The 111,245-nt window shown below is 61.4% G+C and carries 119 protein-coding genes, 1 other RNA gene and 4 pseudogenes (2 of these 124 only partly in view); 49 read left to right on the top strand and 75 right to left on the bottom strand.

Features of this window, described 5'->3' with window-relative positions; translation table 11 throughout:
- Positions 1-78, bottom strand: the 5' portion of a protein-coding gene (locus PQV96_RS08935) for a DUF3592 domain-containing protein (protein WP_207375162.1). 519 nt of this gene lie to the left of the window's left edge; 78 of the gene's 597 nt are visible here — the first part of the coding sequence; the start codon lies at positions 76-78; its stop codon lies beyond the left edge, outside the window.
- A 26-nt stretch (positions 79-104) separates the two neighbouring features.
- Complete coding sequence (locus PQV96_RS08930) at positions 105-1,370, bottom strand: hypothetical protein (RefSeq protein ID WP_207375163.1); 1,266 nt, start codon at positions 1,368-1,370, stop codon at positions 105-107.
- A 205-nt stretch (positions 1,371-1,575) separates the two neighbouring features.
- On the opposite strand from PQV96_RS08930, the gene PQV96_RS08925 reads away from it, so the two are divergent.
- Positions 1,576-2,064 carry an EVE domain-containing protein gene (locus tag PQV96_RS08925; protein ID WP_207375164.1) on the top strand — a complete coding sequence of 163 codons (489 nt, stop codon included), beginning with the start codon at positions 1,576-1,578 and terminating at the stop codon, positions 2,062-2,064.
- A gap of 147 nt (positions 2,065-2,211) precedes the next feature.
- On the opposite strand, the gene PQV96_RS08920 is transcribed toward PQV96_RS08925, so the two are convergent.
- Positions 2,212-3,213, bottom strand: coding sequence for a class I SAM-dependent methyltransferase (locus tag PQV96_RS08920; RefSeq protein WP_273625038.1), 1,002 nt, complete (start codon positions 3,211-3,213; stop codon positions 2,212-2,214).
- A gap of 403 nt (positions 3,214-3,616) precedes the next feature.
- On the opposite strand from PQV96_RS08920, the gene PQV96_RS08915 reads away from it, so the two are divergent.
- Complete coding sequence (locus tag PQV96_RS08915; RefSeq protein WP_066783791.1) at positions 3,617-4,531, top strand: DMT family transporter; 915 nt, start codon at positions 3,617-3,619, stop codon at positions 4,529-4,531.
- A 75-nt stretch (positions 4,532-4,606) separates the two neighbouring features.
- Here PQV96_RS08915 and PQV96_RS08910 read toward each other — a convergent pair whose 3' ends face one another.
- The 7 genes from PQV96_RS08910 to cadR form a co-directional block, all read right to left on the bottom strand.
- A complete protein-coding gene (locus PQV96_RS08910; RefSeq protein ID WP_273625037.1) occupies positions 4,607-5,755 on the bottom strand; it encodes an ATP-binding protein in 1,149 nt (382 codons plus the stop codon).
- Between the two features lie 150 nt (positions 5,756-5,905).
- The gene (locus PQV96_RS08905) at positions 5,906-7,327 is read right to left on the bottom strand and encodes an aspartate kinase (protein WP_066783797.1); all 1,422 of its coding nucleotides are present in this window, start codon (positions 7,325-7,327) and stop codon (positions 5,906-5,908) included.
- A 236-nt stretch (positions 7,328-7,563) separates the two neighbouring features.
- On the bottom strand, positions 7,564-7,788 hold the full coding sequence (locus PQV96_RS08900) for a DUF3079 domain-containing protein (protein ID WP_273625036.1): 225 nt from the start codon (positions 7,786-7,788) through the stop codon (positions 7,564-7,566).
- A gap of 41 nt (positions 7,789-7,829) precedes the next feature.
- A complete protein-coding gene (gene lpdA, locus PQV96_RS08895; RefSeq protein ID WP_273625035.1) occupies positions 7,830-9,671 on the bottom strand; it encodes a dihydrolipoyl dehydrogenase in 1,842 nt (613 codons plus the stop codon).
- A gap of 16 nt (positions 9,672-9,687) precedes the next feature.
- On the bottom strand, positions 9,688-11,313 hold the full coding sequence (gene aceF, locus PQV96_RS08890) for a dihydrolipoyllysine-residue acetyltransferase (RefSeq protein ID WP_273625034.1): 1,626 nt from the start codon (positions 11,311-11,313) through the stop codon (positions 9,688-9,690).
- 18 nt (positions 11,314-11,331) lie between these two features.
- Positions 11,332-14,040 (bottom strand): pyruvate dehydrogenase (acetyl-transferring), homodimeric type, encoded by a 2,709-nt coding sequence (aceE, locus tag PQV96_RS08885; protein WP_273625033.1) that lies wholly within the window; start codon positions 14,038-14,040, stop codon positions 11,332-11,334.
- Between the two features lie 204 nt (positions 14,041-14,244).
- A complete protein-coding gene (gene cadR / locus PQV96_RS08880; RefSeq protein WP_198847949.1) occupies positions 14,245-14,685 on the bottom strand; it encodes a Cd(II)/Pb(II)-responsive transcriptional regulator in 441 nt (146 codons plus the stop codon).
- Between the two features lie 85 nt (positions 14,686-14,770).
- On the opposite strand from cadR, the gene PQV96_RS08875 reads away from it, so the two are divergent.
- The 6 genes from PQV96_RS08875 (at position 14,771) to PQV96_RS08850 (ending at position 22,888) form a co-directional block, all read left to right on the top strand.
- On the top strand, positions 14,771-17,176 hold the full coding sequence (locus PQV96_RS08875) for a heavy metal translocating P-type ATPase (RefSeq protein WP_142085878.1): 2,406 nt from the start codon (positions 14,771-14,773) through the stop codon (positions 17,174-17,176).
- Positions 17,173-18,249, top strand: coding sequence for a signal peptidase II (gene lspA, locus PQV96_RS08870; RefSeq protein ID WP_115465921.1), 1,077 nt, complete (start codon positions 17,173-17,175; stop codon positions 18,247-18,249). Before PQV96_RS08875 ends, lspA begins: the two co-directional genes overlap by 4 nt.
- Positions 18,250-18,369: 120 nt before the next feature.
- A complete protein-coding gene (locus PQV96_RS08865; RefSeq protein ID WP_475557863.1) occupies positions 18,370-20,088 on the top strand; it encodes a Mu transposase C-terminal domain-containing protein in 1,719 nt (572 codons plus the stop codon).
- A 2-nt stretch (positions 20,089-20,090) separates the two neighbouring features.
- Positions 20,091-20,999, top strand: a complete 909-nt coding sequence (locus tag PQV96_RS08860; protein ID WP_273625031.1) for a TniB family NTP-binding protein — start codon at positions 20,091-20,093, stop codon at positions 20,997-20,999.
- Positions 20,996-22,213 carry a TniQ family protein gene (locus PQV96_RS08855; RefSeq protein WP_041109345.1) on the top strand — a complete coding sequence of 406 codons (1,218 nt, stop codon included), beginning with the start codon at positions 20,996-20,998 and terminating at the stop codon, positions 22,211-22,213. Before PQV96_RS08860 ends, PQV96_RS08855 begins: the two co-directional genes overlap by 4 nt.
- Before the next feature lie 60 nt (positions 22,214-22,273).
- Positions 22,274-22,888, top strand: coding sequence for a recombinase family protein (locus PQV96_RS08850; RefSeq protein WP_000904941.1), 615 nt, complete (start codon positions 22,274-22,276; stop codon positions 22,886-22,888).
- A gap of 52 nt (positions 22,889-22,940) precedes the next feature.
- On the opposite strand, the gene merE is transcribed toward PQV96_RS08850, so the two are convergent.
- Genes merE through merT form a run of 6 tightly spaced genes read right to left on the bottom strand, consistent with a single transcriptional unit; the run spans position 22,941 to position 26,087 of the window.
- Entirely contained in the window at positions 22,941-23,177 is a 237-nt protein-coding gene (gene merE, locus PQV96_RS08845; protein WP_001087809.1) for a broad-spectrum mercury transporter MerE, read from the bottom strand.
- Complete coding sequence (gene merD, locus PQV96_RS08840; RefSeq protein ID WP_003465059.1) at positions 23,174-23,539, bottom strand: mercury resistance co-regulator MerD; 366 nt, start codon at positions 23,537-23,539, stop codon at positions 23,174-23,176. Before merD ends, merE begins: the two co-directional genes overlap by 4 nt.
- A gap of 15 nt (positions 23,540-23,554) precedes the next feature.
- Complete coding sequence (gene merA / locus PQV96_RS08835; protein ID WP_000136268.1) at positions 23,555-25,201, bottom strand: mercury(II) reductase; 1,647 nt, start codon at positions 25,199-25,201, stop codon at positions 23,555-23,557.
- Complete coding sequence (merF, locus tag PQV96_RS08830; protein ID WP_000654684.1) at positions 25,198-25,443, bottom strand: mercury resistance system transport protein MerF; 246 nt, start codon at positions 25,441-25,443, stop codon at positions 25,198-25,200. The genes merA and merF overlap by 4 nt, the downstream gene beginning before the upstream one ends.
- A 2-nt stretch (positions 25,444-25,445) precedes the next feature.
- A complete protein-coding gene (gene merP, locus PQV96_RS08825; protein ID WP_000735441.1) occupies positions 25,446-25,721 on the bottom strand; it encodes a mercury resistance system periplasmic binding protein MerP in 276 nt (91 codons plus the stop codon).
- Between the two features lie 15 nt (positions 25,722-25,736).
- Positions 25,737-26,087 (bottom strand): mercuric ion transporter MerT, encoded by a 351-nt coding sequence (gene merT / locus PQV96_RS08820; RefSeq protein WP_001294667.1) that lies wholly within the window; start codon positions 26,085-26,087, stop codon positions 25,737-25,739.
- 71 nt (positions 26,088-26,158) lie between these two features.
- On the opposite strand from merT, the gene merR reads away from it, so the two are divergent.
- Positions 26,159-26,593, top strand: a complete 435-nt coding sequence (gene merR / locus PQV96_RS08815; protein ID WP_207375517.1) for an Hg(II)-responsive transcriptional regulator — start codon at positions 26,159-26,161, stop codon at positions 26,591-26,593.
- Between the two features lie 17 nt (positions 26,594-26,610).
- On the opposite strand, the gene PQV96_RS08810 is transcribed toward merR, so the two are convergent.
- From PQV96_RS08810 to PQV96_RS08775, 8 genes are all read right to left on the bottom strand, one after another.
- The gene (locus tag PQV96_RS08810) at positions 26,611-28,812 is read right to left on the bottom strand and encodes a type I restriction endonuclease subunit R (protein ID WP_273625029.1); all 2,202 of its coding nucleotides are present in this window, start codon (positions 28,810-28,812) and stop codon (positions 26,611-26,613) included.
- Positions 28,813-28,830: 18 nt separating this feature from the next.
- On the bottom strand, positions 28,831-29,130 hold the full coding sequence (locus tag PQV96_RS08805) for an Abi family protein (RefSeq protein WP_273625028.1): 300 nt from the start codon (positions 29,128-29,130) through the stop codon (positions 28,831-28,833).
- Between the two features lie 18 nt (positions 29,131-29,148).
- On the bottom strand, positions 29,149-29,742 hold the full coding sequence (locus PQV96_RS08800) for an Abi family protein (RefSeq protein WP_273625027.1): 594 nt from the start codon (positions 29,740-29,742) through the stop codon (positions 29,149-29,151).
- Between the two features lie 202 nt (positions 29,743-29,944).
- Positions 29,945-30,442, bottom strand: coding sequence for a DUF4411 family protein (locus PQV96_RS08795; protein ID WP_273625026.1), 498 nt, complete (start codon positions 30,440-30,442; stop codon positions 29,945-29,947).
- Positions 30,439-31,590 (bottom strand): ImmA/IrrE family metallo-endopeptidase, encoded by a 1,152-nt coding sequence (locus PQV96_RS08790; protein WP_142080942.1) that lies wholly within the window; start codon positions 31,588-31,590, stop codon positions 30,439-30,441. The genes PQV96_RS08795 and PQV96_RS08790 overlap by 4 nt, the downstream gene beginning before the upstream one ends.
- Complete coding sequence (locus tag PQV96_RS08785; RefSeq protein WP_242638338.1) at positions 31,587-32,807, bottom strand: restriction endonuclease subunit S; 1,221 nt, start codon at positions 32,805-32,807, stop codon at positions 31,587-31,589. Before PQV96_RS08785 ends, PQV96_RS08790 begins: the two co-directional genes overlap by 4 nt.
- Positions 32,808-32,830: 23 nt before the next feature.
- Positions 32,831-35,008 (bottom strand): type I restriction-modification system subunit M, encoded by a 2,178-nt coding sequence (locus tag PQV96_RS08780; RefSeq protein WP_207375335.1) that lies wholly within the window; start codon positions 35,006-35,008, stop codon positions 32,831-32,833.
- Positions 35,005-35,226: a helix-turn-helix domain-containing protein gene (locus tag PQV96_RS08775; protein ID WP_142080949.1), complete on the bottom strand. Its 222-nt coding sequence runs from the start codon at positions 35,224-35,226 to the stop codon at positions 35,005-35,007. Before PQV96_RS08775 ends, PQV96_RS08780 begins: the two co-directional genes overlap by 4 nt.
- 222 nt (positions 35,227-35,448) lie before the next feature.
- On the opposite strand from PQV96_RS08775, the gene PQV96_RS08770 reads away from it, so the two are divergent.
- Positions 35,449-35,652: a hypothetical protein gene (locus PQV96_RS08770; protein WP_142080951.1), complete on the top strand. Its 204-nt coding sequence runs from the start codon at positions 35,449-35,451 to the stop codon at positions 35,650-35,652.
- An 8-nt stretch (positions 35,653-35,660) separates the two neighbouring features.
- Entirely contained in the window at positions 35,661-36,149 is a 489-nt protein-coding gene (locus PQV96_RS08765; RefSeq protein ID WP_207375336.1) for a DUF3489 domain-containing protein, read from the top strand.
- A gap of 625 nt (positions 36,150-36,774) precedes the next feature.
- On the opposite strand, the gene PQV96_RS08760 is transcribed toward PQV96_RS08765, so the two are convergent.
- A complete protein-coding gene (locus PQV96_RS08760) occupies positions 36,775-37,104 on the bottom strand; it encodes a type II toxin-antitoxin system RelE/ParE family toxin (protein ID WP_066695733.1) in 330 nt (109 codons plus the stop codon).
- Positions 37,101-37,352: a type II toxin-antitoxin system ParD family antitoxin gene (locus PQV96_RS08755; RefSeq protein ID WP_066695732.1), complete on the bottom strand. Its 252-nt coding sequence runs from the start codon at positions 37,350-37,352 to the stop codon at positions 37,101-37,103. The genes PQV96_RS08760 and PQV96_RS08755 overlap by 4 nt, the downstream gene beginning before the upstream one ends.
- A 69-nt stretch (positions 37,353-37,421) precedes the next feature.
- On the opposite strand from PQV96_RS08755, the gene PQV96_RS08750 reads away from it, so the two are divergent.
- The 10 genes and pseudogenes from PQV96_RS08750 (at position 37,422) to PQV96_RS08705 (ending at position 44,555) form a co-directional block, all read left to right on the top strand.
- Positions 37,422-38,033 carry a hypothetical protein gene (locus PQV96_RS08750; protein ID WP_066782981.1) on the top strand — a complete coding sequence of 204 codons (612 nt, stop codon included), beginning with the start codon at positions 37,422-37,424 and terminating at the stop codon, positions 38,031-38,033.
- Between the two features lie 104 nt (positions 38,034-38,137).
- Positions 38,138-38,416 (top strand): hypothetical protein, encoded by a 279-nt coding sequence (locus PQV96_RS08745; protein ID WP_066782979.1) that lies wholly within the window; start codon positions 38,138-38,140, stop codon positions 38,414-38,416.
- Complete coding sequence (locus PQV96_RS08740; RefSeq protein ID WP_273625024.1) at positions 38,416-40,242, top strand: hypothetical protein; 1,827 nt, start codon at positions 38,416-38,418, stop codon at positions 40,240-40,242. Before PQV96_RS08745 ends, PQV96_RS08740 begins: the two co-directional genes overlap by 1 nt.
- Positions 40,235-40,504, top strand: a complete 270-nt coding sequence (locus PQV96_RS08735; RefSeq protein WP_198846291.1) for a hypothetical protein — start codon at positions 40,235-40,237, stop codon at positions 40,502-40,504. Before PQV96_RS08740 ends, PQV96_RS08735 begins: the two co-directional genes overlap by 8 nt.
- A gap of 38 nt (positions 40,505-40,542) precedes the next feature.
- Positions 40,543-41,388 carry a hypothetical protein gene (locus PQV96_RS08730; protein ID WP_207375337.1) on the top strand — a complete coding sequence of 282 codons (846 nt, stop codon included), beginning with the start codon at positions 40,543-40,545 and terminating at the stop codon, positions 41,386-41,388.
- A 169-nt stretch (positions 41,389-41,557) separates the two neighbouring features.
- Positions 41,558-41,986, top strand: coding sequence for a hypothetical protein (locus PQV96_RS08725; protein WP_066782978.1), 429 nt, complete (start codon positions 41,558-41,560; stop codon positions 41,984-41,986).
- 61 nt (positions 41,987-42,047) lie between these two features.
- Positions 42,048-42,296, top strand: a complete 249-nt coding sequence (locus PQV96_RS08720) for a hypothetical protein (protein WP_142080957.1) — start codon at positions 42,048-42,050, stop codon at positions 42,294-42,296.
- 2 nt (positions 42,297-42,298) lie between these two features.
- On the top strand, positions 42,299-42,760 hold the full coding sequence (locus PQV96_RS08715; protein ID WP_066690598.1) for a DUF2924 domain-containing protein: 462 nt from the start codon (positions 42,299-42,301) through the stop codon (positions 42,758-42,760).
- Positions 42,757-44,106 (top strand): annotated as a pseudogene (locus PQV96_RS08710) (recombinase family protein). Before PQV96_RS08715 ends, PQV96_RS08710 begins: the two are co-directional and overlap by 4 nt.
- On the top strand, positions 44,103-44,555 hold the full coding sequence (locus PQV96_RS08705; RefSeq protein WP_066690592.1) for a hypothetical protein: 453 nt from the start codon (positions 44,103-44,105) through the stop codon (positions 44,553-44,555). Before PQV96_RS08710 ends, PQV96_RS08705 begins: the two are co-directional and overlap by 4 nt.
- 26 nt (positions 44,556-44,581) lie before the next feature.
- Here PQV96_RS08705 and PQV96_RS08700 read toward each other — a convergent pair whose 3' ends face one another.
- The gene (locus PQV96_RS08700) at positions 44,582-44,947 is read right to left on the bottom strand and encodes a hypothetical protein (RefSeq protein ID WP_066690589.1); all 366 of its coding nucleotides are present in this window, start codon (positions 44,945-44,947) and stop codon (positions 44,582-44,584) included.
- Between the two features lie 611 nt (positions 44,948-45,558).
- Here PQV96_RS08700 and PQV96_RS08695 point away from each other — a divergent pair.
- A complete protein-coding gene (locus PQV96_RS08695; RefSeq protein WP_273625023.1) occupies positions 45,559-45,777 on the top strand; it encodes a helix-turn-helix transcriptional regulator in 219 nt (72 codons plus the stop codon).
- A gap of 46 nt (positions 45,778-45,823) precedes the next feature.
- On the opposite strand, the gene PQV96_RS08690 is transcribed toward PQV96_RS08695, so the two are convergent.
- Positions 45,824-47,131, bottom strand: a complete 1,308-nt coding sequence (locus PQV96_RS08690) for a HipA domain-containing protein (protein WP_273625022.1) — start codon at positions 47,129-47,131, stop codon at positions 45,824-45,826.
- A complete protein-coding gene (locus tag PQV96_RS08685) occupies positions 47,128-47,394 on the bottom strand; it encodes a helix-turn-helix domain-containing protein (protein ID WP_250127360.1) in 267 nt (88 codons plus the stop codon). The genes PQV96_RS08690 and PQV96_RS08685 overlap by 4 nt, the downstream gene beginning before the upstream one ends.
- Before the next feature lie 560 nt (positions 47,395-47,954).
- On the opposite strand from PQV96_RS08685, the gene PQV96_RS08680 reads away from it, so the two are divergent.
- A complete protein-coding gene (locus PQV96_RS08680) occupies positions 47,955-48,200 on the top strand; it encodes a helix-turn-helix transcriptional regulator (RefSeq protein WP_273625021.1) in 246 nt (81 codons plus the stop codon).
- On the opposite strand, the gene PQV96_RS08675 is transcribed toward PQV96_RS08680, so the two are convergent.
- From PQV96_RS08675 to PQV96_RS08555, 25 genes and pseudogenes are all read right to left on the bottom strand, one after another.
- Positions 48,197-50,380, bottom strand: a complete 2,184-nt coding sequence (locus tag PQV96_RS08675) for a glycosyltransferase family protein (protein WP_273625020.1) — start codon at positions 50,378-50,380, stop codon at positions 48,197-48,199. The two genes, PQV96_RS08680 and PQV96_RS08675, sit on opposite strands and share 4 nt — an antisense overlap.
- Before the next feature lie 144 nt (positions 50,381-50,524).
- Positions 50,525-51,202: pseudogene (locus tag PQV96_RS08670) on the bottom strand (IS4 family transposase); the annotation flags it as partial.
- Positions 51,203-51,369: 167 nt separating this feature from the next.
- Positions 51,370-51,771: a GtrA family protein gene (locus tag PQV96_RS08665; RefSeq protein ID WP_273625019.1), complete on the bottom strand. Its 402-nt coding sequence runs from the start codon at positions 51,769-51,771 to the stop codon at positions 51,370-51,372.
- On the bottom strand, positions 51,771-52,340 hold the full coding sequence (locus PQV96_RS08660) for a sugar 3,4-ketoisomerase (RefSeq protein WP_273625018.1): 570 nt from the start codon (positions 52,338-52,340) through the stop codon (positions 51,771-51,773). The genes PQV96_RS08665 and PQV96_RS08660 overlap by 1 nt, the downstream gene beginning before the upstream one ends.
- Complete coding sequence (locus PQV96_RS08655) at positions 52,273-53,286, bottom strand: IS481 family transposase (RefSeq protein WP_273625017.1); 1,014 nt, start codon at positions 53,284-53,286, stop codon at positions 52,273-52,275. The genes PQV96_RS08660 and PQV96_RS08655 overlap by 68 nt, the downstream gene beginning before the upstream one ends.
- Positions 53,287-53,461: 175 nt before the next feature.
- Positions 53,462-53,785 (bottom strand): phage tail assembly protein, encoded by a 324-nt coding sequence (locus PQV96_RS08650; RefSeq protein ID WP_273625016.1) that lies wholly within the window; start codon positions 53,783-53,785, stop codon positions 53,462-53,464.
- 52 nt (positions 53,786-53,837) lie between these two features.
- Positions 53,838-54,341 (bottom strand): phage major tail tube protein, encoded by a 504-nt coding sequence (locus PQV96_RS08645; RefSeq protein WP_273625015.1) that lies wholly within the window; start codon positions 54,339-54,341, stop codon positions 53,838-53,840.
- Between the two features lie 12 nt (positions 54,342-54,353).
- Positions 54,354-55,514, bottom strand: a complete 1,161-nt coding sequence (locus tag PQV96_RS08640) for a phage tail sheath family protein (protein WP_273625014.1) — start codon at positions 55,512-55,514, stop codon at positions 54,354-54,356.
- Positions 55,515-55,590: 76 nt separating this feature from the next.
- Complete coding sequence (locus PQV96_RS08635; RefSeq protein ID WP_273625013.1) at positions 55,591-56,190, bottom strand: hypothetical protein; 600 nt, start codon at positions 56,188-56,190, stop codon at positions 55,591-55,593.
- Positions 56,191-56,192: 2 nt separating this feature from the next.
- Positions 56,193-57,467, bottom strand: coding sequence for a phage tail protein (locus tag PQV96_RS08630; RefSeq protein ID WP_273625012.1), 1,275 nt, complete (start codon positions 57,465-57,467; stop codon positions 56,193-56,195).
- A complete protein-coding gene (locus PQV96_RS08625; protein WP_273625011.1) occupies positions 57,464-58,087 on the bottom strand; it encodes a phage tail protein I in 624 nt (207 codons plus the stop codon). The genes PQV96_RS08630 and PQV96_RS08625 overlap by 4 nt, the downstream gene beginning before the upstream one ends.
- Positions 58,080-58,964: a baseplate assembly protein gene (locus tag PQV96_RS08620; RefSeq protein WP_420482191.1), complete on the bottom strand. Its 885-nt coding sequence runs from the start codon at positions 58,962-58,964 to the stop codon at positions 58,080-58,082. Before PQV96_RS08620 ends, PQV96_RS08625 begins: the two co-directional genes overlap by 8 nt.
- A complete protein-coding gene (locus PQV96_RS08615; protein ID WP_273625010.1) occupies positions 58,961-59,293 on the bottom strand; it encodes a GPW/gp25 family protein in 333 nt (110 codons plus the stop codon). Before PQV96_RS08615 ends, PQV96_RS08620 begins: the two co-directional genes overlap by 4 nt.
- Before the next feature lie 3 nt (positions 59,294-59,296).
- Positions 59,297-59,539, bottom strand: a complete 243-nt coding sequence (locus PQV96_RS08610; RefSeq protein ID WP_273625009.1) for a hypothetical protein — start codon at positions 59,537-59,539, stop codon at positions 59,297-59,299.
- Positions 59,540-59,611: 72 nt separating this feature from the next.
- The gene (locus PQV96_RS08605) at positions 59,612-60,262 is read right to left on the bottom strand and encodes a phage baseplate assembly protein V (RefSeq protein WP_273625008.1); all 651 of its coding nucleotides are present in this window, start codon (positions 60,260-60,262) and stop codon (positions 59,612-59,614) included.
- Positions 60,259-60,774, bottom strand: coding sequence for a hypothetical protein (locus tag PQV96_RS08600; RefSeq protein ID WP_273625007.1), 516 nt, complete (start codon positions 60,772-60,774; stop codon positions 60,259-60,261). Before PQV96_RS08600 ends, PQV96_RS08605 begins: the two co-directional genes overlap by 4 nt.
- 13 nt (positions 60,775-60,787) lie before the next feature.
- On the bottom strand, positions 60,788-61,321 hold the full coding sequence (locus PQV96_RS08595; RefSeq protein WP_273625006.1) for a phage tail protein: 534 nt from the start codon (positions 61,319-61,321) through the stop codon (positions 60,788-60,790).
- A complete protein-coding gene (locus tag PQV96_RS08590; RefSeq protein ID WP_273625005.1) occupies positions 61,318-61,617 on the bottom strand; it encodes a head-tail joining protein in 300 nt (99 codons plus the stop codon). The genes PQV96_RS08595 and PQV96_RS08590 overlap by 4 nt, the downstream gene beginning before the upstream one ends.
- Before the next feature lie 10 nt (positions 61,618-61,627).
- Positions 61,628-62,632 (bottom strand): major capsid protein, encoded by a 1,005-nt coding sequence (locus tag PQV96_RS08585; protein WP_086912165.1) that lies wholly within the window; start codon positions 62,630-62,632, stop codon positions 61,628-61,630.
- A 31-nt stretch (positions 62,633-62,663) separates the two neighbouring features.
- Entirely contained in the window at positions 62,664-63,008 is a 345-nt protein-coding gene (locus tag PQV96_RS08580) for a head decoration protein (RefSeq protein ID WP_273625004.1), read from the bottom strand.
- A 21-nt stretch (positions 63,009-63,029) separates the two neighbouring features.
- Positions 63,030-64,169, bottom strand: coding sequence for a head maturation protease, ClpP-related (locus PQV96_RS08575; RefSeq protein ID WP_273625003.1), 1,140 nt, complete (start codon positions 64,167-64,169; stop codon positions 63,030-63,032).
- The gene (locus PQV96_RS08570) at positions 64,166-65,674 is read right to left on the bottom strand and encodes a phage portal protein (RefSeq protein WP_273625002.1); all 1,509 of its coding nucleotides are present in this window, start codon (positions 65,672-65,674) and stop codon (positions 64,166-64,168) included. The genes PQV96_RS08575 and PQV96_RS08570 overlap by 4 nt, the downstream gene beginning before the upstream one ends.
- Positions 65,675-65,676: 2 nt before the next feature.
- A complete protein-coding gene (locus PQV96_RS08565; protein ID WP_273625001.1) occupies positions 65,677-65,883 on the bottom strand; it encodes a phage head-tail joining protein in 207 nt (68 codons plus the stop codon).
- A gap of 16 nt (positions 65,884-65,899) precedes the next feature.
- Complete coding sequence (locus PQV96_RS08560) at positions 65,900-67,804, bottom strand: phage terminase large subunit family protein (protein WP_273625000.1); 1,905 nt, start codon at positions 67,802-67,804, stop codon at positions 65,900-65,902.
- Positions 67,728-68,255, bottom strand: coding sequence for a hypothetical protein (locus PQV96_RS08555; protein ID WP_273624999.1), 528 nt, complete (start codon positions 68,253-68,255; stop codon positions 67,728-67,730). The genes PQV96_RS08560 and PQV96_RS08555 overlap by 77 nt, the downstream gene beginning before the upstream one ends.
- A 355-nt stretch (positions 68,256-68,610) precedes the next feature.
- On the opposite strand from PQV96_RS08555, the gene PQV96_RS08550 reads away from it, so the two are divergent.
- From PQV96_RS08550 to PQV96_RS08530, 5 genes are all read left to right on the top strand, one after another.
- Positions 68,611-68,817, top strand: coding sequence for a DUF6900 domain-containing protein (locus tag PQV96_RS08550; protein ID WP_273624998.1), 207 nt, complete (start codon positions 68,611-68,613; stop codon positions 68,815-68,817).
- A 46-nt stretch (positions 68,818-68,863) separates the two neighbouring features.
- Positions 68,864-69,085, top strand: coding sequence for a hypothetical protein (locus PQV96_RS08545; protein WP_273624997.1), 222 nt, complete (start codon positions 68,864-68,866; stop codon positions 69,083-69,085).
- A 40-nt stretch (positions 69,086-69,125) separates the two neighbouring features.
- Entirely contained in the window at positions 69,126-69,578 is a 453-nt protein-coding gene (locus PQV96_RS08540) for a DUF3489 domain-containing protein (protein WP_273624996.1), read from the top strand.
- A gap of 68 nt (positions 69,579-69,646) precedes the next feature.
- Positions 69,647-69,856, top strand: a complete 210-nt coding sequence (locus PQV96_RS08535) for a TA system antitoxin ParD family protein (protein WP_273624995.1) — start codon at positions 69,647-69,649, stop codon at positions 69,854-69,856.
- Positions 69,856-70,134, top strand: coding sequence for a type II toxin-antitoxin system RelE/ParE family toxin (locus tag PQV96_RS08530; RefSeq protein ID WP_273624994.1), 279 nt, complete (start codon positions 69,856-69,858; stop codon positions 70,132-70,134). Before PQV96_RS08535 ends, PQV96_RS08530 begins: the two co-directional genes overlap by 1 nt.
- Before the next feature lie 7 nt (positions 70,135-70,141).
- Here PQV96_RS08530 and PQV96_RS08525 read toward each other — a convergent pair whose 3' ends face one another.
- The 14 genes from PQV96_RS08525 to PQV96_RS08460 all read right to left on the bottom strand — a co-directional run bounded on the left by PQV96_RS08525 (position 70,142) and on the right by PQV96_RS08460 (position 82,964).
- A complete protein-coding gene (locus PQV96_RS08525; RefSeq protein ID WP_273624993.1) occupies positions 70,142-71,398 on the bottom strand; it encodes a site-specific DNA-methyltransferase in 1,257 nt (418 codons plus the stop codon).
- A gap of 238 nt (positions 71,399-71,636) precedes the next feature.
- On the bottom strand, positions 71,637-72,023 hold the full coding sequence (locus PQV96_RS08520; RefSeq protein ID WP_273624992.1) for a DUF6362 family protein: 387 nt from the start codon (positions 72,021-72,023) through the stop codon (positions 71,637-71,639).
- Complete coding sequence (locus PQV96_RS08515) at positions 72,016-72,219, bottom strand: hypothetical protein (protein WP_273624991.1); 204 nt, start codon at positions 72,217-72,219, stop codon at positions 72,016-72,018. Before PQV96_RS08515 ends, PQV96_RS08520 begins: the two co-directional genes overlap by 8 nt.
- A 1-nt stretch (position 72,220) precedes the next feature.
- On the bottom strand, positions 72,221-72,688 hold the full coding sequence (locus PQV96_RS08510) for a crossover junction endodeoxyribonuclease RuvC (RefSeq protein WP_273625239.1): 468 nt from the start codon (positions 72,686-72,688) through the stop codon (positions 72,221-72,223).
- 299 nt (positions 72,689-72,987) lie between these two features.
- Complete coding sequence (locus PQV96_RS08505) at positions 72,988-75,177, bottom strand: AAA family ATPase (RefSeq protein WP_273624990.1); 2,190 nt, start codon at positions 75,175-75,177, stop codon at positions 72,988-72,990.
- Positions 75,177-75,932, bottom strand: a complete 756-nt coding sequence (locus tag PQV96_RS08500) for a PD-(D/E)XK nuclease family protein (RefSeq protein WP_273624989.1) — start codon at positions 75,930-75,932, stop codon at positions 75,177-75,179. The genes PQV96_RS08505 and PQV96_RS08500 overlap by 1 nt, the downstream gene beginning before the upstream one ends.
- Positions 75,932-76,195 carry a DUF6511 domain-containing protein gene (locus PQV96_RS08495; RefSeq protein ID WP_273624988.1) on the bottom strand — a complete coding sequence of 88 codons (264 nt, stop codon included), beginning with the start codon at positions 76,193-76,195 and terminating at the stop codon, positions 75,932-75,934. Before PQV96_RS08495 ends, PQV96_RS08500 begins: the two co-directional genes overlap by 1 nt.
- Before the next feature lie 155 nt (positions 76,196-76,350).
- Positions 76,351-78,027, bottom strand: coding sequence for a DEAD/DEAH box helicase (locus PQV96_RS08490; RefSeq protein WP_273624987.1), 1,677 nt, complete (start codon positions 78,025-78,027; stop codon positions 76,351-76,353).
- 12 nt (positions 78,028-78,039) lie between these two features.
- Positions 78,040-78,645: a hypothetical protein gene (locus PQV96_RS08485; protein WP_273624986.1), complete on the bottom strand. Its 606-nt coding sequence runs from the start codon at positions 78,643-78,645 to the stop codon at positions 78,040-78,042.
- A gap of 2 nt (positions 78,646-78,647) precedes the next feature.
- Positions 78,648-79,535, bottom strand: coding sequence for an ATP-binding protein (locus tag PQV96_RS08480; protein ID WP_273624985.1), 888 nt, complete (start codon positions 79,533-79,535; stop codon positions 78,648-78,650).
- The gene (locus PQV96_RS08475; RefSeq protein WP_273624984.1) at positions 79,532-79,846 is read right to left on the bottom strand and encodes a hypothetical protein; all 315 of its coding nucleotides are present in this window, start codon (positions 79,844-79,846) and stop codon (positions 79,532-79,534) included. The genes PQV96_RS08480 and PQV96_RS08475 overlap by 4 nt, the downstream gene beginning before the upstream one ends.
- A gap of 5 nt (positions 79,847-79,851) precedes the next feature.
- A complete protein-coding gene (locus PQV96_RS08470) occupies positions 79,852-80,322 on the bottom strand; it encodes a hypothetical protein (protein ID WP_273624983.1) in 471 nt (156 codons plus the stop codon).
- Entirely contained in the window at positions 80,319-80,603 is a 285-nt protein-coding gene (locus PQV96_RS08465) for a helix-turn-helix transcriptional regulator (RefSeq protein ID WP_303678170.1), read from the bottom strand. The genes PQV96_RS08470 and PQV96_RS08465 overlap by 4 nt, the downstream gene beginning before the upstream one ends.
- A 159-nt stretch (positions 80,604-80,762) precedes the next feature.
- Positions 80,763-82,964: a hypothetical protein gene (locus PQV96_RS08460; protein WP_273624982.1), complete on the bottom strand. Its 2,202-nt coding sequence runs from the start codon at positions 82,962-82,964 to the stop codon at positions 80,763-80,765.
- A gap of 306 nt (positions 82,965-83,270) precedes the next feature.
- On the opposite strand from PQV96_RS08460, the gene PQV96_RS08455 reads away from it, so the two are divergent.
- The 4 genes from PQV96_RS08455 to PQV96_RS08440 are packed head-to-tail and all read left to right on the top strand — an operon-like array spanning position 83,271 to position 85,812.
- Positions 83,271-83,486, top strand: coding sequence for a hypothetical protein (locus PQV96_RS08455; RefSeq protein ID WP_273624981.1), 216 nt, complete (start codon positions 83,271-83,273; stop codon positions 83,484-83,486).
- Positions 83,487-83,993, top strand: coding sequence for a DUF2924 domain-containing protein (locus PQV96_RS08450; RefSeq protein WP_113426803.1), 507 nt, complete (start codon positions 83,487-83,489; stop codon positions 83,991-83,993).
- Positions 83,990-85,348, top strand: coding sequence for a recombinase family protein (locus PQV96_RS08445; RefSeq protein WP_273624980.1), 1,359 nt, complete (start codon positions 83,990-83,992; stop codon positions 85,346-85,348). The genes PQV96_RS08450 and PQV96_RS08445 overlap by 4 nt, the downstream gene beginning before the upstream one ends.
- Positions 85,345-85,812: a LacI family transcriptional regulator gene (locus tag PQV96_RS08440; protein ID WP_273624979.1), complete on the top strand. Its 468-nt coding sequence runs from the start codon at positions 85,345-85,347 to the stop codon at positions 85,810-85,812. Before PQV96_RS08445 ends, PQV96_RS08440 begins: the two co-directional genes overlap by 4 nt.
- On the opposite strand, the gene PQV96_RS08435 is transcribed toward PQV96_RS08440, so the two are convergent.
- The 6 genes from PQV96_RS08435 to ompA all read right to left on the bottom strand — a co-directional run bounded on the left by PQV96_RS08435 (position 85,787) and on the right by ompA (position 90,312).
- Positions 85,787-86,815 carry a nucleotidyl transferase AbiEii/AbiGii toxin family protein gene (locus PQV96_RS08435; protein ID WP_273624978.1) on the bottom strand — a complete coding sequence of 343 codons (1,029 nt, stop codon included), beginning with the start codon at positions 86,813-86,815 and terminating at the stop codon, positions 85,787-85,789. The genes PQV96_RS08440 and PQV96_RS08435 overlap by 26 nt on opposite strands.
- Positions 86,808-87,404: a DUF6088 family protein gene (locus PQV96_RS08430; protein WP_273624977.1), complete on the bottom strand. Its 597-nt coding sequence runs from the start codon at positions 87,402-87,404 to the stop codon at positions 86,808-86,810. The genes PQV96_RS08435 and PQV96_RS08430 overlap by 8 nt, the downstream gene beginning before the upstream one ends.
- 374 nt (positions 87,405-87,778) lie before the next feature.
- Positions 87,779-88,165, bottom strand: a transfer-messenger RNA (tmRNA) gene (gene ssrA, locus PQV96_RS08425).
- 12 nt (positions 88,166-88,177) lie between these two features.
- Positions 88,178-88,843 (bottom strand): phosphoglycolate phosphatase, encoded by a 666-nt coding sequence (gene gph / locus PQV96_RS08420; RefSeq protein ID WP_207374012.1) that lies wholly within the window; start codon positions 88,841-88,843, stop codon positions 88,178-88,180.
- A 10-nt stretch (positions 88,844-88,853) separates the two neighbouring features.
- Entirely contained in the window at positions 88,854-89,564 is a 711-nt protein-coding gene (ubiG, locus tag PQV96_RS08415; protein ID WP_207374013.1) for a bifunctional 2-polyprenyl-6-hydroxyphenol methylase/3-demethylubiquinol 3-O-methyltransferase UbiG, read from the bottom strand.
- A 103-nt stretch (positions 89,565-89,667) separates the two neighbouring features.
- The gene (gene ompA / locus PQV96_RS08410; protein WP_142080975.1) at positions 89,668-90,312 is read right to left on the bottom strand and encodes an outer membrane protein OmpA; all 645 of its coding nucleotides are present in this window, start codon (positions 90,310-90,312) and stop codon (positions 89,668-89,670) included.
- A gap of 223 nt (positions 90,313-90,535) precedes the next feature.
- Between ompA and gyrA the strand changes: the two genes are divergently transcribed.
- From gyrA to PQV96_RS08375, 7 genes are all read left to right on the top strand, one after another.
- Complete coding sequence (gyrA, locus tag PQV96_RS08405; RefSeq protein ID WP_198846287.1) at positions 90,536-93,202, top strand: DNA gyrase subunit A; 2,667 nt, start codon at positions 90,536-90,538, stop codon at positions 93,200-93,202.
- A 107-nt stretch (positions 93,203-93,309) separates the two neighbouring features.
- Positions 93,310-94,419: a 3-phosphoserine/phosphohydroxythreonine transaminase gene (gene serC / locus PQV96_RS08400; RefSeq protein WP_207374015.1), complete on the top strand. Its 1,110-nt coding sequence runs from the start codon at positions 93,310-93,312 to the stop codon at positions 94,417-94,419.
- 24 nt (positions 94,420-94,443) lie between these two features.
- Entirely contained in the window at positions 94,444-95,541 is a 1,098-nt protein-coding gene (pheA, locus tag PQV96_RS08395) for a prephenate dehydratase (RefSeq protein ID WP_044398580.1), read from the top strand.
- Positions 95,542-95,554: 13 nt separating this feature from the next.
- Positions 95,555-96,439, top strand: a complete 885-nt coding sequence (locus PQV96_RS08390) for a prephenate dehydrogenase (protein ID WP_066697951.1) — start codon at positions 95,555-95,557, stop codon at positions 96,437-96,439.
- A complete protein-coding gene (locus tag PQV96_RS08385; RefSeq protein ID WP_273624976.1) occupies positions 96,440-98,470 on the top strand; it encodes a bifunctional 3-phosphoshikimate 1-carboxyvinyltransferase/cytidylate kinase in 2,031 nt (676 codons plus the stop codon). It abuts the gene before it with no gap.
- A 172-nt stretch (positions 98,471-98,642) separates the two neighbouring features.
- Positions 98,643-100,328, top strand: coding sequence for a 30S ribosomal protein S1 (rpsA, locus tag PQV96_RS08380; protein WP_142080983.1), 1,686 nt, complete (start codon positions 98,643-98,645; stop codon positions 100,326-100,328).
- A 140-nt stretch (positions 100,329-100,468) separates the two neighbouring features.
- Positions 100,469-100,774: an integration host factor subunit beta gene (locus tag PQV96_RS08375; RefSeq protein ID WP_474794345.1), complete on the top strand. Its 306-nt coding sequence runs from the start codon at positions 100,469-100,471 to the stop codon at positions 100,772-100,774.
- 288 nt (positions 100,775-101,062) lie between these two features.
- On the opposite strand, the gene PQV96_RS08370 is transcribed toward PQV96_RS08375, so the two are convergent.
- Positions 101,063-102,112: an IS110 family RNA-guided transposase gene (locus tag PQV96_RS08370; RefSeq protein ID WP_027814485.1), complete on the bottom strand. Its 1,050-nt coding sequence runs from the start codon at positions 102,110-102,112 to the stop codon at positions 101,063-101,065.
- Positions 102,113-102,471: 359 nt separating this feature from the next.
- On the opposite strand from PQV96_RS08370, the gene PQV96_RS08365 reads away from it, so the two are divergent.
- From PQV96_RS08365 to crcB, 10 genes and pseudogenes are all read left to right on the top strand, one after another.
- Positions 102,472-102,792 carry a LapA family protein gene (locus tag PQV96_RS08365; RefSeq protein WP_066696217.1) on the top strand — a complete coding sequence of 107 codons (321 nt, stop codon included), beginning with the start codon at positions 102,472-102,474 and terminating at the stop codon, positions 102,790-102,792.
- On the top strand, positions 102,782-103,939 hold the full coding sequence (gene lapB / locus PQV96_RS08360) for a lipopolysaccharide assembly protein LapB (RefSeq protein ID WP_142080985.1): 1,158 nt from the start codon (positions 102,782-102,784) through the stop codon (positions 103,937-103,939). Before PQV96_RS08365 ends, lapB begins: the two co-directional genes overlap by 11 nt.
- A gap of 52 nt (positions 103,940-103,991) precedes the next feature.
- Entirely contained in the window at positions 103,992-104,399 is a 408-nt protein-coding gene (locus PQV96_RS08355; protein WP_142080987.1) for a ComEA family DNA-binding protein, read from the top strand.
- Positions 104,400-104,589: 190 nt separating this feature from the next.
- Positions 104,590-107,610 (top strand): annotated as a pseudogene (locus PQV96_RS08350) (monovalent cation/H+ antiporter subunit A).
- Positions 107,610-107,957: pseudogene (locus PQV96_RS08345) on the top strand (Na+/H+ antiporter subunit C); the annotation flags it as partial. The pseudogenes PQV96_RS08350 and PQV96_RS08345, both read left to right, overlap by 1 nt.
- Positions 107,958-108,088: 131 nt before the next feature.
- A complete protein-coding gene (locus PQV96_RS08340; RefSeq protein WP_273624975.1) occupies positions 108,089-109,807 on the top strand; it encodes a monovalent cation/H+ antiporter subunit D in 1,719 nt (572 codons plus the stop codon).
- A gap of 5 nt (positions 109,808-109,812) precedes the next feature.
- Positions 109,813-110,304: a Na+/H+ antiporter subunit E gene (locus PQV96_RS08335; protein WP_044398692.1), complete on the top strand. Its 492-nt coding sequence runs from the start codon at positions 109,813-109,815 to the stop codon at positions 110,302-110,304.
- Positions 110,301-110,579 (top strand): K+/H+ antiporter subunit F, encoded by a 279-nt coding sequence (locus tag PQV96_RS08330; RefSeq protein ID WP_044398599.1) that lies wholly within the window; start codon positions 110,301-110,303, stop codon positions 110,577-110,579. The genes PQV96_RS08335 and PQV96_RS08330 overlap by 4 nt, the downstream gene beginning before the upstream one ends.
- Entirely contained in the window at positions 110,576-110,956 is a 381-nt protein-coding gene (gene mnhG, locus PQV96_RS08325; RefSeq protein WP_066784356.1) for a monovalent cation/H(+) antiporter subunit G, read from the top strand. The genes PQV96_RS08330 and mnhG overlap by 4 nt, the downstream gene beginning before the upstream one ends.
- Positions 110,957-111,041: 85 nt before the next feature.
- On the top strand, positions 111,042-111,245 hold the 5' portion of the coding sequence (gene crcB / locus PQV96_RS08320) for a fluoride efflux transporter CrcB (RefSeq protein WP_273624974.1). Its footprint extends 180 nt past the window's final position; 204 of the gene's 384 nt are visible here — the first part of the coding sequence; it begins with the start codon at positions 111,042-111,044; its stop codon lies beyond the right edge, outside the window.

Here is a 111,245-nt window from a genome sequence, read left to right as displayed (position 1 = left end):
GAGCGGCGAGGAAGCCTCCCCCGCGTGAGAAGGATTTGCGCTGGCGAGAGGCGTAGCGGGTGTGGATGTGCGAGACATGGGGCTGGAGAGAGGATGAATGGCTGTCAGCCCGAACGTACGGGCAGCCCGGTGGCTTGGGCGAGTTGTTGCAGCATCTGCTCTGCCACGGCCTCGCCGCGCAGGCTGTCGGCCACCGTGATGGTCTTGCCGTTTTTCAGCGCCACCCGTATCCGGTACCACACGGTGTGCTGCGAGCCCGATTGCGAGGTGTAGCTTTGCACCAGCTGCAGCCCCTGCAAATCACTGCGGGGCACCTGGTGCCAGGCCAACATGAAGCCCAAGAGGCGCCGCTCGGTGCGCAGGCCCTGGGGGCTGAACTGCACCTTCAGGCTGTTGCCCAGCGCAAAAATGGCCCACACGGTAAAAGCGCCGCCCACGCCCCCAAACACCAGGGGAAACAGCAGCGGTGCCCCCAGGCGGCCCGCCAGCAGGCCAAAGCCGCCAAAGGTCACGCCAAACACCAGCCACACCAGGTTTTTTTGCCAGGTGCGGCCATAGGGCAAATACAGGTCCACCCCACCGGGGGTGGGCTGCAGGCGGGCCACCTCGTCCAGCTGGGCTTTGCGCAACTGGACCGCTGCGGGGTGCTGGGCGGCATCACCCACCAGCCGCGCCGATGCCTCGCTCGTGGCGTACACGGGTACGTCAAAGTGGCGCACAAATGCCAGCGGTGGATCGCTGCGGCTCTCCAGTGTCAGGCGCCAGGCGTGGTGGTCGCCTTGGGTGGGCTCCGATGGGGGCAGGCCTGGGGGCACATCCAGCCGAAAGCTCAGCGCAATGCCATCGGCCTGCGGCCGCACCTGGGCCATGCCCTCGTTTTGCCACAGCACGTTCTCGCGGACCTCGGTGTTGTTGTCGTTGTCAGCGTCGGTAGTGCGGCGGGTGCTGTGGTGCAGACAGGCCAGCGTGGCGGCAAACAGCAGCCCCGGCCGATACGCCACGGGCAGCACCGTGGTGGCGCCAAAGTGCCCACCAATACTGCCCGGAAACGGGTCGAGCTGCAGCGCCACATCGCCAAAGCGGCGCGCATCGCGCGTGGTGCGGATGGCGCCGATGAGCAACCCCACCGCCACCACCAGCATGACGCCGATGATGCAGGCCACCAGCGTCTCGCCCCGTGCCAAAGCCTTGGGAATCTGCACATAGGCCAGGGGCACGGACAGAGCGCTCCAGACCACGGCAAAGCCCCACAGGATGATGACCTCCCAGCGCTTGTGCGACCGAATGCGGTTGTCTGCCCATGCCTTGCGCGTCAGCCAGGGTTGGCCTTGCGGGGCATGCACAGTCCCGTTTTCTGCGGATGAACCCATCACAGACTCCCTCAGGCATCGTTGTTGTTGTGGTTCGCGCGGGCTTCGGCGCGCGGTATGTGCGCGGGTGCGCTGACTTTTGTGGAACCCAGTCTAACGGCCACACCATTTTTCAAGCCAAAATGGCACATGGCGCTTATGGAATAAGCGCCATCAGCTATTAAATCAATAGCATCAAAAACCTGCCAAGCCAGCCGCCGACCCCATGACCACATCCACCCTTTCCCCAGCGCCCCGCTACTGGCTCATGAAGTCCGAGCCCGACGAGTGTTCCATCGACGACGCCCTGGCCGCGCCCAACGCCACTGTGCCCTGGACGGGCGTGCGCAACTACCAGGCGCGCAATTTCATGCGCGACGACATGCAGGTGGGCGACGGCGTGCTGTTCTACCACTCCAGCTGCCCCGAGCCAGGCATTGCCGGCATTGCCCGCGTGGCCAGCGGCACCCGCCCGGACCCCACGCAATTCGACCCCGCCTCCCCCTATTTCGACCCCAAATCGCCCGCCGATGCGCCCCGCTGGCTCCTTCTGGATGTGCAGGCCCTGCGCAAAACGCGCCTCATCAGCCTGGCCGAGTTGCGGGCCCACCCGGCGCTGGCGGGCATGCGGGTGCTGCAAAAAGGCAGCCGCCTGTCCATCACGCCGGTGGAGCCTGAGGAATGGGCCGAGATTACAGAGCGGCTGGCCCGGTAGGGATGTCCTGCATAGCTCCCTGCGGTCCGTGATAGCGCGGCCTCGGGCAGTCCGCTGCGTTGCTTTTCTTGCCAATAGCCCGGCTATTGGCTGCAAAAAGACGCCTTGCAGCCTATCCCGATCCGCACTACCACCGACTCGCGAGGGTTATGCAGGACATCCCGGGGCTGGGCCTGCCGCGTTGGGCTGGGGCAGGTCGGGCATGGCGTACACCAGCACCTTCAGCGCCCTGCCCTCGTCCACATCGGCAAACGCGGCCGGGTTGGCCACGCGTTCCACAAACTGCAGCTCGGGTGCCAGTTCCTGCATCTGGTTTTGCAAAAAGTCCACGCCCAGCTCGGGCGCGTTCAGGCACAGCAGCGCGTGGCCGCCGGGGGCGAGCAAGTCGGGCAGGCGGCGCATGAGGCGGGCGTAGTCTTTGGTGGCCACGAAGCTGCCCTTTTGGTAGCTGGGAGGGTCCACGATGACCAGGCCGTAGGGGCCGCTGCGGGTGATCTTGCCCCAGCTGCTAAAGATGTCGTGCGCCAAAAAGCTGGCGCCGGTGGTGATGCCGTTGAGCTGATGGTTTTGCTGGCCAATGGCCATGGCGCCGTGGCTCATGTCCACATTAACCACCTGTTTGGCCCCGCCCTGCAATGCCACCACCGAAAACGCGCAGGTGTAGGCAAAGAGGTTGAGCACCTTGAGGCCATAGCGGTCTTGCCTGCGGGCCTCGGCATAGCGGCGCACCCAGCGGCGGCCTTCAGCCATGTCCAGAAACAGGCCATGGTTCTGGCCGCGCAGTACATGGGCTTTGAAGCGCGCGCCGTGCTCGGTCACTACGTGCGGGTCAGGCACCTCGCCCTGCATCAGCCGCGTTTCGGTGCGGCCCTGGGTGCGCAGGGCCTCGTTGCGGCACTGGAAGACCCAGTTCAGCGGCTGCCCTGGGGCCAGCACGGCCCAGCGCTCTGCAAGGGCCTGGCCAATGGTGGCCAACTGCGCTTCAGTCTCGTCGGTGGCTGGCAAAAAACTGGTGAGCACGAACACGGGCGGGTAGGCGTCCAGCGTCCACTGCTCGCAGCCGGGGTATCGGCCCCCACGGCCATGAAAGATGCGTTGCGCATCGGTGGGCAGGGGCATGGAGGCGATGGCGCTGAGCAAGGCTTGCATAGAGGAAGCGATATGGAACGGTCATGCCCCCGCCAGGGTGCAGTGCGGGTGCAAGCGAATGGAGGGATCGAGTGGCCGGGGGCAACAACGCCACCCGCGTGGGGAGGCAGGGTTTTATACAAAAATGGCCGCTAGCGCAATGCTAACAAGCGCAGGCAGCTATGTTTTTTGCAGCAAGTGGAAAGTATCTGCGCCTTGCGCCCCACCGTTCCACTGGCAGCAGCGGGTGAATGTGCCGCCCGCCCCAATGCGGCATGCACAGTAGCACCATTCGCTTTTGGCGAATGCACGCTGTGGAAATGGGCAAGGGCGGGGACTGCGGGTTTGCCCCATCATCACGTCCACTCAACGAAGGCAGGTGCCTGACCGCCCGCCTCGCACTTTCTGGATTGCGCCCCCACTGATGCCCTGGAAACACTGGTCCGCCGAACGCCTCGGCATTGCCCTCGCCATTCTGGCGGCGCTGGGTTTTTCCTTCAAAGCCATTTTTGTGAAGCTGGCCTATGCAGTGCCGCAGGCCGTGCCGGTGGATTCGGTCACGCTGCTGGCGCTGCGCATGGTGTTTTCGCTGCCCGCGTTTGCCTGGGTGGGCTGGAAGGCCAGCCGCAACCTGCCCCCGCTCAGCCTGCGCGAATGGGGCTGGGTGACGGCGCTCGGACTGCTGGGCTACTACGGGGCCAGCATTCTGGACTTCATGGGCTTGCAGTACATCACCGCCAGCCTGGAGCGGCTGATTCTGTTCACCTACCCCACCCTCACCATCCTGATCGGCGTGGTCTTTCTGGGCAAAACCGCGTCGCGCCGCGAAATTGGTGCCCTGCTTCTGTCGTACGCGGGCATTGGCCTGGCGTTTGCGCACGACTTGCACATTGCGGGCGAGATGCGGGCCGTGCTGATCGGCGCGGCGTTTGTGCTGGGCTCTTCGGTGTCTTACGCCTTCTACCAGGCGGGCAGCGAGCCCGTGATTCGGCGCCTGGGCGCGGCGCGCTTCACGGCGCTGGCGATGCTGGTGTCTACCGTGGCCACATTGCTGCACTTTGCCGTGAGCCAGCCCCTGCAGGCGCTGGCGCAACCGGCGCCGGTGTATCTGCACGCGGTGGGCATGGCGGTGTTTTCTACCGTGCTGCCGGTGTTCATGACCTCGGCCGCCATTCGGCGCATTGGCGCGGCGCGCACCGCACTCATCGGCACGCTGGGGCCCATGCTCACCATCTTCTTCGGCTACTGGCTGCTGGCCGAGCCCATGTCGGTGTGGCAAATGATGGGGGCGGGGCTGGTGCTGGCGGGGGTGCTGCTCATCAGCCGCCGCAAGGTGTGATTCAAGCAAAAAATGGCTGTATCGCTTACTGGCAAAGCGCCAATAGCTATTGATTTAATAGCAAATTGTGGCGACCTAGCGCTGCAGCAGCTTGCGCCGCTCCAGCCACACCTTGCGCACAAACGGGTCGGCCACGGTGTAGATGCCATGGCCGGGGCGTGCAATCAGGTTGGCGCTGATCATTTTTTCGGCCAGCTTTTGCACCTGCGATGTGGGCACCTTGCCACCCGTGCGGGCCGCGTAGCTGGCCATGGCTTCTTCGGCAAACAGGCCCGACACGCCGGTTTCGCTGCCCTGGGCAATGAAGTCGAACACGGCCTGGCCCAACTCGCCAAATTCTTCGATGGCGCGCAGCTCCACATCGGCCGCGGCCGATGCCAGCGTGGCGCAGATGATAGGGAACGCCTGGTCGGCCGGCGCCTGGGCGCTTTGCAACTGCACCAGGGCCTTGAGCATTTCTTCTGGCCGGTGGCCCAGCGCCTCAAAGCCCGCCCACGCCACGGCAGCGCTGGGCAGCACCACGCCCGGTGCACTGGCAATGCGCTGCAGTTGCCACTGCACAAAATCCTGCCCCAGCGGCTCATACGCTGTGGTCAGCGCGCCGGTGAAGGGTTGTGAATGGCGCGTGGCCATGTCGGTGATGAGCGACTTGTGTGAGCCGGTGCCCAAAAACAGAAAGTGCCCTGGTGTGCCCGGTTGGGCGTTCACCGCGTCCCGCGCGGCCTTCAGGGCGTGCAGCAGGCTGGTACCGTCTTCGGTGCCCAGCGCTTGCTGCACCTCGTCCACGATCAGCACCACATCGACCCTGGCTTTGGCCACCAGTTCAGAGAACGCCTGCGCCAGCGTGGCACCGCCGGGGGTGCCCAGGTGTTCGATCTGGAAGCCCAGGGTCAGGCCCACGGCCCCCAGGTTCAGCCCCTTGAAGCGCTGCAGCAGGCCCGAGCCGGGGGTCTGCATCTGCTGCAGTGTGGCGCGCACGGCGTCCAGCACCAGGGTTGCAGGGCTCTTGCTGCGGTCAGCCCACAGGTCCACATACACCACGAGTGCACCGCGTGCTTCCAGCGCGGGCACCAGGTCCTGCCGCAGGAAGGTGGTTTTGCCCACGCGGCGTATGCCCGACAGCAGCACGCCCGAGCGCACGTTCATGTGCAGTGGCGACGGCTGCAGCAGTTGCTGCGCCATCTGCTCGGCATAGGCAGTGCGGTGAAAAACGTCGGTGGCCATGCTTACCTCTTTTTATCTTCTACAGGTTAATTATCTATTTTGGATAAAAAAGATAAAGCGCCATGCTGCAACCCCTGATCCCCCTACAGGCCCCCGCGCTCACAAAAAAGCCCGCGCTGGGCGGGCTTGAGGCGGTCAAAACGTTGCGGGTCAGACGCGAGGCACAGGGGTGCCTGAATTGACGCACAGCGCCATGTTCAGCGCCTTCACGGCAGTCTTGTAGTCTTCGCGTTCGATCACGAACTGCATGTTCACCTGGCGCAGCGTCTGCGAGACGCAGTTCACGTTGACATGGGCATCGGCCAGCGCCTGCGCTGCCTTGGCCAGCACACCGGGGATGCTGATGTTGGAGCCGATGGCGCACACGATGGCGCTGGGCTTGATGGTCACGACCTGGTAGGTCTCCTCCAGCTCGGCCACCAGTTCCTGGGTGGCTTGGCTGTCCCACACCAAGTGGGCGATGGAGTTGGCGTTGGTGGCCTTGAGGATGTAGCTCACGCCATGCTTGCAGAACACTTCCATCAGTCCGGCATCAAAGCCCACCGTGCCCACCATGCTGGGGTCGTGGATCTCGATCAGCGTGACCTTGTCGGTGCCGGTCACGATCTCGACGCGGGCGCGCTCGCCCACGAAATCTTTGGTGATGAGGGTGCCGGGGTGGTCGGGCTCGAACGTGTTCTTCAGGCGGATCGGAATGCCTGCCAGCTCCATCGGCTTGGCGGCCTTGGGGTGGATGGCCTCCATGCCCACGTCGGCCAGCTGGTCGGCCACGTCGTAGTTGGTGGCGCCCACCACGATGGCGTTTTCCAGACCGACGAGGTTGGGGTCAGCAGAAGACAGGTGGAATTCCTTGTGGATCACGGCCTCGGCGGGGCGCACTTCCACGGCGATCTTGCTGAAGGTGACTTCAGAATAGCCGCGGTCAAACTCGCGCATGATGCCTTCGGTGCCCTTGGTGTAGCCGGTGGCCACCACCACCTTGTCAGAGAGGTCCAGGCCCTTGAAGCTGTGGGCAATGCGCTCGTCAATGGTCCAGGCTTCGTTGTCGTCAAAACCAGCCAGATCCATCAACACGGCGTTGACGCCGTTGGCCTTGAGGATCTCGACCGAGTTGAACGCGCTGTGCGATTCACCAATCGATGCCAGCACTTCGCGCGCTGCCAGCAGCACATCCTTGCGGCTGAGGTAGCCGCTGGCCAGCACATGGTGCATGGCGTTCAGGTATTCGCGGGCCTGGCCAATGCGCTGGTCCACAAAGGCGTCGGCCACATCCAGCGGCAGGCCCAGGTCGGCGTAGCCTGCGTTGAGCTTTTTCAGGCTGGTGGCCAGGTTGGCCAGTGCGTCCTGATAGCCCTTGCCTTCGGCAAACAGGGCGTAAATGCCGCGCTCGCCCGTCTTTTTGTGCTCCAGCAACTGGTTCGTCACGCCCGAGTAGGCAGACACCACGTAAATGCGGCCGTAAATCCGAGAACGGTCGTACAACATGATGTGGCGCAGCACATCGCCAAAGGCGGTCATGGAAGTGCCGCCGATCTTCTCGACAGAGATCTTGGAGTTTTGAACGTCTTGCATGGACAGGCTCGAGAGAGCAAAAGGGTGGAAAGCCGGGGCGAAATTGCTGCCTGCTAGCACGGTGGCAGCAAACCCGGTATTTTCCACCAGTTTTCGCCAGTGCCGTTTTGACCAAAGGCCAATTGCTGACCGCAGTTGGCGCGCTTGCTGCGCCAGCCCCTATCTCTCCAAAACGCAAAAGCCGCACAGTCCGGAAAACCGTGCGGCTTTTTCGCGAGTGATGGCGCTGGATGCTGCTAGACCTTGGGTGGCACTTCATCTGCTGGCGAAGGCTCCGCCGAGGCCGCGTCTGCATCCAGCCCCCACTGATCCCAGTCGTCCCCAAACAGCTCTGCCGGGTGCTGGGTTCGGTCGGAGCCATTGCCACACCGCATGTCTTTGGCCGGGCAGTACAAGTTGCAACCCCAGCACACCCGCTCGGGGTGGGCGGGGGCTTTGGGAAACTTCTTGACGGCTGCCATGGCGCTTCTCCAGTCGGTGCGGGCTCCTGTGCTACGGCGCGTTATTTGCGCTGGGGTGGCACGTCGGTGCAACTGCCGTGGGCAATTTCCGCCGCCATGCCAATGCTTTCGCCCAGCGTGGGGTGCGGGTGGATGGTCTTGCCGATGTCCACCGCGTCGGCGCCCATTTCGATGGCCAGCGCGATCTCGCCAATCATGTCGCCCGCGTGGGTGCCCACGATACCCCCGCCCAGGATCTTGCCGTGGCCATGGGCCTCGGGCGAATCGTCAAACAGCAGCTTGGTATAGCCCTCGTCGCGGCCATTGGCAATGGCGCGGCCAGAAGCCGACCAGGGGAACAGGCCCTTCTTGACCTTGATGCCTTGAGCTTTGGCCTGGTCTTCGGTCAGGCCCACCCACGCCACTTCGGGGTCGGTGTAGGCCACGCTCGGGATCACGCGGGCGTTGAACGCGGCAGAGGCCAGTTCCTTGTTGCCCTGCAGCTCACCCGCGATGACTTCGGCCGCCACATGCGCCTCATGCACCGCCTTGTGCGCCAGCATGGGCTGGCCCACGATGTCGCCAATGGCGAAGATGTGCGGCACGTTGGTGCGCATCTGGATGTCGACGTTGATGAAGCCACGGTCTGTGACGGCCACACCAGCCTTGTCGGCGGCGATCTTCTTGCCGTTGGGCGTGCGGCCCACGGCCTGCAGCACCAGGTCGTAGGTGCCTTCGCTCTTCGTGCCGTCCAGGCCCTCGAACTGCACCTGGATGCCTTCGGGCGTGGCCTGGGCGCCCACGGTCTTGGTCTTGAGCAGGATGTTGTCGAAGCGGTGCTTGTTCATCTTCTCCCAGACCTTGACGAGGTCGCGGTCCGCGCCCTGCATCAGGCCGTCCATCATCTCGACCACGTCCAGGCGGGCGCCCAGCGTGCTGTACACCGTGCCCATTTCCAGGCCGATGATGCCGCCGCCGACGATGAGCATCTTTTGGGGCACGCCCTGCAGCGCCAGTGCGCCGGTGGAGTCCACCACGCGCGGATCGTCGGGCATGAAGGGCAGGCGCACGGCCTGGCTGCCAGCGGCGATGATGGCCTTCTTGAACGCCACCACCTTCTTGCTGCCGGTTTTGTCCTGGCCGGTGCCGGTGGTTTCTTCCACCTCAAGGTGGTTGGCACCCACAAAGGCGCCGTAGCCACGCACGATGGTGACCTTGCGCATCTTGGCCATCTGGCCCAGGCCGCCGGTGAGCTTGGCGATGACCTTTTCCTTGTGGCCGCGCAGCTTGTCCACGTTTACGGTGGGCGCGCCAAAGTCGATGCCAGCGGCAGACAGGTGCGACACCTCGTCCATCACGGCCGCCACATGCAGCAGCGCCTTGGACGGGATGCAACCCACATTCAGGCACACGCCGCCCAGGGTGGCGTAGCGCTCTACCAGAACGACCTTGAGGCCCAGGTCGGCAGCGCGGAAGGCTGCCGAGTAGCCGCCAGGGCCGCCGCCCAGCACGAGCACGTCGCAGTCCAGATCCGCAGAACCGCCGAAGCTGGCTGCTGCAATATTAGGAGCTGCTGGCGCTTGTGCAGCGGGCGCTGGAGCCGGTTTTGCCTCAGAAGCCGGGGCTGCGGGGGCAGGTGCTGCAGCCGGTGCCGCAGCGGCAGCGCCCTGCACTTCCAGCGTCAGCACCACGGCGCCCTCGGCGATCTTGTCGCCCAGCTTCACTTTCAGTTCCTTCACCACCCCAGCGTGGCTGGAGGGAATCTCCATGGAGGCCTTGTCGGACTCCACGGTGATCAGGCTCTGCTCCGCGCGGATTGCATCGCCGGGTTTGACCAGCACTTCGATCACACCGACTTCGGCGAAATCGCCAATGTCGGGCACTTTGATGTCGATGATTGCCATGTGTCGGGCCCTCGCGTTACATCACGATGCGGCGGAAGTCCGCCAGCAGCGAGGCAAAGTACACGTTGAAACGTGCGGCGGCGGCGCCGTCGATCACGCGGTGGTCCCAGCTCAGGGAGAGGGGCAGCATCAGGCGCGGGGCGAACTGCTTGCCGTCCCACTTGGGTTCGATGCTGCTCTTGCACACGCCCATGATGGCTACTTCCGGCGCATTGATGATGGGCGTGAAGTAACGGCCACCGATACCGCCCAGCGAGCTGATGGAGAAGCAGCCGCCTTGCATGTCTGCCGGGGCCAGCTTGCCTTCGCGCGCCTTGGCGGCGAGTTCGCCCATTTCCTTGCTGATCTGCACAATGCCCTTCTGGTCGGCGTCCTTGATGACGGGAACCACCAAACCATTGGGCGTGTCGGCCGCAAAGCCGATGTGGAAGTAGTTCTTCATCACCAGCTGATCGCCGTCGAGCGAGCTGTTGAACTCGGGGAACTTCTTGAGCGCAGCCACAGCGGCCTTGATCATGAAGGCGAGCATGGTGACCTTGACGCCGCTCTTCTCGTTCTCTTTGTTGAACTGCACGCGGAAGGCTTCCAGGTCTGTGATGTCCGCGTCGTCGTGGTTGGTGACGTGCGGGATGACAACCCAGTTGCGGTGCAGATTGGCGCCGCTGATCTTCTTGATGCGCGAGAGGTCCTTGCGTTCCACCGGGCCGAATTTGGCGTAATCCACCTTGGGCCAGGGCAGCAGGTCCAGACCCACACCGGAGCCGCCGGACGCCGCAGCGGGCGCCTTCGCGGCCTGGGCCTTGGTTTGCGCAGCGCCGCTCATCACCTGTTTGGTGAAGTTCTGGATGTCGTCCTGGGTGATGCGACCCTTGGGGCCGCTGCCCTTGACTTCTTCCAGCGGCACGCCCAGCTCGCGGGCGAACTTGCGCACCGAGGGGCTGGCGTGTGGCAGGCCCACCGTGGCAGACCCGGGCTGATGGGCGGGCGCTGCTACCGTAGCCGTAGCCACCACAGGGGCTGCGGCTGCAATGGCGGGAGCAGGAGCCACGGCGGCTGCAGGAGCTGCGGCAACAGGTGCAGCTGCGCTGGCCACGCCTTCCAGAATGGCCACCAGGTCACCGATGTTCACGGTGTCGCCGATCTTGACCTTGAGTTCCTTGAGCACGCCAGCGGCAGGCGAAGGAATCTCCATGGAGGCTTTGTCGGATTCGACGGTGAAGAGCGATTGCTCCAGCGCCACGGTGTCGCCGGGCTTGACCAGCAGCTCGATCACGGCCACGTTCTTGAAGTCGCCAATATCGGGCACGCGCACTTCCACGGGGCCCGCTGCTGCTGGCGCAGGTGCGGCGGCTACAGGAGGCGCTGCAGGTGCGGGCGCAGCCGCTGGTGTTGAGGCAGTGGCGCCAACGGCCTCCACCACGGCAATCACCGAGCCTTGCTTGACCTTGTCGCCCAGCGCCACCTTGAGTTCCTTGACCACGCCAGCGTGGCTGGAGGGGATCTCCATGGAGGCCTTGTCGGACTCCACCGTGATCAGCGACTGCTCGGCCTTGACGGTGTCACCCACCTTCACGAGCAACTCGATGACGCCGACTTCGTCGAAATCCCCGATGTCCGGGACTTGAATGTTGACCAATGCCATTGTTGTCTCCGTCTCGGGTTAGGCGTACAGCGGGTTGATCTTGTCGGCGTTGATGCCGTACTTGGCAATGGCTTCAGCCACCTTGGACACGTGCACCACGCCGTCGTCGGCCAGCGCCTTCAGTGCGGCCACCACGATGTAGTGACGGTTCACCTCGAAGTGCTCACGCAGCTTGCTGCGGAAGTCCGAGCGGCCGAAACCGTCGGTGCCCAGCACGCGGTAGCTGCGGCCCTTGGGCACGAAGGGGCGGATTTGCTCGGCATAGGCCTTCATGTAGTCGGTCGATGCCACCACGGGGCCGCTGCGGCTGCCCAGCTGGCGGGTGACGAACGGCACTCGTGGGGTTTCCAGCGGGTGCAGCAGGTTCCAGCGGTCGGCGTCCTGCCCTTCACGGGTCAGTTCGTTGAAGCTTGGGCAGCTCCACACGTCGGCCTGCACGCCCCAGTCGGCGGCCAGCAGGGTCTGGGCTTCCAGCGATTCACGCAGGATGGTGCCCGAGCCCAGCAACTGTACGCGCTTGTCGCCATCGGCGCCAGGCTTGCACAGGTACATGCCCTTGATGATCTGCTCTTCCGTGCCGGGCAGCAGGCCAGGCATGGCGTAGTTCTCGTTGAGCAAGGTGATGTAGTAGAAGACGTTTTCCTGGCGCTCCACCATGCGCTTCAAACCGTCGTGCATGATCACCGCGACTTCATGGGCGAAGGTCGGGTCGTAGCTCACGCAGTTGGGGATGGTGTTCGCCAGGATGTGGCTATGGCCGTCTTCGTGCTGCAGGCCTTCGCCGTTCAGCGTGGTACGGCCCGAAGTGCCGCCCAGCAGGAAGCCGCGCGCCTGCATGTCACCCGCTGCCCAGGCCAGGTCGCCGATGCGCTGGAAGCCGAACATCGAGTAGTACACGTAGAACGGGATCATGATCCGGTTGTTCGTGCTGTACGAGGTGGCCGCAGCAATCCAGCTGGCCATGCCGCCGGCTTCGTTGATGCCTTCTTGCAGGATCTGACCGGCCTTGTCTTCCTTGTAGTACATCACCTGGTCGCGATCGACCGGGGTGTAGAGCTGGCCCTTGGGGTTGTAGATGCCGATCTGGCGGAACAGACCTTCCATGCCGAAGGTGCGGGCTTCGTCCACCAGGATGGGCACCACGCGGGGGCCCAGGGCCTGGTCGCGCAGCAGCTGCGTGAGGAAGCGCACGTAAGCCTGGGTGGTAGAGATTTCTCGGCCTTCCGCCGTGGGCTCCAGGATGGCCTTGAAGGTGTCGAGCGACGGCACCGTGAAGCTCTCTTCGGCCTGGGGACGGCGCTGGGGCAAATAGCCGCCCAGGGCCTTGCGGCGCTCGTGCAGGTACTGCATTTCGGGCGTGTCATCGGCAGGCTTGTAGTACGGAATGTCGGCCAGCTGGCTGTCCGGGATCGGAATGTTGAAGCGGTCGCGGATGTACTTGATGTCCTCGTCCGAGAGCTTCTTGGTCTGGTGCACGGTGTTTTTGCCTTCACCGGCCTTGCCCATGCCGTAGCCCTTCACGGTCTTGACCAGCAGCACAGTGGGCTGGTTCTTGTGCTCGTTGGCGGCGTGGAAGGCGGCGTAGACCTTGGCGGGCTCGTGGCCACCACGGCGCAGCTCGAAGATTTCTTCGTCGGTCATGTGCTCGACAAGCTTGGCGGTCTCGGGGTACTTGCCGAAGAAGTTCTTGCGAACAAAAGCGCCGTCGTTGGCCTTCATGGCCTGGTAGTCGCCGTCCAGGGTTTCCATCATCAGCTGCTTGAGCTTGCCGGTCTTGTCGCGGCGCAGCAGCTCATCCCAGCCGTAGCCCCACAGCAGCTTGATGACGTTCCAGCCCGCACCGCGGAACTCGCCTTCGAGTTCCTGCACGATCTTGCCGTTGCCGCGCACCGGACCGTCCAGCCGCTGCAAATTGCAGTTGATGACGAAGACCAGGTTGTCGAGGTTCTCGCGCGCGGCCAGGCCGATCGCGCCCAGGGATTCGGGCTCGTCCATCTCGCCGTCGCCGCAGAACACCCAGACCTTGCGGTTTTCGGTATTGGCAATGCCGCGCGCGTGCAGGTATTTCAGGAAGCGCGCCTGATAGATCGCCATCAGCGGGCCCAGGCCCATCGACACCGTGGGGAACTGCCAGAACTCGGGCATCAGCTTGGGGTGCGGGTAGCTCGACAGGCCCTTGCCGTCCACTTCCTGGCGGAAGCTGTCGAGCTGCTCTTCGCTCAGGCGGCCTTCCAGATAAGCGCGGGCGTAGATGCCGGGGGCGCTGTGGCCCTGGATGTACAGCAGGTCGCCACCATGGTTTTCGCTGGCGGCATGCCAGAAGTGGTTGAAGCCGGCACCGAACATGCTGGCCACGGAAGCGAAGGAGCCAATGTGGCCACCCAGATCGCCGCCGTCCGCAGGGTTCAGGCGGTTGGCGCGCACCACCATGGCCATGGCGTTCCAGCGCATATAGGCGCGCAGGCGCTTTTCAATGGCGATGTTGCCGGGGCAATGGGCTTCCTGCTCAGGCTCAATGGTGTTCACGTAGCCGGTGTTGGCAGAAAACGGCAGGTCGATGCTGCTTTGCCGGGCATGTTCCAGCAGTTGCTCTAGCAGGGAATGGGCGCGCTCGGGGCCCTCTTTTTCAATGACGGCGGACAGGGCATCCATCCATTCGCGGGTTTCTTGTTGATCCGCGTCGGTGCCGATACCGAGGCCGGCCTGTGGGTCGGGCTGAGCTGACATGCTTTGTCTCCTGTGAGTTGCAGCTGGCAAAAATTGTGGCGTAGTTTCGCACAATTCGCCTTCATTTCAAATGGTGCCCGTATGTTTCATATTACGATAAATTGCTGCAAACGCACATAATTTCAGCTGCTGAAAAGGGAATGGCCGCCCCCTACACTTGGGGTCGCCTCAGAAAACGGAAAATAAAGCACGCTAGGCCCTTACTTACCCAGATGTTTGACTGTTCGTGGCACTTTCACCATGGCAATTGCAATTGCCCAACCCTTGCAAAATGCCGCACGCCTCTACAGATCGAGAGCCAGAACACTTCTCGCGCAAATCAACCAAGTGCCGTTTTAACTGCAACAGCGCGGACACACGCATTTCCACCTGTTGAATATGGGCCTCCAGCAGCGTGTTGACCTCCCCACAGTCCTGCATCGGGTTGTCTCGCAGACCCAGCAATGCGCGAATCTCGCTCAACGTCATGTCGAGCGAACGGCAATGACGAATGAACTGCAAACGCTCGATGTGCACATCGCTGTACAACCGAAAGTTGCCACCACTTCGCGCTGGCTTCGGCAGCAGCCCTTCCTTCTCGTAGTAGCGGATGGTCACAACCTCGCACCCAGAGCGCTTGGCGAGGTCGCCAATTCTGATTTCCATGCCTCAATCTCCATTTTTCACTTGACTCTATAGCGACTATAGAGTTTTTAATGGAGGCTGAATAGACGATTTGAAGGAGTTATCCATGAGCGAATGCGCTTCAAAGGGGTGTGGCTGCTCGACTGGGCCAATCATCCAACCCACGGCACAAGCCCCGCTGGCAACCGGATCGGCTCAAGCGGTGTACCGCATCGAGAACATGGATTGCCCCACGGAAGAGGCGCTGATCCGAGGCAAGCTGGCTGGGCTGGCGGGTGTGGTTGGTCTTGAGTTCAACCTGATGCAGCGTACCTTGGCCGTGCGGCACGAATTGCCTTCGCTGTCTCCCGTTGAGCAGGCACTGAAGGCCATCGGCATGCAAGCTGTGCGCATGGATGAGGCGTCGGCCGGGCAGACGACCAAGCTGTCCATTGCCAAGATGGATTGCCCGACCGAAGAGGCGTTGATCCGCAACAAGCTGGGTACCATGCCCGGCGTTGCCGATCTCGATTTCAACCTGATGCAGCGCACGCTGTCGGTACGCCACGCGAACCGGGTTCTGCCAGACGTGCTCGTGGCACTGCAAGAACTTGGGTTCGAGGCCAGTGTGATGGACACCGCAGAGGTCGTATCGCCAGCCGCTTCCCCTGTGACCGCGCCAACCAACTGGTGGCCGCTGGGCATCTCCTTGGTCACTGCATCGGCGGCCGAGGCGGTCTACTGGTTCCACGACGGCAATCATTGGTCAGTCGTCATTCTGGCGCTTGTCGCGGTCTTGACGGGGGGGCTGTCCACCTACAAGAAGGGCTGGATCGCGCTCAAGAACCGTAACCTCAACATGAACGCCCTGATGTCGATTGCCGTCACGGGTGCTATGTTCATCGGCCACTGGCCCGAAGCTGCGATGGTAATGGTGCTCTTCGCGCTGGCCGAGGTGATCGAGGCCAAGTCATTGGATCGCGCCCGTAACGCCATCCGTGGGCTGCTCGACCTGACCCCGGAGCAGGCCACGGTGCAGCAGCCTGACGGCACTTGGCGAGAGGTAAGTGCCAAGCAAATCGCCATTGGCAGCCGAGTCCGGGTCAAACCGGGTGAGCGCATCGCGCTCGATGGCGAGGTGCTAGACGGACGCTCCACGGTCAACCAAGCCCCGATCACGGGCGAAAGCCTCCCGGTCGAGAAGTCCCCCGGCGATCCGGTGTTTGCGGGCACGATCAACGAATCTGGTTCCTTCGAGTACCGCGTCACCGCCTTGGCCAACAACTCCACTTTGGCCCGCATCATTCACGCGGTAGAGGCTGCGCAAGGTAGCCGTGCACCGACCCAGCGTTTTGTCGATCAGTTCGCCCGTTGGTACACGCCCATTGTTTTCGGTGTTGCCATCGCCGTCGCGTTGTTGCCACCGCTGTTCATGGGTGCGGCATGGCTCGACTGGATTTACCGTGCATTGGTTCTGCTGGTGGTCGCCTGCCCGTGCGCACTGGTGATCTCTACGCCGGTCAGCATCGTCAGCGGCCTGGCCGCTGCCGCCCGCCACGGCATTCTCATCAAGGGCGGCGTCTATCTGGAAGAAGGCCGCAAGCTGCGCTGGCTGGCTCTGGACAAGACCGGCACGATCACGCACGGCAAGCCCGCACAGACCGATTTTGTCACATGGGGCAATGCACTCGCCTCGGACAGCCGCAGCATCGCTGCCAGTCTGGCGGCCCGCTCGGACCATCCTGTATCCAAGGCGGTGGCACAGGCCGCGCAGACGGACGGGGTTGCCTTGCTCGACGTGGCCGAATTCAACGCGCTGCCCGGTCGGGGTGTGCAAGGCCAAATCGACGGGGAGACCTACCATCTGGGCAACCACCGGATGCTCGAAGAGCTGGGGCAGTGCACACCAGAGCTGGAGCAGCGCATCGCTGCGCTGGAAACCGCTGGCAAGACCGTCGTGATGTTGGTAGGCGCAAAAGGGGTACATGCCTTATTCGCCGTAGCGGACACCATCAAGGACAGCAGCAGGACCGCCATCGCCGAGCTGCACGCACTGGGCATCAACACCATGATGCTGACCGGCGACAACCCCCATACGGCACAGGCCATTGCCGCACAAGCCGGAATCGACCGTGCGCAAGGCAACCTACTCCCAGATGACAAATTGCGCGAAGTGGAGCAACTGGCCCGAAGCGGCAAGGTTGGCATGGTCGGTGATGGCATCAACGATGCACCGGCCTTGGCGCGTGCGGATATCGGCTTTGCCATGGGAGCCGCTGGCACCGACACCGCCATCGAAACGGCTGATGTGGCGCTGATGGACGATGACCTGCGCAAAATTCCGACCTTCGTGCGCCTGTCGCGTGCGACGGCGCAGGTGCTGATGCAAAACATTGTGCTGGCCCTTGGCATCAAGGCAGTCTTTCTGGTGCTCACCTTCACGGGTCACGCGACCATGTGGATGGCGGTGTTTGCTGATATGGGGGCCAGCTTGCTCGTCGTTGGCAATGGCTTGAGGCTGTTGCGCCGATGAGCTGGAAATTCTTTCTCTATGACTGGGGTGGTCTGAACATCGCGATGTTTCAAGCCATCAACACGGGTACGCCTGCCGCGCTGGGGCCGCTGGCGTGGTTCTTCAGCCTCGTGGGAAGTTACTGGACAGCGCCGCTGATGCTGCTGGGTCTGTGGTGGTGGTCGAAGTCGGCCACCAACCCGACGCATGGCAGGGCCGTTCGGCATCGCCTTATTGGTTTTAGCGCGGCCTTCTTGCTGGCGTTACTGGCCGCCACCATCTTGAAGCTATGGCTCGACTTTCCACGCCCGCCTGCCGTCCTTGGCGACATGGTGCGCGTCATCGGGGACATCGAGCTTCACTACAGCCTGCCCAGCGGGCATGCCACCTATGCCGCGCTGGTGGTCGGCGCGCTCTGGCCTTTGATAGGCCGTCGTGGCCGCATCGGCTTGGTGTTGTACGCCGCATTGGTCGGTTGGTCACGCATCGCAGCCGGAATGCACTTTCCTGCCGATGTGCTGGCGGGGTGGGTACTTGGATTGAGTTGCACGGCGCTCGCCGGGTGGCTGATGCCGCTGGCCGTCCCTGTGTGGCAATCGGCTCGCCGCACATCGACTTGGGTCTGGTTCGCAGTGGCCGCCAGTGCTGTCATGACCGATCAGCTCGCAAAGTTCGCCATCACCCGCACGTTTGCCTACGGTGAACAGGTCGAAGTCACGCCCTTCTTCAACTTCGTCCATGTCCTGAATCCCGGCGCGGCATTCAGCTTTCTGGCGAACGCTGGCGGCTGGCAACGTTACTTTTTCATCACGCTGGGCCTGGTCGTTTCTGCTTGGCTGGGACGCATGCTGTGCCAGCAATTGCCCCGTCTCGAAGCGATGGGATACAGCCTGATCCTCGGCGGTGCGCTGGGCAATGTCGCGGATCGTGTGCTGCGTGGACAGGTTGTTGATTTCCTTGACTTCCATTGGCGACTTGCGCACTGGCCCGCCTTCAACCTCGCTGATGTGGCGATAACTATCGGAGCGCTCTGCCTGTTCTTGACGGTTGTACCGAAAAGCAGTAAAGGCACAGAGGCCGAGGTGTCCGGTTAAGCTATACCCTAACCTTGTCATTTTCAGAAGACGACTGCACCATTCAGCGCGGTTTGAAGCCTGTTGTGCATACGGCTCCTGATAACCCGATATCAGGATTCCTCTGCACAAAACTCGTCTATGCTCAATACTCGTGTGCACCAAAGCGAGGTGAGCATGGCGACCGACACCCCACGGATTCCCGAGCAAGGCGTGGCCACTCTGCCTGATGAGGCTTGGGAGCGTGCGCGCCGTCGTGCGGAGATCATCGGCCCGTTGGCGCAGTCGGAGACGGTTGGGCATGAAGCGGCCGACGCGGCAGCCCAGGCATTGGGGCTGTCCCGGCGGCAGGTCTACGTCCTGATCCGCCGTGCCCGGCTAGGTTCGGGGCTGGTCACTGACTTGGCTCTTGGGCAGTCGAGCGGTGGCAAAGGTAAAGGCCGCTTGCCGGAGTCGGTCGAACGAATCATCCGCGAGTTACTGCAAAAGCGCTTCCTGACCAAGCAGAAGCGTAGCTTGGCGGCGTTCCACCGCGAAGTTGTGCGGGCGTGCAAGCTGCAAAAGCTGCGGGTGCCGGCGCGCAACACGGTGGCACTGCGGATCGCCGGCCTCGATCCGCGCGAGGTCACTCACCGCCGGGAAGGACAAGATGCCGCCCGCGACCTGCAAGGTGTTGGTGGTGTTCCGCCACCCGTCTCCGCGCCGCTGGAGCAGGTGCAGATCGACCACACAGTCATCGACCTGATCGTGGTGGACGAGCGCGACCGGCAACCGATTGGCCGTCCGTACCTGACCCTCGCCATCGACGTGTTTACCCGCTGCGTGGTTGGAATGGTGGTCACGTTGGAAGCGCCATCCGCCGTCTCGGTCGGCCTGTGCCTTGTGCATATCGCCTGCGACAAGCGCCCTTGGCTGGAAGGGCTGAACGTGGAAATGGATTGGCCGATGAGCGGCAAGCCCTTGCTGCTCTACCTAGACAACGCGGCCGAGTTCAAGAGCGAGGCCCTGCGCCGGGGTTGCGAGCAGCATGGCATCCGGCTGGACTATCGTCCGCTGGGACAGCCGCACTATGGCGGCATTGTGGAACGGATCATCGGCACGGCGATGCAGATGATCCACGACGATCTACCGGGAACAACCTTCTCCAACCCGGACCAGCGCGGCGACTACGATTCCGAAAACAAGGCTGCCCTGACGCTGCGCGAGCTGGAGCGCTGGCTCACATTGGCGGTAGGCACCTACCACGGTTCGGTGCACAACGGCCTGCTTCAACCACCGGCGGCGCGGTGGGCCGAGGCCGTGGCGCGTGTCGGCGTGCCGGCCGTCGTCACCCGCGCCACGGCGTTCCTGGTTGATTTCCTGCCCATCCTCCGTCGTACGCTGACCCGCACCGGCTTCGTCATCGACCACATCCACTACTACGCCGATGCGCTCAAGCCGTGGATAGCTCGGCGCGACCGCCTGCCTGCGTTCCTGATCCGGCGCGACCCGCGCGACATCAGCCGTATCTGGGTGTTGGAACCGGAAGGGCAGCACTACCTGGAAATCCCCTACCGTACCTTGTCGCACCCGGCTGTCACCCTCTGGGAACAACGACAGGCGCTGGCGAAATTGCGGCAGCAAGGGCGCGAACAGGTGGATGAGTCGGCGTTGTTCCGCATGATCGGCCAGATGCGCGAAATCGTTACCACCGCGCAGAAGGCTACGCGCAAGGCGCGGCGCGACGCGGATCGACGCCAGCATCTCAAGGCAACGGCACCGCCTGTCAAAACCACGCCACCACCGGGCGCTGACATGGATGGGCAGCAGGCAGACAAGCAGCCACCAGCCAAGCCGTTCGACCAGATCGAGGAGTGGTAGCCGTGGACGAATATCCCATCATCGACTTGTTACACCTGTTGCCGGCGGCGCAGGGATTGGCCCGGCTGCCGGCGGGCGAGCGCATCCAGCGTCTTCGCGCCGACCGCTGGATCGGCTATCCGCGCGCGGTCGAAGCGTTAAACCGGCTGGAAACCCTGTATGCGTGGCCGAACAAGCAGCGCATGCCAAACCTGCTGCTGATTGGCCCAACCAACAACGGCAAGTCGATGATCATCGAGAAGTTCCGGCGCACGCATCCAGCCAGCGCCGACGCCGACCAGGAGCACATCCCGGTACTGGTCGTTCAGATGCCGTCTGAGCCGTCGGTGATCCGTTTCTATGTTGCGCTGCTCGCCGCAATGGGCGCGCCACTGCGCCCGCGCCCCCGACTGCCAGAAATGGAACAACTGGCGCTGGCACTGCTGCGCAAGGTCGGCGTGCGCATGCTGGTGATCGACGAGTTGCACAACGTCCTGGCCGGTAACAGCGTCAACCGCCGGGAATTCCTCAATCTCCTGCGCTTCCTCGGCAATGAACTGCGCATCCCACTGGTCGGGGTCGGCACGCGCGACGCCTACCTGGCCATCCGCTCCGATGACCAGTTGGAAAATCGGTTCGAGCCGATGATGCTGCCGGTGTGGGAGGCCAACGATGATTGCTGCTCGCTGCTGGCCAGCTTCACGGCTTCGCTCCCGCTGCGCCGCCCCTCGTCGATTGCCACGCTAGACATGGCTCGCTACCTGCTCACACGCTGCGAGGGCACCATCGGCGAACTGGCGCACCTGTTGATGGCGGCGGCTGTCGCTGCCGTGGAAAGCGGTGAGGAAGCAATCAACCACCGCACGCTCAGCATGGCCGACTACACCGGCCCAAGCGAGCGGCGACGACAGTTCGAGCGGGAACTGATGTGAAGCCAGCGCCGCGCTGGCCGCTGCATCCGGCTCCCAGAGAAGGCGAAGCCTTGTCTTCGTGGCTCAACCGCGTGGCCCTTTGCTATCACATGGAAGTGTCCGAGCTGCTGGAGCACGATCTTGGTCACGGCCAGGCTGATGACATGGATACCGCGCCACCACAGTCGCTGCTGACAATGCTCTCCCGGCGGAGCGGCATCGAGCTGGATCGGCTGCGTTGCATGAGTTTCGCCGGCTGGGTGCCTTGGTTACTGGACAGCCTTGATGATCAGATTCCTGACGCTTTAGAAACCTATACGTTCCAGCTCTCGGTGTTGCTGCCGAAACTCCGCCGTAGGACGCGATCTATCACGAGCTGGCGCGCCTGGCTGCCCAGCCAGCCATTACATCGCGCCTGTCCACTCTGCCTGAACAATCCGGCAAACCAAGCCGTATTGCTTGCGTGGAAGCTGCCCCTGATGCTGAGCTGCCCGCTGCATGGGTGCTGGCTGGAATCGTATTGGGGCGTGCCTGGGCGGTTTCTCGGCTGGGAAAACGCCGACGCCGACCCACGCACGGCCAGCGACGCGATTGCGACGATGGACCGGCGTACCTGGCAGGCACTGACGACCGGCCATGTTGAGCTGCCGCGCCGACGCATCCACGCCGGATTGTGGTTTCGGCTGCTACGCACGCTGCTTGATGAGCTGAACACCCCGCTTTCGGCGTGCGGAACCTACGCGGGGTATCTCCGCCTGATCTGGGAACGCTGTGGGTATCCGCTGCGTGCTGGGCAAAGTCTGTGGCGACCGTATGAAACCCTGAACCTAGCAGTAGGGTTGCAGATGCTGGAGGCTGCGGCAACGGCAATCAGCTTGATCGAGGTGAGGGATATAAGCCCGCCTGGCGAGCATGCAAAGCTATTCTGGTCCGAGCCCCAAACCGAGTTCACCAGTGGCCTGCCGGCGAAAGCGCCGAAGCCCGAACCCGTCAATCACTGGCAACGTGCAGTCCAGGCCATCGATGAAGCCATCATTGAAGCGCGGCACAACCCCGAGACGGCACGCTCGCTGTTCGCGTTGGCTTCCTATGGTCGGCGCGACCCAGCTTCCCTGGAACGGTTGCGAGCCACCTTCGTGAAGGAAGGCATCCCGCCGGAATTTCTGTCACATTACGAGCCTGATGGACCCTTTGCATGTCTTAGACAGAATGACGGGTTAAGTGACAACTTTTGACGGCCTGAGCTTTCCGGCGCACACTGTCACATAATCGAACGTATATGTGACAGGTACGACATGCTGATAGGCTACATGCGGGTATCGAAGGCGGACGGCTCCCAGGCTACCGATTTGCAGCGCGACGCGCTGATTGCCGCCGGGGTCGATCCAGTACATCTTTACGAGGACCAGGCATCCGGCATGCGCGAGGATCGGCCCGGCTTGACGAGCTGCCTGAAGGCGTTGCGAACTGGCGACACACTGGTCGTGTGGAAACTGGATCGGCTCGGACGCGACCTGCGACATCTCATCAACACCGTGCACGACCTGACTGGGCGCGGCATCGGCTTGAAGGTATTAACCGGGCACGGCGCGGCCATCGACACCACGACCGCCGCCGGCAAGCTGGTCTTTGGCATCTTCGCCGCCCTGGCCGAGTTCGAGCGCGAGTTGATCGCGGAGCGCACGATTGCCGGCCTAGCCTCGGCCCGCGCGCGCGGGCGGAAAGGCGGCCGGCCGTTCAAGATGACCGCCGCCAAGCTGCGGCTGGCGATGGCGGCAATGGGTCAGCCAGAGACCAAGGTCGGCGACCTGTGCCAGGAACTTGGCGTCACGCGGCAGACCCTGTATCGGCATGTTTCACCCAAGGGTGAGCTACGTCCAGATGGCGAGAAGCTACTCAGCCGAATTTGATGCCGGCATGAGGCAACGTAGCGACAGCGTGGTTTGTCTCAATGGGAAGCGCTCATGATCGATCTTTGAAGGCCCGCAGCAGTCGTGTCACAGACAGGACGAACAAACCGGTCAGCGTGAGGGCTGCGATACCCCAGTACTCTCCGATGAACGCGCCGGCCGTCGTGCCGGCCAGCACAATGGCGAGAATCGGCAAATGGCAGGGACAGGTGAGCACGGCCAGCGCGCCCCACAGGTAGCCGGTGATCGGTTTGTGCGTCTCGGACGGCAAGCGCTCGGGGCTGTTCATGGCAGACTCTCCGCGTGCTGTGCCGGCTCGGTCGGCATGGTGGCCAACTGCACCTCCAGATCGGCCAACGCTTCGCGCCGACGCTCGACGAACTGGCGCAGAACGGCAAGCTGCGCGGCCGCTTCATCGCCGTCCGCAGCATCCAGCGCCCGGCACAGCCGCGCCAGCGCGTCCAGGCCGATGCCCGCCTCGAAGGCCGCCCGCACGAAGCACAGCCGTTGCAAGGCGGCATCATCGAACAGGCCATAGCCGCCCGGGGTGCACGCCACCGGACGCAGCAATCCGCGCAGCAGGTAGTCGCGCACGATATGCACGCTCACCCCGGCATCAAGGGCCAGCCGGGACACGGTGTAGGCGCTCATTGAAAACCTCCTTTTTTATCCAGCGCAGCAGGAAAGCTGCTTCACGTCCTTGTTGAAGGTCTGCGCCGCAAGCTTCAACCCCTCGACCATTGTCAGGTAGGGGAACAACTGGTCGGCCAGTTCCTGCACCGTCATGCGGTTGCGGATGGCGAGCACCGCCGTCTGGATCAGTTCGCCCGCTTCCGGGGCCACCGCCTGCACGCCGATGAGCCGTCCGCTACCTTCCTCGATGACCAGCTTGATGAAGCCGCGTGTGTCGAAGTTGGCAAGCGCTCGCGGAACGTTGTCGAGTGTCAGCGTGCGACTGTCGGTCTCGATGCCATCGTGGTGCGCTTCCGCCTCGCTGTAGCCCACGGTGGCGACTTGCGGGTCGGTGAACACCACTGCCGGCATCGCGGTCAGATTGAGGGCTGCGTCGCCGCCGGTCATGTTGATCGCGGCACGGGTGCCGGCGGCCGCTGCCACGTAGACGAACTGCGGCTGGTCGGTGCAGTCGCCGGCCGCGTAGATGTTCGGGTTGCTCGTGCGCATGCCTTGGTCGATAACGATGGCCCCTTGCGCATTGACAGTGACCCCCGCCGCGTCCAGCGCGAGGCTGCGCGTATTCGGTGCCCGACCGGTGGCAACCAGCAACTTGTCAGCGCGCAATTCACCGTGTCCGGTGGTCAGCACGAATTCGCCGTTCACATGGGCGACCTGGCTGGCTTGCGTGTGCTCCAGCACCTCGATGCCCTCGGCGCGGAAAGCGGCTGTCACGGCCTCGCCGATGGCCGGGTCTTCCCGGAAGAACAAGGTGCTGCGTGCCAGGATCGTGACCTGGCTGCCGAGCCGGGCAAAGGCTTGCGCCAGTTCCAACGCCACCACCGACGAACCGATCACGGCCAGGCGTGCGGGAATGGTGTCGCTGACAAGCGCTTCGGTGGAAGTCCAGTAGGGTGACTCTTTCAGGCCCGGAATCGGCGGCACGGCCGGACTGGCACCGGTGGCGACCAGGCAGCGGTCGAACGTTACCTCGCGCTCGCCACCCTCGTTCAAACGGACGACCAGGCTCTGGTCGTCCTTGAAACGCGCTTCACCGTGCAAAACGGTGATGGCTGGATTGCCGTCCAGGATGCCTTCGTATTTGGCGTGCCGCAGTTCATCGACACGGGCCTGCTGCTGGGCCAGCAGTTTGCTGCGGTCAATCGCAGGCACAGTTGCCGCAATACCGCCGTCGAACGGACTTTCCCGGCGCAGATGGGCAATATGGGCAGCGCGGATCATGATCTTGGACGGCACACAGCCGATATTGACGCAGGTGCCGCCGATGGTGCCGCGTTCGATCAGCGTGACCGTCGCGCCTTGCTCGACGGCCTTCAGCGCCGCCGCCATCGCGGCCCCGCCGCTGCCAATGATGGCGATATGCAAACCGGCGCCCTCAAGTGCATCACGGATTTTTGGTTCATCTTTGAAATCACCAACCCGGATCGAGCCTTGATAACCCAATGCGGCGATGGCGGCCAGCAGTTGGTTGTGGCTCACGGCGGTGTCTGCCATGACTTGCGCGCGGCTTTCTGGATAGGACACCACAGCGGCATTCACGCCGGGAATCTTTTCCAAAGCATCTTTGACATGGGTGGCGCAGGATGTGCAGGTCATGCCATTCACGGTGATTTCGGTCATTTTTTTACTCCATTGAATTTCGGGGTGCAGCAGGCATCGGCTTGGCGTTTTCGTTGGATGGCGTAGATGGTCAAGCCGATGAAAATCGCCAGCGCAGGCAGCAGCACATAGTCCAGATAGCCGGTCAGCGCGGACAAGCCGACCACACCGAGCAAAATGACCAGAACAGGGGTGAAGCAACACAGCGCCACGAGGGTTGTGCCAATGATGCTGACCCGCAGCAGTGTCTTCGGGTCTTTCATGATCAGTTCTTGACTGATGATGGGTAGCCCGCATCCTCGGTAGCCTTGGTCAGTTTCTGCACGCTGGTCTTGGCATCATCGAAGGTGACCACCGCTTCGCGCGTCTCGAAGGTCACGTCAACTTTACTGACGCCATCGACCTTGGAAATCGCCTTCTTGACAGTGATCGGACAGGCCGAGCAGGTCATGCCCGGTACGGACAGCGTAACGGTCTGGGTGGCGGCCCACACGGGGGCAACAACGGCAGCGAGGGCAAGGGCGGAAAGCAGCTTTTTCATGGTGAACTCCTGTGATCAATAGAAAAATGGCACGACGTAGGGAAATCCGAGCGCGACCAAAACCAGCACGGCCACGCCCCAGAAAATGAGCTTGTAAGTAGCTCGCACTTGGGGAATCGCGCAAACCTCACCCGGTTTGCAGGCGGCTGACGGCCGGTAGATGCGCCGCCAGGCGAAGAACAACGCCACCAGCGCCACGCCGATAAAGATGGGGCGATAGGGTTCCAACACCGTCAAGTTGCCGATCCAAGCGCCGCTGAACCCCAAGGCGATCAGAACCAGCGGCCCGAGGCAGCAAGCCGAGGCGAGGATGGCGGCCAGCCCGCCAGTGAAGAGCGCGCCGCGCCCGTTTTGAGGTTCAGACATACGTTTGTCCTTTCGAATCTGAATTGGATAGCTTAAGCTTACTTCCGTAGTTATGTACGGAGTCAAGCGATATGGAAAACAATTTGGAGAACCTGACCATTGGCGTTTTCGCCAGGACGGCCGCGGTCAATGTGGAGACCATCCGGTTCTATCAGCGCAAGGGCTTGCTCCCGGAACCGGACAAGCCTTACGGCAGCATTCGCCGCTATGGCGAGACGGATGTAACGCGGGTGCGCTTCGTGAAATCAGCCCAGCGGTTGGGCTTCAGCCTGGATGAGATCGCCGAGCTGCTGCGGCTGGAGGATGGCACCCATTGCGAGGAAGCCAGCAGCCTGGCCGAGCACAAGCTCAAGGACGTGCGCGAGAGGATGGCTGACCTGGCGCGCATGGAGGCCGTGCTGTCTGATTTGGTGTGCGCCTGCCATGCGCGGAAGGGGAACGTTTCCTGCCCGCTGATTGCGTCACTGCAAGGGAAGAAAGAACCGCGCAGTGCGGACGCGGTGTAGCCCGAGGGAACTACGCCTTAGCGTGCTTTATTTTCCGTTTTCTGAGGCGACTCCAACGTCAGAAAAGACCGTGCGGTCGACTTTTGATATTTCGTGCTGTCGCCTTCTGAAAGTGACAGAGTGGCCAGGCATTTGACGTCGAAGCCGGTCAACCACATCGCGCAAACAATCGCGATGCGGAACGGGTTGTCTGCCTTCTTGAACTCCTTTTCCAGGTCGCGTTTGACCATCTTTTCGCGGTGCGGCGTGATATCCAGCGGCTCATCACGGAAATTCTTCCACTTGGCAAACTCCGCGATCTCGCCTTGCTCCTGTGAGACCACCACACAGCACTCGGTGGCTTTCATCCACTCCACGTGCTCCCGTCGCTGCTTGAGGAGTCCGGTAGGTGCTTTGCCCTTTGCTGCGAACAAGGCTTCTTCGGCCGCCACCGCCGTTTCCAACTGGGCGGCTTTCTCCTGCCACTTGGCCACGATCAGATCGTGCATCTTCACGCAGGTGATCTTGTCCAGGCACACCATCAAGGCCTTGCCACCCCCGTTTTCGACCACGCGCCAGCGCTGGTGAAAGTGGTCAACAAAGTCTTGCGCCACCTTGTCCAGTCGCGTGGGTGATGTCAGGATGGGGTAATCACGTGCCAATTCCCGGTAGAGCTTTTCCTCTTTTTCGTCAGTCCACGGATCATCCAGCGTGGCCGCCTGCTTTGCCGCTTCGATGTGCTGCGCGATGCGTTCACTCACCTTGGGATCGATGATCTTCAGCTTTTCGCCAGCGTTCTCATAGAACAAGGGCAGCGTCGCACCATCGGCCACCGCACGCTGGAAATCGTAGATCGAGACATAGTCACCGAATACCTCCCGGGTCAGTTGCTTCTCGCCGGCGTCGATCAACGGGGTGCCCGTGAAGCCCAGGAACTTGGCGTTTGGCAGTCCTTTGCGCATATTCAGCGCCAGCCGTCCATACTGCGTCCGGTGTGCCTCGTCGCTGATGACGATAATGTCATCACGGTCGGAATAAGCCTCCGTGACGCGCTCCCGATATTTTTGGATCAGGCCGAACACATAGCGGCGGTTCTGGTCGCGCAACATCGACCTCAACGCAGCACCATTCTTGGCTTGATCGGTTTTGCTATTGGCACGCCCGCAGTTGGTGTAGGTCGATGCAATCTGATCATCCAGCTCGGTACGGTCGGTGATGACCACGAACGACCACGATGCCGACAGTTTGCGATGGATTTTTTCGGTCAAAAACACCATCGAATACGACTTGCCCGAACCCTGGGTATGCCAGAACACGCTCAACTGCCCGGCGGCGACCTCTGCCTGAATCTTGGGGTCGGTGGAGGTCAGCCGGTCGATCACGCGATTCACCCCGAGGTACTGGTGGTTGCGTGCCACGATCTTGTGCGTGCTGCCCTCAGAGGCATCAAACAGGATGAAGTTCTCAACGATATCCAGCAGGCGTTGCTGCTGCAGCATGCCCTGCAAGAGAAACGGCAGCAGGGGCTGGTCCTTGCCGGGTTCCGGATCGTCCTCGTCGAGTCGCTTCCAGCAATAGAAATGCTCCTTGCTGGAGGTCAACGAGCCGTACTGCGCGTCGTGGCCGTTGGAAATGATGACCAGCGCGTTCCAGTGAAACAGATGCGGGATGGTGTCCAGGTAATCGGCGTAGTTTTTCTTGTACGCGCTGTCGATGTGCACCTCGAACCGCTTGAGCTCGATGAACACAAGGGGCAAGCCGTTGACGAAGCCGATCACATCCGGGCGACGCAGCCACAATTTGCCACGTACCCACAACTCACGCACCGCCAGGTAGCGATTGTTCTTGGGCTCATCAAAATCGATCAAGCGCAAGCGTTTGTCGACCAGCCGACCCGCAGCGTCGCGGTATTTCACCGGCACGCCATCGCGCAACAGCTTGTACTTTTCCTCGTTTTGCGCGATCAACGATTTGGTGATGTCATCCTGAACCACCAGCGCCAAGGCATCCTGATAGGCCGCATCGGGCAAGCCCGGGTTCAAGCGCTTGAGTGCTGCCAGTACATCCCGGGTGAGCACAACTTCCGCATCCGATGCACGGCCCAGCAGACTATCTGGCCCCCATCCACCTTTGGCACCTTCATCCTGCGCAAACACGCTCTCCCAGCCGAGCTGTTGTTCCAGCAGTTCCGCCGTGGGTGCCTGAATCAACAGGTCTTCGGAATAATCCTTCTTGGCCATCGGCCCCCCTGTTTCTTGTTATGGCGTGCCTGGCTTTGGGTCCTGCCAGATGGGCAGGTTTTGCCAGTTGGCGGGAAAGTCCATGGCCGCTACGGACACACCGTGCCGGGCGATCAGACCTTTCAGACGACTACGCCAATGATGCTGTGGCGCGATCACATCCATGCAATGCAGCAGGATGACCAGTGCGTTGTAAAGCTTGCGCGAACCACCATGGAACTGCGCCGCCAAACCGGCCGGCTTGTTGCGCGGCAGCAGCGGTGTGATGGTGAACTCGCGGTTCCACAAACGGCTGTGATGCGCGCAGGTATTGCGCACCAGTGAGAGGTGCCGCAGCTAGGATTCGAGCACCTTCTCGTCCACGCCATAGGCAGCAGCGATGGCGCGGCGCGTGGGCATCGGCTTGAGATTGTTGTACCAGCGCGAGAGCAATCCCAGCGACATCACCTCACACACGGCCCACACCGGCGGCAGGCTTTCCGAGTAGGTGTTCTGCAAATGCTTGATGAAAGCCTCGTCAGAGCGGCCCACTTCATCGCTCAGCTTGTCGAGGTTGGTTTGCCAGAGATGCGGCTTGAAGGCCAGCGTGACATCCAGGTGGGCATGTGGGCCATGCTGGTGTGCCAATTGATAAGCCCACTGGCTACGCACCGACACCTCCACGCGCTCGATGGCGTCCAGCACCAACAGGCGCAGCTCCCGGTCGAACACGTAGAGGTCCAGCACCTGCGCAAAGTGGGTGCCGGGCTTGAAAGTGTGCGTGGCGTGGTCGGCTTCGAAGGGCAGCCAGTAGGCCCCAAGCCGGTAGTAGTTGAGGTGCTGCAGGTAGAACTCGGCGGCGGCCGGGTCCTCGATGACCATGCCACGCTGCTGAAGCAGCGCCACTTGTTGGGCGTGGGTGGTGGCAGGCTTGGCGAAGGGGCGCTTCATCGTGCGCTCCCCAACCCGCAGTGGGTTGCTGATTTCGGGCGCACAAAAAAGTAACCCGCCGGTTTGAGGATACGCTCGCGCGCATAGCCTTGGCGGGTTTTGTTAGGGCGCAGTATACGCGCAATGCGCGCGTTTTGGCAACCCAACCGGCTGGCAGTGGGTAGAAGGTCGGGGGCAAACGGGGCGGTATGCAGGGCTTCGATCACGGCTGTCCGCCTCCCAGAACGAACTTGGCTTTTTCCACACGCAGCATCTCGTAGGGCGTCATGAAGCGCAGCCCCAGTCCGATGCACACATTGGGATTCTTGATGCGCTTGACCGAATTCGCGGCCACCTCGTGGGTCACCACGATATGCCCGCCTGCAAGGGCATGTGCCACCAGGTAGAAATCGGCCACCTGCAAAAAGGTGTTGATGGCCGCAGGTTCGTACTGCTGGCCAGTCACCCAGGTGCTCACCTTGCCGAACTGGGCGGCCACAGCGGCATCCGTTTTGCGGAACAGGCCATTGCCGTGGTCGTGCATCCACTGGGTCAGCTCGTCCGCGCCGGCGGCGATCTCATCGGCCACCTTGTCGATGCTGAACACCCGCCCGTCGGCGTGGCCGTCGATCAACCACTGCCAGAACGCCGGGCAGAAATCCAGACCGTAGTGCAGGTTCTTTGCCTGGATGAAGACGTTGGCGTCCAGCAAATAGCTCATGCCATCACCCCCAGCTCGCGCGCCGCTTCATAGAAGGTGGCGGTTTTGCGCACGCCCAGCATGCGGAAAGCATCCTGGAACAGGGTCTGCCCCTCCAGTGTGCTGGTCACAATCGCGCGGGCAAAACGCTTGCTGGTGCGTGCGCTCAAGGTGCGGTAGAAGTCGCCACCGCCGGTACCGTGCCGCTCCAGTGCACGCAAGCGGGCATGTTCATCGCGGTAGTGCTGCCACAGCCGGGCCTGATCCAGAAATCCGGCATCGAACAAGCGCCGCAGGGCCACCAAGGTGCTGACCTTGAATTCCCGTGCCAGCCGCTGGATTTCATCCGGCACAGGCGTGCCGGGTTGGTAGGCCACACGCAGCGCCTCCAGCGGCATCAGCAGTTCGGCAGCCACCTGGTTGCACCAGCGCTCAATGCCCTGCTCGGGCACCTGGCCTGCCTCGGTGTCCGATACGCCGGTCGCGCCCAGCCACAGGTGGGCCAGCTCGTGTGCCAGGGTGAACATCTGCGCGGCCTTGCTGTCCGCACCGTTCAGGAATACTAACGGGGCCAGATCATCGGCCAGCGCAAAGCCGCGAAACTCCCCCACATCCAGCTTGCGGTGGCTGTTGCTGCCCACGATGCCACTGGCCATCACCATCACCCCGGCCTCTTCGGCCTTGGCGATCAACTGCCGCAGCGCGTCCGTCCAGGTGGGCAATTGGCGTCGTTCTTGGGTGGAAAGCTTGAGCTCCACACGCATGCGCTCGGCCACGGCCTGCGGCGCTTCGTTCACCTGCGCGCTGCCAACAAAGGCCAGACGGGCAAGGCCGTGCACACGGGCATAGTCGCGGTACCAATCTTGCCGCTGCTGGCACAGATACAGCGTGTCCAGCAAGGCGCTGCTCGGCTCGCGCAGTTCCTCGTCGCGCAGGGTGCGGAAATCCGGCACCGGCAAAGCCAGCGCGGGCGGCTCGGGCAGAAAGAAATAGCCGATGGCGGTGTGGGTCAGCCGCGCGAAGTCTTCCAACTGCTTGAGCGTGGGCTGGGCCTCGCCGGTTAACCACAGGGGCCACTTGCGAAAGCGCGCCGACAAATCTTCGTCGTGCAGACGTGCCCGCTGCACGGCCCAGCGCAGCACCGGGATGGAAGCCGCGACTGTGGTCACGCTGCGACCTCAGCAGGCAAGGCGATACCGGAGACATCAAGCTGACCGGACATCAGTTTGGGGAGTAGCAGGTCACGGGCCTTCTCCAACGACAGGTTTGCAACGCTCAACTGCTCTGCTTGCACCAGCATCGGCCCAACAAGCCGTTCAAACTCGGCGTGCAGATGCTGCGGCGGTAGCCAAATTTCGACGGCGCCGATGTCGGACCGGCTCAGTTCCAGCTGGTTGGTCGCGCCTTTACCCATTTCCGAAAAAACAGGCTCCAAGTTCAACAAGGCCTGGCCAAAATAGGTCCAGGAGCCCTCGTCGATTGGCCGCGCAATCGTGACGTGAGTGTCCACAGTGCAGTCGTCGATGGGCGCACGGACCTGCGCGACTCGCCCAAGAGTACCGGCGCCAGTCGAATTGATCAGTACGTCACCCATCTGCACCAGGCGATCAGGCTTCACATCCTTCGACTGCCGTCGCGCGGGCTCCATTGAGATACGCCCATCGCGAATGCACTTCTGGTTGATGACCCGGCCTTTCGCCGCGTCATCGTACTTCGGAGCAATACCCCGATTGAGGAAAGACGTCTGTTCCGCAATAGGCGTTTTGCGCCACCCCTCCGGCACCCCATCCTTCACCGGCACCGACTCATGACCGGGAAAGCGCAGGTGTACGAACCACTCGCGGTAGAGGCGGCGGGCGGCGTCTTCGAGCAAGGCAATGCGGCGCTGGTTGGTGGCGATCAGGTCGTCGTAGGCGGACAAGCATTCGACAATCCGCACCTGGTCCTCGAGGTCAGGCAACTCGAACTCATAGGCCGCAATGTCCTTGCCACTGATGTGAGGAATATTGGCACCGGTAGTGATCCGGTGAATGTGACCGGAAAAATCGGGCGCCGCCAAAACGTAGCGGATGAACTTCGTTAGCGCCATGTCCGGCTTACCGCGCAATCGGCAAACTCGCTGAACGAGGAGCGCAGGCAAGTCTTCGGGCCTGATCCAAGCCATTTTCAGCCCATCCCCGACGATAGGACGGTCCATGGCGAGGATCACGTCGTCCTCAGCAAGCTGGTAGCGCTCAAGTCCATCACACTGTGCGACGGGCCACTTCTTGGTCTTATCGCCCCAGCGTATGTACCCTTGCTGTACGTTGTCGCCACGCAATATGCGCACGCCATCTGCATCCGCGTCCAGAAAGCCCGCACTCTTGAATGCGAAGCCCACCAGCATGTCGGACACATCACCTAGCCGCGTCACCCCACCAACTCCTCAAAGTTGCCAGCAATCCGCCCTGCCAGTTCCACCGCCTTGTCGTTCAGTTCCGCCAGTTCGGCATGGATGCCGCGCAGGGTTTCCGCGAAGTCGTCCTCATCGTCCTCCGCGGCGGCGGCCACGCCCACATAACGCCCCGGCGTGAGCGAGTAATCATTGGCGGCAATGTCATCAATGCTGACCGCCTTGCACAAGCCGGGCACATCCTCAAACAAAGCTTGCGGAAAGCGGCTGTGCAGCCAGTGCGCTTGATGGATGAAGTAGGCGGCCTGCTTGAGCGCGTCGAGCACCGCATCGCGCACGGTAGGGGCTTCGTTCTTTTTGCTGTCGGCAGCCAGCAGGGCACGCTTGGCGTCGCGGGCGGCTTTGCCGTCGAAGGCTTTGCTCTGACGGGCGCGCAGCTGTTTTTCTGCCGTGTCTAAGAGCTTTAACCATTGCTTGTGGCGGGCTTCGAGCAGCTTGCCGGTGGCTTTGAGTTGCGGGCCTAAGGCGTCGAGCGTGGCTTGCAGTGCCACTTGTGCGGCGTGGTCGCTCAAGTCTGCCTGCGCAATGGCGGCGCGGCTCTGGGTGCAGGCGGTGAGCAGCGCGGCAATGCTGTCCGCCACGTGCGTGTCGGCCTGGGCTGCGGCCAGCTCGGCTTTGAAAGCATCAAGCTGGGCCTGAGAAATCTGCGCGTCCTCGGCTTGGTCGGCGTTCAATTCAGCAAGCGTGGCCTGGCTGGCAAAGGCTTGCAGCGGCACAGCCAAGGCCTGCACGGCGGCGGTGTCGGCCTCGATGCGTTCGGGAATGGCGGCCAGCCAGTCATCCACTTGCCGCTGGTAGCGGGCCACCAAGGCGACGAATTTCTCGCGCTCGCCCCGGTACAGCCAAACGATGGCGTTGAGGTTGGCGAGTTGCTCATCGGTGAATACATGGGAGCGCGCCGAGACCACGTGGTAGACGTTGCGCGCGTCGATCATCAGCACCTGGTCTTGCAGATCCTGCGGCTTGCCTTTGTCGAAGAACCACAGGGTGCAGGGCAGGCTGCGGGTGTAGAAGAACTTGTTGCCAATGGCCATCATCACATCGACGTGGCCGGTTTTGACCAGTTGCTCGCGGATGTCGCGGTCTTTGTTGCCGGCGTCCGAGGCACTGGAGGCCATGACGAAACCGGCGCGGCCAGTTTCGTTCAGGTAGGCGTAGAAGTACTGAATCCACAGGCTGTTGGCGTTGCTGATGGCACCTGTTTTGGCATTGGTGCCGGGCAGGCCAAAGGGCAAGCGCCCGGCCTCATCCACCTGGGCTTCCACCTTTTTGGTATCCACCCCGTCCACGTTGAAGGGTGGGTTGGCCATGACGAAATCGCACTGGCCGATCAGGTGTTCAGCCTGGTCGTAGAAGGTGTTGCCCTGGCGGATGTTGGAGGCATCCAGCCCGTGCACCACCAGGTTCATGCGTGCCAGTTTGGTGTTGGTGTCGCTTTTTTCCTGACCGTGGAAGGTGACGGAATCGTTGACCACGGCGTGACGGACATCTTCGATGAAATGGCCGGTCTGCACGAACATGCCGGCCGAACCACAGGCCGGGTCGAGCACGAGGCCGTGGTCTGGTTCGATGACGTTGACGATCATGCGCACCAGCGACGGTGGCGTGAAGAATTCGCCGCCTTCCTGCGCGCCGCTCATGGCGAACTTGTTGAGGAAGTATTCGTAAATGCGCCCGAAAACATCGCCGGTGGCGGCCTTGATGGCGGGGCGGTCGAAAATCTTGACCAGTTCGGCCAGCAGATCAGGCTCGAAGGCGGCATAGCCACGCGGCAAGGCACCGGACAACACCGGGTACTCGGCCTCGACCGCGTCCATGGCGGCGTCGATGATTTCGCCCACCTTGGCCCCTTGCGGCAGACTGACGATGCGGTCAAAACGCGCCGCCTCGGGCAAGTAAATGGCCGCCTTGCCCTGAAAACCGAGTTTGATCAGTGCTTCGCGCTGGGCGGCAGGCACCTGCGGCGGGATGTCGGCTTCGATGTCAGGCAGGTAGGCTTTGAAACGGTTGTCGGCGTGGCGCAGGAAGATCAGGCCCAGCACCGGCATCGAGTATTCGGCGGCGGTGAGTTTGGAGTTGGCGCGCAGCTGGTCAGCGGCTTCCCACAGTTCGTTTTCGAGTTGCTGCACGTTCATGCGTTGTTCTCATTGTTCTGTTCAGCGGATGCGCTGCTGTCTTCATCCGCGCCCCCGGCGCGCACCCATTCGTCCACCTCGGAGAGCTGGAATTTCCACAGCCGCCCAATCTTGTGCGCGGGCAGTCCTTTGCGTTCACGCCAGCGGTAGACGGTGTCTTTCACCACGCCCAAATGCCGGGCGACATCGATGGCAGTGACCCACGGTTCGGCGTTCATGGCATTGGCGCTCACAGAGGCATCAAAGTCGTTTTAAGTCGTCATCAGTCTACCAGACGGCCGCGGTGGCGGCCACCTTGAAATGGCTGTGATTGACGGTGTGGCGATTGGGGTAATGGCTGGCACCGTTACCCCATTTTTGATGGTTATTACCCCTATCGCTTGGCTTCTTGATCGTTCAGCGCGTGAATGGTGGCGTCATCAATCAACCCGGAGCCCACCATGAACACCCAGACCACCGCCATCGACGCCTACCTCGCCCGCGCCGCAGACATCCACATCAAGTTCGCCCGGCTGCAGCAATTGGCCGACGATCACTTCGGCCACGACCCGGAGGCCATCCACTGGGGCCACGTCGGTGACCTTGGCCGGGTGGATCAGGCGCTGGATGACCTGCTGGCGATCTTTGACGGCCAGGCCAAGTGACGGAGGCCATGATGGAGACCCTGCTCAAACTCTCCCCAGCGCAAAGCCTGCTACTGCGTACTGCGGCCCGCCGTGCCGATGGGCGTGTGATTCCGCCTGACACCCTGCGCGGTGGCGCACGGGTCAAGGTGCTGACCGCACTACTCCAGCGCGGCTGGATTGAGCCTGCCGACGACGGCCACGTGCTGACCGACGCGGGCTATGCGGCCATCAGCCAACAGCGGCCCGTGCCGCCGGATGACGTCCAACCGGTGGACACCATCGGCGATCTCCAACTTGTGGAGGGCATCCTGATCCGCCCCGGCACCAAACTCGCCGCGCTGGTGGTGGCGCTGCGCCGCCCGCAGGGGGCGACCAGCCTGCAACTGATGCTGGCCACCGGCTGGCAGCCCCACTCCGTGCGCGGAGCCATTTCCGGAATGCTGCGCAAGAAACTTGGCCTGAACGTGGTGCTGGCGCACAACAAATCCGGCGAGCGGGTGTATCGCGTGGTCTGATCGGCGGCCAAGGGTGTCCAGTTTCTGGAGGTCCTTGCCGATACCAAGGTCTGACGCAGTTCCACGTAACTCTCTACACGCGTGCGCGTGTGCGCGCCTCACGGAAAGTTATGACAACCTGTGTCCGATGCGTCAGACGTTGCGCAAAGGCTCGTGGGCCGATTTCTGCAATCCAGCCAACGAATCGACTGCAAACCCGCGCCAGCATTGAGTTTTCGTCCCTGGCCGTTTTCGTGCGGCCGGGTGCAAACCTGCAAACCCGGTACGCACCGAGGTTCGCACCTTTCCCATTCCCCCGCCTTCACGCACAGGCCCGCGCTGACCGGGCAGTCGGCTCGCCGTCCTGCACCGCCGGGTGCGAACCGCAAACCCTGCAAACCTTATTTTCTGTTCGGACGGTGGCGCAATGCTGCGCTTGCGCCCTCCGTATTGGAATATCGCCAGGAAGGACCCCTTTTGCCTGGGGCATATGTGCGTGCGCCGACCATAACAATAGGCGGTGACCATCACTACCGTCACAACCATCACGGATCGGTGACTGCTCGTGACGATGGTGATGGTTGTGATGGTCGTCGCTTATTGTTTACACAGGCGAAAGCGCAGATATCTCCCGGCGGTCCGACCATCACACTGCGTCGGGCTCCTGCATCCACGCCGGGATGTCGCGCTGGCCGTGAAGTACGCGCCAGACGTCGATGTGATCGGGACGCTCGACGTAGAAGATGATGTACGGGTAGCGCGTCAGCGGCCAGGCGCGCAGGCCGGGCAAGTTGAGTTCGTGTGCGTAGCGGGGAGAACCCGTTGCCGGATGGCGGGCAATGTGGCCGTAGGCCTTCTCCAGCGCATCGATGAAGCCAAGCGCCACGGCCTCATTTGCTTCAGTCAGATAGTAGGTAACGGCCTCGTCAACATCCCGGTTGGCCTGCTCACGCGGGATGACTGGCTTGGCCTTCACGCCTTGGCAGCGGGCTTGCCGGCCTTGCGCACCCGATCCCGCAGGTCTTCGAAGTAGCTGGCATCGGCATGGGCCGCCGGGGCCGAGGCTGCTCCGGCCAGCAGCAGGTTGCGCAGTTGCAGGCGGTCTTGATCCTTGCGGATCAACTCGCGCACGTACTCGCTGCTCGTGCCGTAGCCGCGCTGGCTGACCTGTTCATCCACGAAGGACTTCAGGGTGTCGGGGAGAGAGATGTTCATCGTGCTCATGGCGCAAGCGTAGGTTCTTTGGCAAAATTTGGCAAGACGAAAATTCCACCATACCGAAAAAAGGCATCCATGCCCAACCCAAACAACTGCCTGCGCTACTGGGACCTGGCCGACCACATCCGCATTGATGACGCGATTGCCCTGTGGTGCGGCGTGGAGCCTGCCGAGCTCGCCAGTCTGAATTTCGAGACCCAGTGCATGAGCGCCAAGCGGGCCGCGCTGGTCACAGCCCTGCGCACGGAGCACCTCGAATATGAAGACCTGGGTATCCTCACCGCGCGTGGCCAAGTGTTCAAGGGCGCTCCCATCGACGAGTTGCTAGAGAAGGATCGTCTGGTGATCGACAAGGCCAGCCTGCGCCGGTGGTTCGAGCAACTGCCGTTCGAGGATCGCCCAGCCTTCCTGTTTGACGAGGCCCGCCAAGCCGTTCTGCCTGATGGCAGCGAGGCAGCCGAGATGAACAGCCTGAAGGCCATCGCGCTCATGGCGCATCTTTTGGCCAAGTCCGCCAGCAAATACCAAGTGGGCAACCGCCCAAACGCCTCTGCCATCAGCGAGGCCGTCATCCAGGCGGCCGAAGAGCTGATGCCCAGTGACACGCGCGGCCTGCTGTCCTTCAACAAGAAGCTGGGCGAGGCGCTCAAGCTGTTCGGGCCGGAGATCAATCGGCACCGGACCTGACGATGGATTTTTGAAGTTCAGAAAACCTTTCTGAACTTCCTGTTCGCCAAGTTCGAGGCGAACCACGATGGCGGCATTCCAAATGAACCCGAAGGAATGCCGCCATGCCCAAACGGGCCCGAACATCACACATTGCCAGCACTGCTGATCTGCGTGCTGAATTCTGGCAAGCGCCCGTCGAGGCCTTGCTCGACCGTAAAACAGCCGCCGCTGGCATGGGCTACACCGTCGGCTGGCTGGAGTGGTCTGCCACCCACGGCGGCGGCCCCATCCTCACCAAGATCGGACGTACCGTCCGCTATCGCAAGGCCGATGTGCTGGCTTGGCTGGAGGCCAACAGCCGCCGCATTGAGCGCACCTCCGAACTGGCGGAACGGGGGTGATGGTGAGCGCGTCCATCCCTTCCCCGGACGGAGCAGTAGAGAACGACCATCACCACCATCACGACCATCACACGGTCGAGGTGGATGCTGCGGCAACTCTGGCACCGACACCTGACACCGATCCCGTTGGTGTGATCGAGGCGGCGCTGGTCCGTCTGGTCGATGACGTGGGCGTGTTGGCCGAGGAAGACGTGGTGCGCGCCTTCGCGATCCTCAAGGCCACGGACCTGCCCAGCTACTTGCGTTTGCGCCACGCCGCCAAGAAGACCAACCGCGATTGCTCGGTGACGGTGCTCGACAAACTGGTGCGAGACGAACTGCCCGGCAGCGACGACGACGCCAGCGCGCTCGATGAACTGGTCGCCCTGGCCCGGGCGCAGTGCCAGTTGCACCACGATGCCGACCGCAATGCGGTCGCCGTGATTCCGATGCCCACTCGGCGCGAAGTGTGGCGGGTGTATTCCTCAGGCTTCGAGGAATGGCTGCGGGCCGCGTACTGGCGTGCCAAGGAAATGGGCGTGCCGGAGACCACGATGAAATCGGCCCTGGCCACGCTCGCCGCTGCAGGCATCAACGATGGCGATGAGATTGAAGTCCACGTCCGCGCCGCCCGTTGCGACGATGGCTACCTGATCGATCTGGCCGATGAGCAGTGGCAGGCCATCCACGTCACACCCCAGGGCTGGCGGGTGGTGAACGAGTCGCCGGTGTATTTCACCCGCACGCCTTCGATGCGCTCGCTGCCGATGCCTGTGCCGACAAGGATGACCCATGGCGATGTCGGGTTGCTCTGGCAGCACACCAACGTCCCGACGCACAGCCGCGTGATGGTGCTGGCGTGGCTGCTGGACTGCTTCCGTCCGGACACCCCTTTCCCGGCGCTGGAGCTGGTGGGCGAGCAAGGCTCGGCCAAGTCGACCACGCAGTCCGTGCTGCGCAGCCTGGTCGATCCCAACAAGGTGATGCTGCGGGGGCGGCCCAAGACGGTGGAGGACGTGTTCGTCGCCGCAGCCAACAACTGGCTGGTCAGCTACGAGAACCTGTCCGGCCTCACGCCCGAGCAACAGGATGCCTTTTGCACCCTGGCCACCGGCGGCGGCTTTGCCTCGCGCCAGCTCTACACCAACGGCGAAGAGCATGTCATGGAGACTAAACGACCGGTGGTGCTCAACGGCATCGCCGTGGTCGCCACGCGCCCCGACTTGATCGACCGGGTCATTCACGTCGATCTGCCGACCATCCCCGCAGATGCCCGGCGTGACGATGCAGATACCCACGCGGGCTGGGAACGTGATCAACCCAAGGTCTTCGCGGGTCTGCTGGATCTGTTCTCGGCGGCGCTGGCCATCCTTCCGACGGTCAAGCTGACCCAGAAACAGCGCATGGCCGATTACGAGCGCCTGGGCGAGGCAGTAGCCCGCGCCCTGGGCTTTGCCCCGGGTGAATTCCAGCAGCAGTACGCCGAGCTCGTGCGCGCGGGCATCGACCGGGCCTTGGAAAGCAACGCCGTCGCGCAAGCCCTGGACAAGTACCTCGCCGAGCGCGTGCTGCCCATCAACTGGCAAGGCACCGCAGGCCAGCTCTACGACCTGCTGAACACCCACAGCATCCCCGACCGCAGCAGTTGGCCGCGCTCACCTAAGGGCCTGTCGGATCAGTTGCGCCGCATCGCCCCGGCCTACCGCGCCAAGGGCATCGACATCACCCACCTCGGCCACAGCCGGGAGGGGGCGCGCTGGCGCATTGCCCAGACCCGTTCCCAAACCAATCCTGCCACGCCACCCGGCATCGAGGGTGGCACTCGATATGGAGCTCACCGTGAGTAATCCCAACTTGCATCCCATCTGGGCCAAGGTTCTCAGCATCACGCCGCAGACCACCAGCCCATCCACCTCTGCCGAAACGCAGCTGTCCCCGCTGGCTGCCGCGATTGCGGCGATGACCGGGCAAACCAACTCCCACCAGGGTTGGCAGGCCACCAGCCATCCCCGCCGCCCCGGCGCGCCCGTCGGCATCAAGAAACAGGTCGGCCCAGGCCTGTGGGTCAGCACCGTCGCACGGCCCGGCGACGCCCTGTATCCCGCTTGACCCCCGTCCATCCCTGATCAAACCCGGAGACCACCACCATGAAACTGAACCCGTTCAGCAAGAAGTCCAACCCCTACCTCGACAAGATCAAGTCTGAGCACGACGCGCTCAACTTGGAACTCGCGCCTCTCAAGGCTGAATTGGCGGAGGCGGAAGCCGAGCACGCTGCGGCACGCGAGAAGCAAAACCGGCTGCGTGATGCCGCTGGCTCTCTGTCGATGAACACGCCACCGGCCGCCAAAGCCCACTGGCCCATCCTGTGCGAGGCCAATCAGCGGATGGAAAGGCTCAAGTCGAAGGTGTCCAACCTGGAGAGCCAACTGCGTCCGCTGCAGCAGGTCCTGGCCACCCCCGAGCGCTTCGCAGTGGCCCGCAAGCAGCTTGACGATCTGATGGCACAACGCAAGGCGCTCACCGCTGAAGCGCAGACGGTTGATGGCCAACTGGGCAAGATCGCCAAGCGGCTGGAGGACCTCGACGCGCGCATTGCTGTCGAAACGAAGTCGGCATCTCGGGCGCTGCTGGATACCGAAGCGGAATTCGTGGTGCCTGAAACCTTGACCAAGCTGGAGGTGGAGCTGCGCATTACCCGGGCATCGCAGGCCGAGCTTGAGCGCCAGCGTGATGCGATTCAAGTTCAACTGGCTAGCCTGCCCGATGCCGTGCGCAAGGCGCGGGACCACTTCATCCACTGCCGTGCGGCAATGGCCGAAATCGAGCTGCACGAACAGCTGATGCCGGTGATGAACGCATTGGCTCGCGCCTCGGCAGCCCGGCGCCAGATCAACTACCACCACGACGAAAGTCGCTTCCCGGTTGAGATTCCTCGAGCGTTGATCGAAGCCGCTGGCGATGCACTGGCGGCAGAAATGCCAGCGGCTTGATCGTCACGCCACCTGCCCACAGGCGAATTGGGTCCTTCCTCGCCATCAAGCAATACGGGGGGCGCGAGCGCGCTGCCTCGCCAGTGACAGGCCCCGAAACGGGGTTACCAGTTACCACCTCGGTTACCACCCGGCGATGCGCCGGGTTACCAGCCTTCAAGGAAATGAAATGACCACCACGATCAACAACAACGACACCATCCCCGGCCAGCCACTGGCCCACTACGACCCGGAGGTCGCGCAGCGCGTGCAGTGCTGGCTCGCCAGCGGGCAGCTGTTGGCCTGGATTCCGATCCTCAGCCAAGAAAACTTCCCCGGCACACCGCCAGAGATTCTGCAGTTTGCCGACCGACATCAGGAGTCGATGCGCTGGCCGATCCACGCGCCGGAGGACCTGCTGCATCTGCCCGAGGGCATCACCGGCTGGTTGCTGCCCGCCGACTCTGAAGACACCGACGTGGCCTGCGGGGTCTGGAACGGCGAGGTCTACATCCTGGGTGTCAAGGACAAACGCACCGGGCGTGCGAAGACCCTGCTGGGCGGGCGTTTCGATGTAGCGACAGGTCAGGTCGATGACGTTGAACAGAGCGCGGTTTGACTTGGCTTCTGGTCGCCACAGCGCGTTCATGGAGGTCCGCAAACCCCTCTCGGAGAAAGCAATGAGCACCCACCAAACCCTGCGCGTACAGGTTACCGACACCAACCAGCGCCCGCGCGGCGTGATGACCATCGAGGCCGATTTCGATCACCTCGGGCCCTACCGCGTACAGCACGATGGCCAAGCCTACTGGTTCACCGGCAAATCCGGCACCCACCGCGCCAGTGGCGTGGCAACCCGCGAAATGGCAACCGCTGACGATGCCCGCCTATGGATCACGCTAGGTGGCACCGCAATCTGGGAGGACTGAGGATGGCCGCCGAACAGCAACACACCATCGCTGCGCAGCTGGCCTCGCTGCCCTCCCTGCCCATGGCCGAGCTCTGGGCGCTGTGGGACCAGCACTTCCCTCGGCGGCCCAGCCATCGCAACCGCAACTACGTCGAATCCCGATTGGCGTACCGTATTCAGGAACTGTCCTACGGCGCATTGCCCACCAACGTGCGCAAGATGCTGGTCGAGGCTGGCGCCAAGCATTCCAAGATCAAGTCAGCCGCCGGGCGCAGCGCGCAGACCCTGCTGATGCCCGGCACCACGCTGATTCGGGAATGGAACGAGCGCGAGTACCGCGTGACGGTCACGCCAGATGGTCTGTATGCCCTGGATGGCCAGGTGTTCAAGAGCCTGTCGGCGGCGGCCCGCCACATCACCGGCACGCACTGGAACGGGCCGAAGTTCTTTGGTCTGCGGGGCGCCAAGGGGGAAGCTCAATGAACGCGCCGTTGCTCGTGCCACCGAAACGCTGCGCGGTGTACTGCCGCGTCTCCAGCGACGAAAGGCTGGACCAGTCCTTCAATTCCATCGATGCCCAGAAGGAAGCCGGGCACGCATTCATCAAGAGCCAGAGCCACGAGGGCTGGATCGCCGTGGCCGATGATTACGAAGATGGCGGTTTCTCCGGCGGGAACATGGATCGGCCTGCCTTGAAGCGCTTGATGGCCGACATCCAGATGGGCAAGGTCGACATCATGGTGGTTTACAAGATCGACCGGCTGTCACGCTCGCTGGCCGATTTTGCGCGTATGGTCGATGTGTTCGACCGCCATCGAGTCAGCTTCAGCGCCGTCACGCAGCAGATCAACTCGGCCACCTCGATGGGGCGGCTGATGCTCAACGTGCTGCTGTCGTTTGCCCAGTTCGAACGCGAGGTGACGGGGGAACGCATCCGCGACAAGATCGCGGCCAGCAAGGCCAAGGGGATGTGGATGGGCGGGCCGCTGCCACTGGGGTACGACGTGCGCGACCGATTGCTGGTTATCAATGAAACCGAGGCTGCGCTGGTGCGCCACATCTTCGACGACTTCGTGACGATGCGCTCGGCCACACTGATGGTGAAGGCCTACGACGCGGAAGGCGTGGTCACCAAGGGTGGCAAGTCTTTCACGAAGCAGACCATCTACAAGATGCTGCACAACCGGATGTACCTGGGAGACATCGTGCACAAGGGGCAGGCTTTTCCGGGTCAGCATCAGGCCATCATCACCCAGACGCAGTGGGATGCTGTGCACACCCTGATCGCCACCGATGGCATCGAGCGGCGGCGCGAGACCAACGACCGCCAGCGTGACCCGGTATTGCTGCGCGGCTTGCTGTTCACGCCCGACGGCGAACGGTTGGTGCCCAGCTACACGGTCAAGAAGGGCAAGACATATCGGTACTACACACCCGTCAAACACCGGCGCTTCGGCGCGTGAGCCAGCAGCCACGGACCTCTGCCAGCGGCGCCCATTGAGGAATTGGTAACCCAGCAAATCGTAGCAGCGCTGTCAGCCCCGCACGTCGTGCAGTCGGTGTGGGATCGGATGCAGCAGATTCGGCCTGATCTGACCGAACCCCAAGTGGTGCTGCCGATGCGCAATCTGGCTGCGATGTGGCAGCAGCTTTTCCCCGCCGAACAATGCCGACTGGCGCAGTTGCTGATCGAGCGTGCGGTAATTGCCGATGGCGGGCTGGAAATCATCTGGCGCGATCAGGGCTGGCAGGAACTAGCCGGCGAGTTGGTGCCCGGCACCATAGGCGCAGAATTGCAAGAATGGGAGCAGATGGAGGAGTTGGCATGAAACTCAAGGTCAGTGCCACCGGCACGCCAGTCGCTCGCGAACGCCGGGATGGCGGACGGGTCAAGCTCTCAACATTCATCCCGCTGAAGATCCGGAAACGCGGTGCCAGCAAGGTGGTGGTGCGGCCCGATGGGCAAGTCGAGACACCGGGGAAAGTGGCGACCCAGATCGACCAGCCCTTGCTGGTGGCACTGACGCGGGCCTTCTACTGGCAGCAACTGTTGGACGAAGGCGTGGTCGGCAGCGGCAGCGAAATCGCCCAACGCGAAAGCCTGCACCACTCGACGGTGAACGAACTGCTGCGTCTGACCTTGCTGGAGCCCGCCATCATCCAGAGCATCCTGGCCGGGCAGCAGCCCAAATGCATGAGCCTGCTGTGGTTCCAGCGGAATCCGCTGCCAACCGACTGGGTGGCGCAGCGGGAGGCGGTGGCCGCCTTCGATTCGTAACCAGGACCGCCGTTCGTCAGCCCGCTTCAATCGCTGGATGCGGGCAGCCACTTGATACCTGCCACCCCCAGGTTTTTCTGGCTGATGTGGTCACTGAGGATGGGCAGGAGGGTCTGCACATTGATCTCAAAGCTGTGCCGCCACATGGCCTGCAGCTTTTTCAACGCGTTTTCATTCCGGTAGATGCTGCCATCCCAGTCGATGACCATCATCGCCACGTCACCGTCGTCGGCCAGCATACACAGCAGGGCGTCATCGGCGTCCTTGTCCAGCGAGGCTTTGAGTTCGTCCTCGTACTCGGCCAGAACTTCCACATACAGATCGATGCTCAGTGGGCTCTGCCCAGACAACGCAGACTGCAGATCGGCGGCGATTTTCGTCTTGTTGGTCATCGTCGACATTTTCGCTTCAAGGGTCCGATTCACTCGCTGACCACCGGCTGGGGGTGCTGCGGGAGATGCTCTGACTGTGTTCGATGCCTGACCGGTGGTCATGGTTGACGATGAACTGGCGCGCGTAAGGTGTTGATTTTGCTAGGCCATCATCTGCGCCTACCCGCAGGCCAAACGGAGAACAGAGACGGCACTGGCCGAGAAAGTGGCCGATTTCGGGCGTTTCGGCTGATGTCCACCCGCAGCACAAATGGCCGGAACCCCGCGTGGCGCGGGGCCTTCAGGCAAGAAAAAGGGCCCGGAGATTGTCCGAGCCCTTGTGTATGGTGGTGGGACACTCGCCCGCCACCGACAGTAGTATGAATGTACGCAAAACAGGCTGCGCCTACTCTTGCGTACCGATGCGAAAGGTTTGACCGCGTCGGATCCTAACTCAAAACCCGCTTGGTTCGATCACTTTTCGAGGGTCGAGATTGGTTACCAGTCTTACTCTTGTCCAACCGGGGCCACAGCATCCCTGTACAGCCAAGGCCCCCCAGACCACCCGCAGGACTTGCTATCTTCCCGAAACAGAGCGTTCATGGGCTCCCATTCACCACAAGGAGTTCACCATGGCTACCACCCACTTCGATCAACTGCAACTCGCCGAGCGCTGGGGGCTATCACCCAAGACGCTGGAGCGCTGGCGCGTCATCGGCACCGGGCCAAAGTACATCCGGCTGCCTGGCAAGGTCATCTACCGTTTGTGCGACATCGAAGCTTTCGAAAACGAATGCCTGGTGTCATCGACTGCCGAGTTCCGAAAGCACACGACGTTGTCTGCGATCTGATGCCATTTCAATTTCCAAACCTGTAATCGAACCCATGTCCGAGGCCTCAGGCTATCTGTTTAGCCATCTCTTTGAGGACGGTGTGCAAAATGGCCCTGAGGCAACGGGATTCACCTGCCATCGTGGCAGACAGCTCGGGGCGGGCGCTCGCGATCTGGGCGTTCTCAGCTTCGACCTCGGCATACAGCGCTTCCGCTTCCTGCACAGCGCGGCTGCGCAGGTTTTCAAGCAGTCGCTGGGCAGTGCCTTTGGCCAGATTCAACGACGCACCCGCCTCCAAGAGCAGACCATGGTTGATATCCGAGAAGTGCCGCACACCCAGAATCGGCCATGCCAGCTGGGTTTGTGTGGGCCATCCTTTTTTGTCGAAGGCGACGGAGTCATATGTGGCGACGCTGAGCAGGTCGTAAAACGGTGCCAACTGAACGCCCTCATGCGAGACCAGAAAGCTCAGGTTTTTCAGATGGGCATCGCTGTTGCCGACGAGCACATTGAACACCAACCAGCCAAAGAGACGAGCGCGTGCGACCGCCGGGCTGCGACAGGCGTTGGCCAGCGCCGCCAGACTCTCCATACTGCCCTGGCTGTATTTGAAGCTTCGATCCAGCCCGAGTAACTGGCAGGCATCAATCACGTGGCGGCGTTGCCAGCCTTGGCCGTCTGGAATCCGGTCAAAGCGATCAATCAGGTACACCGGTGATGGCACATAGCGACGGTGCACTTCAGGCACATCCAGCCCCAGTCGTTTGGCCAGCCGCATCACGAACCATTCGTTGATCACGGAATGCGGGTAGTCCTCGTCCGGGTGATCCGGCTTCAGAATATGGGTAGAGGGTGTGGCGCCAGCGGGTTCAAACAGCGCGTCATCCTGCAGAACGACCGCCAACTTGTGCTGGGCGCCTGCCAGCGACATGCGCTTGATGGCCGCATGCGTCAGCGGTGCCTTGGGCAGCTGCCGAATGCGGGCCTCCAGTGCATCGTCGGGCAACGGGCGCAATGGCTCTGCCATTTGCGGTGCTGCCTCGGGCGGCAGCAAGGTCACTGACCCTGCGGATTCCGCACCGTACCAGGCCAACAAGCCAAAAGCATCTGCCGCATCCAGCTTGGCGTCTCCGGCCAGCAGGATACGTTGGCCTTCTTCTGGCAGAAGGTTGTCGAAATACCATTGCACGGGGCGCTTGCTTGCGCCGTCCAGCAAGGATTCTGCCGTCAGTGGCAGATGCGGGCTGAGCGCGAAGCCTCTTGGGTTGCCAAGCCAGCCTGCTCCATATTGAAAACTCCATAGGCCAGCCACTTCTTGCAAGGTGCCGACCTCCATCTGGTTGATCGATGCGCGCAAGGAGCGACCACTCATGGCTTATCCCTGGTGGTCGCGGGTTCGTTCAAGTGGTTGGCAACGCTCTCGGGCACGTCCACCATGACCCGAATGCCCAGCCCTTCGAGCACTTGAAAGAGCTTACCCCACTGCACTGACTCACTGCCGCGTTCGATCTTGCCCAGAAAATTCTCGCTGACGCCGATGCTGCCCGCTGCATCGTCCTGGCGGATCTTCTGTGCCTTGCGGCTGGCGCGTACTACCTTGCCGATGGCTGCTGCATTGTCGATAGGTATTTTCACGATAAGTCCTCACGTTTGTGAGGATTCTGCACTAGGCAGGCGCGCTTGGCAACTAATCCATCCGATCGTGAGGATTTTCCGTCCACTCCCTCTTGCCTGCTCAAAATCCGTATGAATGTGAGGATTCTTAATGCAAACCCATTGTTGACTCGTCAAAAGTCTACAAGCGCATCAGTCACTACGGGCTTTCCTGCTATTACGAATCAACAGGTTAGAAACGACCGTGAGGAGAGATGAGGGCAAATGAGGAAGGATGCGTACAGGTTGGGGCTAATGCGGAACGAAGGTGGGACACTCGCCCGCCACCGACAGTAGCATGAATGTACGCAAAACAGGCTGCGCATACTCTTGCGAGCTGATGCGAAAGATTCGACCGGGCCGCATCCTACCTCAAAACCCGCTTGGTTCGATCACTTTTCGAAGGTCGAGACTGGATACCAATCTTTAGCCTTTCCAACCGGGGCCAAAGCATCCATGTACAGCCAAGGCATCCCAGACCATCCGCAGGACTTGCGGAAACAGAGCGTTCATGGACTCCCGATCACCACAAGGAGTTCAGCATGACCACCACCCACTTCGATCAACTACAACTCGCCGAACGCTGGGGCCTGTCACCCAAAACGCTGGAGCGGTGGCGCGTCCTCGGCACCGGACCACAATACATCCGGCTGCCTGGCAAAGTTATCTACCGCCTGTGTGATATCGAAGCCTATGAAAACGAGTGTCTCGTGTCGTCAACCGCCGAGTTCCGCAAACACACAAGACGTCCGGAGAAAAAAATTAAAAATTCCGTCCACCTAAACTAAGCACGTTTATTTTTAATAATTTTTGCCACCGACCAGAACGAAACGAGTAAAACACCAAATAAGAACAATAACTGTGACACGAAAACACCGCTCGGCTCGAACTCTAAAACAACAAGCCAATCACCTTCTGGAACACTCCATGAGCGAAGATAATTGCTCGTAGGCGTTGAAGGATATGAGACCCTACATCCCCCCTCCTCATCGCATAACTTAACAGTCCAACCTCTCCACCAAATTTCGTTCTCTAATACACGAATTTCTTGAGGTGTTTTTACTTGATAAACAATTTTTTCCGAAGCATATGATACTGGCTTTACCAAAACACCCAACTCTTTTCGAATATATTCGCCATCATTTGAAAATTTATCATTGATCGTGATATCTTGATCTTTCGGAAATATCAACAATTTTTGCGGCGAAGTTATGAAGCGCAATAATTCATAATTTCCAGAATCAGAACGCAAGGAGTTCTCCAAGGCTTTGTGAGGGATTGAAAGCCTCAAGTTATTATATCCAAATAAGCAATAAGCTCCTTCATACCAACATCTATTATATAAGGGGTGATTTCTAAATTTCAGGATTTCCTCTATCCCCACACCAACAACAACCCTCTCTGGCCTAACACTCAACGGCGCAGGACTAGGCATAGAAATCTTTTCCACACCAAACAACTGCCGACTTATATTTTCGCTCCACTCAATTTTCCAAGGCCTATCTTGGTCGTTATTAAATAAAAAACCCTGAATTGCAGCCAAAATTATCAAACAAAAGATTATTGAATTTAGCACGATTGGTTTTTTGGGAATTACAAAAAAACCATGCTGCTGTAATTTTTGGCAACCGACTACAAATACACAAATAAAAAGCAACCATAATACTGGCTTTAAGGCAACAAGGTTGTTATAGCCAATGTCCTTTGCGACCCAAGCCACCAAAGCGAATAAAATAAATGCCCATACAAACCTGGGTCTCAAAGTCGATAACTTATCACCCTCAAATAAACTCTTCCAGCCTTCACAGCCAAGTATGATGATACCAACATGAAGAAAAGGCCTCCAATCCGATAATGGAAATCGACTGATTCGATAACCAGGTAATATCTCGCTTAACCAAGTTAATGAACTGACAAATGCTCCAAAAAATAATGTACAAAAAATCAGAAGAACTCCATGAAGTACTCGCACCGTACCTTTAACAACAAATAAAACCCCAGCCAAGATTGCGAAAGGCAAATAAAGACTTCTCATTGTTACGTCAGATGACAAAAATTCTACGTCATAAGGATATAAAAGTGTCAGAAGATGATGCGATGAGAATGGTGCTCTTCCACTCAAATCTCCTGAAGAAAGATTATAAAGATCCAAGTATGAAAAAAAAGGAACCCATTTCAACGAGGACAACAATATGGCTATTAAGCTCACGGTGACGCAAGCCAAGAGGTAATGTATTACAATGCGACGCTCGATAATCTGCGAACAGTTGACAAGAGAATATACGCTCAAAGCATAGGCAGTAGAAACTATCACCCCGGGATATGAGGCGACAAAAAACTGCCACAATAAAATTGAAGCCACCAAGGGCCCAAAAGAACTATTCAATAATTTATTTGGATGCAAAGACCACATTAACCAAGGAATTAAGGCGTACCCTCTGATTATATCGACATGCTGTTGATTCGAATAAAATCCGGATGAAAAAAACAGGCCCACCATACCTAAAATAGCCAAAAGATAATTAAATCCGATGGCCCTTAAAAGCAAGTACATGCCGAAAGAAGCGAAGCCGACATGAAGCACCTGAATTCGAGTCGCCCACTCTATAGAATAAGGTATACCAAGCAAATCCAATAAAGATATAGGGAGATACCACGCGCCGCTTTGAATAGCAAGTGCTGCCGGAAACCCCATATCACCCCAAGGAAACCAATTGGGGGGCGACAAGAAATTACCATGGGAATACCATGCGTAGCTTTGAAAATGATATCCACCCAAAAAATCCCACGGAAATGTTTTGACCCCTCTTAGATGGCCCCAAAAAGTTAAAATGGTCAAGGCCATTACAAATATCAATGCAGCCCATGTTTCTATAAATTTAGCTGTCGGCTGCTGAAGGGGAGGGCGTGGTGATTGGATGAAGCCAATAAAAAGGCTCCAAATTTTTTGTTTGGAGTAAAATCTCATATGCTAAGAAAACTCTGATTAAGTCTGCTCATGATGCAACGATTCGAGGTTGAAGTTGTCTGATGTTCATATTCTTTTTCACGGGGTGTGCGGTATGAGCCAGATGAGTTTTACCGATGCGGAATATGGAATCAAGCGCAAGCAGACGCGGCGAGCGTGAAGCGAGGACTTGGCCCGTGTGACAAAGAATGCTCCGGCCTGATGCAGGCGATACAGCCTTTGAAAATCCAGGTAGCCTCGATCCATGACGTAAAAGGCGCCAGGCTCGAAGACCAGCATATCGAGCACCTTGGTGTCGTGGGTCTTGCCGTCGGAGACATAGATAAACGCTGGGATTTGGCCCCGCAGATCCAAAAGGGTGTGGACCTTTACAGACGACTTGGTGGAACGAAACAGCGCCCAAGGAAACAGGCTCATGCACAAATCGATGGTGCTCGAATCCAAGGCATACACGGTGTTCTGAAGATCGAGCCCGAGCTCCTCGCTCGCGTAGATCTTGCGCGCTTTGCGAATCAGCACCGCAGCCAGATCGGCCCAGATCTTCCAATCCCTGCGCTCGTTGGCATCCGCAAGCGTTGTGCGCCTGACCGCAGCCCGAAACCCCATGCCGTAGAGTTTGCTCGGGTTGGCACCAAGGCTTGCTTCGATATCGCGAAGCGACTCGCGCCAAGTCAGTTGCGCAAAGGCCATCACCCGAAAGTGCTCGGCTGCCGAGAGCGTTCGTGCCCCGGCGTTGCCCCGGTAGCGATCGACAATACGCGAAAAGCTTGTCCAAGGAATGAACTCCATGACCTGCGCAAACAGCGTCTTGCCAATGTTCATGGGAACCCTCCGGGATTGGTTGCAATCCCGCAAAGTTACTCAGTTTTGGCTGTTTGTCGTTCAAATCGGCACCAAACAAAATCGCCCTCTAACCCAAGCCCAGCAACGGCCTCACAGACCCGCTGGTATATTTAACCGGACAGTAGTGACGCCCAATATCTTCTCATTCATGCTTTCGCCTCATTCGGCCGCCGCTCCTCCTTCGTGAGAACATACTTACTCATTAAGTAGGTAAGAGGAATCATCAAGAAGGCAACAAAAATCGGCGCGAACATCTCTCTCACATCAAAAATCTCAACAAACCCACTAAGTAATAGAGCAGAAAAAAAGTACTGTACTAAATAAACAATGGGGTACGAAAATAATCCTCGCCAAGAAATCGGGACACGAAAAACAACCCGTGCATTAAACCAGTACGAAAAGATAACCCCTGTTGCATAAGCAACGAGATAGGCAACCTGATAGCTTATAAGGAGATTCATGCCAAGATAGACGAGATACGTGAAGCCCGTATTGATAGCACCACCAAAGATAAAGCGCAGCCAGCGCCGCGATCTCGGCCCAGTCATCACGGCATTAACCTACACGTTTTACGCTGTGCAATATCAACAAACTCCGAATAATTCCGGATATAGTCATCCGGGTCGTAATAGTCCGAGGTAAACACCAGAAGAACTGCATCGCTGGAATACTTGTACTGGATTCCCCATGTCAGGGGCGGGAGATAAAGCCCCATGTCCGGTGACTCCAGTAGCACTTCACAGCGGGATTTGCCGTCGTCAACCACCACCGCGCAGCTTCCCTTAACGCAAATCAGATATTGATGGCATTGATGGTGCGCATGCTCACCGCGCGTCTTCTCGCTCGGGACATTGAAGACGAGAAAATAGCGCTTTGGCTCAAAGGGAATATCGTTGGGAAACTCGCCTACAGACAAATCACCTCTCATGTCTTGAACATGCTTCATTCTATGCAGAGTTACGCCCCCAACCCCAAGCTTTATGACTTTCTCAGTTGAGGATTCTGGTGCTTGAACCTGGGCGCTGCTTCCATTGAGGCTGGAATTACCGCTATTGACATAACCAGTTATTCTTGCGGGTGATCCGGTCACAATAGCTGTCGCATCCCGGACGATCATATGGTCGCTTGTGAAACAGATGCGGGTGTGTCTGATACCACTCTTTCATCGCCTGCATCGGCGTACTGCTCTTGAGCGCTGACTGCGGCAACTGGTGGTTGTACAGGGCCACATAGCGCAGCAGGGTCTGCTCCATGTCTTCGCGGCTGTTGAACCGGTGGGTCTTCAGGACGTCCGCTATGCGGCCATTGAACCGCTCCACCATGCCGTTGGTTCTCGGTGTCCTGGGCTTGGTCAGCCGGTGCTCTATGCCCAGCTCCTGGCACAGTTGGTCGAACTCATGGTGGCCACTGGGTTCGCGCTCCCGGCTGGCAAACAGTCGGTCTGTGAACTCCTTGCCGTTGTCGGTCAACAGCTTGTTGATCCTGATTGGGCAGGCCTTGTGAAGTGCTTTGAGAAAGGCCCTGGCACTGGCCGCTGTCTTGTTGGCCTTGAACTGCACGAACACCCAGCGCGTGGCCCTGTCGATGGCCACGAACAGGTAGCGCCGTTGCGATTCGTCCTGCATCTGGGGCAGGTACTTCACGTCCATGTGCACGTAGCCTGGCTCGTAGCTTTTGAAGGCCTTGTGCGCTACCGCAGGTTCCCGGGGCTTGAGGGCGTTGAGGTTGCCCGCTCCATGGCGGCGCAGGCATCGGTCCAGACCCGAGCGTGAGACATTGGGGCAGATGAACTCCCGCGTGACTGCCAGCAGGTCATCCAGAGGCAGCAGCAAGGTGCGCCGCAAGTGGACCACCACGGTTTCTTGTGCTGGCGTGAGCACGGTTTGCAGGCGATGGGCCGTGTGCGAGCGGTCTGCAAAGACGGAGCGCTTCTTCCATTTGTAGACCGTCTGCTCAGTGATCCCAAAGCGCTGGGCTAGGACGCTGGCTGGTTCATTGCTGGCTGCGATCTCGGCGCGCACGGCGGGCGTGGTGCGGGCGTTCTTGTGCAGGGCTATCAACATGGCTTCACTCCCTGGATAGATTGCAAGGACTCTATCAACTCCTCCAAAACAGCTCGGGCTATGAAGAGTGGATAGCGTTTAGAGTCTATGCAATCGTCCGGGATGCGACACAATATCGCGTTTCATTCAGTCCTCCAGCCACCACAGGGCATCCCTGAGGTCCAGGGCATCAATTTCAGAGGGCGGGAAGTGCACTTCCCGCGCTAGTCGCTTCATCAGCAGGCTCAGCAGGGGCGCGGTCATCCGGGCGAGCGGACACCAGGCGAAAGTAGCTGTCTTGCAGCCGCTTGTAGTCGGAAAAGCGCATGCCCTCCAGGTCCTTGGGTGCCACGCCCGCCAGAATCCCGAACAGGATCAGCTCACGCTCTTCAGCGTCTGTGGAGGCCTGGCGCGAGGCCAGGCGCATGTCGCGCACCAGCGGCGCGCGCAGGGTCAGCGTGTCGCGGCGAATGCCGTCGAATTCGGTCGGGTGCTGCAGTTTGATGCTCAGTTGATCCATGAGTAGGTCTCCGGTGGTGTGATGGCGTGATGGGGAGTGGGTTGCAGGCGGGTTACAGGCCCAGGGCGGCACGGATGTCGGCCAGTTGATCGCGGCCATCCACGATACGCACCGAGGCAATCGGGTCGATCTCATAGATCAGCAGGCCATCGAGCTCGAGCTTGTAGTAGCTGCAGGCCAGGCTGAATTTGGTTTCGGCCTTGTCCGAGGGCTTCCAGTCACCCATGTCGATTTCGGTCAACATGCCGCGAAGGGTCACGACGCAGGACTGCACCTCACCCTTGTGGGTGCGAAAGGCGCCACGGAAGACGCCGTTGAAGGCACTCTGGTCGGCCAGGCCAAAGAAACGCAGCGCGTCAATGGAGATGCCCGATAGCGCGAAGTTGGCTTCCAGAGCTTCGAGGCCCAGATCCATCTTGATCGGGGCGTCCATGCCGCCACCCCGGTAGTCTTCGGCCTTGATCTTGAGTTTGGGCGGCGTGACCTGGGTGGCGATGCCGGCGAAATTCACGCCGTCGATAAAGAGGTTGAGGTTGTAGAGGGTTTGCGGGATCACGGTGCGGGCTCCTTAAATGTCGAGAACTTCGGTAATCCACTGGTTTGTGACCTCGACCCGGAAGGTGGGGTTTTCTGCGGGAGGCACGTCGGTAAAGCGGATGTTCCAGTACACGCGGCCTTGCTCAAGCTGGCTCGCGGTGTTGAGTTCGGGGTCGGGATAGACCTCGAAATTGATGATGGCGCCCTGCGCTTTCAGATCACGCATGAAAGCCTGCAGGCCTTCGGTCACATCTTTGACGTAGGTCTTGGTAATGGATCGGTCCACCGCCCATTTGTGGCCATACAGGATGGCGTCCATGACGATGTCGACCGTGCGCACCCGGGTCACGAAAGCCCACTTGGCGTCGGCTGAGCGTGTGCGGTTACCCCACAGGCGGTAGCCACCATCGCGGATGACGGTGGTGATGTTGGCGGCGTTGAGCAGGTTGGCGCGGCAGGTCTCGTCGCCATCCAAGAACTCGATCGGGCGTGCGGTACCGATAACCTCGACGAACTCCTTGTTGGAGGGGGATGCCCAGAATCCGTACTCACGATCGGTCCGGGCAAAGAGGCCTGCGGCATACGGGGACACTGGTACGGTACTGGCTGCACCGGTCTCGGTGTCCCAGACCTTGAGCCAAGGGTCAACCGCAAAGACGCGCTTGCTGCCAAAGTTGTTGAAGTAGGCAATGGCCGATTCGTCATCGGTGTTGGGGCCATCGACGATGGCAATGGCCTTGAGCTTGGCCGCCAAGCCATCCATGGCACTGGCCACGGCCTGGGTGGCCGAGTGCCCCGGGCAGACGATCAGGCGAGGTTGCGCGTTATGGACGGACTTGCCATCGAGCAGCGCCTGCATGCCGGTGCGCTGACCGTCGACCGTGATGCCACCGATGATGGCGCTGGTGAGAGCAGCTGCATCAGCGACCAGAGGCACGCCGATGGCCACCACCACGGCCGAAGACTGGGCGTAGATGCCGCGTGCCGACTTGGCCAAAGCGCTGCCAGCACCGAACTGCTTCACCGCCTCACGGTAAGAGGTCAGCAGGATGGGTTTGTTGAGTTCGGCCAACCCCTCGGCAGGCGTGAAGGTATCGACCAGGCCGATGATCGACGAGGACGGAATGGCAATGGGGCGCGGACCGGTATCGATCAGGGTGACGGTCACACCGTGGAAGAAGGAAGTGGGCATCGTGTTCTCCGGAAAGTAAAAAGCCCACCGCTGGGGTGGGCCGGACAGGGGAAATGAGTAATGAAGAGTGGCAACGTCAGCTGCTGCTGAAGTTCATCTCTTGGAGGCCAATATCAAAATCGTGCTGAAACCTTTCAGCAAGCTGCAGGAGCTCGTCTGGGGTTTGCGCTTGACCGACCAATAGCTGCATGTTTTTCTTCATGCCGTCTATCAGTCCAACTGCGCGGGCAAACATTCCAGCGCGGCGAAAGACCTTCGCGCAAAATTTCTCCATCGTTTCGCCAAGCCCTCTGGCAGCAATCTCGGTTTCAAACGCCAGTACATCAGCGGCCGAAGCACGCTGTTCCTGTATGGCTTGCGCGATCCGCAATTTATTCCCCCAGGCTGCGATCTCGATTTCGTCAGCGGTCTCAGCCAGTTGTGCCCGTTTGGTTTTGGCATAGGCTTCAATACGGCTCAGCACTTCGCTTCGTGTTCGGCTCAAAATCTTTGCAGAATCTGGCGGGGCACCTGGAACGACCACAATTCGACCATCAACAACCTGCAGTCGGTCATCTGGGCCGCGTCCCATTGCCTGCGCAAACTCCGATTGCGACACATCGATCAGGTCATCCGGAAGCTCGGCGTAAAAAATGTCCTCTGGATAAAAACATCCAGTTTTTTGGCTGAAACGCATGATCAATATCCTATGGATAACCAGTGAAAGTAGGTTCCGTGCGCAACATTGGAGTGTTGTTGAATTTGTACCTGGTTAAGATTGAGTGCTAATGCCCCAACTGATGGCGGGGTAGGAACGCCCCCAGCGCCAGTGCTTGATGCATTGGTAGCAACCGCAAATAAATGTGCCGTTGGATAAGCGATAGGAAGACTGGGCGTCTTGACGTTCCCAGGCTGGGCGTCAAATAAGCCTTGCCCCCATTGCAAAATCAGTCCGCCAGGCAGCTTTTGATAACCACTGGCATTTTTAGCAACGCCAAACAGCGGCGAGTGGCTAAGGTGTGCTGACCCACCACGCACAGTCCAACTACCAGCTTGACCGGCTGCAAGCACCAAGGTGTCGCCAGCACCGAGCGTAAAACTCGTGACGCTGGTATTCCCTGCTTGAATCACATCGCTGCCTTGGCGGGAGATAGTGATGTTTCCTGTGCCGTGATTAAGGAACCAAAGGAGGCAACCGGCTTCCACCTGGCTGCTGAGCGGAATGGTTACGGTGTAACCCGTTCCAGTCAGCGTGATCGACTTACCCGCATCCGCTGCGGTCAAGGTCTTCGCAGCACTGTAAGTGACTTGGCCTGATAAGTTGCCCAAGGCTCTTTGCACAAAAGCCGTTGTAGCGATCGATGTGTCGTTGTCGAACTGCGGCGCGGTGGGTGCCGTCGGGTTGCCACTCAACACCGGGCTGACCAAAGCTGCCGCAATCTTGGCATCCCCCTCTGCGCTGGTCAGATACACCGGATGCGGATCAAGCGCCGCAAGGTGCTTGCTGAACTCGTCATCCACATATCCGCGCGTGGCCAGCACGATCGCCGGATCGATTTTCAGTTGAACAGCCGCCGTGTTGCTCACGATCAGCACCATGCGGATCACCTGCGTGCGCCCTGAACCTTCCGCCAGCACAGGCTTGTAGGTATCCGGGCAGTTGGCCACTGCGCACAGGTTGCCATCGGTGTCGTACAGGCCGATCTCGCGAATCCACCAGCCTCCGATCTCCTCGGGAATGACCTGCTCGGCGATGATCTGGCTGGCATTGGCTGGATCAACAAATAGACGGTTCAGCGGTGCACGGCGGTTTTCTCGAACCAGGGCGGTCTGGCTGCGGTTGGGCAGTGGCGTGCTGCCATTGCCATCGCCGATGCCCATCTGGGTCAGTTGAAGCGTCGTGCCCAGCGCCGTGGCATTGGCCAGCTTAGCCTCACCAATCGCAGTCAGGATGGCAAAGTAGGTTTGACTCATAGCGATGAGCTCCAGGGATAGATATTCAGGTGATCGATCGTGTGGTCGGCGCCTTGGATGCACACCAGCCCAGCCACCTCGACCACTTCCGGCGTATAGGGGTAGATAACCATCTCGTCGCCCTCGTAGGCCGCCACGTGAATGGGGCAAATACCCCGGGCTTCGAGGCTGATGGCCAGGCCAATCAGGTGTCGGCTGAGCGGCTTGGCGTCATCGATCAGCCGTTCAAGCTCCTGGTACATCGCATCGCTAATACCGGTGTCGAGCACGCCGACCTTCAGGCTGAAGGTGCCGGCCGGACCGACAGGAACCCGCTCCCACCACTCAACGATTTCAATCAGGTAGCCCAGAGGCTCGACTACCCGGCGCAACGCGCCGATGGTGCCCTTGTGCTGATGCACATAAAAAGCTGAAGCAATGACGCCGCGCTTGGCCGCTCCCGACCAGGCCGGGTCCCAACGATCGACGGAGCGTGCCCAGGCGAGATACGGCAGCAAGTGGGTCGGACACGACTGGGGTCGCCACATTTCAGCGATGGGCACTGGCATCGTTCGGTGGGTAGCCTCTGCAAGATGCCGCTCCAGCGGTGTGCTATTGGCTGGCAGCAAGGCGCTACTCATCAAAGCCTCCGGCAGAGACATTGATCGCTGTGCAGTGCGCAGCCTGGCTGCTCGTCAACACCACATCGGCAGGTGGCTGCAGCAGTTCAACCCGCTGCACCCCCTCCACATGCAAGGCGGCAAAGAGCGCGGAGCGCCGGATATCGCGCCCAAGCCGGCGCTGGGTGCCGACATAGGTTTCCAGTTGCGCCAATGCCGCAGCCAGGATGGGCTCAACCTCCGGTCCGGGATAAAGCCACAGGGTGGCTGTGACCTGGTAAGGCACGATCTGGGCGCCTTGCACGGTGAGACGATCGGCCACAGGCCGAACCTCCTCGCTCGACAAGGCGGCATTCACTATGTCCAACAGATCCACAGAAGCACTACCATCACCTTCCCGCGAGAGCACTGTAACCACCACCTCGGCGGGCGCCGGGCTTTCGGCCGACGCATCGGCCACGCGCCCATCAGCGGACAGTGCGTGAAAGACGTAGGCGGCACGGGGACCGGCCACCGACAGCCCTTCGAAGGCGCGCTGCACCCGGGCACGCAGGCTGGCATCGTTCTCATAGACCGGATCGACGGGTGGAGAGGCCTCTGGGTCACCCGGGCTGACCAGCAAACGCGAGACGTTCACATTGGCCGCCAGTTGTTCCAGATCCGCACCCACGGCATAGGCCAGCAGTACCGAGCGGGCGGCATCGTTGATGCGCGCGCGCAGCTGCACCTCGCGGTACGCACAGAGCTCAAGCAATTTCACGACCGGGTCAGATTCCAGCGAGGCCGTCCATCCATCGCCCATCAATGCCCGGAAGGTCGCCAAAAGGTCCTGATAAATGCCCTCAAAATCCAGTGGCTCGACGACTTCGGGTGCGGGCAGTTGCGACAGGTCGATCACAGCGCCACCTCCAGCAGCAATGGCGCGGCCTCGTACTGTCCTTCAATCACAAAATCAATCCGCCCATCGACCACGCCGGTGATGCGCACCGCCGACAGGCGAATGCGTGGCTCCCACCGGCCGATGGCGCGTGCGGCCTCAGCCTGCACCGCCGAGATCCAGCCTTTGTTGATGGGCAGGTCCACATAGCGGGGAATCTCACTGCCGTACTCCGGGCGCATGCGCCGGCTCCCCAAAGGCGTGCTCAGGATGTCGCGGATGGACTGCTTGAGGTGGGCAATGCCAGAAAGCGCCTGGCCGCTATCACGGCTCATGCCAATCAGGGCCATGGTTCAAACTCCGGCAGCCGAATCAGGCTCGCGCTGGAATTCCGGGTGGTTTTCCAGAAAGGCGATCAGGGCGGTGTCACCGGTCTGGATGCGTCCCTGCACTACTGCAAAGCTGCGACCATCGGCCAGCACCAGGGTGCGGCTCTTGAACGCGAGGTCTCGGTACGTCACCGTTGAGGGACTTTTCTCATCCGGGCGGTGGATAGGTGTGAGTGTGGGTGTGGGCTTGGTGTCGATCTTGGCCATGTGGGACTCCTGAAACGCACAAGCCCGTCCAGCGCGAACGGGGACGGGCTTGCTTTTGGGGTGAATGAAGGATCAGCGGGCAACGCTGGTTGGCGCGCCGTCGCCTTGTTCGGTATGGGTATGGCCCTGCAGGCTGATGCCACCGGCAGTGACATCGCCTTGTGCGTGAACCTGCCCGCCGAAGGTGGCATTGCTGGCACCCGAGCCTCCCTGGGCCAGCGCACCGCCAATCGTCAGATTGCCGGTGACCGTGGTCTCGGGGGCATCCAGCGTGACGCTGGGGGCCTTGACCGTCACCGGGCCACCACTGTCGATCAGCACGGTGGTGGCGTTTTTCACGGTCACGCTTTGGGTGCCCTCAATCAGCAATGCGCCTGCCTGCCAGTCGTAGAGCATCTGCGCGCCGTCCGGCATGCGGATCACCGTCACATGGTCCCGGTTATCCGCTTGGCCGTGCGTGGTGGTGTAAAAGCCCGGCAGGATGAACCCGGCCTCCGGCATGCCCGAGGGTGAAATGAGCAAGCACTGCTCACCGACCGATGGCGCGCGCCAGACACGTACCTCACCGGCAGCCGGCACATGCCAAGGCAGATAAGCCGAGACCCAGTTGCCGATGCGCACTCGCGCCCGGGCGGCGCTGTGATCAACAACCTCGATGGTGCCGGCCTGCAGCATGGCGGCGATCATGCGATCGTGTTCGCCAATCGCGTAAGCATCGCTCATGGCGCCTCCGTCAAAGGTTCATAGGTCTCAGGAGGCTGGATATTTGGTGTGAAGCCCACCCAGATGGCCAGACCACTTTCGTCCTCGTAGGGCCAGACGGCTTCGCCCAGATGAAACTCATGGGTCCATTCGACCACCCAGACCAGGTACCCATCGAGTTCGGGCTTGAAAGCGTCATCCCCGATCTGAACCAGACTCGCCATGGTGATCGGCAGGCCCCAGGTCTCATGGGTCAGCGCCACGGCAACCCGCGCCGCCAATTCACGCACCTGCAAATCGGCCTGGGCCGCATTGGGGTCAACAATCGCCCGGGCCTGAAACCGGCCAATCAGTGCCGTGGCGCCGTTGCCCGGATCGTTGCCCGGCTCCATCTCGGCGAGTTCCACCAATACAGCAGGCAGGCCGATGCGGCGCTGCAAGACCGGATAAGCCTCAACCGTGGGCACCCCGTCCAGTTTGGCACGCAGGCCGCTGACGATTGCAGTGTGCAATTGGGCAAGTGAATCAATCATGGGGTTTGCATCCTCAGCGGGCCTTGGCCAGCGCCCTGTGAATTTCGTAGTTCACTTCCTGGCGCAGCACCGTCAGCAGGCGTTCTTGGGCGCGCTCGGCCGCTTGTCGAAATGCCGCCTCACCAGGCCCGGCCCAGTCCACCTTGACCACCTCATAGGGGCGACGCGCCTGCGTGGTACGGCGATACAGTGGTCCGTCGGGTGAGCGCTTGCGCATCTGCCACGCTTGATCAAACCGATGGCGCCCCACCGAGATGCCGGTGCGTGTCTGGCGTGGCTTGCCCAGGCGGTGGGCTTCGATGGCATTCAGTCCCAGCCAGACCTTGCCGCTATCGCGCGAGCGCAGAAAAAAATATAGGCGCTGGCGCAGCAGCTTTTGCGGAATACGGGTCTCAACGCTCACCGCCTTCGCGGTCTGGCTTTTGACCCACTGCCCGGTCTTGCGCAGGGTGCGGCGCCAGGCCGCCTGGCTCGCGCTGGCGGTCAGACCCTGGGTCAATGCCAGCACCTGGCCCACGTCAATATCGACTTTGAGGGTAGTGCTCATGCCATGGGCCTCAGAATCAGGGCCGTGACACCCGTGTCATCCGGCTCGATTCCGACGACCTCAAACGTCTGGCCATCAAAGCTCAAGGTCGTACCCCTGGCTACATCAACTGCATCGAGATCGCGCACGATGAGCTGCGGCTCAATCAAGCCGGTATCCAAGCGTCCCACCTGGGGGGCGAGCCACGGGGAAGAGAACATGCCACGCACCGGACGACCGGCGATGTCAGCCTGATCGGCCAAGGCGTCGAACACGCTGGCATCCAGTTCATTGCCGAGGGCACGAAAGTCTTGCATGTCAGCCGGCTCACTTGGTGAGCTTGATGACCGCGCGCGGCTTGGTGCACAGGTTCAGCGGGTTGGACTGCGCTTCGAGCGCAACCCCCTTATTCATGCGCATCAGCTCCTGCTTGGCATAGAGTGGCAGGCCGATAGTGTTGACCGTCTCCATGTAGTCAGCCGGCGCATAACGGGTGATGAAGAGCTCCGAGACCCCAACCGGGATCAGGTAGGCATCGTTTTCGCCGATGAAGCTGATGCTGCCGACCTTGCCGTAGAACTCCTTCCAGGTCACCTCGCCGAAGGTGAAGCCCTTGCGCAGATCGTCCCGCAGGAATTGCCCATCGTTCCAGCGGTCGTAGGCCTGCTTGACGGTGGCGTGGCCGACAAAGGCGTCGTAGAAACCGCGACCGCAAATGCCCAGCCAACCGGTGATCACGCCCGAGTCGCCGATCACATCCTCGCTCTTGCGCTTGGCATCGCGAATCTTTTGCTGCAAGTCGGTGGTTTCTGTGCCCAGTGCCATGGCCACCGATTGCGCGGTGATACCAAAGCGCTGATGCAAGTCGAGCAGGACGCGTGAACCGTCCGCATCGTAGATCTTTCCGGTGACCGCACCGAAGCGGTGGTAGCGCAGGGTCGCTTCCAGACGCTGGCGCATTTTGAGCAGACGCTGGGTAACCAGGTTCTGCACCGTCTGGGTTTGCGACTCAGAGCCAAAGGCGCGCACACCCTGGACTTCGTCCGCTTTGATAGCCCCCGTGGTGGCCAGGTGCAGGGTCGAGAACGGGATCATGTCGCGTTTCGATCCCACGGTGACGTCACCCGGTGCACCGCGCTCGCTGGCTGGCACCAATGCCAGGGCATCGCCATCGCGCTCGATCATGACCGAGGTCGTGGTGATCCCTTCTTCCTCAAAGAGGCTGTCGAGCAGAGTGGGCACATATTGGCCCTCGGGCGGGTTGTTGATGGCGGCGGTGAGCGAAGCGACACCGAAGGCGTCGTCGTTGAAGATGTCGAGAGTCAGGGGCATGGAAGTCTCCGGAATGAGTTGGGCACGTGGGTTAGCGCACGATGAGGTGACGGGTTTTGAGATCGGCAATCGCGGCGGCATCCAGCCCCGTCAGACGCGCTGCGGCGACTTCAGCCAGGCGCACGAAGGCCACGCCATTGCGTACGTCTGCCGAGGCCGGCAGTGCGGCGTGCAAGATGCCCACCGCCACCTCGGTGCCATCGGTGGCGGTCTGGTTGTAGGCGGCGTAATGGCCCGAGGCGGTCTGGATGCCCAGGACTTGTCCTGCAGGCAGCGCATCACCGGCAGCGACCGTGATGGCCTCGCGCGAGATCTCGCGATTGCCCTCGGAGAGAAGGAATTCGGCCGTGTGGACGGCCTCGGTTTGGATGTTCATGGTGTGTGCTCCAGGTGACGATTAAGGGGTGGGCGCTTGGGGCGTGGCCGTTTTGACGGCTGCCGGGCGGCTGGGCCTTTTCTTGCGCGCGGCGTAGATGGCGCTCGTGTTCGGGCTGGCCGCTGCCTGGGCTTCGGGGGTGAGCGGTGGCTCCTTGTTGTCGATCGCAGCGCCTTGCGCGGCCAGCAATCGATCAAACAGCCGCGCACGCACGGCCTCCACACTCAGGCCGGAGCGCGCGTAGTCGGCGGCCAGTTCGGGGCGTCGGGCGCTGGTACACAGGGTGCGAATGGCCTGCAGGCGTTCAATCTTCGCGGCCACCGCGTCGTCATCGGCAATGGGGGTGTTCATCAGCAACTCCTCGGTGAGATCAGGGAATCCGCAGGCCAGGCAGGCCAGGGTGAAACGCGCGGCGTTGCGCGCCAGGCGGGCTGTATCAAGTGTTGGATCGGGCGACGGCTCGGTTGCAGCCGCAGGCTCGCTGGCAGGGGCAGGCGCAATGTCGGTGCTACCTGCCAGCAAGGCATCCGGCGGATGCTTGAAACGCGCCAGGACATTGGTCGAGCCCCGGCAAGCCTGCAGTGCCACGACCTCGCCAATCAGATCCACGAGGCCCAAGGCCAGCGCTTCGTCGGCGTTGAGCCAGGTCTCGTCATCGAGCATCTGGATGAGCGCGGCGTCTTCAATCGCCGGCGCCTTGCGCCGGTAGGCGGCCAGAATGCCGTCGCGCGCCTTGTCCATCATGTCGGCGGTTTTGCGCAGGTCCTGCGCGGTGCCATAGGTGAAGGTCCACGGGTTGTGGATCATCAGCATGGCGTTGGCCGCCATCACCACCTGATGCCCGCCACAGGCAATGACACTGGCTGCGGATGCGGCCAGGCCATCGATGCGCACGGTGCAACGCTCACCCAAGCGCAGCAAAGCGTTGTGAATGGCAAAGCCATCGAACACATCACCGCCCGGGCTGTTGATGGCGATGGTGATCTGCGCACGGCCGTCGTCCATCGCCTTGAGTTCGTCGATGAATCGGGCGGCGCTGATTCCCCACAGGCCGATCTCGTCATAGATCAGCACCTCGATGGACGTGGGTTGATTGGGTTCTGTCTTGGCCTGGATGCGGTACCAGCTGCGCGTCGGCGCAGCATCGGGAAGATGGCTCATGCCGGCTCCTCGTCGTTTGGGTTTGAATTCGGGGATGTGGATGTCGCACGACTGCGGGCATCCGAGTCATAGGACAGGCCCAGGCCATCGGCGCGGGCGTTGTCGGCGGCGTTTTCTGAATCGATGAGCTCGGCGTCATAGCCCTGACGCAGGGCCACCTCAGATCGCGAGGTAAAGCCAGCGCGCACTTCCATGCGTCTCGCCTGCACGTCCTGCACCGGGTGCAGGTAGGACCAGCCTTGCGGCACCCAACGGGTGCGAAGGTAAGCGCGCCGCTGCCGCGCGTAGTCGGGCAACTCGATGACGCCAGCGAGCATCGCCATGTCCAGCCAGGCAGCACGCACGGGGCGGCAGAACTGATGCACGAAGATGCCGAACTGGCGCTGTTCGATGCGTCGCCGAAACTCGTTCAACACCACCCGGATCACCCGGTCATTCACATTGCGCAAATCACCGGTGAGCAGCTCATAGGGCAGGCCTGCCCCGGCTGCGGTGGCGAGCAACTGCTGGCGCATGAAGTCCGGATAGGCGTTGCCGGCATCGGGCGGACTGGAGAAATCCACCTCTTCGCCTGGCAGCAATTCCTGCATCGTGCCGGGCTCCAGTCCCACCATTGGCGTAAAGCCATCGACATCGGTCTGGATCGGGGCGCCAGTCACCGGATCGACCACCGGGTCTTCAGGTGCAGGCTTGCGGATGAAGCCGGCAAAGAGGTTGGCCACCTCCTGGCGAAACAGCACCGCGTCGTCAAAGTCATCGAGTGATTTCAGACGGGCCAGCACCGGCGCCAGGATCGGCACCCCGCGCAATTGACCGGCGCGCAGCGGCTCGAAGATGTGCAATACCTGCTCGGCCGGCACCCGCTGCAAGTCGTTGAACACCGCCGACGGTGTGGGACCCTCGCCCGGGTGTGCCCGGTACATCCAGTAGGCGGCCCGCTGCCCAAGGCTGTTGAATTCAATGCCAGCGCGGATGACGTTGCCGCCACCGAGCTGCTCATGCTTGTCGTGGGGCACGAATTCGGGTTCAAGCAGTTGCAACTGCAAAGGCACTGCCAGCCCATCTTCCGGGCGTCGGGGTCGCAAGCGAACAAAGCACTCGCCCGACTCATACACCGCCCGACAAATGAGCGCCTGCAAGCCATACAGGTCGGTGCGCCCATCCGCATCAGCATCGTCACACCAGTCTTCCCACAGCTCCTGCAACTGGCGGCGCACCCCGTCGTCAGGGTGGCGAGGCTTGGGCGTAATGCCCGTTCCGATGGTGTTGGAGACCAGCCGGTCGATGGCCGAGAAAGCATACGGGTCATTGCGTATGGCCGCGCGCGATCGGTTGCGCAGGGGCTGCAGTCCGCCCAGTGAGGCTGAAGTCGGGCCGCTGCTGGGCGCTTGCCAGCTCAAGGATCGGCGGCCACTGCCTGCGGCGTCGTAGCGGGCTTGGACGTTGGCCAGTCGGTTGGGCAAGACAAAGCCGCGCCGGGCGAGCCAATGAAAGGGCGCGCCCATACTCAGACGCCCTTGCCGGCATGAAACAGACGCACCAGACGGCCACGGCGAGGCCCCGTTTGGGCCAGCTCCATCAGCATGCGATCGCGCGCCTGGATAAGCTCTTGCACCGTGCGGTATTCGACTGTGCGGTCAGCGAAGCGAACAATGCGCTCCCCTTTGGCCAGGGCGCGCTCGATCCGGACGACATCGTCCTGGGTAAAGGCCATGCGGATTCCTCGGTAGTTAACGGCGGCGCAGGTAGGTCGACGATGCGACCCGCCGCGCCGATGGCTGGGGTGCCCCGCGCGCTGCCGCAGCTGGCAAGGCAGGACTGACGGTGCTTGAGCTTCGACTGGGCTCACTCTGGACATCCACCTGGGCATCCACGACCGGCCCGCTCAATGCGCTGCTCCCAAGGCGTGCCAGGATCAGACGGCGTTCGATCTTGAGCCCTTGCAGTGCGGCATAGGCATACACCCTGCAGTCGAGTGCTTCATTGCGCGCGCCGGAAGATTTTTGCCAGGCGCGCACTTCGTTGCCTCGGGCATCGATGCGCGTCACCAGCTTTTCGACAGTGGCTTGTTGAAACCAGGCCTCGTCATACGACATGGGGAAGTGGCAGTAGCCTGGCTTGCCCTCAGCGACCTGCCAGCGCGCATAGATCGTGTCCTTGGCGGTGTCCACGCCGATCAGGCGCACGGTGTGACCCCGGTATTTCTTCGATTTGGTCTGACGCTTGGGCCATACCGGTCGCGGACCGAACTGGCCCTTGACCGCCCAGACGTTGCGCGCCGCACGCGGCGTGGCGAACTCGTAGACCTGTTGCACATGGTGGCCACCTGAGTCGATGCAGCACGCGGCCACGCGCAGCACCCGACCATCCTCGGTGGGCAGTCGGGTGTTGGCCAGCAGGGTGTCGAGTCGCTGCCAGAGCTCGGGATCGGCGGGGCTGCCGTGCAGCACGATGTGCTCGATACCCCAGGACTCTTCGCCAGCACCCCAGCCCACCAGTTCGATTTCCAGCCGGTCCTTTTGTGTGTCGACGCCAGCGGTCACCGTCAGCACGCCTTCCGGCAGCTGATCCGCTGCGTAGGCTTCACGCTGTTGCGCCAGCTGCTGGGCATCGGCCTGTTCGCCCACGCTCTCGAAGGGCTGGCCCATGGCGGTGTTCCACCAGGTCTTTTCTTCTTCGGGGTTGCCCCGGGCACGCAGGAAATCGCTAGCGATTTCCGAGAGCTTGCGCCAGGGCGAATAGAGCTCGTTCAGATGAAACCCGGGGATCGGGTTCTCCGGACACTGCGCAACCCACTGACCTTGCGCCAACATGAGTGGCCGGTCGCTGTCACGGATCAACACCCCGCACGCGGGGCAAACCAGGCAGGTCTTGATAACCTCATCTTCATTGACCAGCACGTTGGCCCACTCAAGGACATGGCGGTGGCCGCAGTGCGGACAGGGCACAAAGTAGCGACGCTGGTCCGACTGCAACCAGGCACGTTCGATGCGGCTGTGCCCCTTGAGGCCCGGGGTCGAGACCAGCGCGATCTTCTTGCGCGCGCGGTAAGTCGCGGTTCGCTTGCGCGCCAGGTTCACCGGGTCACCCTCGGTGCCGGCCGAGGGCGGGTAGCGATCGACCTCGTCGCAGAGCAGGACCCGAATCGGGCGACTGGACAAGCTCGCCGCGCTATTGGCCCCGGCAATCGTCAGGTGGCCGCCGGGGAAGTGTTTTTTGAGGATCGTGTTGCCCGAGTCGCGGCTCTTGGCATCGCGCACCTTGCCAACCAGCGCCGGGGTGTCACGGATCATCGGCGCCAGACGATCCTTGGAGAAGGTCTCGCCCATCTCGATCGTCGGCTGCACCACCAGGATGGGCGACGGATCGAGGTCGATGAAGTAGCCAATCAAGGCTTTCAGGATGAGCGTCTTGCCCACCTGCGCCGAGGACATCATGACGACCTCTTCAACCCCGGGTTCGCTGAACGCGTCCATGATGCCGCGCTGATACGGGGCGCGCTCGCTCAGGTATTTGCCCGATTCGGCGCTGTCTTCGGGCGAAAGGTAGAGATGCGTGTCAGCCCATTGGCTCACCGTCATCGTCGGCGGTGGCCGCCATAGCGAGCGCACCCGGGTTAACAAGGTCTGGATCATCGTCAGGGGCGGCCTCAGCAAGTTCCGACAAGGCCTCCATCACCATGTCCGTCAGCAGCCGTTCAATGGCCGACTCCTCAGAAAGCGGCAGCACCAGCGGGGTGGCGCGCACCGGCAAGGTCAATAACTTGGCCCGCGCTGCGGCGATCATGCTGGCCCAGGCCCGCTCTACATCCGCAGCGGGCACCAGCACACTCTTGAGGCGAGCGGTCTCGACTTCGGTTTTTTCTGCCTGGGCTCGGGCGAGGCGGGTTTTTTCGGTGAGGAGATCACCACCATCGCCGCTGGCCACAGCCCGCAGGTGGCGGATGTAGGCCACGACCGACGGGATGAGGTCGTACTGCCCGCGCGTGGCGGGCTTGGGGATCACGCCCTCCTTGGCCAGTTGCTGCACCCGGCGCGGGGTCAGATCCAGCAGCTTGGCCAGCGATTCAATGGGGGCAGTTGCCATGCAGTGCAGCTCGTCGTCAAAGGGGAAATCAAACTGAGGCCGACTGCCTCGATCTTTCGCCGGCAAGCGAAACGCTGGCGCCGCTCATTTCGTCTTGGATCACGGCCAAGCGGCGTGTTAGCAGGCATCGGGCCACGAAGCGAAACCGTAGCGCGGCCTGTGCCTGCGCAAATCTCGCGGGTCCGCCGCCCCGCACTGGCCAAGGTCGCCAGGGTCCCCGGCGATGAAATAGCGAAGCGTTGCGAGCCACTGCCCGTCCCTGCGTGGGATTGATGCGACAGGGGCCAGATTCAACTTGGCTTCTTCCGGAAATGAAGCGTTCATACGGTCATCGCAATCAACCAGAGCCCACACCATGACCCACCCGACGCTCGATCACATCGCCCAAACCATCCTCGGGCTTGAGACCCTGGACACGCGCAACAGCGACCGGCTGGACTTCCATGACCTGGCGGTCTGGAACATCAAAGCCGCGCTGCAGGCGGCTTTTGAGGCAGGTCAGCAGGCCGGCAAAAAACCTCGGCAGATCCCCCAGAAACGAGTTGCTAAGCCGGCCGAATGAAGCGTTCATACAGACACGATCACCCACCCGCAAAAAGGACCCGACCATGACCACCCTGACTGCCAAACCCACCGCCCTGGACAACTTTATCGCAAAGGCTGGCGAATTCGACGTCTTGCTCCAGCGGCTGCAACAGATGCGCGATGACCACTTTGGCGTCAGCCCCGATGCGGTGACCTGGGGCCACGTCGGTGACGTGACGCACTACGTCACTGCCCTCAAGGAAGTGACCGACGCCTACTTCAAGGAAGGCGAGTACGCCGAGTAAGCGCACCCCAATTCAACACACACCGATCCATCACAAGGAGATGACCATGAAACTGACCGACACCCAGACCCTGATTCTCAACACCGCCATCCAGGCATCCAATGGACAGCTGAGCTGGTTTCCCGACAACCTCAAGGGCGGTGCCCGTGACAAGGTGTTGGGCAGCCTGCTGCGGCAGGGTCTGATTCAAATCGATGGAGAGAGCCACCGGGTCACCGACTTGGCTTACGAGGCGCTGGGCCTGGCGGTACCGCCGGCTTCGATCGAGCCGATCAAAGCCGCGCCGCGCACCCGGGAGAACACCAAGCAGGCGCAGATCATCGCCATGCTCCAGCGCCCGGAAGGCGCCACCATCAGCCAGATCGTTGAGGTCACGGGCTGGCAACCGCACACGGTGCGCGGCACCTTTGCCGGAGCCTTCAAGAAGAAGCTGGGCCTGACACTGATCTCCAGCAAGGATGAGCATGGCCAGCGCGTTTACCGGGTTGCTTGACCGGCATCACACAGGGTTACATTTTGGTCCATAACGGGCTACAATGGAGCCACTTTAAGGAGATTTCCATGGCCATCAACGTCAAGCTGCCAGAAGCCTTGGTCGAGACCGCCAGGCATTACGGCACCATCGAGCACCGCTCGGTACCCAAGCAAATCGAATATTGGTCTCAGATCGGCAAGATTGCCGCGGAGAACCCGGATCTGCCCTTCAGCGTGATCCGTGACATTCTGATCGCCGATCAGGAAGAACCTGTGGGCGAGTATCAGTTCGGCTGATGCGTCTACTCGTTACCCCGACTTTCGAGCGCACCGTCAAAAAGCTGCACCGTCAGCAGAAGGCGGCGCTTGATGATGCGGTGCGCGCCATCGCCAGTGACCCCGATATCGGTGAGGCCAAGGTTGGCGATCTGGCTGGCGTGCAAGTCTACAAGTTCAAGATGATCAATCAGCTGTGCCTGCTCGCCTATCGCGTTCTTGACCCACAAACTATCAAGCTGCTGATGGTTGGGCCTCACGAGAATTTCTACCGCGACCTCAAACGCGTGGACCACTGAATATGCCTCACGCCTCCTGCGGTTCAGGGGCGAGCTGATCTGACGTTGCGCACTCCGCAAAGGTTTTACCCGTGGCGGCCATTGTGGCCGCCTTGCCCGTGTAATCCTGCCAACGTTTGACGATCACATCGACATACTTGGGATCAAGCTCCACCAACCGTGCGCGGCGCTGGGTTTTCTCGGCGGCAATCAGGGTCGTGCCGGAACCACCAAACAGGTCGAGCACGATGTCCCGCGTTTTGCTGCTGTTGCGAATGGCCCGCTCGACCAGTTCCACCGGCTTCATGGTCGGGTGCAGATCGTTCTTGACCGGCTTGTTGATGAACCAGACATCGCCCTGGTCACGGTCACCACACCAGAAGTGATCGACGCCATCGCGCCAGCCATACAGGATGGGTTCGTACTGGCGTTGGTAGTCGGCGCGACCCAGTGTGAAGGTGTTCTTGGCCCAGATGATGAAGGTGGACCACTTGCCACCGGCGCCGCGAAATGCCAGCTGCAGGGTGTCAAGCTCGCTGGAGCTCATGGCGATGTAAACCGCCCCCTTGCTATAGGCCAGCAGGTTGGCGCAGGCCGCCGACAGGAATCCGGCAAAGCCTTCACCCAGGTTGTCATTAAGGATGGGCCGGTGGGTGCCGCGCTGCTTGTCCTTGGCGGTGTTGGCGTAGTTGACGTTGTAGGGCGGATCGGTAAACGCCATGTCGGCCAGATCGCTGCCCATCAGGGTCTCCAGTGCCACGGGGTCCGTGGCATCGCCACACAGCAGGCGATGCTCACCCAGCAGCCACACATCGCCTGGCTGGCTTACGGGGTCGTCGGTGACCTCCGGTACTGCGTCATCGTCGGTCAACCCCTCGTTGCCGGCCAACTCGGCCATCAGAGCAGCCAGTTCATCATCGGCAAAGCCTGTCTGAGACAGATCGAACCCGGCAGCCTGCAAGGCCTCCAGTTCGATGCGCAGCAACTCATCATCCCAGCCGGCGTTTTCGGCCAGCTTGTTGTCCGCCAGCACATAGGCGCGCTTTTGCGACTCGGTCAGGTGCGCCAGTTCGATGACCGGCACCTGCTCGAAGCCCAGCTTGCGTGCCGCCAGCACCCGACCGTGACCGGCAATGATGCCGTTGCTGCCGTCGACCAGCACCGGATTAGTCCAGCCAAACTCGCGGATGGATGCCGCGATCTGTGCCACCTGGGCATCCGAGTGCGTGCGGCTGTTACGGGCGTAAGGAATCAACGCCTCGATCGGACGATATTCGATTTGCACGATGGTCTGGGAGCCTTGAAACGACAAACCCGCCAAGAGCATCAGGGCTCAGGGCGGGTTTGAAGAGTTTGGGGATAACTGGAATCAGGGTGGGCGTTTGCCTCGCACCTCTGTCCAGAAGATAGCTGAAATACTACGCCAATCCGGCGGATATGTTGCACGCCGGATTTCGGGTTCAACCCGCAGCGTTACGCAGGTCTGCGCAGACCTTGTAAGACGCTGGCGATTTCATGCAATTTCATGATCGATCTTCCAGATTGAGGTGCAGCGCCACCTTGGCCAAGGCCATCTGCCAGCGCCGCCAGGCGGTGCTGCGATCACAGGCAAAGCGGATACCGATCTCCCGCCAGCCGTAGCGCTTGGCGCGCATCCACACCAGGTGACGTTGTTCTTCTTCCAGCCAGAGCACCCAGCGCATCACCTCCAGCATCCGATCGACCGACTCCGGACTGGGCGGGAAATAGACCGGTGGCCGGTCTTCCACACCCAGGTTCTCATGTTCGGCGCGCTTGATCGCCGGCCAGCAGTTGAAATATCCCTGGACCCGAACCGCTGGCAGACGTCGGGCAACATCAGCCGCCTGACTGAAGCGCAAGGCCACATCGTCGATCGTCCACTTAGCCATGGCGAGACCCTCCGTAAAGACGTTGGCCGATACGCTGAACGATCTCCTGCTCAAGAAAGTCCAGGCGGCTGTCATCGGCATGCACCACCAGGATGCGCTGCTCCTGCCAGCCACTTTGTTTGATGGCGTCCAAATCGAACGTCTGGGGTTGGAGTCGACCCAAGGGGCAACGGTAGGAAGGGGTAGGGATTTTCATGTCACACCTCCTGCGTATCGATGGCCCAGTGCAACAAGGCGAGGGCATCGGCCTCGTTGTCATCGGTGACCGGGTGGCCCAGGGCACGCATGGCTGCGATGACCTCGGCTTTGCCCGCATTGCCTTTGCCAGTAGCGTGCTTTTTGATCGTGCCGACGGGCACGCCGAGATAGGCGATGTTCTGGTGCTCACACCAGGTAGTGAGCGTGGCCATCAGGCCTCCGTAGACGTGGGCGGCATCCACCCCGGCATGACGGCGTACCTCTTCGAAGTACACCGCATGGATGTCCTGGGCGATCGTCTTGAGCTCCCCCAACCAGCGCTTGAAGCGCAGAAACCGCATGCCACCCCCCTCGAAGCGCTGGGGTCGGAAACTCGCAAATCCGTGTGCAATGTCACCTTCCCGGGTCAGCAATGCCCAACCGGTGGTGGTCCCGAGATCAAGTGCGAGCACCACCCGCCGATTCAGATCCCTGCCACAACCATCGAAGGAAATCTCCCTACGTGAGGGAGAGGGAACCACTGTTCCCTCTCCTACGTAGTAGGAGGGGGAGTTTTCGCCAACTGAAGAATCCGCGCAAACCCAGTAACCATGCGGGTTTGCGTCAGTTGGCAAGTTGGCAGCATTTCCAACTTGCCAACTTGCCAACTTGCGCGCAAGTGGTTGATTTACATTGGATTGAAGTTGGCAATGGTCTGCCAACTGAATCCAGTTGGCAAAAAGTGGGTTCCAGTTGGCAGAAATTTTGCCAACTTGACGATGCGTATTCATGCGGGCTCCTGGGTATCGTTGAGATCGTCTTGGTACACCCACACCTCGGGGTTCTCGACCGGCATGGCGGCCCCCGATTGCGGGCATTTGTAGTGGGTGGGCAGGACGAGATGTGTCTGCATCACGACCTCCCCGGTGTCCGGATCAGGCGGTCCGATGGCCATCTGCAACGCCATGCCTTCCACACACAGGTAACCGAACTTAGTGCGCCCGCAGGAGGGCAAACCGTAGTCAGCGGCGTTGCGGAAATACTTGATGTAGCCTTGGGTCGCCAGGGCCGATAGCCGCTCTCGGATCGTGCGTTCGCCACCGAGCCCGGCTTTGCCTTCAAAGCCTTCGGCAAACTGATTGGCGGTGTAGCAGCGCCCGTTGGCGGCCTCCTGAAACAGAATCTCCAGGATCGCGTCGCGCTTGCGCCGACGCTCAGCATCCAGCCGCTCGCCGTATTCCTTCATCACCAGCCGCTGGTTGGCGTCGACCTCGCGCCACTCACCCTGAACCTTGTCGATGTGCTTGAGCGGAATGCCGGCACCGTTGCGCAACTCATAGATCAGCTGACGGGTCGTGCGCGTCTCATCCGGCCGGAACAGCAACATCCCGGTCGAGTAGTAGCCACGCAGGCTTCCCGCGCCGGCCAAGGCCTGGAACGGGTCCTCCTCAAACTGCTTCTTGCCCAGTTTCCGGGTGTGGTGCGCAAGAATGATCCCGGCGTCCGGATTGACCGCCTGGCGAATCCGCTCCACCCGCTGCGACAGGAAGAACAACATGGCGCCGTTGTCGTTCTCGCCACCGGCATCACCGCCGTCGAACACATTGCGGATAGGATCGATGGCGATGATGTCGGGAGGCTCACCGCCAAAGGCGTTCATGATCGCTGGGATCACCTGGGCGAGCCCCGCGTCATCGAGCACCAGCCGCAACTGCGGCGTGGCCACGAAGTTGGCGCGGGCGTCCAGCAGCCGATGCGACGGCAGGCGGACATCCTTCACGCGCTCGCGCAGGTAGTGGTACTGGACCTCGGCCTGCAGGTAGAACACCCGCAGCGGTTTGGGTGGCTGCATACCCAGAAACGCAGCGCCAGCGGCCATGTGCGCCAGCCACGACAGCAGGAAGTCACTCTTGCCGACCTTGGGCGCACCGCCGAACACCAACATGCCTGCCGGCGTCAGCACGCGCGGAGAGATCAGATCGGGTGGCAGCGGTGAGTTGTCGTCGAGCAGTTCGCCGAGCGTGAAGGTGGGCAGAGCGGGAACCGCTGCCTTGACCACGCGGCGTTCGCCCTGGGCGATGAATGCCGCGCAGTCGAACCCTTCGACGACCGCGTCTGCGGCGTCCCACTTGGGTGGCTTGTCGGTGGGCGGTACCAGGATCGCCACGGATGTGCTGCCCGCAGCCACGCAAGCACGCGCGGCACTTTCAGCATAGTCCCAGCCGGGTGCATCCCTGTCCGGCCAGATGACCACGGATTTCCCCGCCAACGGATGCCAGTCGGTTTTGTCGACAGGAGCCTTGGCGCCGTTCATTGCGGTGGTGGCCGCAATGCCGCAAGCGATCAATGCAGCCGCACACTTCTCGCCTTCGACCAGGACGACCTCTCGCGCCTTCGAGATGACCGGGAGGTTATAGAGCGGCCTGGGGTCCGGCGCGCGCCACATGCGGGCGCGAACATCCCAGGGACGATATTCCTTGCCGGTCGGCGGGTCGTAGCGGTAGACGCAGGCGATCAGTTCGCCCTCGGGTGACAGATAGTCCCACTTGGCGGTGTAAGCGCCGAGGTCGTCCATCGGCACGCTGCGAACATCGCGGCGCATCGGCGTGATGATCGGTGGAGCAAGACCGAGCCACTGCCGGATCTCGCCAGCGATGCGCGGGAAGTCGCTGCGGGCGGAGCGGCCCTGCGAGAGCGCCCACAAATCGATGATGTCGCCGCCCTCATCGGTGGAGAAGTCCTTCCACAGGCCACGCCGTGGTCCATCGATTTCAACCACCAGACTCTTGCCCGGGTTGCCATCAACATCGCCGATGGTGAACTTGCCACCCCGAATGCGCCCCTGCGGAAACAGGTAGTGGAGCACGGCCTCGAGCCGGTCCAGCAACCCCGCACGCAGCGCATCGGTGTCCGTGGCCAGTTCGTCGCGCTGCTCGGGGGCGTCATTGAAGTCGAGCCAGATGATGTTGTCGGCCATCATGTCGAACCCCAACAGCGGTCCTGCCAGGGGCAGAACTTGCACTCGACATGCGTTGGCGTGGTCGCATGGCGCGGCAACAGTTCCTGGCCGTCGGTCGCCGTGATGACCCGCACCGCGCGATCGGACATCCGCTGCGCCAGGCCGCCGTCAAACGGCACCAGCTCGAACCAGATCTCCTCGGAGTCCTTGTTGATGGCGGTGAACAACGCTGGGTTCGCGGAAATGCCGGGGATACTAGCCTCCATGTAGGCCTGGTAGATGGCCATTTGCGCGGCATAGACGGGCTTTGACCTGCTGACGCCGTGCTTGACCGTATCCCGCCAGGACTTGTCATTCATGGTCTTGCACTCCCACAGGGCCGGATAGCTCATTCCTAGCTCTGCGGGGCCGCCGTTCAGGACGCCATCGACGTGCCCTTGAATACGGCCGCCTGCAACGGAAAAGCCGAACTGACCGCCGCTGGCCTTTTGGGTGTACAGATCGAATCCGGCCATGCGCAGCCAACGAATGGCCAGCTCTTCGAGAGCGTGTCCCACCTCGAAGATGCGCAACACGCGACCCTGGATTTCCCTTCCAGCATCGACAGGGGTTTGGAGATACTCGTATTGCAGCGCGCGCTCGCAGGCAACGCCCAATCGCGACGCACCGAGGTAGTTGCGACGGGATTGCTTGTCACGGTCGGCGCTTAGTGCAGCGTCGATGAATACGCCGATCAGCTCATGGAGCTTGGGACGGTGATTGAAATCCAGCATCAGAACGGCACTCCCGTCGAAGCCGGCTTGCCTTGCCGGGCGAGCCGCTCCTCAAGAAAGGCGCGATCCTTTTCTGCCATCCGCTCGTGCTCGACGAGCATGTGTTCCTGGTAGGCAGTCACCACCACGTCGATCAGCATCAGCACTTCGTCTTTGCTGTAGTCCGCCAGCGGTCGCTGCATACCGATGGAGCCGACATACTCGCCAAGCGGCGCCAGGCAGGACGCCATGGCGGAGAGTTCCATATCACTGGGATCGATCATGTGACCTCCCGTCTTTTCCATGAGTCGCGAAAATGCGTTCTGGCAGCTCATCGAGCAGAACACCCAGCGGTCCGAGTAACGTCGTGGATCGCTGCGCGGCAGGCGTGGATTGAAGTAGCCGAAGCCCTTGGCCTTTCGTGAGCAGACTGCACATGTCACGCGGCCTCCCGGTGGGCATCGTTGGCAGCCACCACGAGGCGCTGAATCGACGACTTGTTGAACTGGAAGGACAGCAGCGCCGAGGCCTGATAGCGCGTCATGCCAAAGTCGGCGCGCAGCGCCTGCGGCAGATACTGGAGTTGCTTCGCGGTCGGCGGCTCGTTCAGCCAACGACGGGTCTTGTGCGCGGAGTCAGCCGACTCGCGGTCGTTTAGCCAGTCATCGGCTTTGGCCATGCAAACCGTGCGGTCGCCGACAGCCAACAAGCGCGGCGGCAGATCCTTGCCTCCGCCCACGGCGTGCCAGCGGCCGTTTAGGAAGAAGACGCCACCCCAGGCGTTAAAGCCAGTCGCCATCAGTGCGTCGTCGCAGCCAAACAGGTCGCACCAGCGGAAGTTGGAGCGCTTGAGCAGATCGATCTCGGTCATCACGAAATCGGCCAGCGCATCACCTTCCTCGGTGGTCTCGTTTTCCCAAACGAATCCGCACAGCGGGCATTCGCGGCAGCCCAGCGGGACGGTGGCTTCACAGGACGGGCAGTCCTTGGTGGGCGCTTCGCCGTGCTGCTGGTGTCCGTCGAGATTGACGTCCTGTTCCAGAGATCCGTGCATCAAGGTCGCGGTGCCGAAGTCCAGGACCACGCAATCGGTCTTGATGACGCCCGGATGCTCCGCTGGGTCTATCGTTCGCAGGCCACGCCCGATCATTTGGGTCAGCGTGGACTTGTGCGAGCTGGGTCGCAGCAGCACCACGCAGGAGGTAGGCGTAAAGTCGTACCCTTCAGTCAGCACAGCCACATTGACCACGACCTGCGCGCTGCCGGATTCGTACTCGGCCAAGCGTGCCTTTCGCTCTGCGTCCGAGAGCTCGCCATGCACGATCACGGCAGATACCCCGGCATCCTGAAAGGCCTGGCGCACGCATTCGGCATGGGCGACGGTCGAGCAGAACACGATCGTCTTGCGCTCGCCAGCCTTCTCGCGCCAATGACGGATCACGGCATCGGTGATCGGCGTCTTGTTGAGAATCGCCTCGACTTGCGTCATGTCGAAGTCAGTGGCCGTGCGCCGCACCCGCGTCAACTGCTCCTGGGCGCCGACATCGATGACAAAGGTGCGTGGTGGCACGAGGTGGCCGGAGGCGATCAATTCGCCGAGGGTGATTTGATCCGCGACGTTGCTGAAGACCTCCCGCAGTCCCTTGCCGTCACTGCGGGCAGGCGTCGCCGTCACCCCAAAGATCTGGGCGCGCGGGTTCTTGTCCAGCACCCGGTCGATCACGCGGCGGTACGAGGCCGAGGCTGCGTGATGCGCTTCATCGATCACCAGCAGATCGAGGATCGGGATGGCAGCGAGATGATTGTCGCGCGACAGCGTTTGCACCATCGCGAACGTGGCGCGGCCGGACCAGGATTTGTCCTTGGCGTCGAACACGGAGGTGCTCACGCCCGGATTCACCCGTGCAAACTTGGTCAGGTTCTGGCCGGTCAGTTCATCGCGATGAGCGAGGATGCAGGCCTTGGCATCTGGCTCGGCCAACAAGCTGCCGGCCACCGCCGACAGCATGATGGTCTTGCCCGACCCGGTGGGGCCAACAGATAGGGTGTTGCCGTGTTGGGCGAGCGCCGCCAAGGAGCGCTCGACCAGCAGGGCTTGTCGGGGGCGAAGCATCATGGCGGCGCCCCCTTACTGTGCCCAGCTCGGGCGACCCGGCACGGCTGCACGGCCCGTGGCCTGGGCATACGCGTTCGACCCGTTTGCGGGTGCAGGCGCCTTCGCCGCTCCCTGCGCGCCACCCATGAGGGCGGCGTAGTCCTTGTGGTCGGGCGTGATCGCGGCCTTGATCACGCTCTTGTCCTGGCCGTTCTGGTCTTTGTCCCAGTCGACCTTGCCGAGAAACTCGATGCCATCGAGATCGGCAAACCCGCTGATGCGGCGCGCGTTCTGCGCGGCAGGACTGTTGTCGCCAGGATGAACGCCGCGCGCTGAGTTGAGGATCGCCTTGACGAAGGTGCGACCCATGTTGGCCCACTCAGGGCCTTTCGGGCTGTGCAGGCCGATCAGCGACCACATCTTGCGACGGGCGAACTCGCCCTCCATTACGACGAACTCGCAGTTCAGGTACACCGAGCCGGTGTTGTCGTTGCGGGTGGCGTAGCCGCCGGTCCATCCCTGCGACGGATCATCGAAGCCACCCGGCTTGATGGTCATGCGGACACGCACCAGCGTGCCTTTGGGGATCAGGTCGAAAGAGGTTTGTTCTGAAGCGGAATTGAAATCGAAGTAGGTCATGATCAGGACTCCTGAGTCGAAGTGGATTCGGTGTTGGGGACGGACGAGGCAGCGGACGCTGGGCGCGCAAAAGCGAGCCGTTCGGTGGCGGGCTTGGCCGGGCCGGCGATCTTTTCCATGAGGCGGCCGAGGTGTGGCTCCTCGATCGGATCGAGCCGCCCGGAGCGGTCCTTAGCGGGATAGCCCCATGCGTTCAGCGTGTGGCAGACGAAGGCGCGGTAACTGGCGCCGTCATCGGCCTTCAGCTCGGCCAAGGTGACGACCTCATCGACGATGCCGGGCAGTTCAAGTCCCGTTTTGGAGCCGTCGATCTGCAGGGAGAACACGCGGCGATTGAAGTCGTCCAGCCGCTCGTCGAGGATGCCGACGAACCACACGTTCTTGCCGCGCGTGTGCTGCAGATGAGTCAGCCAGCCAATCATTTCCTGGCCCATCAGCCCGTATGCACCCCGACTGTCGGGTTTGCCCGTCTTCTCGGAGTAGGCCTGGGGCTGGCCCTTGCACCATTGCAGGCACAGGCGACCGGCCACGGTGATGGAGTCGACGAACACGGTGTCGTACTTGTCCAGGACCGTCGGATCACCGAAGCGCGCGCATACGGCATCAAAGTGGGCTTGGCTGAACGGCTGGTCGTCGCGCAGCGCCGGGTTTGGCCCGCCGATGTACACCGCAAAGTCACGACACTCCTGCCAGGTGCGCGGGCGGATCGTGTCGCCGGCCCAACCCTCGACCGCCAGATCTCCAGCCTCAAGATCAAAGAACAGCGTGGCTGTGGGTTTCAGTGTCCAGAGTTGCGAGGTTTTGCCGATGCCGCTCTTGCCGACGAGCACGCCTTTCACGCCACGGCGCTCGGCCAGGCGCTGGTCTGCAGTAATGATGGGGAGGCTCATTTGCCGGCCTCCTCGGTGCTGATGTTGGCGAACGCGTCCGCGACGGTGGTCACGCCGAGTGCGCCACGCTTGCGGGCCATTTCGTACAAGTCGCGCAGACCGCCCAGACGGCGATGAATCAGGCGGGATTCCGACTCCAGGCCCTGGATCGCGAATGCCACGTCATCGATGGTGGCGTCTTCTAGGCGACGCACCACTTCGCCGGGGCGGTTGCCGTCCAGCGCTGGGATGCGAATGGTTTCGGGCAGATCCCGGAGGTACATCTCCGGTTGTTTGCGCAGCAGTTCGAGCAGCGTAGGTTTGGTTTTCATGGCGATTACTCCTGAAGCAGAGCGAGACGAAAGCCCGGCTTGCCGGTCTTGAGGGTGCGTGCCGGGGCGAAAGCGCTTTTGAGCGATTCGGGCCACGCGTTGAACTTGGTTTCCGAGACCCGGTAGCTGATCTCCACGTACTCGGACGGGTCGTCACCGTTGGCGGCGATGCGCTGGGTGATCTCGGCGAGCCGCTTCTGGTCCCAGTCGACCTTTTTGGGTAGATCAGCGGTGATGCGGACATGGCCGTCGTCGAAGTGGACGACGCCGGTGTCTTTGCCGGCTGCCAAGCGCAGCTGATGGGCGCGGTCGGCGTACTTGAGATCCAGTGCGCGATCGACGTGCTGGTCGATGGCCTTGGCCATGGCCAGGAGATCAGCCGCGTCGTTTTTGAGCTGGAACAGCGACTCGCTGGCAAGCGCAGCCAGTTCACCGGCTGGGGTGGCCAATGCCTGATCGGGAGAGATACGGTTCATGCCGCACCTCCTTCGCGATAGGCTTGGTCGGTGCTCTGGCGCAGGGAACTGCGCTCGAACGCCTCGACGTCCTCGATGCGATAGACGACCTTGCCTGGCAAGCGGATGTAGACCGGGCCGATACCCAGCACACGCCAGCGCTCAAGGGTTTTTGGCGAGAGCCCCCAGCGTTCGGCAAGTGCCTGCTGGCAGAGACGGGTTTTGGTAGTGGATTCAGTGCCGGAGGGAATGACCGGCGGGGTTTCACCCGATCTCGGGTGGGTGACCGTTGGATTTGGCATTGCAGCGCTCCATGGGGTTGTTGAGGAACACTGCGCATCCTCCGGATATGACTTCAGACGCTCATCCGGTAAAACTTAGACGCTCATGAGACGGTGATGCCGGCCCAGAAATGCAAACGGGCTGCACAAGGCAGCCCGTGTGGGTGATGGAAAACCGAATTAGACGAGCAGCTTCCAGGCGCCGCGCTTGCCCCCGGCCTTGCCGATATAAATGTCTTCGATATGCTCTTTCCAGTTGCGGAAAGCCTGGCTTGGGCTAGCGGAACCCAGGCCATCCATCAGGTCCTTGGTCAGCACCGCCGGATTCCCAGCACGGTAGGCATCCACAAGTCGCTGAACCAACTTGATCTGCTTTTCGCCCACCACGGTCAGAACAGGCTTGCCGGGGATGAACAGTGACCCTGAACGGTTGTGCTCGACAATGAAATCCACCGTCTGGCCACCCCGGGCCAGTACCTTGCCCTGACCATAGACGCTTTTGAGACGGGTGAGATCAACGGTGGGCTCAACAGCGTTGGCCACCAGCAGCGTGGCCAACGGCAACACGACATGGCACCCCAGGAAGGCCGGCGCCGTTTCGCAGCAGGCCAGCACCACCCCGACGCCGGCATTCTGGTGCGCACGCAACTGGATATCGTAGTCGCGGATGACACGCTGGTCAGACAGCTGCCGTGCCAGGTAGGCAGGGATGGATTCACCATCAAGATTGAGCATGCCGAGGAATATCAAGCCTTGCTCCTGCAGCATCTGCCCGACGGGCTTGAGTGAGGATTTGAGGCCCTTGATGATGCGCTCCTCGATCCACTCCCGTTTGATCTCGAAGTAATCCAGCGACTGGGCAGGGATTTCGACCCACTGGCGCGAAACCGGGCATTCGTAGCGGACGTGCCCGATGGTCGGTGAAGACTGGACGGTCACCAACTGCGTCTCGCCGTTTTCCAGCTCGACTTCGATGCTGCTGTGACGCCCCCGGCGAACAAGAAATCCGCCCTCGAGCAAAGGGTCGAGCAAGATACCCCGGGTATCCAGATGGCGGCGCGAAACCGTTTCTGCATGTTCATCGTAGAGGCGCAATAAGGCAGGAAACGCCGCGCATTCCTCTGCCGCATCCAGCGGCCGCACCTGTTGCATCAGCCCCCAGTGCTCCAGCAGCTTGAAGCCGAAATCGCGCTGCTTTGGATCACGGTTGCTGCGCAGATTGCAACGATTGGGATCGCTCAGAGTGATGTTCAGTGTTTTGGTCTTGGCTTCGCCGTCGGCCGAGTAGCGCACGGCAATCACAATGCGGCTGACCAGCGCTGCGCGCTTGAAAATGTTGTTCGGACCGAACAAGTCGGCGGCCACGTTCTCGATATCGTCCCCGATGGCCACCCGCAACGCAGCACGATGCTTGAAATTCTGCGGCCGAACCTCGGCCTCAACCACGGTTACCGATTCGATGTCGAAACTGGCAACGGTTGGCGCATCTAGCCGCAACGAGGTCAAAAACCGGCTCAGGTTGTATTGGCGCAGCGTCAGTGGCCGATCGGACAGGTTGTGTTTCAAGCCCACCTCGGCAAAGGCCGAGGCCACGACCGGTCGCACCCCGGGACTGGCCGCAAAGACTTCGACCACGGCATCTTCAGGAGAAAACAGCAGCGTGGCCTCGATCGCTGGCCGGTAGTACATCGGCTTCTTACGACCATCTTTCATGGCCGCCACGCTGGACAACGGGCCGGCATGGCGAATGATCAGCAGATGGGATGCCACCTCTGTGCCGTCCTCACGCTTGCCGGTCACTCGGATGTGGTCAATCTTGCAGTTGTCTGGCAACTCCAGCGCCTGTTGCAACTTCGCCTCCAACGACGCCTTGACCGTATCGTCCCACTGGAAATCCAGGCCACCGTTGGCGTCGACCTCAAAGGCTTCATACATCCGGCCGAGGTTGCGATAGTGGTCGGCATAGAACAGATTCTCGGCGTCATCGAACAGTTCGCCCTCATGCAAGTAGAGGTAGATGGCCCGGCCGTAGTCATCCCGCTGCTGTTCAAACGCCGCAGAATTCGCCGAATCAAAAATCCGGTCAGCCACCTTGGCAGCGGCCTCCACACCCCGGCCTTCCGCCAGGTTAAGGATGCGTGACGCGTGCTGCTCGAGGGGAACACCCGCATCGGGTTGCAGGGAGGCCGCCACCTCCAGAACTGCCAACCGGCAGGCTTCGATGATGTCATCAGCCGAATCCGCCTCAGGCCAGTCAACGTCATCGAAACAGGCGGCGTAGCCTTGCTCATCGATCTTGAGCAACAAATCCCTGACCGATTCCAGCGGCGCCGACTCCAGCAAGCGGTGCAGTGAAGGAATGTTCTTGAACGTTTTGGCCATCGGCTCCCCTTTGCGGTTGTTTTTGTCAGGGAAGCGGATTCGGGAGCCGGCCGACCGTGCTGCCAATCTCTCCTGGGCTTCGCTGAGCGGCGGTTAGGAAAAATGCAAAACTTGACCGATAGATGAGGACATTTGCGCAATTTTCAAGCGGTTACAACTCATTTCGCGTACGCCGACAATTTCGCTGCTCAGTCAGTTTGTTGCGCAGGCTTACCCATACGTGCGCAATTTCGGGATGTCAGCCGCAGGGCCAGTTTTCATAATCCGACATAGATAAACCGTTGGAAATGATGCGAGGCCCTACCAATGCAGCAGATCAACACCCTCCCACCCGAACGAATGACGGCGGCGCAGCGCTGTGCCGAGCTCGCTGGCCTCTTGGCCGCCGGGCTTTGCCGCTTGCGCCGGGCCGATTTCGCCAAGTCCGCAAATACGCCACAAGAGACGCCGTTTGTACTTGGCTTTCCGGTCGAACAGAGCGTTCATTCAGACATCGACAACAACCCAACGATGGAGCCCTGAATGAAACCTCGAATCACTATTGCCCCTACGCCCGACACGGTCGTGGCGCAAATTTCCAACCTGCCCAAGCTGGGCATGCCGGAGATCAAATCGCTCTGGCGGCGCCTATTCGGAGGGGACACCCCGACGCACAACCGGCAGTTTCTCGAGCGCCGAATTGCCTACAAACTGCAGATCATCGAATGCCGTAAGACCGACCGCAATCTGCTTGAGCGCAATCAGCGTCGTATCGACAACCTGCTGGAGATCGGCAAGCAGAAATCACAGACCCGGTCGGCCGATTACGCGCTGACCCCAGGCACGGTGCTCTGCCGCCATTACCAGGGCGTTGACCACGAAGTGGTAGTCCAGGCCGACGGGACTTTTCTGCACGGTGGCCAACCCTACACCAGCCTGTCGCAACTGGCGCGTGAGATCACCGGCACCCGGTGGTCGGGGCCGGTGTTCTTTGGCCTGAAGACCAACGTCCGGCCCAAGAAGTCAGCCCGCAAGGGAGGTCATCGATGAGCGAAGTTCTCAAGCGCCGGATGCGCTGCGCCGTCTATACGCGCAAATCCACTGACGAAGGGCTGGATCAGGAATACAACTCCATCGACGCGCAGCGTGACGCCGGCCATGCCTATATTGCCAGCCAGCGGGCCGAGGGTTGGATTCCGGTGGCCGATGACTATGACGACCCGGCGTTTTCCGGCGGGAACATGGAACGGCCTGCCCTGAAGCGGCTCATGGCCGACATCGAGGCTGGGCTGATTGACGTGGTGGTGATCTACAAAATCGACCGGCTGACGCGCAGCCTCACCGACTTTTCCAAGATGGTCGATGTGTTCGAGCGACATGGCGTGTCTTTTGTGTCTGTGACCCAGCAGGTCAACACGACCACGTCGATGGGCCGCTTGATGCTGAACATCCTGCTGTCCTTTGCCCAGTTCGAGCGCGAGGTCACCGGCGAGCGCATCCGCGACAAGATCGCAGCCAGCAAGCGAAAGGGCATGTGGATGGGCGGCATTCCCCCGCTGGGCTATGACGTCGAAAACCGGCGTCTGGTGCCCAACAAGGCAGAAGCCAAGGTAGTCCAGCACATTTTCCGGCGATTTGTGGAATTGGGATCGAGTACCTTGCTGGTCAAGGAGCTACGCTTGGACGGGGTCACCTCGAAATCATGGACCACGCAGGACGGTCGGGTGCGCGAGGGCAAGCTGATCGACAAGACCCTAGTGTACGCGCTGCTTCACAACCGGACCTACTTAGGCGAGCTGCGCCACAAGGAGCAGTGGTATCCGGCGGAGCACCTTCCTATTGTGGAGCTGGAGTGGTGGGACAAAGCGCATGCGATCCTGTCGACCAACAGCCGCGTGCGTGGCAACAACACCCGCTCGATGGTGCCGTTCCTGCTCAAGGGCATGGTCTTCGGCAATGATGGGCGGGCCTTGTCACCGTGGCACACGGTCAAAAAAAGCAACGGCCGGCGGTATCGCTATTACATCCCTCAACGAGACGCCAAGGAACATGCCGGCGCCTCGGGGTTGCCACGCCTGCCGGCTGCCGAGCTGGAAGCCGCTGTGTTTGATCAGGTCCGATCAATCTTGCGCTCGCCGGACTTGCTGGCCGACATCCTGCCGCGCGCAGCGAAGCTGGACCCGTCACTGGACGAGGCCAAGGTGACAGTTGCCATGACGCGCATCGATGCGATCTGGGATCAACTGTTCCCCGCTGAGCAAACCCGGATCTTCAAATTGTTGATCGAGAAAGTGATCGTCTCGCCCACCGATCTCGAAGTCCGGCTGCGACCGAACGGCATCGAGCGGCTGGTGCTCGAGTTGCGGCCCGAGCCAGCCAAGGAAGCAGCGGAGGGGACAACATGAATGAGGTGCGCATCGAAAAGACTGGCCAGCAGGATGTGGTCAGCACCAGCGATGGTCGGCTGACCCTGTCCGTGCCGATCCAGATCAAGCGGCGTGGTGGTCGCAAGGTGGTGAGACTTCCCGACGGCAATACCTTGAGGCCCAGGCCCATCAACGACAAACCGACACCCATTCAAATGGCGCTGGCGCGTGGTCACCGCTGGTTGGCGATGCTGGAATCCGGGGAGGCAGAAAGCCTGACAGAGGTTGCCGAGCGCGAGGGTATGGATCGGGCTTACGTGAGCCGGATGGTTAACCTCACGACGCTGGCGCCGGACATCGTGGCCGCCATCCTGGATGAAACGCTACCGTCAGAGGTGACGCTGTTTGACCTCGCGTCAGGCACGCCGCTGCTGTGGGATGAGCAGCGGGCGCAAATTCAGTCTGTGTGCCGCGTTGTCAGTCTCGCCGAGCCAGGCGATTAATTTCGTCTTGAATCGCCGCGCAGCTCGCCATGACTGTTTCAAAGGTGGGCTGTTCAAAAGCCAGCAGTCCATCTTCCAGCATGGCTGCGTAGTCCTTCGCCAGCGCGCCCAGTGACGGCCCCTGCGGGATTAACCGGAGATCCCCCGAGGTCGCCTGGAAATAATCGACCTTGCCGCCGTCGACATCTTTCTCAGCGAAGAACATGGACTTGTGTTCGGCCACCTGCCGCGCCAGCTCGTGATCGCTGGCCGCTGAAGCGAAGTGCGTTGTTTTGGCCAAAGCGGCGAGGTCATACCAGTGGCGTGAATAGCGATCTCCTCGCAGCCGCCCTTGCAGGCAGTACACGTGAGCCGCCGTCGCCTTCTCCCAAAAGGTACGCTCTGCAGCCATTACCAAGGGCTGCGCTGTCGGAAATGACACCCCTTCAATGAGCGGGGCGATGTCGCAGGCCACGTGATGTCGCTGGTGGGGTTCGCCGGTGGCTCGCGCACCAAACTCCAACTGGATCGTGGCTGCGGCGTAACCTGTTCCCTTCTTGGTCGCCGGATAAGTGATGATGAGCTTGTCACTGTCTTTACCAGCCAGGCTCAGCTTTGCTTGCAGCCCGCTGGCCACCAACGCCTGCTCGATGACGGGTTGGACAGTTTGCTCGATCCATTGTGGCAAGCGGCTGCGCACCGCACTGGTAATCTTTTTCTCCTGGCTTGCTGACGCCGGTATGGGATTGCCGTCGCGCAACAGATCCGGCACCAGTTCGCGGATGTCGTAAGTCAGATCGATGTCTTCAGAGAAGCGGTCGATGACCTTGTACACCTTGGACAGTGACGTGCCGCCCTTGAAGGTCAGGCTATCGCCCAGCGGCGAGTCGTAGATTGCGGACAAGGCCCAGACGACCCAGATGTCTTTTTCCAGCAGGTGTGCTGGCCTGCCACTCCGACCTGCGGCCACCTCAAGGGCTTCGGACTGGTCAGCGGAACTGAGTTCAAACCAGGATTCAGGCATGTTCGCTGACCTCGCTCACCGCGCGCGCCATCCAACTGGGCAGGACGGCTCGGGCGGAGCGCATCGCCGCCCATTCCGCCGGTGCTAGCTTGGTGTGCAGCATCTTCAGTGCCGAGGATGCTTGCTCAGGTCCCAGCCAGGAAAGGGCACGGATCGCCATGCCGGCCGGACGCGCACCCAGAACCAGCTGCCATCGATTGCCATGCTTGAGCTCGACGGTTCGGTTGCCGAGCTGCAATTTGCGCGAGCGCCCCGAGGTCAGGAATACCTCACGGGTGGGCACCTGGGTGGTCAAACCCAGTGCGTTGGCTTCGGTGGCTCCGTTGGCAACGATCACCTCGCCGCTGGCCGACTCGATGGCCTTGACCACGGCTTCGGTCGAGGGGGGGCGCGCACCAAAGCGGCTGATCACCGGTGCGGCGTAGGCACCTCGCCCAACGCGCATCAGCTTGCCTTCGCGTGTCAAACGGGTGAGGGTCTGATCCACCGCAGCTCTGGAGGCTAGATGCAGGAACTCTTTAGCCGACAGCAAGCCGCCTTCGGGCAAGGCTTGTGCAGTAGACAAGATGGTTTCAGCAAGATGGCTCATGGTCAGGCTCCGTTTGTCAGAAGTGTATATCTACTTCTGACAAACTGCAAACAACAGGTGAGTGCATGGCGGTGCTGGCCAAGGACGAAATCACAGATTGCTTACCGATGCCAAAAAACAACCGTTTGATCAATCAACGCGCAAGCTGTTGATTTACATAGGTTGCTGGCGTGTCGCCTGCGGACTTCGGGCAGTTTTGAGCCGGTCAGAAAGGAGAGAGGAATGGCCCGGAGAGAGCGCCATGTGGCCAGAGGGAGGCTGGCAGCCGGACGGTCGAAGTCCGCAAACCTACTCAGCGTTCCGCGCATGTTCGCGGGGTCTGGCGGGAGCACATAAGAAAAAACCCCAACCGAGAGTGGTTGGGGTTTGAATTTTGGTGGAGCTGGCGGGAATTGAACCCGCGTCCGTCAGCCTTCATCGAGCAGATCTACATGTTTAGCGGTCTGTTTTAAATCTCGCCATGAATATCGCGCAGTCGCACGCTACACCCACAGCCAGCACCCTATTTTCTTACCTCGACCCAAGGTACCCGGATCAAGGCCAGCCCATGTAATTATCCTTGCAGCCGGGAGGCACTGATTGCTCAGAACCCCCTTGCCCAGCCCATCGGCCAACTGTTGCAAGGCTCACTGGCAATTAAGCAGCGAGTGCGAAACGTTCGTCGTTTGCAGTTAGTTTTTTAAATCGAGATTTACGAGCGTGACTCAAGCTCGACATGCACCACACCGATTCCGAACCCACGTCGAAACCAGGACAGCCCCATGCGTCCTATTTTAGGCCACAGCGATCCATTGCAAGAGCTCGACTGGAGAATTAATTGAAGCATGCGCATTCCAGCTGGAAACATCGGAATGCGCACCCAAGTAGCCGTATGTTGCGCTCACAGTAGACATGCCCGCAGCATGCCCTGCCACGATGTCTCTCTCATCATCACCGACGTAGACACAGCGGCTAGGCTCCACTCCCAGGCGCCTAGCCGCTTCCAGTAGCGGAGCCGGATGCGGTTTGGCGTGGGGTGTCGTGTCACCACTGATCACCACACCAGCGGATGCAAACAGCGCAGTGGCCCGCACCAGCGGATCAGTAAAGCGGGCAGATTTGTTGGTAACGATGCCCCAAGGCAAACCTCGGGCCTGAAGAGATTGCAACAAATGCTCCACACCGTCGAATACCGAGGTCAACTCGGTCAACCGGTTCTCATAATTGACGAAGAACTCTTCACGCATGGCGGGAAAGTCGGGGTGCTCGGGCGTCATATCAAACGCCTTGTACAACATGCCCCGCGCCCCAGCGCCAGCCATGGGCCGGTAGTGATCCAAGGAATAAGACGTCAAGCCTCGATCCGTTCGCATCTTGTCAGCCGCAGCCCCAAGATCGGGCGCGCTGTCCACCAAGGTTCCATCCAAGTCAAACAGGACAGCAGCAACGTTTTTGAACATAGCGTGGATTTCAGGAAAACTTGCGTGCTGCCAGCATGTAGTTGACGCTGGTGTCTGTCGTCAGGGCATACCGCTGGGTTATCGGGTTGTATTCCATCCCTTTTGTGCCAACCAGGTCCAACCCTGCCTCGCGGCAGCTAGCGGCCAACTCACTGGGTCGAATCATCTTGGCATATTCGTGGGTGCCACGGGGCAGCATGTTGAGAACATATTCCGCCCCTACGATAGCAAGCATGAAAGCCTTGGCACTGCGGTGCAAAGTCGAGAAAAACACCCATCCGTCGGGTTTCACCAATTCAGCGCAAGCCCGCACCACAGAGCCGGGATCTGGAACATGCTCCAGCATTTCCATGCAAGTCACCACATCAAAGCTGGCGGGCTGCTCTTGCGCGAGCGCCTCGACACTGATTTCCCGGTATTGAATATTCGGAGTGCCTGTTTCCAAGGCATGTAACTGCGCAACCCTAAGTGACTTGGATGCCAGGTCAATCCCGGTGACATTTGCTCCTTTGCGCGCCATGGAGTCTGCCAATATCCCGCCCCCACAGCCAACGTCCAGAACTCGTTTCTGGTTCAGGTCAGCAAGGGCGTGAATCCAGTCCAAGCGAAGAGGATTGATTTGGTGCAGAGGCTTGAATTCGCTCTCTGGGTCCCACCAATGGTGGGCCAAGTCTGAGAACTTGGCCAATTCTGCAGGGTCTGCGTTGAGTGCTTCAGTCATATCGCCATTTTCCCCCAAGGACCTATGCCCTATCGAGGATGTACAAATCATCTGGACATAAAAAAAGCCCCGTCACCGGGGCTTTTTTTGGAGTAATCAGAGATTACTTGGTAGCACGGGTGCCGACCACTTCGATTTCCACGCGACGGTTCTTGGCGCGGCCTTCGGCAGTCTTGTTGTCAGCCACAGGTTGCTTTTCGCCCTTGCCTTCGGTGTACACGCGGTTCTTTTCGATGCCCTTGGACACCAAGTAAGCCTTCACAGCTTCGGAACGACGCACAGACAGCTTTTGGTTGTAAGCATCGGAACCCACGGAGTCAGTGTGACCCACAGCGATGATCACTTCCAGGTTGATACCCTTGACCTTGGAGACCAGATCGTCCAACTTGGCCTTGCCTTCTGCCTTCAGGACCGACTTGTCGAAGTCGAAGAATGCGTCAGCAGCGTAGGTAACCTTTTGAGCGGCAACAGCGGGAGCTGCTACGGCAGGAGCTGCTGCGGCGGGAGCTGCAGGAGCTGCCGCGGGTGCGGCGGCAGGAGCTGCTGCCTTGGCAGCGATAGCGCCGTCGCAGCCAGGAGCTGCCGTAGCAGGCGTCCAGTTGGCATCGCGCCAGCACAGTTCGTTGGTGCCGTTCTTCCAGACCAGATCGCCGGAACCGTTCTTCCAGTTGTCTACAGTTTGTGCGCCAGCGGCGGTTGCGAGCGCTGCAGAGGCAAACAACATCGCCACTTTGTTCAGTTTCTTCATGGTTCTCCTCTTGGGGAAAAAGCCGCAGCCGCGCTGCGAATCAGGACGCTTAGGGTGACCACCACCAAAAACGTTGAAACGATTGTGCCATACGTAACAGGCGAAAAGCGGCTCTACTTCATAAGGCACCGTAGGACAAAACCGCAATAGCCCGCATATGTTGCTCGGGCGCTACAAGCATCTAAGCCTAAAATGGCTCTCCTTTGCTGCCTCCGCCGTCCAAATGACCCAGTTTGCCAAAGAAACCCTGCCGATCAGTCTTGAAGAAGAAATGCGGCGCAGTTACCTCGATTACGCGATGAGCGTGATCGTAGGCCGGGCCTTGCCTGACGCACGAGACGGCTTGAAGCCGGTGCACCGGCGCGTGCTTTACGCAATGCACGAGCTCAACAACGATTGGAATCGACCCTATAAAAAGTCGGCCCGTATCGTTGGCGACGTGATTGGTAAGTACCACCCCCACGGGGACTCGGCGGTGTACGACACCATCGTGCGGATGGCGCAAGACTTCTCGTTGCGTCACATGCTGGTGGACGGACAAGGCAACTTCGGCTCGGTGGACGGTGACAACGCCGCAGCCATGCGGTACACCGAAATCCGCCTGGCAAAAATTGCTCACGAGATGCTGGGCGACATCGACAAGGAAACGGTTGATTTCGGCCCCAACTACGACGGCAGCGAAAAAGAGCCGCTGGTATTGCCCAGCAAGCTGCCCAACCTGCTGGTCAATGGCTCCGCAGGCATTGCGGTGGGCATGGCCACCAATATTCCACCGCACAACCTGAACGAAGTGGTGGATGCCTGCCTGCACATGCTGCGCAACCCAGATGCTTCCATCGATGAGCTGATGGAGATCATTCCCGCGCCTGACTTCCCCACGGCCGGGATCATCTACGGCATCAATGGCGTGAAGGACGGCTACCGCACCGGCCGCGGCAAGGTGGTGATGCGCGCCAAGTGCCACTTCGAGGACATCGACCGAGGTCAGCGCCAGGCGATCATCGTGGACGAGCTGCCCTACCAGGTCAACAAGAAGACGCTGCAAGAGCGCATGGCCGAACTGGTGCACGAGAAGAAAATCGAAGGCATCAGCCACATCCAGGACGAGTCGGACAAATCCGGCATGCGCCTGGTGATCGAACTCAAGCGCGGCGAAGTGCCCGAGGTGGTGCTCAACAACCTGTACAAGCAGACGCAGCTGCAGGACACCTTCGGCATGAACATGGTGGCGCTGATTGACGGCCAGCCCCGCCTGTGCAACCTGAAGGACCTGATCAGCGTCTTCCTGCAGCACCGCCGCGAAGTGGTGACACGCCGCACAGTGTTCGAGCTGCGCAAGGCGCGCGACCGCGGCCATGTGCTGGAAGGCTTGGCCGTGGCATTGGCCAACATTGACGATTTCATTGCCATCATCCGCAACGCCCCCACCCCGCCAGTGGCCAAGGCAGAGCTGATGACCCGCTCGTGGGACAGCAAGCTCGTGCGCGAGATGCTGACGCGCACGCGCGCCGATGGCGGTGTGATCAACGCCGACGACTACCGCCCCGAAGGCCTGGAAAAAGAATTCGGCATGGGCCAGGACGGCCTGTACCGCCTGTCGGAAACGCAGGCCCAGGAAATCCTTCAGATGCGTCTGCAGCGCCTCACCGGTCTTGAGCAAGACAAGATTGTGGCCGAGTACAAGGAAGTCATGGCGGTCATCGAAGACCTGCTGGACATCCTGGCCAAGCCCGAGCGTGTCTCGACCATCATTGGGGAAGAGCTTACATCGATCAAGCAAGAGTTCGGCCAGCACAAGCTGGGCGCACGCCGCTCCATCGTTGAATACAGTGCGCAGGACCTCTCCACCGAAGACCTGATTACCCCGACCGACATGGTGGTGACGCTCAGCCACACGGGCTACATCAAGAGCCAGCCGCTGTCCGAATACCGCGCCCAAAAGCGTGGTGGCCGCGGCAAACAGGCTACAGCCACGAAGGAAGACGACTGGATTGACCAGCTCTTCATCGCCAACACGCATGACTACATCCTGTGCTTCTCCAACCGGGGCCGCCTGTACTGGCTCAAGGTGTGGGAAGTGCCAGCCGGCTCGCGCGGATCGCGTGGACGCCCCATCGTCAACATGTTCCCGCTGCAAGACGGCGAGAAGATCAACGTGGTGCTGCCACTCACGGGCGACATGCGCAGCTTCCCAGCCGACCGCTTCGTGTTCATGGCAACCAGCATGGGCACGGTGAAGAAGACGGCGCTCGACGAGTTCAACAACCCCCGCAAGGGCGGCATCATCGCCGTGAACCTGGACGACGGTGACTACCTGATTGGCGCAGCCCTCACCGATGGCAAGCACGACGTGATGCTGTTCAGCGATGGCGGCAAGGCCGTGCGATTTGACGAAAACGATGTGCGCCCCCTGGGCCGTGCGGCGCGTGGCGTGCGCGGCATGATGCTGGAAGAAGGCCAGAGCGTGATCGCCATGCTGGTGGCCGAGGACGAGACACAAAGCGTGCTCACAGCCACCGAAAACGGCTACGGCAAACGCACCAGCATCGTCGAATACACCCGCCACGGCCGTGGCACCAAGGGCATGATCGCCATCCAGCAAAGCGAGCGCAACGGCAAGGTCGTGGCGGCCACGCTAGTGCATGCCGACGACGAGATCATGCTGATCACCGACAAGGGCGTGCTGGTGCGCACCCGTGTGAGCGAGATCCGTGAACTGGGCCGCGCCACGCAGGGAGTGACGCTGATTGCCCTGGACGAGGGTTCCAAGCTCAGCGGCCTGCAGCGCATTGTGGAAAACGATGCCAACGCGCCGGATTCCGCCACAGAGGCTGCTGATGAATCTGAAGGCGGTAACGCCAGCGAAGGCGATACAACGCCTGAGGCTTGACCGCCAAGCCGCAGCCACGGCTTTTAGCCTTGGCTGCATTTGCTATCAAAATCAGAGCTTCTACCGCTTACCCAGCAAGCGCTGGAAGCTCTTTTTATCATTAACCGATGAACCGCCCCTACAACTTCTCCGCCGGCCCGGCTGCCATTCCTGCCGAAGTCCTAGAACAAGCCGCTGCTGAAATGCTCGACTGGCACGGCAGTGGTATGGGCGTGATGGAGATGAGCCACCGGGGCAAGGAATTCATCTCGATTTACGAGCAGGCCGAAGCCGATCTGCGCGAACTGCTGGCGGTGCCGGCCAATTTCAAGATGCTGTTCATGCAAGGCGGTGGCTTGGCGGAAAACGCCATTGTTCCGCTGAATCTTTCGCGCGCAGCGACGGTGGATTTTGTGGTGACGGGCAGCTGGAGCCAAAAATCTCAAAAAGAGGCGCTCAAGTACGCATCGGAATCGCGCATTGCGGCCTCGGGGCAAGAGTCAGGGTTCACCACCCTGCCCGCGCCATCGACGTGGCAACTGAGCAAGGGCGCCAGCTATGTGCACCTGTGCAGCAATGAAACCATCCACGGTGTGGAGTTTCATGAACTGCCGGACCTCCAGAGCCTGGGCAGCGATGCACCGTTGGTCATCGACTTCTCCTCCCACGTGGCCTCGCGCGGCGTGGACTGGTCGCGCGTGGGTGTCGCGTTCGGCGGCGCCCAAAAGAACCTCGGCCCTGCCGGCTTGACGCTGGTGGTGGTGCGCGAAGACCTGCTCGGGCACGCCCTGCCGATCTGCCCCAGCGCGTTCGATTACAAGATCGTCGCGGACAACCAGTCGATGTACAACACGCCTCCCACCTGGGGCATCTACATGGCCGGCCTCACCTTCCAGTGGCTCAAGCGCCAGCGCGAAGGTGGTTTGACGGGCATCGCCGCCATCGAGCAGCGCAACATTGCCAAGTCCGAGTTGCTGTACAGCGCCATCGACAACTCTCAGTTCTACCTGAACAAAGTGGCAGTGAACTGCCGCTCGCGCATGAACATCCCGTTCTTCCTGCGCGATGAAAGCCGCAACGAGGCATTCCTGACCGGTGCCCGCGAACGCGGTCTGCTGCAACTCAAGGGCCACAAGTCCGTGGGCGGTATGCGTGCCAGCCTCTACAACGCCATGCCCCTGGAGGGCGTTCAGGCGCTGGTGACCTACATGCGAGAATTTGAACAAAAGCACGCCTGAGCGACTGCCACCCACGCCCCACCCATGAATACTCCGCAAGCATCCCCTGATCTCGCCAGCCTGCGCGTGCAGATCGACACCATCGACCAGCAACTGCTCTCGCTGCTGAACCAGCGGGCGCTGGTGGCCGAGCAAGTGGGCGAGGTCAAGAAACGCGAAGGCACGCCATTCTTCCGGCCCGATCGCGTTGCCCAGGTCATTGAAAAGATCACCACAGCCAACCCTGGCCCGCTCAAGGGCGCGCATGTGGCCGCCATCTGGCGCGAAATCATGTCGGCTTGCCTGGCGCTTGAATCGCCCCAGCGTGTCGCCGTGCTGGGCCCGGAAGGCACTTTCTGCGAGCAGGCAGCCATCGAGTTCTTTGGCGGCGCGGCCGACTTGATGTATTGCGCCAACTTCGACGAAGTCTTTCACGCCACCGCGGCAGGCAGTGCCCAGTACGGCGTGGTGGGCGTTGAAAACTCCACCGAAGGCGTGGTCACTCGTTCACTGGATTTGTTCCTGCACACCCCTACCCATGTGGTGGGCGAGGTGAGCTTGCTGGTGCGCCACAACCTGCTGCGCACTACCAACTCTCTGGACAACATCGAAGCGGTGTTGGCGCACCCCCAGGCCTTGGCCCAATGCCAGGCATGGCTTTCCAAGCACCTGCCGCATGCAGAGCGCCGCCCCGTCTCCAGCAATGCAGAAGGCGCACGCCTGGCCACCACCAATCCGGCCTGGGCCGCGTTGTCCAGCGAACGGGCTGCCAGTCAGTTTGGCTTGCACATCGTGTCGCACGCCATCCAGGACGATGCGTACAACCGCACACGGTTTGCCATCATTTGCCTGCCGCACACGCTGCAGACCCCACCACCTTCCGGCAAAGATTGCACCAGCCTGATTGTTTCCGTGCCCAACCGGCCCGGAGCTGTGCATGACCTGCTGGTGCCGCTGAAGAACCACGGGGTATCCATGACTCGGTTTGAGTCGCGCCCCGCGCGCACCGGTCAATGGGAATACTATTTCTACATCGACCTGGACGGGCATCCCGCACAGCCCCATGTAGGCCGGGCGCTGGAAGAACTGCGCAGCCTGTGCGCCTTCTACAAAGTGCTGGGTACCTACCCGGTCACTGCGTGAGGAGAGTCGATCCATGTTTGAACAACTGGGATTGATCGGCTGCGGCCTCATGGGCGGCTCCTTTGCGCTGGCACTGAAAAAGGCCGGGCTGGTGAAGCGCGTCGTGGGGTACAGCAAGTCGCCCTCCACCACCGACCGGGCTCGCCAGCTCGGCGTCATCGATGTAGAGGCGCCCTCCGCCCTGCTCGCCGTGGCAGGCGCTGACATCGTGCTGGTGGCTGTGCCTGTGGCTGCGACCGAAGCCACGCTCAAGGCCATCAAGCACTTGGTCACCCCCCAGATGCTGATCATGGATGTGGGCTCAACCAAGGCCGACGTGGTGCAGGCTGCACGGCGTGCGCTGCGTGATCAGGTGGGTTCCTTCGTGCCAGCACACCCCATCACCGGCCGCGAAGTGGCAGGGGTGGAACATGCAGACGCTGAGCTGTATTACGGCCGTCAGGTGATTCTGACCCCGACGGAACGCACACTCACCGCGCAGTTGCTGCAGGCGCAAGAAGTGTGGCAAGCCATTGGCTGCCGGGTGAGCAGCATGTCGCCTGAGTCGCATGACAGCGCCTTTGCTGCCGTCAGCCACCTGCCCCACCTGCTGGCATTCGCGATGATGAACACCCTCACCGGCCAGCCCGAGGGGGACGATTACCTGTCATTGGCCGGCCCTGGTTTCCGGGACTTCACCCGCATCGCGGCTGGCGAGCCGAAGATGTGGCGCGACATCATGCTGGCCAACCGTGATGAGCTGCTGGCGCAATCCAAGCTCTTTCAGCAAGCGCTGGCGCAGCTGGAACAAGCCATCTCCAGTGGCAACGCCCAGGCACTGGAAGACATGCTCACCCTGGCCAGCGAAACCCGCGCCCACTGGCGCATGGGTGCACAACGCACATCCAAGCAACCTTAAATGTTCACTACCGCTTTCCTTGATCTCCCCGCGCTGGATGCGGCTGCGGGTGAAGTGCTGCTGCCTGGCTCCAAAAGCATCTCCAACCGGGTTCTTCTGCTCTCCGCTTTGAGCCTGGGCACCACCACGGTGTACGACTTGCTGGCATCAGACGACACGCGCGTCATGCTGGACGGCTTGCGCCAGATTGGTTGCGAAGTCGAAGAATCAGGTAGCACGGTGCGCATTACCGGCCTGGGTGGACGCAAACCCGTGTCGCCCTGCAGCCTGTTCATGGGCAATGCAGGCACGGCCATGCGCCCACTGACCGCTGCGCTGGCGCTGCTGGGTGGCGAGTTTGAACTCTCGGGCGTGCCGCGCATGCACGAACGCCCCATTGGCGACCTGGTGGATGCCCTGCGGCAACTGGGCTGCCACATCGACTACCTGGGCAATCCCGGCTACCCTCCGCTGCGCATCGCGCACAGCAACGGAGTTCCTGCACTGGCACTGAACCATCCCATCCAGGTGCGTGGGGATGTGTCGAGCCAGTTCCTCACAGCGCTGCTCATGGCGCTGCCCTTGGTCGCCACCCAGACCGCTGTACACATTGAAGTGGTGGGAGAACTGATCTCCAAGCCCTACATCGCCATCACCCTGCAGTTGCTGGCGCGGTTCGGCATTCAGGTCCACCACGACAACTGGCAGCGGTTCACCATCCCTGCAGGCAGCCAGTACCAGTCGCCCGGCAGCATCTACGTGGAGGCGGATGCCTCTTCTGCTAGCTATTTCATAGCACTTGGCGCAATAGCATCAAGCGCTGAAGCCTCAAACTCCATCAAGATTCAAGGCGTGGGGCTGGACTCGATCCAGGGCGACATCCGCTTTGTGGAAGCAGCCCAGGCCATGGGCGCCAAAGTCACCGGCGGCCCCAACTGGCTGGAGGTGCAGCGGGGTGCATGGCCCCTCAAGGCCATTGATCTGGACTGCAACCACATCCCTGACGCAGCCATGACCCTGGCCGTGATGGCGCTCTACGCCACGGGCACCACCACCTTGCGCAACATTGCCAGCTGGCGCGTCAAGGAAACCGATCGTATTGCGGCCATGGCCAATGAGCTGCGCAAGCTGGGGGCCACCGTGCAGGAAGGCGCCGATTACATCCAGATCACGCCACCTGCCAGCACTGAGCACTGGAAAGCCGCAAGCATCCACACCTATGACGACCACCGGGTGGCAATGTGCTTCTCACTGGCGACCTTCAACCCAGCCCAGTTGCCGGTGCGCATTGAAGACCCCAAATGCGTGGCCAAGACGTTCCCGGATTACTTCGAGGCCTTCCTCGGCACCGCTGTGCTGCCCGCTCAGCGCATTCCAGTGATCTGTATTGACGGCCCTACCGCTTCCGGCAAGGGCACCGTCGCGGCAGAAGTTGCCAAGCGCCTCGGGTACCACTTTCTCGATTCAGGGGCCATGTACCGCATCACGGCCTACGCAGCACTCCAGGCGGGCTTGGTGATTGATCCAGCCCATGAAACAGCCATCGCCCAATTGGCCAAGAGCTTGCCAGTGCGCTTTGACGGTGGCCGTGTTTATCTGGGCAATGAAGACGTGACCGATGCTATCCGCACCGAAGAGGCGGGCATGAACGCATCACGCGTGTCTGCCCTGCCCTCTGTGCGCACGGCGCTGGTAGATCTGCAACACGGCTTCCAGCGCCTGCCCGGTCTGGTGGCAGACGGGCGCGACATGGGCACCGTGATCTTCCCAGACGCCCCTTTGAAGGTGTTTTTGACCGCCAGTCCAGCCTGCCGGGCCGAGCGGCGGTATAAACAGTTGATTTCAAAGGGTTTTCAAGCTAACATCGATGACCTTCGTGCCGATTTGGAAGCGCGCGACGCACGGGACAGTTCCCGCAGCGTGGCTCCTCTCAAGCCAGCGCAAGATGCTTTGGTCCTGGATAACTCCACTTTGACGATTGAACAAGCCGTCAATCAGGTGATGAACTGGTGGCTGGAGCGTCAACCTTTCGCAACCCCTGCGCAAGGCTGACAAGGCGGGTCGCAAGGCCCTGCCAAGCCCATTCCGCCCCTACCGCGCGTCAGCGCACAGGCGGTTTGGTTTTTTAACTTAACCCGCGGTCACACCGCAAAAAACCACCGCAAGCAGCTATAAAAACGGTAGCAATGGTGCTACCGGAATCCTGTTTGTGGCAAGGAAACACATGTCCGAATCTTTTGCCGCCCTTTTTGAAGAATCCTTGCAGCGTACGGAAATGCGCCCAGGCGAAGTCATCACCGCTGAAGTCGTGCGCGTTGAGCACAACTTCGTGGTCGTGAACGCTGGCCTCAAGTCCGAAGCCTACGTGCCGCTGGAAGAGTTCAAGAACGACAAGGGCGAAGTTGAAGTCCAAGTCGGTGACTTCGTTTCGGTGGCCATCGGCTCCATCGAAAACGGTTACGGCGACACCATCCTGTCGCGTGACACCGCCAAGCGTCTGGCTTCCTGGATGAGCCTGGAAAAGGCCCTGGAATCCGGCGAATTCGTCACTGGCACGACCAGCGGCAAGGTCAAGGGCGGTCTGACCGTTCTGGTCAACGGCATCCGCGCATTCCTGCCCGGTTCGCTGATCGATACACGTCCGATCAAGGATCTGACGCCGTACGAAAACAAGACCATGGAATTCAAGGTCATCAAGCTGGACCGCAAGCGCAACAACGTGGTGCTGAGCCGCCGCGCTGTGGTGGAAGCTTCCATGGGCGAAGAACGCGCCAAGCTGATGGAAACCCTGAAAGAAGGCTCCATCGTTCAAGGCGTGGTCAAGAACATCACCGAATACGGTGCGTTCGTGGACCTGGGCGGCATCGACGGCCTGCTGCACATCACCGACATGGCATGGCGTCGCGTGCGTCACCCATCCGAAGTGGTGACCGCTGGTCAGGAAATCACTGCCAAGATCCTGAAGTTCGACACCGAAAAGAACCGCGTGTCCCTGGGCCTGAAGCAAATGGGCGACGACCCATGGATGGGCGTGAACCGCCGCTACCCACAAGGCACTCGCCTGTTCGGCAAGATCACGAACATTGCCGACTACGGCGCGTTCGTCGAACTCGAACCCGGCATCGAAGGCCTGGTGCACGTGTCTGAAATGGACTGGACCAACAAGAACATCGCTCCCGCCAAGCTGGTTTCGCTGGGCGACGAAGTCGAAGTCATGGTTCTGGAAATCGACGAAGACAAGCGCCGTATCAGCCTGGGCATGAAGCAGTGCAAGGCCAACCCATGGCAAGAGTTTGCTCAGGAAACCAAGCGCGGTGACCGCGTGAAGGGCCCGATCAAGTCCATCACCGACTTCGGCGTGTTCGTGGGTCTGGCTGCCGGCATCGACGGTCTGGTGCACCTGTCCGACCTGTCCTGGAACGAGCCCGGCGAAGCCGCTGTTCGCAACTACAAGAAGGGCCAGGAAGTCGAGGCGATCGTGCTGGCCGTGGACGTGGACCGCGAGCGTATCTCCCTGGGCATCAAGCAGCTCGACGGCGACCCATTCACGACCTTCGTGACCGTGAACGACAAGGGCCAAACGGTGACCGGCAAGGTCAAGACCGTGGACGCCCGTGGCGCTGAAATCGACCTGGGCGACGACATCGTCGGCTACCTGCGCGCTTCGGAAATCTCCCGCGACCGCGTGGAAGATGCCCGCAATGTGCTGAAGGAAGGCGACGAAGTCACAGCCGTGGTGGTGAACGTGGATCGCAAGACCCGCAACATCCAGCTGTCGATCAAGGCCAAGGACCAAGCTGACCAGCAAGAAGCCATGGCCAGCCTGAGCCAGCAATCGAGCCGCGAAAGCGCCGGCACGACCAGCCTGGGCGCCCTGCTGCGCGCGAAGCTGGACAATTCGGAAAAGTAAAGCCGCTTCTGGCCGGGTAACCGGCCAGCTGGCAACATCGGGCGCACAAGTGCCCGCCGCTCGGGAAACCTCAAATTTCCCGGCGTGGTGGGTTTCTTATGCGCCCGTTCTCATTGGATAACGCGATGCCCCAAGACTCCATGACCCGCTCTGACCTCGTCGAAGAACTGGCCGCCCGCTTTGGCCAACTCACGCACAAGGACGCTGAATTCGCCGTCAAGACCATCCTGGACGCCGTGGGCGAAGCCTTGGTCAAAGGCCATCGGATCGAGATTCGGGGCTTTGGCAGTTTTTCCGTCAATCACCGCCCTCCTCGCATGGGCCGCAATCCACGCAGCGGCGAAGCCGTGGCGATCCCTGAAAAGCGCGTACCCCACTTCAAGCCAGGCAAAGCCCTGCGCGAAGCGGTAGACCGGCGCACCCAGCCCCTCGACGTGCAACCTTGAGCAGCCCCAAGAACCTTATATGGACGCCCCGAATAAGCCAAGCCCTCACTCACTGCTGCCAAGAAGGTAAAGATTGCACCCGTATATCCGGACTTGTTGTGGCGCGAGCCACGGTCCCTGATGGGAATCGCTGGTGGAGGTCCTATCGGTTCAACGCACTCCAAGTGCCACGTTCTTATCGGATTTCATCCACCACGGTCTGACCTGTCTTGCCATCACTTCATGATTGCTTGAGCAATCGGTTGGTTTTCTCCCGCTCCTCGTTCTTGTCGTGCCGGCGCTAGTTGCTCAGACCGACTCTCGTACGTAGCCCGGCTCGTAGCTCCTGTCATGCGCGAGCAACGCCCACACGATGCGGGCATTCTTGTTGGCCAGCGCCACCGCCGCTACGTTCTTGTTGCGCCGCTGCAGCACACCATTGAGCCAGCCACACTGCGCGCTGCCCTGGCCTTGGTGCTGGTCTTTTTTCTGGGCGTGATAGATCACCGAGCGCGCTCCGTGAATCAGCAAGGTGCGCAAATACGTGTCGCCCCGTTTGCTGATACCCAGCAGGTTTTGTTTGCCCCCGCTGGAGTGTTGGCGTGGCACCAGCCCTAGCCAGGCTGCCACCTGCCTGCCATCCTTGAAGTTCTTTGCATCCCCCAGAGATGCCACCAATGCGCAGGCCGTGATGGGGCCAATGCCGGGGATCTGCCCGAGTTTGCGACTCAAGTCGCTTTGGCGGTGCCAGGCCACGATTTGTGCCTCCAGCTCCTGCACCTGGCAGTCAAGCTCCTTGAGGTGCTCGAGCAGACGTTGTATCAACAGTCTAAACACGCCGGGCAACTCGTTGGCTGCATCCTCAATGAGCATTGGCACCCGTTGGGTAATGTGGCCTATGCCTTGGGGAACGATCACCCCAAACTCGGCCAGCAGGCCCCGGATCTGGTTGGCCTGTGCAGTGCGGGCCTTGACAAAGCCCTGGCGCACCCGGTGCAGGGCCAGCACGCCTTGCTGCTCCACGTTCTTGATCGGTACGAAGCGCATGCTCGGGCGGGTGACGGCTTCGCAGATGGCAGCCGCATCGGCTGCATCGTTCTTGTTGGTCTTGACGTAGGGCTTGACGAACTGGGGTGCCATCAGGCGCACGGTGTGGCCCATGCCCTGAAGCTTGCGCGCCCAGTGGTGGGCGCTGCCGCAGGCTTCCATGCCAATCAGGCAGGGCGGCAGGTTCACGAAGAAGGCAGCCATCTGTTCGCGCTTGAGCGGCTTGTTGAACACGGCTTTGCCGTGCTCATCCACGCCGTGGACCTGGAACACATTCTTGGCCAAATCGATGCCAATGGTTGTAATCTTCATGGTGGACGCTCCTGCTCGTTGAGGTGGAAAAACTGACATCTCCACTGTGGCACTTTCGATGCCGTTTAGGGTGGGGGCGTCCATCCCATTGGTTCAAAGATCAGCGCTGCGAAAACCACACGCGGTACGGGCAGTCCGGTAAAGCGCGACAGATACGGCACTCCATCCCCATGCCACTGCATGGCACACAAACAGCATCAAAATTCATAGCACCTCGCGCTTTATTCACGGGCGCTACAGGCCATTTCTATTGAATTTCGAGCATTCCTACCTCTCCACAGCGCTCGAAATAACGCTGAGGCGGTCAAGGCAGTCAGCCCAGGCGCTGCACGTAGAATCTCCGCACCACCGGGGACACCATGAAATACCTGCTGTGGCTGCTGAAAGCGGCCATTTTCTTTACCCTGTTTGCGTTTGCGCTGAACAACCAGCAAGACGCCACCGTTCACTTCTTCTTTGGCACGCAATGGCGGGCGCCACTGGTGTTGGTGGTGCTGACCGCTTTTGCGGCAGGACTGGTCACCGGGGTGCTGGGCATGGTGCCGCGCTGGTGGCGGCATCGCAACATCGCGCTGAAGGCGCAGCAAACGGCGGCAACCACGCCCCCTGCGCAGACCACAGCGTCTGCTCCAGCAGTTCCCCCTGCACCTAACGACTACCCGCCTGTTCATGGAATTTGATGCAACCTGGATGCTGCTGGGGCTGCCCCTGGCCTTTGTGCTGGGCTGGCTGGCCTCGCGGTTTGATCTGCGCCAGCTGCGTGCAGAAAACCGCAGAGCCCCCAAGGCCTACTTCAAGGGCCTGAACTTTCTGCTGAACGAGCAGCAGGACCAGGCCATCGATGCCTTCATCGAGGCCGTGCAGAACGACCCCGACACCTCGGAACTTCACTTTGCGCTGGGCAACCTGTTTCGCCGCCGTGGCGAGTACGACCGGGCGGTGCGGGTGCACGAGCACCTGCTCTCGCGTGGCGACCTGACACCGGCCGACAGGGAACGAGCCCAGCATGCCCTGGCCCTTGATTTTCTGAAGGCCGGCTTGCTCGACCGCGCCGAGGACGCCCTCAACCGCCTGGAGGGGACGCCCTTCGAGGCCCAGGCACGGCTTGCCTTGCTGGCCATTTACGAACGTTCACGCGACTGGTCGCACGCAGCCAGCATTGCTCAAAAAATGCATGCGGCAGACCAGGGTGACTTCAGCACCCGACAAGCCCATTACCTCTGCGAGCAAGCCCTGGCGCTGAGCGTGCAAGGTGATCGCGCAGGCGCGAAGGCGCTGCTTGAACAAGCCATTGCGGCTGCGCCCGACGCTGCCCGGGCCCGCATTGAGTTGGCACGGCTACAGCAATTGATGGGCCAGCCCGATGCCGTGCTGGCCACCCTGCAGACGCTGGGCGAACGGGCCCCCGCCGCCCTGCCCTTGGCCGCCCCGCTGCTGGTAGAGGCCGGCAACGCCACTGGCCGCCAAGCCGAAGTGCATGCACGGCTGGTAGCACACTACGAGCAATCGCCCAGCCTGGATGTTCTGGAAAGCATCGTGGCCATGGAAGCCGCCAATGACGCCACCCAAGCCACCGCGCGGGTGAGGTATGTGCAGCACCTGGACAAGGAGCGCTCGCTGGTCGCGGCGGCCAAATGGCTGTCGGCAGAGAAGCTGGAACATGAAGAATTCCACCCACAGATCCAGCGCGCTCTGGAACACGCGGTGAAGCCCCTGACTCGCTACCGCTGCGCCGCCTGTGGTTTTGAAGCCCGCCAGCATTTCTGGCAATGCCCCGGTTGCCAGACTTGGGACAGCTACCCCGCACGCCGGGTGGAAGAACTCTGAGCCCGGCGTACCAGCACGCTCCTTGTCAGTTTTCGTTTTCAGGCCGATCACCATGCTCAAAAAACTCTTCTTTTGCGTTGCTTTCTTTTTTGCTGCCGCGGCCTTTGCTGCCGTGGATGTGAACCAGGCCACCGAGGCAGACCTGGACGGCGTCAATGGCATTGGCCCGGGCTTGTCCCAGCGGATCCTGGCCGAACGCGAGAAGGGCGAGTTCAAAGACTGGGCTGACTTGATTGAGCGCGTCAAAGGTATTGGCGACAAGACTGCAACCAAGTTCTCGGCAGGCGGGCTGACCGTGCAAGGCAAACGCTTCAACGCGGCAGCCTGGGCCAGGGCACAAGCCAAAGCCAAGAACAAAGAAGGCACGGCACCACGGCAGACACCAACCAAAAGTGCTTCGCCCGCAAGTCAGGCCGCCGAGCCTGCAAGCCAGCAACCTGCTGCGCAGCCCAAGCCCTGAACTCAGGGCGTAGCAGCCCTTACTGAGTCAAAAGAAACCCTCGATCCTTTCCGCGGGGGTTACGAGAGGGTGCGTGCGACGCGGTGCACGCAGCTTCGCAGTGCCCTGTCTGCTCGGGCGGAGCAATAGCCCAAGCCCATACCGCCCTATTTTTTCAGTGCGAATGCCTACCTTCTAGAATGGGCCGCACATGTCTTTGACCACCCTCGTACTCCTCCCATTCATTGGCAGCCTGCTGGCGGCCGTCCTGCCGACCAACGCGCGGAACACCGAGTCCACCTTGGCGGGTCTCGTCGCGGTGTTTTGCGCCATCCAGGCGGCTCTGTACTTTCCAGACATTGCCAATGGCGGCGTGCTGATTCAGCACATTGAATGGATTCCCCAGCTGGGGTTGAACCTGACGCTGCGACTGGACGGGTTTGCCTGGATGTTCTGCTTGCTGGTTCTGGGGGTGGGCAGCCTGGTGGTGCTCTATGCGCGCTACTACATGTCGGCGGCCGACCCGGTGCCGCGCTTCTTCTCGTTCTTCCTTGCCTTCATGGGCTCCATGGTGGGCGTGGTGCTGTCGGGCAACCTGATCCAGATCGCACTGTTCTGGGAACTGACCAGCCTGTTCTCGTTTCTGCTGATCGGGTATTGGCACCACCGCAAAGACGCCAGGCGAGGCGCCCGCATGGCGCTCACGGTCACCGGCACGGGCGGGCTGTGCATGCTGGCGGGGATGCTGGTGCTCGGCCATATCGTGGGCAGCTATGACCTGGACACAGTGCTGGCCTCGGCCGCCAAAATCCAGGCGCATCCGCTGTACCTCACGGCGCTGGTGTTGATCCTGATGGGCGCACTCACCAAGAGCGCGCAGTTCCCCTTTCACTTCTGGCTGCCGCGTGCGATGGCTGCGCCCACCCCCGTGTCGGCGTACCTGCACTCGGCCACCATGGTCAAGGCGGGGGTTTTTTTGCTGGCACGGCTGTGGCCGGTGCTCAGCGGCACCGAGCCCTGGTTCTGGCTGGTGGGCGGTGCGGGCTTGTGCACCTTGCTGATTGGCGGCTATGCGGCCATGTTCCAGAACGACCTCAAAGGGCTGCTCGCCTATTCGACCATCTCCCACCTGGGCCTCATCACCCTGCTGCTGGGCCTGAACAGCCCGTTGGCCGCCGTGGCCGCCGTGTTCCACATCATGAACCACGCCACCTTCAAGGCGTCGCTGTTCATGGCCGTGGGCATCATTGACCATGAAACCGGTACGCGCGATATCCGTCGCCTGTCGGGCCTGCGCAGCATGATGCCCATCACCGCCACGCTGGCCATGGTGGCCAGTGCCGCCATGGCGGGGGTGCCGCTGCTCAACGGCTTTTTGTCCAAAGAGATGTTCTTTGCCGAAGCCGTGCTGGTAGACGCCACCCCCTGGTTGCAGTGGTTGCTGCCCGTGGCCGCCACGGTGGCGGGCATGTTCAGCGTGGCCTATTCACTGCGTTTCACGGTAGACGTGTTTTGGGGCCCACGCGCCACCGATCTTCCCCTCACGCCCCACGAGCCCCCGCACTGGATGCGCGTACCCGTGGAACTGCTGGTACTGGTGTGCGTGATTGTGGGCACGCTGCCCGCATGGTCGGTTGGCGCCTTCCTGGCAGCGGCAGCACGGCCCGTGGTGGGCGGCGACTTGCCTGAATACAGCCTGGCGATCTGGCATGGGGTGAACATGCCGCTGGTGATGAGCCTGGTGGCACTGGCAGGCGGAATCGTGCTGTATGCCCTGTTGCGTTGGCAACGCGCCAAAGGCACGCTGGACGCCCCACCGCTGATGCACCGGATTGACGGCGAACGCCTGTTTGCGGGTGCGCTGGCGCGCCTGAGCCTGGGCGGGCGCAATGGCCGCCGCGCCCTGTCCACCAAGCGGCTGCAGTGGCAGATGCTGTGGCTGGTTGCTGCCGCCGTGGTGGCCAGCAGCTGGCCGCTTTGGTTGCGCGGCCTGCACATTGGCGACCGCGCTGGCCTGCCACTCTCACCCGTCTTTGCGGTGTTGTGGGTGATTGGCGGTGCCTGCGCCGTGGCGGCTGCATGGCAGGCCAAATACCACCGCCTGGCGGCCCTGACGCTGGCCGGGGCTGCGGGGCTTTGCGTGTGCATCACGTTCCTGTAGTTCTCTGCGCCCGACCTGGCCCTCACACAGATCGTGGTGGAGGTGGTCACCACCATCCTGATCCTGCTGGGACTGCGCTGGTTACCGAAGCGTGACGAAAATCTGCGCCCCTCCTCACAGGCGCAGGAGCGACGCACCCTGCTGCGCCGCTGGCGTGACATGGCCCTGGCCATAGCGGCCGGCGGGGGCATGACGGTGCTGGCGCTGGCCATGATGAGCCGCCCCTTCCCTGAAAGCACTTCCACCTTCTTCCTGGAGCGGGCACTGAGCGAGGGCGGGGGCACCAACGTGGTCAACGTGATGCTGGTGGACTTCCGGGGCTTCGACACCTTCGGAGAAATTGTCGTGCTGGGCATCGTGGCCCTCACGGTGTACGCCCTGCTGCGGCGCTTCCGGCCCGCGCGCGAAGTCATGGACTTGCCCCCGCAACAGCGCGCCCTGCCGCCGGATGTGGCCACCGACCTGGCCAACCCGCGCCAGACCGCCGACACCGCCGTGGGCTATCTGACCGTACCCGCTGTGCTGGTGCGGCTGCTGCTGCCCTTTGCCACCTTGGTGGCGGTTTACCTGTTCATGCGCGGACACAATGAGCCCGGCGGCGGCTTTGTGGCCGGGCTCGTGTTTTCGGTGGCGCTGCTGCTGCAATACATCGTCTCGGGCACCACCTGGGTGGAGGCCCATCTGGCGCTCTATCCCCGCCGCTGGGTCGGCGCGGGCATGCTCGTGGCACTGGCCACAGGGCTGGGCTCCTGGTGGTTTGGTTATCCGTTCCTGACCAGCCACACCGCCCACTTCCACTGGCCGTGGGTGGGCGAGGTGCTCATCGCCAGCGCCTTGTTCTTTGACATCGGCGTGTTCACACTGGTGGTGGGTTCCACCCTGCTCATCCTCACGGCCATTGCCCACCAATCGGTGCGCAGCCACCGATTCCACGCGCGCGTGCAGGCAGACGAAGCCGAGGCCGCCGAAGCTGCATCCACAAGTACAACAACAGTTCCACCGATGGATTCACCGGTTGCGCCCACAGCGGCCCGCGCACCCTTCACAAACCATCCCCAAGGAGGCCAATGATGGAAATGGTTTTGGCCCTGGCCATCGGGGTACTCACTGGTTCGGGTGTCTGGCTGCTGCTGCGCCCGCGCACCTTCCAGGTCATCATGGGCCTGGCGCTGCTGTCCTACGCGGTCAATTTGTTCATCTTCAGCATGGGGCGGCTGGGTCTGGCCATTGGCAAGGAACCTGTGCTGCAGCCCGGCCTGCCGCAAGACCTGGCGCACTATGCCGACCCCATGCCCCAGGCGCTGGCCCTCACGGCCATCGTCATCGGTTTCGCCATGACGGCCCTTTTCCTGGTGGTCTTGCTGGCCTCGCGCGGCCTGGCGGGCACCGACCATGTGGATGGCACACACGCCGAAGATGCAGGCGACTGGCATGACTCCTACCAGGACTCTTACCACGACGCCCTTCCTCGCTCCACCCCAGAGGGGCAAGGACAAGGCACGGCGCAGCCCTCTCCTTCCGGGCTAGCCAGCCCCGGAGGGCGCCAGCCATGAACGCCATCCTCTCTTTTGTGGCCTCGCACTGGATGCCGCACCTCATCTTGGTTCCCATCGTGCTGCCACTGCTGACGGCGGGGCTGATGCTGTTGCTGCGCGAAGAGCAGCAGCGCAGCAAGGTGGCTCTCAACCTGGGCTCCACCGCGCTCGGGCTGCTGGTCACGGTGCTGTTGCTGCTGCAGGCCAAGCAACCGGGCATGCCGGGCAGCCTGGGCATCTACCTGCCGGGCAACTGGCCGGCGCCCTTTGGCATTGTGCTGGCGCTGGACAGGCTCTCGGCCATGATGCTGGTGCTGTGCTACAGCGTGGCACTGGCCGCAGCCGCCTACGCCAGCGCACGCTGGCACCGGGCCGGTGTGCATTTTCATCCCCTGTTCCAGCTACAGCTGATGGGGCTGGCCGGGGCGTTTCTCACGGCAGATCTGTTCAACCTGTTCGTGTTTTTCGAGATCATGCTGGCCGCTTCGTACGGCCTGCTGCTGCACGGATCGGGCCGCCCGCGCGTGTCTGCGGGCCTGCACTACATCGCCATCAACCTCGCGGCGTCTTCGCTGTTCCTGATTGGCGCGTCCATGCTGTACGGCATCACCGGCACGCTCAACATGGCAGACCTTGCCCAAAGCATCGCCGGCGTGGCCAGCACCGACCGCGGTCTGCTGCACGCTGCCTGCGCCATTCTGGGCGTGGCCTTTCTCATCAAGGCAGCCCTGTGGCCGCTCAACTTCTGGCTGGTGCCCGCCTACAGCGCCGCCACCGCCCCCGTAGGCGCACTGTTTGCGCTGATGACCAAGGTGGGCGTGTACGTCATCCTGCGCCTGTGGACCTTGCTGTTCAGCCCCGACGCCGGCCCCTCGGCCCAGTTCGGCAGTGCCTGGCTGGTGGGCGGCGGCATGGTGACCATGGCATTTGGCGCGGTGGGCATGCTGGGCTCGCAGCGGCTGGGGCACCTGGCGGGCTTTGCCGCCATCAGTTCATCGGGCACGCTGCTGGCGGCCGTGGGCATGGGCCACAACCAGCTCACCGGGGGCCTGCTGTACTACCTGCTGAGCTCCACCGTGGCCGTGAGTGCGCTGTTCCTGCTCACCGACCTGATTGAGCGCTGGCGCAATGACGGCTTCAGCGTGGCGCCCTATGAGCGCAAGGACGATGCCCCCTTCCTCTCGGCCGACCTGGTGCACAGCGCCTCTGCGCCGCTGGACGACGATGAACAGGAAGTGATCGGCGAGGTCATTCCTGCTGCGGCAGCGTTTCTGGGGCTGGCCTTCATCACCTGCACGCTGGTGGTCGCGGGGCTGCCGCCGCTGTCGGGCTTCATCGGCAAATTTGCGCTCATCCACGCCCTGCTCAACCCGCTGGGCCTGGGCACGGCGGGTGCCCCGCTGGCCATGAGCAGCTGGGTCATGGTGGGGTTGATGCTGGTGTCGGGTCTGTTCGCCCTGGTGGCGCTCACACGGGTGGGTGTGTTGCATTTCTGGTCAGCACACGACCGCGCTGCACCCAAGCTGCTGGTGATGGAAGGCCTGCCAGTGGCCCTGCTGGTGCTGATGTGTGCAGCGCTGGCCTGGAAGGCCGGGCCCGTGCTGCGCTACACCGAGGCCACCGCCAACGCGCTGCATGCACCGGCGGGTTACATCCGTGCCGTCATGTCTGCCCAGCCCGTTCCCAACCCCACGGCCGCACCCGCAGGGTCGCAGCAAGAAACCAGGCCATGAAACGCATCGTCCACGCCCTCTTGCCCACGCCCGTGCTGTCTATCGCGCTGCTGGTGCTGTGGCTGCTGCTCAACCGTTCGATGAGTGCAGGGCACATCCTGCTTGGTACGCTGCTGGCCCTGGCCATTCCCCGCCTCACGGCCGGTTTGCGCCCGCTGCCAGTGCACATCCACAGCCCTTGGGCTGCGTTCAAGCTGGCCTGCACGGTGGTGGTTGATACCACCCAGTCCAACATGGCCGTGGTGCGGCTGCTGCTGCGGCCCAGCTCCCGAAAGCACCCGGCGGGTTTCGTGCGCATTCCCCTGGAGATGCGCGACCCCAACGCCCTGGCAACGCTGGCCATGATTGTCTGCATCACCCCAGGCACGGCCTGGGCAGAGCTGGCGCTGGACCGCAGCGCCCTGCTGCTGCATGTGCTGGAGGTGGACGACCCCGAGGCCGTCATCGCCCATGTCAAACAGCGCTACGAACGCCCCCTCATGGAGATTTTTGAATGACCCCCGTGCTGCAATGGGCCCTGCCGCTGGCCCTCATCATGCTGGCGCTGGCCATGGGTTGCGCGCTGCTGCGCATGCTCAAAGGCCCCTCGGCCCAAGACCGCGTGCTGGCGCTGGACTGCATGGCGCTCAACGGCATGTTGCTCATGCTGGTGCTGGGCCTGCACTACAGCAGCAAGAACTACTTTGAAGCCGCCCTGCTGCTGGCGCTGCTGAGTTTTGTGAGCACCATGGCCATGGCCAAATTTCTGCTGCGTGGCGAGGTGATCGAATGAGCCCCGCTGCCGTGACTGCCCTGCCCCTGTGGGCCGAATGGCTGGTGGCGGCGCTGGTGCTGCTGGGCGCCGGGTTGGCGCTGCTGGGCACCATCGGCCTGCTGCGCCTGCCCACCTTCTTCGAGCGGGTGCACGCACCGGCCATCATCTCGACGCTGGCCTGCTGGTGCATTGTGTGGGGTTCGGTGCTGTACTTTTCGATGGAAAGCGGCGAGCTGGCGCTGCACGCCCTGCTGATTGCCGCCTTCGTGTCCATCACCGTGCCGGTGAGCACGATTTTTCTGATGCGCGCGGCGCTGTTTCGTGCGCGGCAGGCCAATGACAACGTGCCCCCCAACCTCAGCGCCCCGACCGGTAGCCCCCGCAAAAGCTCCTGATTTGATAGCGCCTTGCGCTTGATGGACGAGCTTGCAGCCCGAAATTGTGCTGAATCCACCCTCGCTTGCGCACTAGAATCGCGCCATGATCGCTCCCCTTGCCATTTGCATTGGTGCCAGCCTGGGTGCTCTGGCCCGCTGGCGCCTGGGGTTGTGGCTCAGCCCCGGCGGGTTGATCCCCTGGGGCACCTTGGCGGCCAACCTCATCGGGGGTTACCTCATGGGTGTGTGTGTGGCCGTGTTCCAGGCCCTGCCCCAGCTGGACCCGGCCTGGCGCCTGGCGCTGGTC

The sequence above is a fragment of the Acidovorax temperans genome (genome assembly GCF_028596105.1).
In the GTDB taxonomy this organism is placed as follows: domain Bacteria; phylum Pseudomonadota; class Gammaproteobacteria; order Burkholderiales; family Burkholderiaceae_C; genus Acidovorax; species Acidovorax temperans.
This window is presented reverse-complemented; position numbering and strand designations above follow the sequence as displayed.

Coding starts and splice junctions, on each gene's coding strand:
- merT (WP_001294667.1), bottom strand. CDS start 26,087: ATGTCTGAACCTCAAAACGGGCGCGGCGCGCTCTTCACTGGCGGGCTG.
- mnhG (WP_066784356.1), top strand. CDS start 110,576: ATGAGCCCCGCTGCCGTGACTGCCCTGCCCCTGTGGGCCGAATGGCTG.
- merA (WP_000136268.1), bottom strand. CDS start 25,201: ATGACCGAAATCACCGTGAATGGCATGACCTGCACATCCTGCGCCACC.
- ompA (WP_142080975.1), bottom strand. CDS start 90,312: ATGAAGAAACTGAACAAAGTGGCGATGTTGTTTGCCTCTGCAGCGCTC.
- PQV96_RS08745 (WP_066782979.1), top strand. CDS start 38,138: ATGCCCAAACGGGCCCGAACATCACACATTGCCAGCACTGCTGATCTG.
- PQV96_RS08780 (WP_207375335.1), bottom strand. CDS start 35,008: ATGAACGTGCAGCAACTCGAAAACGAACTGTGGGAAGCCGCTGACCAG.
- PQV96_RS08515 (WP_273624991.1), bottom strand. CDS start 72,219: ATGAAAATCCCTACCCCTTCCTACCGTTGCCCCTTGGGTCGACTCCAA.
- PQV96_RS08500 (WP_273624989.1), bottom strand. CDS start 75,932: ATGCTGGATTTCAATCACCGTCCCAAGCTCCATGAGCTGATCGGCGTA.
- PQV96_RS08915 (WP_066783791.1), top strand. CDS start 3,617: ATGCCCTGGAAACACTGGTCCGCCGAACGCCTCGGCATTGCCCTCGCC.
- PQV96_RS08375 (WP_474794345.1), top strand. CDS start 100,469: ATGACCCGCTCTGACCTCGTCGAAGAACTGGCCGCCCGCTTTGGCCAA.
- PQV96_RS08560 (WP_273625000.1), bottom strand. CDS start 67,804: ATGATCCAGACCTTGTTAACCCGGGTGCGCTCGCTATGGCGGCCACCG.
- PQV96_RS08920 (WP_273625038.1), bottom strand. CDS start 3,213: ATGCAAGCCTTGCTCAGCGCCATCGCCTCCATGCCCCTGCCCACCGAT.
- PQV96_RS08905 (WP_066783797.1), bottom strand. CDS start 7,327: ATGCAAGACGTTCAAAACTCCAAGATCTCTGTCGAGAAGATCGGCGGC.
- PQV96_RS08665 (WP_273625019.1), bottom strand. CDS start 51,771: ATGACTGGGCCGAGATCGCGGCGCTGGCTGCGCTTTATCTTTGGTGGT.
- PQV96_RS08740 (WP_273625024.1), top strand. CDS start 38,416: ATGGTGAGCGCGTCCATCCCTTCCCCGGACGGAGCAGTAGAGAACGAC.
- PQV96_RS08340 (WP_273624975.1), top strand. CDS start 108,089: ATGAACGCCATCCTCTCTTTTGTGGCCTCGCACTGGATGCCGCACCTC.
- PQV96_RS08580 (WP_273625004.1), bottom strand. CDS start 63,008: ATGAACATCCAAACCGAGGCCGTCCACACGGCCGAATTCCTTCTCTCC.
- PQV96_RS08785 (WP_242638338.1), bottom strand. CDS start 32,807: ATGCTGGTGGGCTTCGCATTCAAGAGTGCGGGCTTTCTGGACGCGGAT.
- PQV96_RS08465 (WP_303678170.1), bottom strand. CDS start 80,603: ATGCCAAATCCAACGGTCACCCACCCGAGATCGGGTGAAACCCCGCCG.
- PQV96_RS08595 (WP_273625006.1), bottom strand. CDS start 61,321: ATGAGCACTACCCTCAAAGTCGATATTGACGTGGGCCAGGTGCTGGCA.
- PQV96_RS08725 (WP_066782978.1), top strand. CDS start 41,558: ATGACCACCACGATCAACAACAACGACACCATCCCCGGCCAGCCACTG.
- PQV96_RS08355 (WP_142080987.1), top strand. CDS start 103,992: ATGCTCAAAAAACTCTTCTTTTGCGTTGCTTTCTTTTTTGCTGCCGCG.
- gyrA (WP_198846287.1), top strand. CDS start 90,536: ATGACCCAGTTTGCCAAAGAAACCCTGCCGATCAGTCTTGAAGAAGAA.
- PQV96_RS08565 (WP_273625001.1), bottom strand. CDS start 65,883: ATGGCCTTTACCCAGGACGATGTCGTCCGGATCGAGCGCGCCCTGGCC.
- merE (WP_001087809.1), bottom strand. CDS start 23,177: ATGAACAGCCCCGAGCGCTTGCCGTCCGAGACGCACAAACCGATCACC.
- PQV96_RS08695 (WP_273625023.1), top strand. CDS start 45,559: ATGGCTACCACCCACTTCGATCAACTGCAACTCGCCGAGCGCTGGGGG.
- PQV96_RS08385 (WP_273624976.1), top strand. CDS start 96,440: ATGTTCACTACCGCTTTCCTTGATCTCCCCGCGCTGGATGCGGCTGCG.
- PQV96_RS08655 (WP_273625017.1), bottom strand. CDS start 53,286: ATGTTGATAGCCCTGCACAAGAACGCCCGCACCACGCCCGCCGTGCGC.
- PQV96_RS08590 (WP_273625005.1), bottom strand. CDS start 61,617: ATGCAAGACTTTCGTGCCCTCGGCAATGAACTGGATGCCAGCGTGTTC.
- PQV96_RS08540 (WP_273624996.1), top strand. CDS start 69,126: ATGACCATGAAACTGACCGACACCCAGACCCTGATTCTCAACACCGCC.
- PQV96_RS08865 (WP_475557863.1), top strand. CDS start 18,370: ATGCTCAATACTCGTGTGCACCAAAGCGAGGTGAGCATGGCGACCGAC.
- ubiG (WP_207374013.1), bottom strand. CDS start 89,564: ATGACTGAAGCACTCAACGCAGACCCTGCAGAATTGGCCAAGTTCTCA.
- PQV96_RS08755 (WP_066695732.1), bottom strand. CDS start 37,352: ATGAGCACGATGAACATCTCTCTCCCCGACACCCTGAAGTCCTTCGTG.
- lapB (WP_142080985.1), top strand. CDS start 102,782: ATGGAATTTGATGCAACCTGGATGCTGCTGGGGCTGCCCCTGGCCTTT.
- PQV96_RS08330 (WP_044398599.1), top strand. CDS start 110,301: ATGACCCCCGTGCTGCAATGGGCCCTGCCGCTGGCCCTCATCATGCTG.
- PQV96_RS08750 (WP_066782981.1), top strand. CDS start 37,422: ATGCCCAACCCAAACAACTGCCTGCGCTACTGGGACCTGGCCGACCAC.
- merP (WP_000735441.1), bottom strand. CDS start 25,721: ATGAAAAAGCTGCTTTCCGCCCTTGCCCTCGCTGCCGTTGTTGCCCCC.
- PQV96_RS08690 (WP_273625022.1), bottom strand. CDS start 47,131: ATGAGTGGTCGCTCCTTGCGCGCATCGATCAACCAGATGGAGGTCGGC.
- aceF (WP_273625034.1), bottom strand. CDS start 11,313: ATGGCATTGGTCAACATTCAAGTCCCGGACATCGGGGATTTCGACGAA.
- PQV96_RS08730 (WP_207375337.1), top strand. CDS start 40,543: ATGAAACTGAACCCGTTCAGCAAGAAGTCCAACCCCTACCTCGACAAG.
- PQV96_RS08470 (WP_273624983.1), bottom strand. CDS start 80,322: ATGAACCGTATCTCTCCCGATCAGGCATTGGCCACCCCAGCCGGTGAA.
- PQV96_RS08550 (WP_273624998.1), top strand. CDS start 68,611: ATGACCCACCCGACGCTCGATCACATCGCCCAAACCATCCTCGGGCTT.
- PQV96_RS08390 (WP_066697951.1), top strand. CDS start 95,555: ATGTTTGAACAACTGGGATTGATCGGCTGCGGCCTCATGGGCGGCTCC.
- PQV96_RS08480 (WP_273624985.1), bottom strand. CDS start 79,535: ATGAGCCTCCCCATCATTACTGCAGACCAGCGCCTGGCCGAGCGCCGT.
- aceE (WP_273625033.1), bottom strand. CDS start 14,040: ATGTCAGCTCAGCCCGACCCACAGGCCGGCCTCGGTATCGGCACCGAC.
- PQV96_RS08570 (WP_273625002.1), bottom strand. CDS start 65,674: ATGGGCGCGCCCTTTCATTGGCTCGCCCGGCGCGGCTTTGTCTTGCCC.
- PQV96_RS08615 (WP_273625010.1), bottom strand. CDS start 59,293: ATGGCCCTGATTGGCATGAGCCGTGATAGCGGCCAGGCGCTTTCTGGC.
- lspA (WP_115465921.1), top strand. CDS start 17,173: ATGAGCTGGAAATTCTTTCTCTATGACTGGGGTGGTCTGAACATCGCG.
- PQV96_RS08925 (WP_207375164.1), top strand. CDS start 1,576: ATGACCACATCCACCCTTTCCCCAGCGCCCCGCTACTGGCTCATGAAG.
- PQV96_RS08535 (WP_273624995.1), top strand. CDS start 69,647: ATGGCCATCAACGTCAAGCTGCCAGAAGCCTTGGTCGAGACCGCCAGG.
- merF (WP_000654684.1), bottom strand. CDS start 25,443: ATGAAAGACCCGAAGACACTGCTGCGGGTCAGCATCATTGGCACAACC.
- PQV96_RS08430 (WP_273624977.1), bottom strand. CDS start 87,404: ATGAGCCATCTTGCTGAAACCATCTTGTCTACTGCACAAGCCTTGCCC.
- PQV96_RS08770 (WP_142080951.1), top strand. CDS start 35,449: ATGAACACCCAGACCACCGCCATCGACGCCTACCTCGCCCGCGCCGCA.
- PQV96_RS08705 (WP_066690592.1), top strand. CDS start 44,103: ATGAAACTCAAGGTCAGTGCCACCGGCACGCCAGTCGCTCGCGAACGC.
- PQV96_RS08445 (WP_273624980.1), top strand. CDS start 83,990: ATGAGCGAAGTTCTCAAGCGCCGGATGCGCTGCGCCGTCTATACGCGC.
- PQV96_RS08625 (WP_273625011.1), bottom strand. CDS start 58,087: ATGAGTAGCGCCTTGCTGCCAGCCAATAGCACACCGCTGGAGCGGCAT.
- PQV96_RS08605 (WP_273625008.1), bottom strand. CDS start 60,262: ATGAGCGATGCTTACGCGATTGGCGAACACGATCGCATGATCGCCGCC.
- PQV96_RS08440 (WP_273624979.1), top strand. CDS start 85,345: ATGAATGAGGTGCGCATCGAAAAGACTGGCCAGCAGGATGTGGTCAGC.
- PQV96_RS08610 (WP_273625009.1), bottom strand. CDS start 59,539: ATGGCCAAGATCGACACCAAGCCCACACCCACACTCACACCTATCCAC.
- PQV96_RS08520 (WP_273624992.1), bottom strand. CDS start 72,023: ATGGCTAAGTGGACGATCGACGATGTGGCCTTGCGCTTCAGTCAGGCG.
- PQV96_RS08450 (WP_113426803.1), top strand. CDS start 83,487: ATGAAACCTCGAATCACTATTGCCCCTACGCCCGACACGGTCGTGGCG.
- PQV96_RS08795 (WP_273625026.1), bottom strand. CDS start 30,442: ATGAGCTATTTGCTGGACGCCAACGTCTTCATCCAGGCAAAGAACCTG.
- PQV96_RS08555 (WP_273624999.1), bottom strand. CDS start 68,255: ATGGCAACTGCCCCCATTGAATCGCTGGCCAAGCTGCTGGATCTGACC.
- PQV96_RS08490 (WP_273624987.1), bottom strand. CDS start 78,027: ATGATGCTTCGCCCCCGACAAGCCCTGCTGGTCGAGCGCTCCTTGGCG.
- PQV96_RS08765 (WP_207375336.1), top strand. CDS start 35,661: ATGATGGAGACCCTGCTCAAACTCTCCCCAGCGCAAAGCCTGCTACTG.
- PQV96_RS08585 (WP_086912165.1), bottom strand. CDS start 62,632: ATGCCCCTGACTCTCGACATCTTCAACGACGACGCCTTCGGTGTCGCT.
- PQV96_RS08800 (WP_273625027.1), bottom strand. CDS start 29,742: ATGAAGCGCCCCTTCGCCAAGCCTGCCACCACCCACGCCCAACAAGTG.
- PQV96_RS08435 (WP_273624978.1), bottom strand. CDS start 86,815: ATGCCTGAATCCTGGTTTGAACTCAGTTCCGCTGACCAGTCCGAAGCC.
- PQV96_RS08640 (WP_273625014.1), bottom strand. CDS start 55,514: ATGCCCACTTCCTTCTTCCACGGTGTGACCGTCACCCTGATCGATACC.
- PQV96_RS08485 (WP_273624986.1), bottom strand. CDS start 78,645: ATGACCTACTTCGATTTCAATTCCGCTTCAGAACAAACCTCTTTCGAC.
- merR (WP_207375517.1), top strand. CDS start 26,159: ATGGAAAACAATTTGGAGAACCTGACCATTGGCGTTTTCGCCAGGACG.
- PQV96_RS08495 (WP_273624988.1), bottom strand. CDS start 76,195: ATGATCGATCCCAGTGATATGGAACTCTCCGCCATGGCGTCCTGCCTG.
- cadR (WP_198847949.1), bottom strand. CDS start 14,685: ATGGAAATCAGAATTGGCGACCTCGCCAAGCGCTCTGGGTGCGAGGTT.
- PQV96_RS08720 (WP_142080957.1), top strand. CDS start 42,048: ATGAGCACCCACCAAACCCTGCGCGTACAGGTTACCGACACCAACCAG.
- PQV96_RS08650 (WP_273625016.1), bottom strand. CDS start 53,785: ATGGATCAACTGAGCATCAAACTGCAGCACCCGACCGAATTCGACGGC.
- PQV96_RS08715 (WP_066690598.1), top strand. CDS start 42,299: ATGGCCGCCGAACAGCAACACACCATCGCTGCGCAGCTGGCCTCGCTG.
- PQV96_RS08660 (WP_273625018.1), bottom strand. CDS start 52,340: ATGATCGTCCGGGATGCGACAGCTATTGTGACCGGATCACCCGCAAGA.
- PQV96_RS08455 (WP_273624981.1), top strand. CDS start 83,271: ATGCAGCAGATCAACACCCTCCCACCCGAACGAATGACGGCGGCGCAG.
- PQV96_RS08775 (WP_142080949.1), bottom strand. CDS start 35,226: ATGAACGCCGAACCGTGGGTCACTGCCATCGATGTCGCCCGGCATTTG.
- PQV96_RS08505 (WP_273624990.1), bottom strand. CDS start 75,177: ATGGCCGACAACATCATCTGGCTCGACTTCAATGACGCCCCCGAGCAG.
- PQV96_RS08675 (WP_273625020.1), bottom strand. CDS start 50,380: ATGAGATTTTACTCCAAACAAAAAATTTGGAGCCTTTTTATTGGCTTC.
- PQV96_RS08635 (WP_273625013.1), bottom strand. CDS start 56,190: ATGCGTTTCAGCCAAAAAACTGGATGTTTTTATCCAGAGGACATTTTT.
- PQV96_RS08370 (WP_027814485.1), bottom strand. CDS start 102,112: ATGAAGATTACAACCATTGGCATCGATTTGGCCAAGAATGTGTTCCAG.
- PQV96_RS08545 (WP_273624997.1), top strand. CDS start 68,864: ATGACCACCCTGACTGCCAAACCCACCGCCCTGGACAACTTTATCGCA.
- PQV96_RS08900 (WP_273625036.1), bottom strand. CDS start 7,788: ATGGCAGCCGTCAAGAAGTTTCCCAAAGCCCCCGCCCACCCCGAGCGG.
- PQV96_RS08700 (WP_066690589.1), bottom strand. CDS start 44,947: ATGACCAACAAGACGAAAATCGCCGCCGATCTGCAGTCTGCGTTGTCT.
- lpdA (WP_273625035.1), bottom strand. CDS start 9,671: ATGGCAATCATCGACATCAAAGTGCCCGACATTGGCGATTTCGCCGAA.
- PQV96_RS08810 (WP_273625029.1), bottom strand. CDS start 28,812: ATGGCCAAGAAGGATTATTCCGAAGACCTGTTGATTCAGGCACCCACG.
- PQV96_RS08365 (WP_066696217.1), top strand. CDS start 102,472: ATGAAATACCTGCTGTGGCTGCTGAAAGCGGCCATTTTCTTTACCCTG.
- PQV96_RS08875 (WP_142085878.1), top strand. CDS start 14,771: ATGAGCGAATGCGCTTCAAAGGGGTGTGGCTGCTCGACTGGGCCAATC.
- serC (WP_207374015.1), top strand. CDS start 93,310: ATGAACCGCCCCTACAACTTCTCCGCCGGCCCGGCTGCCATTCCTGCC.
- PQV96_RS08630 (WP_273625012.1), bottom strand. CDS start 57,467: ATGAGTCAAACCTACTTTGCCATCCTGACTGCGATTGGTGAGGCTAAG.
- gph (WP_207374012.1), bottom strand. CDS start 88,843: ATGTTCAAAAACGTTGCTGCTGTCCTGTTTGACTTGGATGGAACCTTG.
- PQV96_RS08910 (WP_273625037.1), bottom strand. CDS start 5,755: ATGGCCACCGACGTTTTTCACCGCACTGCCTATGCCGAGCAGATGGCG.
- PQV96_RS08850 (WP_000904941.1), top strand. CDS start 22,274: ATGCTGATAGGCTACATGCGGGTATCGAAGGCGGACGGCTCCCAGGCT.
- PQV96_RS08530 (WP_273624994.1), top strand. CDS start 69,856: ATGCGTCTACTCGTTACCCCGACTTTCGAGCGCACCGTCAAAAAGCTG.
- pheA (WP_044398580.1), top strand. CDS start 94,444: ATGAATACTCCGCAAGCATCCCCTGATCTCGCCAGCCTGCGCGTGCAG.
- PQV96_RS08930 (WP_207375163.1), bottom strand. CDS start 1,370: ATGGGTTCATCCGCAGAAAACGGGACTGTGCATGCCCCGCAAGGCCAA.
- PQV96_RS08680 (WP_273625021.1), top strand. CDS start 47,955: ATGACCACCACCCACTTCGATCAACTACAACTCGCCGAACGCTGGGGC.
- merD (WP_003465059.1), bottom strand. CDS start 23,539: ATGAGCGCCTACACCGTGTCCCGGCTGGCCCTTGATGCCGGGGTGAGC.
- PQV96_RS08475 (WP_273624984.1), bottom strand. CDS start 79,846: ATGAAAACCAAACCTACGCTGCTCGAACTGCTGCGCAAACAACCGGAG.
- rpsA (WP_142080983.1), top strand. CDS start 98,643: ATGTCCGAATCTTTTGCCGCCCTTTTTGAAGAATCCTTGCAGCGTACG.
- PQV96_RS08460 (WP_273624982.1), bottom strand. CDS start 82,964: ATGGCCAAAACGTTCAAGAACATTCCTTCACTGCACCGCTTGCTGGAG.
- PQV96_RS08575 (WP_273625003.1), bottom strand. CDS start 64,169: ATGAGCCATCTTCCCGATGCTGCGCCGACGCGCAGCTGGTACCGCATC.
- PQV96_RS08600 (WP_273625007.1), bottom strand. CDS start 60,774: ATGATTGATTCACTTGCCCAATTGCACACTGCAATCGTCAGCGGCCTG.